This is a genomic window from Wolbachia endosymbiont of Drosophila mauritiana, assembly GCF_004795975.1.
Taxonomy (GTDB): Bacteria; Pseudomonadota; Alphaproteobacteria; order Rickettsiales; family Anaplasmataceae; genus Wolbachia.
In genome coordinates this window covers 1,037,803-1,153,145 of sequence record NZ_CP034335.1, presented here as the reverse complement: position 1 = coordinate 1,153,145, position 115,343 = coordinate 1,037,803, and the positions used below count along the sequence as shown (strand labels likewise).

Sequence of the window (115,343 nt, the reverse complement as noted above, 5' to 3'; positions counted from 1 at the left end):
GTCTGCAGACTTTCAATTAACTTTTCAATAAAAAACGTAGCGTATCTTTTTCAGCGTATATACACGTCTGTCATATATGCGCTGCATTTTTTTCTAATCTTTTTATACAGGAGGATTTTATGTTCAGAATTCCAGATATTTGACCTTTACCTTAGCTAATAAAAACCAACTGGCGCCTTTGGTTTTTATAAAGAAAATCTAGGAAATAACCAAAAACTGTTTCCAGGCATAAATTTGCCATGTATACCTAAAAAGTAATGATATTAGCATAATGTTCATATTTGTATGCTAATATTAATAGCATTTAAATTGAAGAATATTATGGAACAACAAGCATCAAACAAAGAGAAAGGGATTGAATTTAGATATAATCAATGTAAGCAGAAATGCCATTCCTACAAAGCAAAACGGACAGACCAAAAATGCCTAGATAAATGCTATGAGAAGTACGTTTCTAAACTTTATCCACAAATTAGTGAGAAATTATTAGCTAGTGAAAACAATCTCTATGATGAAAGCACAAAATTATCACTTATGGCAGATACTCTAGATGCAATGTTTTTTTAATCACAAAAGAAACACTTATTTCAATATTTGCAGAGATGTTAGCTTTTTAGATATACTCTGACTTATTGAATAATTCTTTAAATTGGTAAAATACTGTTTCTTTTCCTCTATTTCTTTTTCACTATTCTTTTCAAATATCACTTCTGTTTTTATCTCCTGATTGAGCGAGCCCTTCTTTTTGAAGTAATCATCTGTGAATTCTAAAAAGAGTGAAGTTAGCTCAGGAAGAGTGTATTTGTGTTCACTTGATGAGCACAATTCTGTAATCGGAGAAAAGTGAATATCATCTGCCTTAATAGGTAGTAACGATAGAAACTTATTCCAGCATTTTCTCATTATTCCAACTTCAGGTTCAAGGTTTTTTATTTTAGCTAAGTTGGCATGTTCCATGAAAAACTCTTTGTATTGCTCAAAACCTTCAAAAGTTTCTTTTTTTTGGTAGTTTTTTTTCCTATGACTTTTTTCTATATCAGAAATTTTAGTACCTATATTTGCCTGCTTACTAATAAAGCCATCGTTCTCTAGATTAAAACAAATTGTGTATGGAGTAATATCGTTTACTATTGTATGTGGCTTAAAGTGCCAACCAAAGCATTTGAGTATGAATTTTATTATAGGAGGAAATAGCCATTTAGGTTTTGATATGTGTAGTAATTTCACTACAAGTTTTTTGAATGAGCTAAAGGATTTATTGATAATGCATCTTAAATGAATATTGTCATCTTTTTTAAACTTTTTATAAACCTCCGCAGCTATTGGTCCTCCAGCACAGCTTCCATACAGTACTATATTGTCTGGGTGAATGCCTTGCTTTAGAAGATCTGAAATGACTTCAATTCCTGCATTTACTCGATTTCGACCGTTTAAAGAATGGCCTTTGCTTTTTCCAGAACCAGGAAAATTAATAAGGTGAACATCCATACCTGCTTCAGCTGCCCAATTCCATTCACTTTTGTCTTCATCTGGCTCTTTTTCAAAAGTATATGTAAGCCCTGGAAAGTAAACTATATGCTTTTTCTTTCTGCTATCTGCACTGCTCTTCGAGTTTGACATCACTATCTTTTGAATTCGCATTCCATTTTGAACTTCTACGAACTCTTCCCTAGTTTTTATTGTGTTTTCTTCTGTTACCTTCATTTTGCGTTTTTCACTACACTGATCTAATAATACATGGAACTTTTAAAAAAATCAATTTTTACTAAAAAATTAACCAATAACGCATCTATCTTTATATGTATTGGAATTAAAGTAGTAGTGAGAAATGCCTCTTGACATTTGATAAACCTAAACGTAGCCTAAAACAATTTAGTGTTTATTTATGACATTTGTTCAATCACTTAATAATCAATTAGATAGTTTTCACTTATTAAAACACCCATTTTACGAGTCATGGAATGAAGGTAGCTTAAGCCTGCAGGCTCTGCAAACCTATGCTAAGGAATATTATCACCATGTTGCTGCTTTTCCTCGTTATATCAGCGGTATACATTCCTTGTGTCCGAATTTGAAAATGCGGCAAGTTTTACTTGGTAATTTAATAGAGGAAGAACAAGGTGACGAGAATCACCCAGAATTATGGCAGCGTTTTGCTGAAGGACTGGGAGTAGCACGTTCAGAGCTTTGTGAAAATGCACAAATTAAGGAGACACGAGAATTAGTTGATGGTTATTTTGACATTGTAAAATCAGATTTTGCAGCAGGTCTTGGAGCTCTGTACGCTTATGAACGTCAAACTCCAGAGGTTTCTAAATCTAAAATTGAGGGTCTGAAAAAACACTATTCAATAAACGACGAACGTCCTCTCAAATTTTTTACCGTTCATATGGAAGCTGATGAGTGGCATTCTGAAGAATGTGCAAACCTTATTGCAGATTTAAGCGAAGAAGAGCAAGAGAAAGTCATGCAAGGCGCTAAAAAAGGAGCAAAACTCTTATGGGGTTTTCTTGATGGCATGATGAATGTTGATGTTTGTCATTAATTATAAGTAGATACTAAATTCAGTGGTAGCATGTAATCTTCTTATATCTGATTTACGGCTTTGGGTTCATTTGGGATGTAGTGCAGAAGAGAAGTTTTCTCCCCAATTGGTGAGTATTGATGTTGATTTCACTTTTAAATCTCCTCCTTCAGGGCTTACAACTGATCAACTTAAAGATACTATCTGCTATTTGGAAGTAGTGCAAAATATTCAATCTCTTGTTCAGGGCAAGCAATTTAATTTAATCGAGCATTTAACTCATGATATATACAGGATGATTAACGACCTTTTTATGCAAAAAGAGCATTCTGTCAGGGTGACTACTCACAAAATCGCACCACCAGTTCCTGGTGTGCATGGGGGCGTTTTTTTTACTTACTGTAATGAATTGCAAGAATGATCTATATTTCTATTGGATCAAATATAGGTAATCGCCTTTCCCATTTACAAAGAGCTACTGAGTTACTAAAGAAGCGCTATTTAAAAGACTTAAAGTCTTCGATCATTCTAGAAACTAAGGCTATTTTACCAAATGGTGCTCCACCTGATTGGAACAAGCCATTTCTCAACATGATTGTCTATGGAAGTTGTTCTTCTTCTCCTGAGGAGCTACTAAAAGGCTTAAAACAAATCGAATGTGACATTGGTCGTCCACAGACTCATGAAAAATGGGCACCTCGTGTTATTGATTTAGATATTTTGTTATTGGATGACTTAACGCTTGATACGCCTGACCTTAAAATTCCTCACCCAGAATTAGTAAATAGACCATTTTTGCTCCACTTGATGGCAATGGTTAACAAAACCTTTGCTTTCAATGTTCAAGACTGTTTTTCAAAGAGTTTTACGCTTTCACCAAAGCTTATGGGTATCGTCAATATTACCCCTGATTCATTTTCAGATGGTGGTCTTTATTATGATGCGAATCGAGCAACCAAGCAGGCATTGCAGCTGGTATCAGATGGTGCAAGCATAGTTGATCTTGGAGCTCAATCAACAAGGCCTGGAGCTTCAATAAAGACGCCAGAGGAAGAGTATGAACGTCTAAAACCAGTACTTGATAATCTTAGCGACTATATGAAAAATGGTGATATTGAAGTCAGCATTGATAGTTTTTGGCCAGACGTTATTTTAAACGTTTTGAAGCACTACAACATTGCCTGGGTAAATGATCAGAAGGGAGATCTGAATGATCATACTCTAAAAGCGATTGCTAGTAGTGGGTGTAGTGTCGTTATTATGCATTCACTTTCGATACCACCACATAAGGACAATATTATTCCACATGATATTGACCCAATTGATATCATAAATAATTGGGCAGAGGAGAGCATTAATAGGTTACTTGCCCTTGGTTTTGATGAAAGTTCAATAATTATTGATCCTGGTATTGGTTTTGGCAAATCTATGTATCAGAATATTCAGATTTTACGCAGTATAGAAACTTTACAAAATTTTGGCTGCAAGGTTTTAGTTGGCCATTCCAGAAAGTCATTTATTTCCTCTTTTTCCATAGAATCTCCCTCTAATAGAGATTTAGAAACAATTGCTACATCTGCTATACTGCAAAATAAGGTTGATTTCCTTAGAGTGCATAATGTACGCGACCACATGAGATTTTTTGTAGCCCAAGCTGTCTTAAAGGGATGAAGATTATTGGAATTATGGCTGTTGACCCTAATGGGGTAATTGGAATAAATAATGATTTGCCCTGGCGTTATCCAAGTGAGTTTAAACATTTTTGTCAAGTAACCGACAAGCAAGTTATTGTGATGGGAAGAAAGACATTTGAAACCGTGCCTCAGAGCATACTAAAGAATCGTACACCTATTGTTTTCTCCCGTAACAAGTGTTTTAATAGAGGCCCAAAATGTACTGTTATCTCTTCCATGCAAGAATTTCTGTCAATTCAAAGTAGTTCTCAAGTCTTTGTGATTGGTGGGGCACAAATAGCACACCTTTTTTTAGAGCATAACCTAATCTCAGAATTTATTATGACTGAAATGCATAAAACTTATAAAGGTGATACGTATTTCAATTTAGCACTCCTTGATCAGTGGAATAAAACTATTCTCACTAAAACTAAAGACTATACTATATGCAATTGTGTCCGTTCGGCAGAATAGTAAAATTATTAGCATAAAAGTAATCAATGTTTCTAATGAAAGCTGGATTCCAGTGTCAGCTACTTGGATAACATTCCGCTATGTCATTCCAGCACTTGATGCTGGAATCTAGATGAAAAATGGATCCCAGTGTCTAGGCACTGGGATGACAAGAGGAGAGCTACTAAATGACATCTTCAATTTCTGTGTGTCAAGCACTGAAGAAGTCTCTTCTATTTTCTCTTGATGAATAAATCTAAGTGCAGTATAGTGAAGTGCATTTATGTAGCGATTAATGAGCAATTTAGTTTTAGTCTATATAACTTTTTCAAACTTGAAAGAGGCTAAGGCTATTTCTGAAGAATTGTTAAATGAGAAGTTAATTGTGTGTGTAAATATATTTCCTGAGGTAAATTCTTTGTATCTATGGGAAGGTAAAATTAATAGTAATTGTGAAGTGGTGACAATTATGAAGAGTAGGAATGATCAGGCTGATAAGATTGTAGAAAAAATCGAGGCAATGCATTCTTATGATCAACCAGCCGTTGTGATAATACCCATAGGAAAAGCGAATAAATCTTTTACTAATTGGGTTAATAATGTTATTGATATAAACAATATTGGGGTGTAGCCAAGTGGTAAGGCAGCGGTTTTTGATACCGCCACGCGAAGGTTCGAATCCTTCCACCCCAGCTTTATTGAAGTGTGCGTGAAATGATATCACTTTTTTATAAATTAAGGTTATTTAATTACATACTGGGCAGTTTGAAAGATATAGTTGTTAAGCTATTTCTTTTCACTCTGTATCTTTATACATCGAGCATTATGCTCATGTTTCTCACCAGTGGCTTTTGGTATGCTGTAGAATTTAGCTCTTTCAAAAATGCATTTTACCATTTATATCAATATTTAAAATGGTATTATGAAAATAGAGATGATTTGGGTTATGGAGTTTCTATTAGAATATTAGTAGCGTTTCTTACTCCGCATTTTCTCTACAAATTATTTTCTGGCACAGGCTGGAAGTCTTTTTTCAAGGAGAAGATAGTTCAGATACTCAGCACAAGAAGAAAAATGAGTAATAAACCAAATGGTAGTAGTTATGGTTGTAGTAATAAGAACAGTTACGGTAACAATAATCTTCAAGAGGCAGAACGGAAAGTGAATATGATAAAGCAGCTATTAATCCAAGATATAGATGAAGCTATAGAAAAAAGATTAAATGATATTTTTCTTGGTGAGAGGGGTAAACCTCATTAAAAGGGCTTTATCTTTTTTAAAATTGGCTGTATTTTGTTTTTTACGTATATCGGGTCGCAGTCAGCCAGTATACATGTTTCAACAAAATCTTGACTAAAGTCTGACAGCCAGGAAATTGCTTTACGTTTCTCTACCAAGCTTTCTGTTTTTTTACAGTTACTTGCTGCATCAATCGTTGACTGTGATATCACTGATTGCCACAGTATGAAGTACCTTTGTATATCATCTAAAGTGCTATTTGCTTCGTGATGGTGAAAAAATTCTTTGAAATTGAAGTTATTTGACATTATGTACCTCTTTAAGTTGAAAATTAGAATTTGAAGTAGTGCGAACGTTATCTTGCTGAAGCGGTCATGCAAGCCTTTATGACAGTCAGACCGGGTTTTGTATGAGCTATAAATGTTTAAGAAATTCTCAGAAGCATCTGGGTAGGTAGAGCCGGGTAGCAAAATAAGGTAGACGAGAAAAGACAACTATAGAAAAAAATGATCAATGCGCGACACTGGAAAATTCATCACAAACAAGACAACATTTTCGATCAAAAATCAGTGTCTGAGCACTGGCATTATAAAGGAACCTATGTCAGCTACTTGCATGACACCGATTTCTCTCTTATACTTTTTTTGTCTATCTTATTTTGCCACTCTGCTGAACAGATACCATATAATTTTCGCTAATAAGCTTTTTACTGAGTTTTTGTTATTGAGCTTGCACAGATCAAAGACAAGTTTTGAGTCAAAAATACCCTTAATATTATAATAAGGGGTTGGTAAAATGTGTCTAGTAAGTTTTCTTCTCTATCCAACTGCACCTCAAGCTAATAATGGACCATCAGGCGTATTACCAATTACATTGATCTGGTTTAATATTTTATTAGTGGGGTAAAAATAATTTTTTATAAACTCCTTATATATAGCTGTTAATTTATGTATATCGTCTACTGATACGCATTCATTTACCTGATGTGCGGTTTTGTTGATCGTACCAAATTCAATTACTGGACAAATATCCTTAATAAACGCAGCATCAGATGTGCCACCATTTGTACTCAGCACAGCATCAATACCAGTAATTTTATTTATCGCATCAAGCATAATATCAGTATTTCTATCAGGAGTAGAGAGAAAAACGTCCCTGCTGCTCTGCATAGAAAGTTTATAATCGTTAGTCACATTGGCGCATATTGCATCAATCATCTTATATAAAACGTCCGGTGTTTGTGTATTGTTATATCGAATATTGAAACCTGCTGCTATTGAACTAGGTATTAGATTATTAGTATTATTTCCAACGTCGATAGTAGTAATTTCGCAATGTGAAGGCTGAAAATATTTATTACCAGTATCAAAAGTGGTATCTTTTATCTTACTTAATATCGATATCATTTTATATATTGGGTTATCCGCTAGGTCTGGGTAGGCAACGTGCCCTTGTTTACCATGGCAAATCAATTTAAATGTTGCAGAACCTCTTCTACCTATTTTTATGGTATCACCTAATTTCTCATTACTCGTTGGTTCTCCAACTATACAAAAATCTATCTTTTTTTGCTTGCTTTTCATCCATTCCAAAACGGCCTTTGTTCCATGTTCTTCCGTGCTTTCTTCAGCGCTGGTAATCAGTGCACTGATTGAACCACTAAATCGAAACTTCTCTGCAACGAAATCTACCATTGCAGAAATAAATGCAGCTACTCCGCCTTTCATATCAGCTGCTCCTCTTCCATATAGCATTCCATCTCTAACTTCTGGCTTAAATGGATCAGATATCCAATCTTTTAACTCACCTGGTGGTACAACATCAACATGTCCAGCAAAACACAAGTTTGGTACTCCATTTATATATTTCGCATAAAGATTTTTAACTTTATCACCAAACTCCAAAATCTCGCATTCAAAACCACTTTTCTTGAGAATGGCTGCTATATGCTCTATTGCTCCATCGTCTTTTGGTGTTATACTTTTAAAAGAAATTAATTTCTTAGTTAGTTCTACAGGGTCAATCTTCATATCAATCTTGAAATACTAACATTACCGTATTGTAAACATTCTATGCGATATTTAAAACAAATATTACAGCACACAGAACAAGTTCTTATTAGGGAAGTAAAAGTACTTGCTGATAATATCTATGAAATATGTAGACAATACGGAAATGACATTTTTCTGATTGCAGATGAAAATACAGCAAAACTTTTAAACAAAAACATACTTAATAAAGTTTCTCATTTAATTATTCCAGCCACACCTATCATTCCAGAGCGTGACACTGGAATCTATGATGGATCGCAGTGTCACGCTACTTGGATGACACCAAATAGACTGAACAGCGCTGCTTCCCTCCAAGCTGTAAACCTAGTTAGAAATAAAGCAAAAGATAGTGACTTAATGGTTGCATTTGGTAGTGGCACTGTTAATGATATCTGCAAATATGCAAGCTACCTCGAGAAAAAAGATTATATATCGTTCCCAACAGCCGCTTCCATGAATGGATATAGCTCTGCAAACGCTTCAATATTAGTTGATGGATATAAAAAATCGTTCGGAGCACATCTTCCAAAGGCAATATACATTGATACCGATATAATTGCCAATGCACCACCACGTCTCACATTAAGTGGATTTGCAGATTTCATCTGCCGTTCAACAGTACAAGCCGATTGGCTATTATCTCATCTATTACTTGGCACAGAATATAATGAACTCCCCTTTAAACTTGTTCGCAATCTGGAGGAAATTTTGCTCAGAGAACACCTGGCACTTGCTAAAAAAGATAAAAAAGTAGTTTTATTACTTATGGAAGCCTTATTGATTTCAGGACTCGGAATGGTGATGTCAAAAGGCAGTTACTCTGCAAGTCAAGGAGAACATATGATAGCTCATGCAATTGAGATGGTAACACAGGATTATTCCTCCTCGTTACATGGGGAAAAAATTGCTGTGACAACGATTACCATGGCTAACTTGCAAGAGGAGATATTGTCAATACAAAACCCGATTACCAAACCGATCACTTTAGATGTAAAACATATAACTCAGTGCTTTGGTAATACCGAATTTATAAAAATTCTAAAGCAGAAGCAAATGATGCAGCAAAAAATTCAAGAGATTATTTGCAAAGAATGGAGTAATATTTCTAGTTTAATTAAGCAAAATTTACTATCTGCAAAACACCTGCAGAAAGTATTTGAAGATCTATCAATTCCCTACTTACCGGAGCATCTTAATTGGAACAAAGAGCAATATTGCAAGGTAGTCAATCTTACATTTGTAACAAGAGATAGATTCACCTTTCTTGACCTAGCTGGTTGTATAGAAAAAAGTTAGATTTTGTGTATTCGTTCAGTAGGGTAGCAAAATAAGATAGACAAAAACACAGTAACAAATGGTGTCATGCAAGTAGCTATCCAGCCTTTCTTAACAACAAAAACTTAGCATGACTTTTGTGCTCAAAAAACTTCTGGATTCCAGCATCAAGTGCTGGAATGACATGGTGAAATATTATTCAAGTAGCCTCTGTCTCAGTGCCTATTCGGTGTCATTCAAGTCAACTCTTTTCTTGTCATTCCAGTGCCTAGACACTGGGATCCAGAAAACTTCACTTTAAATGAGTGCATGAGATTGTCTTTATATAGATGCCAGTGTCAGCTACTCGGATGAAATTCATTTAGTTGTCTTTTCTCATCTACCTTACCACTTTCTTGAACGGATACCATTAGCCATTCCCCTGAATAGATACAACAAATGTTGTATCTTTATCACTTCACATACATTATTCCATATACTATATGAACAACTGAAAAAAAACTTCAGTTAATTGACAATGAATCACGTTATTTTGTCAAATGCGCTGCTATCGCCAAACCATAGCTTAGCTTGAGTGGCTGAGGAGGGATTTGAACCCCCGACCAAGAGATTATGATCCTCCTGCTCTACCACTGAGCTACTCAGCCTCATTAAAAACCTTGCTATATATATGATCTATATGTTTCGTGTAATACTTCAAATCAAACAAAGATTCAAGTTTTTTAGAGTTAATAACTTCAAGTAAGAATTTATCTTGTTTCAGTTCGGCCAGAAAATCACTATTGTTTTGTTTCACTTTCATTGCATTGCTCTGAACAATTTTATACGCCTCTTCCCTCGCCAAACCACTATTTACCAACTCGAGTAATACTCGTTGTGAAAAAACCAAGCCTTTTGAAGAATTTAAGTTCTTTTCAATATTTTCCTTATTGATCACCAATTTATCTATCAAATCTGTTAATCGTACTAAAGCAAAATCCATTGCTATACAAGCATCAGGAGCAATGCACCTTTCCACAGACGAGTGCGATATATCTCGTTCGTGCCATAATGCAACATTTTCTAATGCAGGAAAAACATAGCTGCGTATTAAGCGTGAAAGCCCAGTCAAATTCTCACTTAAAATAGGATTACACTTATGCGGCATAGCAGAACTTCCCTTCTGACCAGTGGAAAAATACTCAGAAATTTCTCCAACTTCAGTTCTTTGCAAGTGACGTATTTCAACGGCAATATTCTCTATTGAACTTGCAATCACTCCTAAAACTGAAAAGAATATTGCGTGTCTATCACGAGGAATGACTTGAGACGATATGGTTTCAGGTATAAGTCCCATTTCTTTCGCTACATACTCTTCAACAAACGGATCAACATTTGAAAAATTACCTACTGCACCTGATATTTTACAAATCGAGATCTCTGTTTTCGCGCTAATTAATCTCTGATAATTGCGTTTAAATTCAGCATAAAATCTAGCAAATTTTAATCCAAGAGTTGTTGATTCTGCATGCATTCCATGACTGCGCCCAACACAAACAATATTTTTATAGTCCTCAGCCTTTTTTTTCAGTGCTGCAAGTATATTTTTTAAATTTTCGAGCAAAATATCACATGATTCCTTTAACTGAACCGCAAGGCATGTATCTAAAACGTCAGAACTTGTCATTCCGTAATGGAGATAACGAACATCAACTCCCGCTTTTTCAGCAATATATGTCAAAAAAGCTATAACATCATGTTTTACAATGGATTCAATTTCGTTAATACGTTCAATATCAAATTCAATAGCACCAGAGAGCTTTTCAGCAACATCACTTGGAATAACTTTTAATTTTGCTTGAGCTTCACATGCTAATTTTTCTATTTTGAGCCATATGTTGAACTTATTTTTTTCTTCCCAAATAGAAGAGATTTCTTTGCGGCTATAGCGTGGGATCATTTTTGATTTATTCCAATAATGGTGTCATTCCAGTGCATGACACTGGATCCCAGTATCATGCACTGGGATGATACCAGCTTAGCAATGGAAAACATTTCTTTACGACTATAACAAGGGATCATCTTTGATCAGCTATCATCACCATCAGTAGCTTCTTTACTCGCATCTTGCTCTGCCTCTTGTTGCTCAGATTTCTGATTTTGCAACTTTGCTTGCCTTAATTCATGTGCATCTTTCTCAGATCTGACAACGTATATAGTAATTGGCACTATCACTTTACTATGTAATTCTATATTCACTTGATACTCGCCCAAATTTTTGATGCTTATTCCACCCAAAGATAAACTATGATGACTTATATCATATCCTTCTTGTAATAAAGTTTTTGCAATTTCACGTGTGGTTAAAGAGCCAAAAATCTTTCCATCCTCTGAAGCTTGCTTTATTAATATAATAAATTTATCATGCAGTGATGATGCAAGCACTTTTGCTGCATTTAATTTTTTGGTATTTTCTTCTTCCAATAATAAACGCTGTTCCTCTAACTTTATTAAATTTTCCTTAGTGGCTTTCATCGCCTTTTTTTGTGGAAAAAGAAAATTACGTGCATAACCTGGCTTAACTTTGACAACTTCACCAAGCTTACCTAAAGTTGTTATATTTTCCTTTAAAATTATTAACATAAATTACCTAACTTTTTTAGTACAGTAAGGAGCAAGAGCTAAAAAGCGTGCTCTTATAATTGCTAAGCGCAACTTTCTTTGTTTTCTTGCGCACACACCTGTTAACCTTCTAGGTAATATTCTACCATAGTCAGAGGTGAATTTGGACAATAAATCTATATTCTTATAGTCTATGTCCTCATCTTTAGATGCAGCAAGAGGACAGACCTTAGGACGCCTAAAGCCAGTTCTGTTATTTACAGACACGTAAGAATTATTAAAACTATTTCGTCTTTTCATCATTATGCACTTTTCTCCTCAATTTGTTTATCCATCATGTAAGATTTACCTTTAAAAAACTCATTAACCCGTACAGACAAGTGGCGAATAATATTCTCATTCAGTTTTACTCTACGCTCAAATTCATCCATAATGCTTGAAGTAAAACTTATACACATCATACAGTAATGACCACTTTTCATCTTATTTATTGGGTATGCAAAATCCAGTAGACCCCAATATTCATATTTTATCAATCCTGAAGCTTCAATATTTTTCAAAAGCACTTCCAGCGTTTTATTCAATTGATTTGAGTCTACTATTTTAAAACTTTTTAAAACCTCTTGAAGGAGCTTTATTAGATATTGTGAAATATTTTCCTTAAAAGCATTTACTACATTATAGATAAATGCACTTTTAGTGTTAGCTCCTGGAAGGTCCATAAAATTTTGTTTTATTCCCGTATCACTTAGTTCATTTTTCAATTCTTTATCGATTCTTGACTTTATTTCTTTTAAATTTGAAAAATCTTCTTCCAATTCAACCCATAAAATTTTTGTCAGAGTTTCTAAAAAATCAGAGTAAACAATCAGACTTTTTTTAATGCTTTCAGTACTTGCCTCTAGCTCTTGTTTTGTAACTGTGCTATGTTCTCTTTCTATGAGACCTTTAACCTCCTGAGAAATAACATCTGCTTTAATATTTTTCAACAAAATAGCCAATTCTTGGACCATTTCTTCTACTTCTTGCTGCAATAAGTTCGGTTGTGCTATAAAAGTAAATTCATAGAGATTCACTATATCTTCCTTTAATATCAATTAAACACTTTATTATATAAAACTTTTTTATATAAGCAAGTTATTTGTATTAATTTCTACGTCTTCAATCCAACTTAAGTGAGATATTTCATAAATAGCTTGGGGGGTGATTGAATATGTACCTGGCAACAAGATGCTGACTTTATGTTTTTCGAGAAGAAACTTTAGCATTATTTTGGTTTTGCCTCCATTTTTCAACACTGCATTCAACTCCTCAGCAACTTTTTGCGAGTCTGCACATACAGCAGTTAAAACTAATCCTTTCATTAGAGAAGTAACCTTTTCTGTAAATTCAGATATGTCCTTTCCTGATAGTCTCGTTGTGTTTTCTGAAATTTCAAGATCAATTATCACAAATGCTCCAGGTGAAAATAGATTCCTTTTTTCTTCTATTATTTCATTATTGTAGAATGCTATTTCAGAAACATTGTGGGGATCAGAAAGTGTTAGGATAACAAATCTTCCACGTTCTGAGGTTCTCATACGCACATTTAATATTACACCAGCAGTTTTTATCGTTTTACTCTCTCCGATAAACCCAATATTTAATTTTTTCAAGAGAGTTCTAAATTTTTCAAGTGGATGATTAGTTAAGTAAAATCCCAATGAAAATAACTCATGCTCTAATTTTTCCTCTTCATTAAAATCTTCCACGTTCTCAAGTTTTGGCTTCAGAATATCAAGATTACCAAATAAAGCAGCTTGATTTGACTGCCTATTTTTATTTGCAAAGTAAATCAATGTGTCTATTGACTCGTATAACTGCTTTCTATTTTTGTGCACACTATCGAATGTTCCAGATTTAATTAAACTTTCTAATGCCCTTTTATTTATTATATGCCCCAAATTTTGAATAAATTCCCATATGTCCTTATAAGGTGCATTTACTATTCCTTCTGCTATAGCAAAACCAACATTACGCAAAGCAGCAATTCCGTAGCGTATGTGCTCACCCTCTATTGAAAATTCAGCCTTAGATTTGCTGATATCAGGCGAAAGAACAGCAACTCCACTGAATTTTGCAGCATGATAAAACAAATTCAGTTTGTCTCTATCATCAATGTTGAGATTCATCAAGGCCGTAAAAAATTCTAGCGGGTAGTTAGCCTTAAGGTAAGCTGTTTGGTAAGATATAATCGCATATGCTGCAGCGTGGGATTTATTAAATCCATAACCAGCAAATTTTGCAACAAGATCAAAAATATAACTTGCCCTGTCGTAATCAACACCGTGTTTTGTTGCTCCTTGAACAAAAAGTTCACGTTGTTTATCCATCTCTTCCTTAATTTTCTTACCCATGGCACGTCTGAGTAAATCTGCTTCTGCGAGGCTATATCCAGAGAGAATACGCGCTATTTCCATTACCTGTTCTTGGTAGATTATTACTCCGAATGTTTCTTTTAACACCTCCTCAAGCAATGGATGAATGTAATCTGGCTTTTCAAGTCCATGCTTTCTTGCAACATAAGTTGGGATGTTATCCATAGGCCCTGGGCGATAAAGAGAAATTAAAGCGATGATATCTTCAATACAGTCTGGCTTTAGTTTGATTAAAGCTTCTCTCATCCCTGAACTTTCAAGCTGAAACACTCCGATTGAATCACCTCTTGAGAGCATTTCATAAGTTCTTTGATCAGCCAAAGAAACCGAGGAAATATCAAATTTTTTTTCATCACGATTAATTAAACGACATACATGATCTATTAGTGTTAGCGTACCAAGTCCAAGAAAATCAAATTTTATTAACCCAGCTTTCTCCACATATTTCATGCTGTATTGAGTGATTGGCAAAGCCGAATTTGGATCATAATAGACGGGAACAAAATTTTCTAACTTTTGATCGCATATCACAACTCCAGCAGCATGAGTTGAAACGTGACGGTATATTCCTTCAAGCTTCAAAGAGATATCAAGGAGTTTTGCAATTACTTCATCACTATCTCGTTCTTTCTGCAGATTTTGATCAAACTCTATCGCTTGTGATAAAGTTACCGGATTTACCGGATTAAATGGAACCATTTTGGATATTTTATCCACCTGAGCGTAGGGCATCTGCAATACTCTACCAACGTCACGCAGCACAGCTCTAGCCTGCAATTTTCCGAAAGTGATTATTTGAGCAACATAACCGTACTTCTTCCAAACATAATCAATAACTAAATCCCTCTTTTCCTGGCAGAAATCAATGTCAAAATCGGGCATCGATATACGATCAGGATTTAAAAATCTTTCAAAGATCAGACCAAATTTTATTGGATCAAGATCTGTAATTTGTAAGCTCCAAGCAACAATCGACCCAGCACCAGAACCTCTTCCCGGTCCAACTGGAATGCCATTTGCTTTGCTCCAACGAATGAAATCAGAAACTATCAAAAAGTAGCCAGCGTAGTTCATCGAAGTTATTACGCTTAGTTCGTAATTCAGCCGATCGTAGTATTGTTTAAGGTCTATGTCCGTTTCATTTGCAATACGCAGCTTCAACCCTGAAACTGCCTGCTCCCTCAGTTCTTCATTCTCAGTTTTATTTTCTCGACAAGGAAATTTAGGCAAGATAGGCTGCCTGCTTCTTGGCATGTAAGAGCACCGCTTAGCTATCACTAAAGTGTTATAAATTGCTTCGGGAATGTCGCTGAACAGCTCCTCCATTTCTGCCACAGATTTGAAGTAATGCTCGGTAGTTAACTTCTTTCTGTTATTCTCCAGGGCATAACTGCCCTCCGATATGCACGTTAATATGTCATAAGCCTCATAGTCAGACTTATTTGGAAAAAACACATCATTCGTTGCAACTAGTGGTATATTGCGCTGATAAGCAAAATCTATTAAAGCTTCTTCAAGCTCTAGCTCTTTATTCAGCCCATGACGCTGCAATTCAACATATAAATGACCATCGAATGCTGAGAGCAGTTTTTTTATCGTTTCTTTATCTTGCTTCAATAACAGTTGAGCCAATATGCCGTCATATCCACCAGTTAAGGCGATTAGGCCTGAACTTAAATTTAATAGCTCATCAAAATCAACGTAAGGAATATCGCTGTTATTCTTGCGCTTTTTAAAAGACTCACTCACCAAGGTGACTAAATTAGTGTACCCTTGTTCATTTTTTGCAAGTAGCAGTATTGATAAATTTTGTTCTAAGTGTCGAACGATAATATTGCATCCTATTATTAGCTGTATTCCCCTATTAGCTGAATATTCTGCAAATTCAAGTGAGCCAAATAAGTTACCTGAGTCAGTAACTGCAACTGCCGGCATTTTGTTCTGCAAACAAAGACCAATCAGCTCCTCAATTTTAACCGAACTCTCAAGCAGAGAATAAACGCTATGAACACGCAAGTGTATGAACATAAAAAACTTTAGATTAGCAATAAAAGGATAACATTAATTTGCTCGTAAGGATATGAAAAGGTCTAACACTGAAATAACACAAAGAGGCTATTTGAATCTAATTTACTATTCACAATCTCGGTTATTAGCTTGTTTTAATTGACTTTTTATCATAACTATGTAATAATTAAACATATTGTTTAATATTGAAAGTAAAATTATGGCATTGGAATATAAATCACTGGAAGAAGTACTGAGTACGATTGAGGTTAAGGAAGGCTTAAATAAAGATAATATAATTAAGGAATTAAAAACCAAACTAGAGAAACAGGATCAAGGTCTATATAAAGAGTGGGAGAAAGATGAATTTGGTGTAAATCATGGATTTAGCTTAAATATTTCAGGGATAGAGTACTCAAAGCTTCCATTATTAATAATAGCTGCTCGGAATGGTTACACAAAGACAGTAAATGCTTTAATTCAAGCAGGAGCAAATGTTAACGCAGTGGATCAATGTAAAAGGACTCCTTTACATCATGCTGCTTTGAATGGTCGCGTAGACACAGTAGAGGTTTTAATCAAAGAAAGAGCAAATGTTAACGCAGTGGATAAAGATAAAAGGACTCCTTTAGATCATGCTGCTTTGAATGGTTACGTAGATATAGAAAATGCTTTAATCACAGCAGGAGCAAATGTTAATGCAGTAGATAAAAATGGAATAACTTATTTAGAATATGCCAAAATGCATATTGAATTGTATGCTAAGAGTGAAAGCGTAGTAAAAGCTCTATTAGACGCAGGAGGACGTTCTTTTGTGAAAGCACGTAATAAGGCAATGATTGCTGGTGGAGTGAATACATTATTAGGCACTTCTATAGCAGTGGCACTTTTTACAACTGGAACAATTACAGCTCAGTTGATACCTATCGTTATAGCAGTGGTTGCAGTTACAGCAGCAGCACTGGTAGTTGGTTATGCTACATATGAATTACTAAAGCCTAGTACTAAAGTTGATGGAGCAGAGAAATCATCTGCCGCCTTAATAAATGGACAGCAGGGAGTTTGCTAGCATTCCTTCATAGTAGAGCGCGTGACGCAGGTTCCTGGATCCCAGTGTCTGGGCATTGGGATGACAACGAAGGGGCTGCTTGAATGGTTGAAGGGAAAGTGCTGGAATGAAAGGAGTGTTAGATAAAGCTACTTGTATAACTGTTGCACATCCATAAACTCCTTCTCGTCTTGAACGCTAATGGTAGTGTGAGTGTTGAAAGGTAAAGGGTCATTTGTATGTCCATGGCCTACCCCTTTTATTGTAAATACAGGAAAGTTAACACTTTTTGCAAACCTTTCTTTTACAACTTCAACAAGATTATCATTATAACAGTTAATAAAGTCTCCAAAGATTACTGCATCTACTCCATCAAAAATATGAGCTTGTTTTAGGTGATCTAGACTGCGCTCAATTGAATATGGATAAACTTTTATGTCTTCTAAAAATAGAATTTTGTTTTTTGCGTTTATTTGCCAAGCAGTTCCTATGCTATTTTCAACCAAAGTCATATTACCACCGATGATTTTAGACTCTAATCTGCCATTTTTTAGTCTAACTCCATTATTTATCATCTTTAAGTTGTCAAATCTGATAGAGTTGCGTTGGTTAAGAATTAATTCTTTTAATTTTTCAACAGAGCTTTCAGCAACAGAGTTATTTACTATCATCTCTAACATGGTGCCGTGAAGGGTTTGCCAGTCATATTGAACCTGTAGATAGATATGTAAAGCAGTGATGTCACTATAGCCTATAAGAATTTTCTTATTTTTGCTTTGAGCAATTCTTTCTTTTTTATCATTGGGTAACTTTTCTAGATAGAGAATTAGCCGAGAAGCCCCTTCTCCTCCTCTGATACACCAAATTATTTTGCTATCATCAGTGAGCGCATTAACCAAATCATTCGCTCTAAACTCATCAGAGTTAGAATAAAATGGGTTGTCATTACTGTATATTTTCTCCGAAATGTGAGGATTAAAACCCAAAGTTTTTACGTATTCTCTTATAGTAGGCAGATCTGATTCTTTTCCTTTCGAAGAAGGAGCAATAATATCAACTTGATTGATTGTGTGTGCAGGATTAGTGAGTAAAAGGCATAGAAAATAAAGAATAAAGGAATACATTAAAATATCTTATGAAACTCTTGCTTTAATATATCATCTAATTCGCAAAGAGAAACTTTTACTCCTAGTTTTTCCATTGATGTAACGCCGTAATCTTTTAGTCCACAAGGAATAATACCCTCATAGTGGGAAAGGTTTGGAGAGACATTAAGTGCTATGCCATGATAAGTTACCCATTTTCTCAAGCGAATGCCAAAAGCTGCTATTTTTTCTTCTACTCCGTTGTTGTTCACCCAAATGCCTATTCTATCTTCCTTAAATTCCCCAAGTATATTAAAGTGTTTTAAAACATTTATGATCCAATTACTTAGGTCTCTGATATATAGCTTGATGTCACATTTGTTTCTTTTTTTAAGATTTAGCATTAAATATATAATGTGCTGCCCTGGTCCGTGATATGTATATTTACCACCCCTACCTGTTTTATATATAGGAAATAATTTTTCAATAATGTCATCATCTGTTGCACCGATTCCTGCAGTATAAAGTGGAGGGTGCTGGAGCAGCCATACTAGCTCGTCAGATAAATTATTGTAAATTTGTTGAATTTTTGCTTCCATGAATTTCACAGAATGGTTATAATCAGTAAATTGGTTAGAGATTAGCCATTCTGTCATATTCAATTTTTTTTAGGTCTATCAATGTCATTCCAGTACTTGACACTGGAATCCAGAAATTTAATTGTAGATAGCACACTGAACTGGTAAGCATAGTTGCTTTACGCTAAAAAGAACGTCTTTGACTAGATTGTATGAAAAATTGGATCCCAGTGTCAAGCACTGGGATGACAGGTGGAGAAGGCACTGAGGTTCCAGTTCTGGTAGCACTCACAGCTTTGTCATTCCAGCGCGTGACGCTGAAATCTATATTTCTTTTTTTTCTAGACGCCAGTGTCAGCTACTTGGATGACATCATTCTTAATGAAGCAAATCATTAACATCTCATATTAATGAGATCGCAATTTCAATCTTTTAACACATTCGATTTTTCAGGAGGCACATATGAATTTTAACATTTTTCAAAGAAAGAAAAGTAGTGAATACTCTGCTTTGCAACTAATGATGGAACCAAGTTGGAGTAGGCGCGATTATGCAAGTTTTGCCGAGGAAGGCTACATAAAAAATGTCATTGCCTTTCGAGCAATTAATATGATCGCAAGTGCTGCATCTTCGGTACCTTTTACTCTCTGCCAGCTTACTGATCAGGGAAAGTCACAACTAAAAACACATCCTTTACTAAAATTACTTTATTCTCCTAATCCAATGACATCAAAATCGGAATTTATTGAGGGGATTGTGACTTATCGATTAGTTAACGGCAATTCTTATGTATTGATGATTGAGGCGCAGAACAAACCAACAGAGCTTTATCTTCTGCGCCCCGATAGAGTTGAAATTATTCCAGGAAGAAATAACGTTCCTTATGTCTATCGTTATACCGTAAATAACAACAGTTATGACTTTAGAGTTGATAAATTGACTGGGCGTTCAACAGTACTGCATCTTAAAACCTTTAACCCTTTGAATGATTGGTATGGACTATCACCAATTGAGGCAGCTGCATATAGTATAGATCAGCATAATCAGGCTGGTGCTTGGAATCAGGCAATGCTGCAAAATGGAGCAAGACCAAGTGGTGCAATAGTTGTAAAATCAGAAAAGGATGGAAGTGGTGGAAACTTAAGTCAAGAGCAGTACCAACGCTTAAAAGGACAGATAAATGATCATTACTCAGGTCCTGTCAATGCTGGAAGACCTATATTGCTTGAAGGGGGCCTAGAGTGGAAGGAAATGAGTTTATCACCGAGGGATATGGATTTTATTGAGTCAAAACATAGCTCAGCTCGTGATATTGCGCTAGCTTTTGGCGTTCCGCCGCAGTTGCTTGGCATACCAGGTGATAACACTTACAGTAATTTAGTTGAAGCACGTCTTTCCCTTTGAGAACAGACAGTCTTACCGACTCTAGAAAATATTATTTGTCACCTAAATTCTTGGCTAGTGCCCAAGTTTGGCAAAGATTTATGTTTGTCATATGATAAAGACGTGGTAGAAATTCTAATGGAAAAAAGGCAAAAGATGTGGAAATACGTGGAAAACGCAAGCTTCATGACGCTCAATGAAAAAAGAGAAGCTTTTGGCTTGCAACCTTTACCCGGTGGTGATAAGCTGGGTTGATATTATTCTTTTTACATATTAAATTAATTACAATGAAATTGTGGAGTAAATTATGAATGAGAGGGAACAAAGAGAATTGGATGAATTATTAATGAATTCTTCTAAAGGAGAGAATATACAGCAGATTACGGAGTTGATAGAAGCTGGAGCCAATATTAATGCAGTGAAAATTGAGCAAAAGGAGACTCCTTTACATATTGCAATTAGGTATGGTCATAAGGAAGTAGCAGAATTTCTGCTTAATGAAGGGGCAAATATTAATGCATTAGAAAGGCGAAAGTGGACTCCTTTACATACTGCAGTTAAAAGTGGCAAGATGGAGGTAGCAGAATTGCTGCTTGATAGAGGAGCAAATGTTAATGCAGTAGATAATCTGGATATGACTCCTTTACATTTTGCACTTAAGTATAATCGGGAGGAATTAGTAAGGTTGCTGCTTGATAGAGGAGCAAATGTTAATTCAGTAGACAAGAAAGGAAGGACCCCTTTATCTATTGTAGCTAGTGATGATTACCAAATAGGGTATTGCGATAAACCGATGGTAGTAAGAACTATAATTGCATATGCTGTGGTACATAGTGGTATCACAACGAAACCAGAGTGTATTGTCAAAAATATTGAATTGTCCAAATTTTGGGATGATTATCAGAATGAGATGATGAACATCAAGCTTAATAACAGCAATATATCATTATATCAGTTTCTGCGAGAGAATGATGAGAATAAATTAGCAGGTTATTTGTCTGATAGAGAATATGATGAAATAAGGTGTTCTGACAAATTGGAATGTATATCAGAATTTCCTGAACACGCTGATAAGATAGTAAGCCAATTTGATAAGTCATTGGCCAGAAGGGATTTGTTAGATAAAAGTAGAGCAGCTATAGAGAATTCTAATTTGCAGGTGTTATGTCAAGTTTTTAACGAAATAACTTATCACTTAACAGATAAAGAGTTAAAGAACATTATAGAGGCATTTCCAAGTCAGAATTTGGATAATCCAAGTGCTGAACAACTGCAGGGAGCTAGCCAGGTTAGGCATAGGTTCAGTTGATCTACGTGTATTATGAAAAAGGAAACTTTTACCGTTACCAGGTGTTGATGCGTTGAATTGATATTTATATAGTGTAGATATTTATACTAAGCTGTAATAAAATGGGGGTATTTTATGTATCAAGAACAAGAAAATTCAGTAAGTAATTATCGATTTAATCTTCCTCATATGGAATTATCGTTGAGAGGCAAACAAGATGCTAATCCAACAGACAATGATGGTCTTGTCCCTTTACATTATGCTGCTTACGGAAATCGCTTAGAGGAAATGAAATTATTGCTTAAAAACGGAGCAAATGTTAATGCAGTGGACAATTATGGTTTTACTCCTTTACATTATGCTGCTTGCGGAAATTGTAAAGAGGAGGTGGAATTATTGCTTAAAAACGGAGCAGATATTGATGTAAGAAATCGTTTCGGTGCTACTCCTCTATATTTAGCTGTTCAGGGAGGCCATAAGAATGTGGTAAAATTATTGCTTAAAAACGGAGCAAATGTTAATATAGTAGATAATTCTAGCAAGACTGTTTTACATTTATCTGTTTTCAAAGGCTACACAGAGATAACGAGGTTATTGCTTGGAGATATAGAGAGTCCAAGTACAAGCTGCAGTGACATAAGAATTGAAGAGTTGCAAGTAATTAGTCAGTCTTATTGTTAATAAAACACAAATGAACTTGAGGTAGATGAAGCTTACTGCCTCCTAAATTGTATCTGAATAGATATAAAAGAGTTGACTATTTTTCTTGCCAATTAAAAGTGGTAAAGATTTGATCTACGTCAAAACTCATCTTAGGACTCCAAATAGGGCCATCTAAGTGTGCCTCGATATAAAGAGGGCTGTTATGGTTTGGTAGTATGAAAAAAAGTCTGAATATAGAATTTAAGGAGAAGTTAGATAAGATTAAATTAGAAGAGATAGAACCTGATGCTTGATCGATACTAAACTGTGAACTAGTTGAACATATACCATTTTTGATACTTACTTTTCCATTAATATTTTCAAAAAGCGTACTGCCATTATATATATCAACGTAAGCAAGCTTGGAAATTTCAGGTTTATTCTTACTGCTTAACAACTTAGTGATGAATGAATTAAAATCCACATTTGTAAACTCTATTTTCTGTGCTTGAAAGTTTACATTTCCTGATAAGTTACTAGCCCAATCATTAAAGCTTGTCCCTTGAGTTTTGATTTCACCACTTAAGCTTATCTTACCATTTATGTTATTAACTCCTATAACTTCCTTGGTGTCCAAATTTGCAATAGAAAATTTTGTGTGAATTGAGCCTGCTTTTAGATAACCCTGAAAAAACATTTGTCCATGTTCTAGTATGTAACTTATCTGTTTGATGGTGATAGTGTTGTTTCTTATCACTGTATCCAAGTTAAAATCTTTTAAGACGTTTTGCCCAATTTTAAATTCTGTAGTTTTGATTTGCACGTTTGCATCAAAATCTCCTTTCTCATCTAAAAAATTAAGCTGCTTTGTTGACCATTGAATTTGATTTATTTCATTTTTTGAGTTTCTTTTTACCTCTAATAGTTTTGGTAATTTAAAGATATTTCCATTAAATTTATTACCTGTAAGGTTTACGTCTAATAAAGGCTTAGTGTATTTTTGATCCACTAATATTTTTACACTACCGGTAATGTCGAAATCTTCTCCGAATAACTTTATTTTGTCTGCAACTAGCTTGTTCTCTTGTATTTTTAATGAAAAATCCAAATCTTCAATTTTTGTACCATTGAATATAGAATCTTTAACACTAGTTCTTATATTTACATCATACTTAAGGTTTTTCAGCCATTGCACTTTGCTGAATAATGAATAATCATATTTATCTATATTAATGTTATATATGCTAAATTTGCTATCGATCATATTGTGTTTTTTTGTGTGATTTACCTTAATTGATCCTTGCCAAGATTCTTTGTTATTTAGCAATCTGATATCTGAAAGAGATAATATTCTAGGTGCTAAATATAGTTTAGAACTTGCTGTAAATTGACTTTTCTCTCTTTCTTGCATCTTGATAGAAGGTAAAATATGTGAGATGAACGACTCACCCTTTATCAATATATCACCATTAAATTCAGACAAGTTGCCATTGTTTGAAACTTTTCCTGATAAGCGAGATATATTATTGGTTCCAGGAAATTGAAGAAGAGTATCAACTTTTATTTCGCCATTAGCAAATTTTAGCGTAGCATGAAATTTGTCCAATATCCTGTTTTGATATTGAATATTTGAAGCTTCCATATTAAAATCCAAGCTCAGGTTCTTTGGCACAACCTCTCTAAAAGATTCTAAAAGACCCTTCATATCTGTTGTTTTGTGTGAGCCGTTTTTTAGGTCGACTTTACTAAAACTAATATTGATATTAGTATGATCACTTTTTCTATCATTTTGTATTATACCAGTGCCTTGCATGCTTTTGGACTCAATTTTTAAATCAGTTGCCGTAAACTCGCTTTCATTGAGATTGATATTGGATGATATCTCAATATTTTCGCTGGGAATCACATAAGAAAGGAAGCTAAGATTAATGATTTTTGCCAAGTCGCTCATAGAATCAGAATTATTATTAATCGTCAATACTAAATTGCCCTTGAGCTCTTCTTGATTTCTATTACCTTTAAATAGCAAATTTGCAAAATTTGAATCAACACTAATGTGTACATTATTTTTTGTTACATTAACCTTTCCAGAAAAATCGTAATTGTTGTCACCAATCTGTACTTCACCAAAAAACTGCTTATTTTTTTTTATAGCAACTTCCTTGATGTTAATAGTATCGGCGCCAAAACTTATTTGGCTGTCCTTTATTAATATATCAACTGTATTATCATTGGCTTTCGTATTCATAATATTAAGTAAATTTTCTTTGTTGCTTTTCATGCCCAAAAATGAGATTGACTTTGGTTGCAATGAAAATGAAAACAACGATAATAGCGATGGCCTTATTTCAATTTTTTTTGCACTAATTAAATCTGATAATTTTTGCTCCTTGTTTTTGTTGTATTGTACATATACATTGTGAATAGTAAGTTTTGGAGTAATGAGCGAAACTTCAATTTTTCCTCCAACATGTACTTTAGCATCATACGTCTTCTCTAACTCTTTTACGATATATTCTCTGTAGCCACTCCAATCCTTAAAAGTTGCAGCAACGTGCATGAGAATTAATAGAAACAAGATTGATGATATGGCGTATAAAGAAAGTTTCATAATAGACCTCTCATTCCAGCATCCCTTCTCTTCTTGTCATCCCAGTGCTTGACACTGGGATCCAGGAAATTTGATTATACATTAAGTTAATTAGCAAAAAAGTAGCTATTCTTATGTTAAAACACAGCATTTTTACATGAGAAGCTGGTCTGATGAGCACTGGGTTCCTAGTGGAAATTGCTCTCAAACCACAACACTCATACAGTTGTGTGTGTGATACTGTGATCCAGTGTGACTTAAATAAGGTTTTCCAGATTATATAATCAACAAAATTTCTGGATCCCAGTGTCAAGCACTGGGATGACAGGAATAGGTTATGGGATGAAAGGAGTGGATATTGGAATAGTAGCTGAAATGACATATAGCAATACAAAGGGTGTAATTTATACATATTTCAAATTATTCAAATTTCCTCTAAAAATTAGGTAAAGAGTGCTAGAATAAATAATAACACTCAAAGCTATTAAAGTTACTAAATAAACAATACGAGCTAGCCCTCTATCGAAAAACAACCCTGCTGATAAGTAATTAGAGAGATAAAGAACTATTGACATAACCAATGTTGCAGTGAGTATTTTTACAATATTTAGTAATAATGCTTGGCTAATCTTATACATCTTATTTACTGTTAAATAATTAATCAATAAAATAGAATTTATCCAAGTGGAAATGGAAGTAGCAATAGCAATTCCTATATGTTGGTATTTGTTCATTAATAGGAGATTTAGTATTACATTAATTCCAAGGCACGTTAATGAGAACATAGTTGGTATTTTTAGCTTTCCCCTAGCAAAGAATGTGGGTAGCAATACTTTATTTATAATAAATGCGGGTAAAGAAAGAGAAAATGCTACTAATGTAGGAATAGTTTGCTGCACTGCATAATAATCAAATCGGCCGTAAGAAAAAAGCGTAAGTAAAATTATGTCAGGAATAATGATAAAAGCAGCAGTTATTGGCATAATTAATATTAACCCTATATTAAGGGCCTTGTTCTGTATTTTGACTATATTCTCAGTATCATTTATTCGTTTTGAAATCAGAGGAAGAAGTACTGTACCAATTGCAGTGCCAATTACTCCTTGCGGTAGTTGATTTAGTCTATCGGCATAATATATATAAGAAACTGCATTTGGTATAAAACTCGCCATGATTGTGTCGATCCATAAGCTTATTTGAGTTACACAGTTGTTGATAATTGCAGGTATTACACGCTTGAAAAACAACTTCACTTCGTTACTTAATTCTAAACTAAAAGAAAAGAAAGCCTTTAATTTGTATGCACTAAATATTATTAAAAGTAGCTGCAAAATCCCTCCAATCAGGACGGCTATAGAAAGGTTATGAGCCGGTGTTTCAATGTAAGGTAAAAACAAACTGATGATTAAACAGAGGTTCAAAATGATTGGTGAAATAGCTGTTGAAGCAAAATGCTGTTTTACTTGCAACATTCCACCAATAAGTGATGCGATTGACACGAAGATTATGTAGGGCATCATAATTTTCGACAAAGTTACAGTAAAGGTAAATTTATTTTGGTCAAATCCAGGAGTGAAGATTTTGATCATGTAAGGGAAGAAGGTTTGTGTGATAAGGCAAAAAATTACTAGAATAATAAACGTAATGGATATTACACTACTTGCGAAATTAAATGCCTTTTTATTATCATATGACTCTGCAGAGTATAATGGTATGAATGAGGTAGTAAATGCTCCCTCTGCAAAAAACGATCGAAATAAATTAGCAAAGCGAAACGAGGAAAAGAATATATCTGCAAGAGAGGTTGCACCAATAACCGTAGCAATCAATACATCTCTTATTAGCCCTGAGATTCTTGAAATAGCTGTAAAAAAACTAAATGTGAAAATACTTTTAAACATATCACGGTGTCAATACGATTGAGTATAATGATAAAAGCATAAATGAAAATATTTAAAACCCTCTGCAAAAGGAGGTAGCTTAAATAATCAATTGACTATTTGTGCTCGTATGTTAAAAATCTTATATCTTGGCGGGCGTAGCTCAGTTGGTAGAGCGTCAGTTTGTGGTACTGAATGTCGCCAGTTCAATCCTGGTCGCTCGCCCCACTAAAAATTTCCACTTTACATAAATATAAACATTAGATATTTTTGCACAGCCGTTAGCATTCCTTGTTGCTCTAGTATTTAGATGGCGGAGGGGAAGTTTGCGATTTAGAGTAAAAATGATGCCTATTAATTAGTGAGAGGGATTGTATGTATATTTGTTTGTTAGCTTATAGTATAGTGTCAGCACTAGGAGTATTAGCTTGGTGGTTAAGTCTTGACACTTCATCACCTTTAGCCATAGGTGGAATTGCTGGTTGTATAGCTCCAGCATTGATTGCGGTTTTTCACTTAGGATGTTTGTTATATAAGTTTTGCAAAAGAGATCCTGTTGGGGAAAAGCATGAAAAAGCAGCAAATTTTTTGAGTTTGATGGTATCTACAAGCTCTTCAATTGGAGTGATACTTGCTGAAAACATAGCTGCTATTTTTCCTAATCCAAGAGTAGGATTTACATTAATACATGGAATGATAGGGCTGATAGCACCGATTTTAGGGCTTTTTCCAACTGTAGCTATAATGTATTGTGCAGATAAAACAGCAATTACACCTGCAGTAAGTGCAATTTCGATTACAGATTCTACATATGTCAAAGTATCTCACGAAGAAGTAGATGAATGTATTACCTTTCCGGAAGAAGAAGTTAATAAAAGTATCATCTTTCCCAAAGTTGAAAAAGTTTTTTCTGCGAGAGAGACGGCAGTTTGAGCTAAGTTAGTGTGCAATGTTGTAATCTGTAAAATTTGACATCAATCACTGATAGTTGGAATATTATAGAGTAGGAATTACTCAAGAAGATGAATAAGTACGACGTAGTGGTAGTAGGTGGTGGTCATGCCGGGTGTGAAGCAGCTACAGCTGCAGCTCGCCTTGGTGCAAACACACTACTTATAACTCACAAAATTTCAACTATAGGAGAGATGTCTTGTAATCCAGCAATTGGAGGAGTTGCAAAGGGTGTTGTAGTTAGAGAAGTAGACGCCCTTGATGGAATAATGGGGAGAGCTATCGACCGAGCAAGCATACACTCGGTCGTTTTAAATGGCAGCAGAGGTGCAGCGGTATGGGGCCCACGTGCACAGGCAGACCGAAAATTATACAAAAAAGCAATACAGGAAATTATTCTAAATTATAACAACTTGACAGTAAAAGAAGAGTCAGTTGACGATTTTCTTATCGAAAGTGATAGCAATGGAGAATCTTATATAAAAGCTGTAATAACAGACTCAGGTGAACGTATACTGACAATCAGAGTTGTTTTGACTACAGGGACTTTTTTACGTGGTGTGATTCATATAGGAGAGCAAACAACTCCTTCTGGAAGAATGGGAGATAAACCTGCAATAGAGCTTGCAAACACGCTAAAGAAGTATGATTTTAAACTGGGTAGATTACGTACCGGAACTCCACCGAGGCTTGATCGTGTCACTATAAACTTGTCAGTATTACAAGAACAAATGGGTGACAATCCACCTACACCATTTTCTTATCTTACAGAGAAAATTAACCAGCCTCAGGTTTCATGTTTTATTACTCATACTAATGAACATACACACAGAGTAATTCGAGAGAATCTTCACAGATCAGCTTCTTCATATTTAGATAACGTTATTGCACCAAGATACTGCCCATCAATTGAAACTAAAGTTAAAAAATTTGCAGAAAAAAATAATCACCAAATATTTCTAGAACCAGAAGGGATTGATGATAACACTATATATCCAAATGGAATTTCAAATTCATTGCCCATCGAAGTGCAGTATGAAATGATAAAGAGTATAAAAGGGCTTGAAAATGCAGAAATATTAAGACCTGGATATGCAGTTGAATACGATTATATCGATCCACGAGAGCTATTTCATACTCTCGAAACTAAGAAAGTTAAAGGACTATATTTTGCTGGTCAAATTAATGGTACCACTGGATATGAAGAAGCAGCCGGTCAGGGAATTATTGCCGGAATCAATGCAGCACTCTCTTTATCTCAAAAAAGTTTTGTTCTTCATCGTACGGATTCATATATCGGTGTAATGATAGACGACTTGGTCACTAAGGGAATTGCTGAGCCTTACAGATTATTCACCTCGCGTGCAGAATATAGACTGGCAATCAGGTCAGATAATGCAGATAGAAGATTAACACAAAAAGGTTATGATATTTTCCTTGTATCGCATGAGAGATACTCTGTTTTGCAGAATAAACTTAAGTCTATTAAGCAACTTGAGGAGAAATTGGAGAGCCTAACAATTACTCCTGAGCAGCTCAGGTTCTATGGTGTTAAAATATCTTATGATGGAATAAGAAAAACAGCACTAGATTTACTCGGTTATCCAAATATCGATTGGAATAAATTACGAGAAATATGGCCGGAGTTAAACAATGTTATGTGTTGGAATGACAAAACGGAATGCTGGAATGACATCACGATGGTCAGCACAGCTAAAAATGAAATATGTGAAGCAGTTGCAATTGAAGCAAAATATAAGCCTTATCTAGTAAGACAAGAAGCAGATATGAGGTTTTTACAAGAGGAAGTTAGCACTCAAATTCCAACTAATTTCAACTACTCACAGATTAAAGGTCTGTCCAGTGAAGTAATAGAGAAGTTGCAAGCAATAAAGCCAGCAACAATTGGTATTGCTAAGCAAATACAAGGCATAACTCCAGCAGCGATAGTTAGCATATTAGTGTACCTTAGGAATAAGAAAACGAAAATAGCTGCTAATTCTGCGTAAGGTACTCCATGTCAAAAATCGAAGAATTTCGCTCTTTTATGCACGAAATAAATGTTGATGCATTTATGTTGCATACTAAAGACGAGTATTTAAATGAATATTCAAAAGAGTTAACGGAGTTATGTGGCTTCACAGGAACAAATGGGCTACTTATTGTTACAAAAACTAACAGTTGCCCATTTTTTACAGATGGACGCTATATTACACAAGCTCGCAGTCAGCTCGATCAAAACAATTTTCAAGTATATAATATACAAGAAGAGGATCCACACAGGTGGGTAAAAGCAAACTTAACATTGACTACCTCACTGGGTTATTATTCAAGATATTTTACTGTAAAAGAGATAAGGAAATATGAAAGCATTTGTAAATTAGTGCCGTACTTAATTGAAAAAGAAGGTAGTCATAAAACACAAACAATAGTCTCGCATACATCTGGTGAGAGTAGTAAGAGTAAATGCGAAAGAGTTGCTAAAAGCATAGAAGCTGAAGCAGTACTTCTGACTGATCCAAATTCAATTTCATGGCTGCTAAATTTAAGAAATGAAAGTGCTGAATATACTCCCTGTATATGGGGTCGTGCTATATTATACAAAAGTGGTAATGTTGATTTGTTTGTTCAAGATAAACAACATTCAACCATACAAGCGGATTTAGATAATAATGTTAGTATTTTTGATATTTGTGAATTGGAAAGCTCTCTGTGTAAGCTAAGTTCAATGATGATAGATCCAAGCACAACTCCAATGAGCATTATGAATGCAATAGATCCCTTGTATAACCATTATTTAAATGAAAAATCAGCTTCGGTGTCATTCCAGTGCTTGACCAGAAATAAAAAAGCATGGATCCCGGTGTCAAGCACTGGAATGACAATAGGTAATGAAAAAGGTCTAATAGAAAATAAGCAGATAATTGAGAAAGAAGATCCTTGTTTGATTCATAAAGCAATAAAAAATCAAATTGAAATAACTGGAGCTATAAGTGCGCACATCAAAGATGGAGTAGCAGTTACAAATTTTCTATATCGGCTTATTGGCAATGAAATTACTGAGCTCGAAGCTGAAGCAAAGATTTTAGAATATAGAAGAAAGCAGGATTTGTTTAAGCAACCGAGTTTTCCAACGATTTCCGCATTTAATGAAAATGGAGCAATTATTCATTATCGTGCAAGCAGTAAGACAAATAAAGCTATTAAAAAAGATGGACTATATTTGATCGATTCTGGTGGTCAGTATCTTGATGGTACAACTGACGTTACAAGAACTATAGCAATTGGCAATCCAACCAATGAGCAACGAGCTCACTACACAATAGTACTAAAAGCTCACATTGCGATAGCAAGTTCGGTCTTTCCCCCTGGCACTACTGGTGGAGAATTGGACATATTAGCGCGTATACATTTATGGAAATTTGGAATGGATTACATGCACGGTACAGGGCATGGAGTGGGGAGTTACCTTTCGGTACATGAAGGACCGCAAGCAATATCAAAGGGAAATAAAGTGGAACTCATGCCAGGTATGATACTTTCTAACGAACCTGGCTATTACATTCCAGGAAAATATGGAATAAGAATTGAGAATCTGATGTATGTTGAAAAGCAAGAAAACGGCTTCTTAAACTTTAAACAACTGACTTCCATTCCATATGATAAAAAGCTAATAGATGTGCAAATGCTTACTGAAGATGAAATTAAATGGATAAATAGCTATCACCAATTTGTTTATAAAAATATAGAAAATGGCATAAAAGACAAGGAATGGTTAAAGAGAGTATGTGAAGCTTTAAAATAGTTAATTTGTCATTTAATCAAGTATTAATATAGTTGTTCTTGTATTGTTAAAAACAATATATAATATTAGTTTCAAGTAGGTGTAATTATGACAGATAAAGTACAAGATGATGAATTTATGAAGCAGTACATGGATACTTGCAAAGAGCAAATAGAAAAATTGACAAGCGACCCTAATTTGCTTCAACAGACCTTAAAGCCATTCATGCAAATGTCTCAGCAACTTATGGCTGGTGGTATGCTAGAAGGAAATATGCCTAGCATGATACCTGATATGGGTGGTATGGATATCAACAAGATGATTGCTCAGATGAAGGAAATGTATGATTACATAAAGAGTAATCACAAAGAGCTCATGAGAAAAGATGCTTCACAAATTCAAGAGCTTGATGATTCCAGCAGAAGATTGAGAGGCTTGGTCAAGAAATTGATAGAGAAAGTTGAAGCTAAGTAGTATTTATTCATATCAAAGAGCTATAGCAGTAGTGAGGTCTTGTTTCTCAAATTTAGTATTACCGTAAAATTAAATATAAACATAAAGGGATGAAGAGATGATTGAACTTAAGAGCCAAGAAATTTGTCCAAATGGAAATAAGAAAAATTTGATTATTTTTTTTCATGGTTGGGGTTCAAGTGGCGATAATTTCGTTCATCTTGCTAAAGTTATGGGCAAGTTTTTGCCTGATTCATATTTAGTAATTCCCAATGCTCCGTTTAAGAGAGAAATAGGTGATGGTTATCAGTGGTTTAGTTTAGAAGATCGTAGTGAGGAAGCACTATATAATGGGGTGAAAAATGCTGCATCAATTGTAAATCATTTTATTGATGCAAAATTAAAGGAGCTTAATTTAAAAGATATGCAGCTTTCTTTAGTTGGATTTTCTCAAGGGGCAATGCTTGCAATGCATGTAGCTCTTACCCGACTTCAGTCTTGTGCATCAGTTGTTGCATACTCTGGTAGGTTTCTTTCACCTTCAAAAACTGCACCGGAGATCAAATCAAAACCCAGCATATGTGTTATTCATGGTGATGCTGATGACATGGTACCTTTTTCTTCCCTTGATTTAGCGGTTAAAGCTCTGAAAGAAAATGGAGTAAACGCTCAAGGATACCCAATTCATGGATTAGGGCATATTATTAATGAAGAGGGAATAAAGTTAGGGGTTGAATTTATCAAGAAGAATTTTAAAAATTAATTTTCATGCACTTGTTTTGCTTTGGCTATGGATATGTAGCTAAATTTTTATCGCAAAAATTACTAAATTTAGGTTGGAAAGTTAGCGGTACATCAAGAAATAAAGATATACAACTTTTTAATTATGAAAAGGTCGACCAAGATCTACTTAAAAGCGTAACGCATGTTTTAGTTTCTATTCCTCCAGACGGTGATGATGTTATGGAGAGATACGGTCATTGTCTGGAGAATATTAAATGGCTTGGTTATCTGTCTGCAACTAATGTTTATGGTGAACACTGTGGTAATTGGGTGAATGAGGAATCTGAAACAAAGCCTATAGAAATTAGAGGAAAAAAGCGCCTTAAGTCCGAAGAAAAGTGGCTAAATAGCAAATTGCCTGTACATATTTTCCGGTTGGCTGGGATATATGGTCCTGGTAGAAATGCGCTAATTGACCTGCAGCTTGGCAAAGCAAGAAATGTGAAAAAAAAATTTTCTCGTATTCATGTTGAAGATATATCGAATGTTTTATTTTCTTCCATGCAAAATATAAAGCCTTATGAGATATACAATTGTGCAGATGATTTACCTGCTACGCAATCTGAAGTGGTCACTTATGCAGCCGAGCTTCTCAATATTAGCCCTCCAGAGCCAGTTGAGATTTCTTCTGTACCAAATTACGCACGGGGTTTTTATTTAGGGTCAAAAAAAGTAAGCAATACTAAAATTAAAAAAGATCTTGGTGTCTCTCTAGTTTATCCTGATTACAAGGTGGGTTTAAAGAGTTTGTATATATTAGAATAGAGAAAATTAGATTGCCAGATGCAAAAAATTTTTCTTGAATGTTCCTTGTTTTGATGTAATACCACTAGGCATACTATTATATAGAGGTAAATATGTTCAGCACTCAATCGCTCTCGGTTGAAAATATTCTATTACATCAAGCCGCTTATAATGGTAACATAAATGAAGTTAGGTTATTACTTAATGTAAAAACTGATATCAATATCAAGGATAAAAAAGGATTTACAGCCTTGCATTTTGCTGCTTATTCAGGACATTTAGACGTAGTAAAGTTACTAATCAGTAAAGAAGCTAATATTCATGCAAGAACTACTAAAGGCAGTACAGTTTTACACTTTGCTGTTGTAGCTAAAAGCAAAGCTATAGTAGAGGAGTTAATTAAAGCGGGAGCTGATCCCAATATAAAAGACTGTACTGATGGTAAGACACCTTTACATATTGCTGCTCAAAATGGACTTGTAGAAGTTGTAAAGGTGTTGCTTAATACTCAAGAAATTGAGATTGATGCTATAAAGACAATGAATTTGGTATAACAGCTCTGTACTTAGCCTCTCAGAACGGACATACTGAAATAGTTGAACTATTAATTAGCACAAAAAATGCTGATGTTAACATAGTAGATAAAAAAAATAATGTCACACCCTTGTATCTAGCTGCTCAGAATGGGCATGAAGCAGTAGTTAAGTTGCTTCTTGATAATGGTGCTAAAGTCAATGGCTGTGATACCAGTATGAATCCTTTGTGTGTAGCTGTTAATAATGGCCATGACGAGGTAGCTCAATTATTACTTAGTGTAGAAGGGGTGGATGTCAATATTGGCAATCAGCTTGGCAATACACCTCTACATATAGCAGCTATGAAAGGTAATGAAAAAATGGCAAGATTACTGCTAGAAAAAGGTGCTGATCCTAATATTAAAAACCTTTCAGGAGATAATTCCTTACAAGCTGCTGAGTACGTAAGAAACATTAGCTGGCATGATAATCCTCCAAATGTACAAGGAGGATACTTCGTGTTAGTTGGCTCGAATAGAATATATTCATTTCAGCAATTTTATGAGCAAAAAAAAATTATGGAGCTTTTGGTACAATATATAAAGGATAGCAGACCTAGCTCATCAGTAGATGAAATTGACGTATCTGTTCAGCAGAGTGGCAAAATAAGATAGATGAGAAAACTAGTTTGTGACATTGGCGTCCAGTTAAATTTACATGGATTCCAGTGTCACGCACTGGAATGACATCTTCAATGTTCTGTACAGCTGTGCGTTATGCACTGGGATGACATTATGGGAACTGAGATACAAGAAAAGAAACACTGGTTTCACATGCATCTGAACAGATACTCTCAGTGATGTAAATTCAACTTTACCCCATTTGCAACCATCAGGGTCCTTTGACTATAATCCTAACAATTCTTTTCTAATTTCTTCTTTAATTGTATCAATAATCTTTTGATCAAGTTTATTTATTAAGGAATCATCAATACCTGTGATGTCATCTGGATTTTGTATCATTTTTTCAATAGCATCATCTATTTTTTTTACTCTTTCTTTATTAATTTCATCAAATATAGGTTTAATTTTCACATAACCAGGAGCGCCCTTGCTATAACTTTTGCTGCTTTCGTTGATACAACCACCAGCACCATATGTTTTATTCACGTAGTTTTTACTACATTTTGTTACATCTTTATACCCAATCTCACCATTTTCTATATATGCTATTTTATTATCTTTACTAGAGTTTAGCTTTTCCCCTTTCTTAATTTCTTCTTTTAATTTTAAACTTTCTTCATGAATTATTGTATCTTTGTAATACCTTCCCCCATAGATTCTGTGTGTACCTCCACCTGCAACAGTAATTAAATCTTTACAAATTGTTTCTGAAAGGTCTCTGCACATTTTTATTAAAGTAGGTCCCCCATCCTTGTTAGATATATGATTTTCTTGTCCACTACCTCCTTCTGTTACTTTTACTTTAATGTATGGATAGCTAGGGTTGACTCTCAGTTTAGCTTTAATGTAATCACCTGGCGTTCCTGGTCTATTTTCTGTAGACTGAGCTTTATCAGCTATATGACCAGCTTCACCACCTCCCCATGCTTCTATTTCAACGTAATCATACATTGACAGATCATCTGTATAGCCATCTCCAAGCTCATAAAGTTTTTGATCCCTGTTTTCAATAATCTGCTTCTTATGTTTCAATTGTGCTATTATTATTTCACGCAATCTCTTTTTTAAACCGTCTAAATCGAACCTGCATAATTTATCAGCGAAAAAGACTTCTGTTCTATTTGCTTTAATTGGATTATCTAACTTCGTTACAACGCCACTTTCATCTTGTAAAACTCTTAAGTAAAAAGGCTTATTATCCTTGCCTATATACTGTGTTGAGCGACTACACACTCCATCAAAGCAGAGGCAACCATCATCACCATGATTACAATTTTTTTCTTCATATTTTCCATCTGTTAACTCATATACTATTTTGCATTTGTCACAATTTTGTTTTGTATCTACCTCTTTATCCTCTTTTGCCATGCAATTATCTCTAGGCTTATTTTCAGCAGGAATGGAAATATATCCTTTTTTATTGAATATTATTTCATCTAGTGCATCTTGTGGCTTTGCTAAAACCTCAATTGTTTCGTTACAGGGAAAATAATAAGATTGATTTGATTCTTTCGAGTAAACAGTATTGTGTTTATCATAGCTTGCTCCTACTGACTTCAGTGATATTAGCTCACTTCCTTTTTTAAGAACAAGCTCTTCTGGTTCCGGCTGCCAACCAGAAAGGCAGAGCATTTTACTTTTAGGATTTTCTTTATATTTTATTTCTACTTTTGAATATCCTGAGCCATCTAGTTTGCACTTACCATTCTGAAGCTCTTTACATTCTGTTTCAACATCAGGAACGTATCCATACTTTTTGAGAACTTCAAATTGCGAATTATTTTTTAATACACCTTCTATTATGTTATCGATATCACTTTTTCTATTACCCTTATTGGTTGTTTTTTCTACTATTGCTGGCTTTACTACTATTAAAGGCAGATGGCCAATGTATGTAGGAGAATTTTTATTAACATAAAAAGTACAGATGCCATTACTGTGAGTTCCACGTGCGTCATAAGTACAAACGTTCTCACTTATCTTCATTTTTACTTTTAGCGTATTTTCGCCTTTACCCTCATTAGGCTTTGGTATGCTCACTTCTTCAATCTTTGGAGCAGGTGGCGCTGGGAAGCAGCGAGCAGGAAATTGTAATTTTCTTTTGGACTCTTCTCTCTCAGTACCATAATATTCAGTGCAGAGCTGACCTTTTTTTCTATAAGTATTAAAGTGATGGTGGGTATCTTTATCTGGAATAGAGTATGTAGCACTTTGAATGTTTTTATTACTTGAAATAACGCGTGGAAAAGGTAGCTCTCTTCTTTCTTTCAGCTCACCAATAATGACTCCAACTCTTGGATGAAAGTAATCATTGTCTTCATTTGTTATAGGGACAATTCTAACTTGTGGTGGTGACATCGCAAGTTGTTCACAAAATGGAGGTGGGCCAGGTGCAAGTTGTACAGGGGCACACTTTACCTTTGTTTGATAGCATGTATCACAAGCTTTTTCCATCTCTCCAAGACGAAAAATATTTTCCCCAGAAAATACTCTAGAGCCCCATGAAGAAATTCCTGACATACAAGCACCCTTTTGGCTACAAGCGCATATCTTAGGAGAATTAGCAAATTTTACTTTTTCTTCATCAGTAACACCATCTACCCATTCCCATCCAAGACCTTGAGCAATTTCTCCTCCAGCCTTTGTTTTATCTCCTTCCCAATCGATAAAAGCTGCTGCAGAAATTCCAGCTCCTGTACTCTGCGTTCCATATATCTTGCGGCAGAATGTTCCACTGGATAATATATAACAGTTGTCGTTCCCTTCGTAATCGCAGACCTTAATTTTTGGATCGAAGTAACCTCCTACTCCTTGATCTTTCACCATTGTTACTTTGATTTCTTTTAATAGATGAGGATCAAAATTCAGGCTACCCCACTTGCCAGTAAAGAAGTTCCAAAAGCCTTTACCTACTTTACTTGCATTTGCCTCAATATCAGTATTACTTTCCACAAAACGCGGACAATCAGCATATCCTTGATAAGAAAGACAAAATATCAAGGAGAATATCAATAAAAAATTAAGCTTTACATTTTTCATAGAACACCGGTAACCACTTACTCACTTTCTCGCCTTTTTCCTTCATCGCCTCATACATATACTTTATAGTCTCTTTATTAGCTGAAAGTACATGTATTTCTTTTATATTCTTCAAATCTAGATTTAAAGTTACTAAACCTTTGTATTGCTTTATCAAAAATAAACCTTCCTGTGTTGGTGTTTGCAAAATGACATTCAGTTCCTCTTTCGACAGAGAAAATGCTTTCATGTATAACCTGTTTGCATTTATGTTCGGCATCAGGATCCTCGTATCGACATGCTTATCTAAATATTGAGTAAACTTGCTAGCAAATGCTAGGTTTAAGTTTTCAGTACTTAGAATTACTACAACATTTAACTTTGTCATTCTTTGCATCCAGTCGTCAAACTCTCCCTCTGTAGGAAAAATATTACTTATCTCCCATGCTTCATCCAAAACAAGTATTGCAGGTGAGCCATCACATTTTGCTTCGAAAGAGTATAAGAAATAGTAAAGTATCACGGACATACATTCTTTTTGCTTAGTGAGATTTGCAGTATTGAGGGATATAGTTTTTGTTCCCCAGTCAATATCTGACTCATCACCATCTTGGAATAAGTAAGCAAATTCACCTTCACCACACCATTTACTTATTTTGCCTCCAAGAAGTAAAAGCACTTCAGAAATTTGAGAAATAGAGCGTGATTCTCTTGGTATAGTAAATATAGAATCTACAATTTTTTTTGTCTTTTCTTCTATGTCTACCAAACTTGCATCTGCAACCATCCTTTTGATCAATTCAACAAGCATATTGCGATTAGAAGCACTATCTTCAATGTTCAGTGGGTTAAATTTTAGACTTTTATCTTTATATTTTGGACCAATTATGTAATATTGGCCGCTTACTGCTTTAGTAAATATTATTGATTTTCCAGTATTATCCAATATAACAATCCTAGGGTTAAATTTTCTTGATTCCGAAAGTAAGAAATTGATCAGTGAGGTTCTACCTGAATTTGGAGCTCCAAGTATTGTGGTATGACCATTATTTTTCTTTCCATGAAAGTTAAAAAAGTAAGGACTGCCTTTTTTTGAAAAAAAAACTGTTACTGCTTCTTTCCATCTTCCTCCTTTTAACGTACCTGATGTAAAATCATGCAACATAGCAAAGCTGCAAGCATATTTTTCTAATATATTTTTTGGTTGTGTAACAAAAGCAAAGTTTCCAGGAAGCTGTGCCCAAAAATGATTTTCCATGTGCAGATCAGTTCTAAACATCATCAACCCGATTAACGACATTACAGAGGATAAATCGCTGATATTTTTAGCTAACCTATTCTTATCATCTGCAAAGATTGTAACAATAATTTTCTGTTGACAAAAATCCATAGCAGAAATTTTTTCAAGCTCTATTATTTCATTTATTCCTGAGTTTTGAAGTAAGGTATTGTCCTCACTGATTTGCAGTATATTAATTTGTTTTTTGAATTCTTTTACTGCTTTATTATTACTAGTAAATATTATTATTTCTGTGATGATAAGCTCAGAGTCAAGTTGCAAACACCTATCTATATTTTCTAAGGGGATTTCTCGATATTCCTTTATGCAAAAAATAGAACCAAACTTCTGTTGACCTTCAAACGATGTTTGAAATTTATTGAAACCGAAAGCTACTTTTAGGTTTTTCACATGCTGCGATAGATCCCTTTCACATATCGGATAATCTTTGTGCGTTAATGTAATAATGTAATGGAGAAATTCCATCATTTGAGAATATATTTTGCCTTCACTAGACCTAAGGCCCAGTTTTTTAGCTCCAAAAGGTTCTAAATCTTTTTGAATCAGGTCAGTTATTTTTTGTAATTCTTGATGATTTTTTTGTAAAAATAACTTGTGCCTATTCTTTATCCTGCCAAAAAAAAATGCATTATTAATATGTTTGCCAAAATCACTAAGTAACACCACAATGTATAGCTCATTTATATACTGTAGTTTACTATCAACTAGTTTATTAAACCATGTTGAGTGTAGCTGATCGGAAAAGTCTGCAGTTTTATTCCACTGTAAGATCAGTTTATTGCGCTTACGGACAGTGTGAATCCAAACGGTAAAATATAAACTCTTGATATTTTTTGATATACTTTTTCTAATTTCAGTTCTAAGATCACCATAGTTATCAACTGAAGAATAGTCTTCTAATTTGATTATTTTTAACAATTCCCCCTGTTTTGTTAGTATAGTTTCTTCATCGTAGTGGCAAGCATAAGGGATAAAATCTAAATTAATACTTTCTAGTAACGCTAAATTGTTCTTTTTTTCAGAATTAGAGCTAGTAGCTGGTATTTTTGGTTGCATACAATATCATGCGTATTCAATAAAAAGATAATAAAGAATCATCTATCTTACTGAATCCTTATCTTCTTTTTTGTTATTGGATTGTAACTGTATGTCCTTTGCAAAGTTGAATTTTTCTTTCAGGTAATCTGTTGCCTTTTCTGTGCTTCCAAACATCATGATCAGTACGCCAAATATTATCATGAAAAAAATTAGGCCTCTGAACACTACTGCAAGTATCACTGTAGCTATACATAAACCTATAATTGTTGAGGGACTTATATTTTCTACAGTATCTTTAACTGAAAATGAAGAAATAAGTTCTTTCAACGTTCCTGGTATATTTTTCAATTCATCACTTGCTTTGCTAGAACATGACATGAAGATAAAACTTAACAGAGCTACAATAGCAAAAACTCTACCCAATTGAATATGCATCAGCTAAATACCTTTAAGATACTCCTCAAATGTAACAATTTTTACATCAATAGGCAAGAACCGAATTCACTTGCTCACCATAAGTAACTCATATTTAACTTTTATCACCGTGTTAGCTCTTTATTATCAACAAGAGGACTCACACTAATGGATGTCAATTTACTTGACAGAATATTTGAACAAAATTCAGCAGCAGCAGCTGTAGCAAACACTGCAGCCACCACAAACAGTCCTGCTCCTACTAATCCTGATGTCATTACTCCTGCAACAATGCACCCTATTGCTAAGAGAGCAGAACTTGTTACAAGTGCGACGTGAAGATTTTTATTATGAGGTTCTTTAACTTTACTCTTATTTTCGTAATTAGCAGCTTCTTTTTTTTCGGATTGCATTGCCTGACTACCTGTCACTAAGATCACACACTGAGATGATTCTTTTTTAACTTGATCTTCAATCTTTTCATGATGTTTAGAAGGGGATCTTTTTCCGCTTGGCCCTTTGGGCCTTGTTTTGTTCGGATGTGCTAATTTTGTTTTTCCTTCATCTTCTAGTTGCAAACTATTATCTTTCTCAGCAGGGTTTAATTTTAAGTGTACACTTTCCTCAGATGAAATGCTTGTTACTGAAGTTAAGCTGTTCCTTCTGCTACTTGATGCCAAGCTAGATGAATTTATTCCACTATCTAAATCACTACTACTACTGAGTTTAGAAGTATTTTCATCGCTTGGCACTTCTACAGCATTTACAGTTATATTAGGCTTTTCACTTTTTAAATCTTTACTATCAATCGAAAGATCAGATTGACTATTCAATTGTGATTGTGTGATCTTCTTTCTTTCTTGCGATTGTTCTGATGTAGGAATTGTTGAAGCACCATAATAACCTGAATTTCTCAATGTATTGTATGTTCCTGGGGTTCCTTTTTCACTTACACCCTTAGCTAAAGAACCCCTTTCCAAAGCACTGCTACCCGAACTTTCAGCAATTGCAACTTCACTAGGAAAATTTTTTTCTTAAATAATCCCATAACATTACCTTGTCTATCTGTTTGATTATTTCTAGAACCTTTCTGATTTTGAATAGTGCTATTAGAATGATTTTTATCACTGTTCTTATTAGTAATTACTGAAATTATTCCTAATATTTTTCCTCTTCTTGTTGGTGATCCTTGTGATTGTTCTATTTCATTCTTAAATACTGGAAGTCTGACCTCTGATCCCATTACTTCTTTTTTCAATGCTGGAAGGAAGTTGTCAATATAATATCTATAATATTTTTTATATTCTTCTTGCTCTCTCAGTAATTTTTTTAATTGAATTAATACGTTAGGATCAGCTCCTTTGTTGAACAACTCTATGCATTTTGTGATAGTTCCATCTCCCTTTTTTAGATTTTCATGATTATGTTTTTTTTTGTGACCTTTTTGTATATAATTTCGTACAACTCTTTCGTTTTTGATGCTGAATAATTCTCTGTTTTCTCCTTTCTCTTATCTGAGATTTGTGAACTTCTGATAGGATCACTAGTAGATGAGTAAGTATTGTTTCCTACTGCGCTATCAAATAGCACTCTTTCCTCATATGATGAATCAAGCATAACATTCCTCTCATACAAATAAAATGTATGAATACCTCTTTAGCGTTAATTTTACATTAAAACTGGGCAGTTATGCCTTATTACGGATAATTATAGCAATTTGCTAACTATTTTCTTTGCTGATTACTGATTTTACATTTCAACATAATTGCTTGCCTGTTGAACTAGCAGATCTATTACTTCTTTTACAGGCTTTTCTCTATCAACCATGCCAACACTTTGACCGGCCATTAAAGATCCTGTTTCAACATCTCCATCAATTACTGCCCTTCTTAAAGCTCCAGCCCAGAATTTTTCTATTTCAAGCTGCCCATTTTCTTTTGAGATCTGTCCATTTTGATATTTATCGATAATGTTTCTTTGATGCTTCATAAAATCGTCATTTGCTTTGTTAGCTATAGCTCTTACTGGAATTACAGGAAAATCAGCACTGATCTGCACAGAAGATACTGCATTACGCGCAGCTGATTTGATAAACACTTCTTTAAAATTTTTGTGGGCAATTGACTCATTTGTGCAGACAAATAATGTACCTATTTGACAGCCACTTGCTCCCATTTCTAGATAGTTCACTATCATTTCGCCTCTTCCTATTCCACCTGCGACAAACACTGGTATTTGTTCATTTTTAAAATGAGGCAATATCTCTTGTGCGAGAACAGAAGTGCTAACTGGACCTATGTGCCCACCTGCTTCCATTCCTTCTATTATTAATGCATCTACTCCCATTTTTACTAACCTTTCCGCAAGGCTTAATGCTGGTGTAAAGCACATAACTTTAATACCTGCATTCTTGATTTTTTCTATATTAGGCTTTTTTGGTAACCCGCCAGCGAGAACTGTGTGGCTTACTTTTGTTTCAATGCATATATCTATTAACTCACTCAAATTTGGGTGCATAGTAATTAGGTTTACACCAAATGGCTTATGAGTTAATTTTTGTGTTTCTATGATTTCTTTTTTCAGTAAATCTGGAGACATTGCACCACATGCAATTACGCCAAATCCACCAGCATTTGAGATTGCTGAAACCAAATTTCTCTCTGAAACCCAGCTCATAGCACCACCCATTATTGCAAACTCACTACCGAGAAAATTCGTTCCTTTCTTCCAAAGCCTGCTCAACATATAGCCTATATCATACGTTTAAAAATGTTTTGTTTATCTATAAATGTGTGTTTTAAAGCACCAAGTATATGCAAGGTTATAAAGACTATCATAAGATATGCAAGCATCGAATGTAGCTGATTAGCTGCACTAGCTAGCTCTTTGTTTTCATTGATTAACAAAGGGATATGAACAAAATATTTGATCTCTTTACTAGAAGCAGAAGACATGACATAACCAGATAGCGGTATTAGCACCATCAAAGCATATAAACAAAAGTGTATCATTTTGCTCGCATTGATTACGAATCGAGAAAAATTGGCTGGTAATGGCGGAACATAAGTAAAGACGCGAAAAAATATACGTACTATAGTTAATCCAAGAACGGTGATACCACAAGCCTTATGAATAGCGTATATGCTGAATTTAATTTCACTGCTAATCGGCAAACTTTTCATGTACAGTCCAGAACAAAGCATACCAATAATAAGAGCAGACATTAACCAATGAATGATCCTTAAGCCTAAACTATATTTATTGTTTTTCATTAATTTTGATTACTCTAAAGTAGAATTTATATAGTAGAAAAACTATTTCTCAATCAAAATTATCTATACATAATTTCGCTGCCTTGATCAACATAAGTACAATAATTGTATGTGACACATAAACATTGTCTATCAGATCATGAAGAAGTGGTGAAGTTTTTGAGAGTTTTTTATTGTAACGATGAGTTATAGCTTGTACAAGAAGCCTATTGACTTTAAGCACATTTTACCCTATACAATTTTAACATCTTAAACTTCCAAACATGCCAGATCTAAAGACAATGATGCTAAACTTTGGCCCTCAGCACCCAGCTGCACATGGGGTGTTACGTCTTGTTTTAGAGATGGATGGTGAGGTGATCGAGAGGGCAGACCCTCATATTGGGCTTTTGCATCGCGGCACTGAAAAATTGATAGAACATAAAACTTATCTTCAAGCTCTGCCTTACTTTGACCGCCTTGATTATGTGTCACCAATGTCACAAGAGCATGCATATTCGTTATGTGTAGAGAAATTATTGCAGTGCGAAGTTCCGATTAGGGCAAAATATTTGCGTGTTCTATTTTGTGAGCTGACAAGAATACTAAATCATTTACTAAATATCTCTTCCCAAGCACTTGATGTTGGGGCGATGACTCCTCTTTTATGGCTCTTTGAAGAGAGAGAAAAAATACTCGAGTTCTATGAAAGGGCCTCAGGTGCAAGATTTCACGCAGCTTATATAAGGCCAGGTGGACTTGCAGCAGATATCCCAGAAGGTTTGATTGAAGATATTGCAAAATTTATAGAGCAATTTCCAAAGTATATAGATGATGTTGATGATCTTCTGACAGAAAATAGGATATGGAAGCAACGCACTGTAGGAATTAGTGAAATATCAATAAAACAGGCGCTTGATTGGGGCTTTAGTGGACCAATGCTCCGTGCTGCTGGACTTGCTTGGGACTTGCGAAAAAGCCAGCCATATGAGATATATGATCAGCTAGATTTTGATATACCTATCGGTCAAAATGGTGACTGTTATGACCGTTATTTAGTAAGAATGGCGGAGATCAGACAATCTATCAGCTTGGTGAAGCAATGCATAAAGAAGATGCCTGAAGGGCCAATAAAAACTGAAGATAGAAAAATTTCTCCACCGCCAAGAGCAGAAATGAAAGAATCCATGGAAGCTGTGATTCATCATTTTAAGCTTTACTCAGAAGGATATCATGTGCCAGAAGGTGAGGCTTATGTGGCTGTTGAAGCACCAAAAGGCGAGTTTGGAGTATATATAGTTTCAGACGGTACCAATAGACCTTATAGATGTCGAATAAGAGCACCTGGCTTTGCGCATTTACAGGCCTTAGATTTCATGGCAAAAGGACACATGCTTGCTGACATTGCAGCAATTATCGGTTCACTCGATATAGTCTTTGGTGAGATTGATAGGTAATTATTGTAAAATAGTAACTTAACTAATGGTTAAGACATCTTCTATCATAAGTTGTATAAATTCATTGCCATTCCAGTAATTCATAGAGATTTTACCCAAAATGGCTTTAACATTACCCTGCATGATAGCAGAGCCAAGCTCAGTATTTGCAGAGCGAAACGCAATAGCTTTTACCATAGCATTATCATCAGCAATAAAACATTTTATATGATCAACTCCTATAACTTCCGGTTTTCTTATCTTTGCTCCCTGAATGATAAATCTCGGTTCAGGGTTGCCAACACCAAATGGCTCTAAGCGTTGCAATTGATTCCACATGGATAAGTTTATTGCTTTAGCTGTTACTATGCCATCGGCTTTTATGATTTTGTCATTTGTAGAGTTTGCAAATCTTTCAGTAAAAAAATCATGTAGATCACTTATTTTGTCTTCCTTAATCGAAAATCCCGCTGCCATATTGTGACCACCACCTTCAATGATTAGGTTGGTAAATTTTGCAGAAAGAACCGCGGCACCAATATCTACTCCAGAAATTGACCTACAACTTGCTTTTCCTATTCCGTTATTTAAAGATATCACTATCGTTGGTAGGTGAAACTGCTCCTTTAGTCTTGATGCAATGATACCAATTATTCCTTGATGCCAATTGCCACTTACCATTATAAAATTTACACCTAATAAGGTAAATTTTTCTGCCTGTGTTGTAGCTTCTAAGAGAGCCTCATTTTCTAGCATTTTTCTTGCATTATTCAAATCTATTAGTTTTAGCGCGATTGAATGCGCCTCTTCTTCATTATCAGTGGAAAGCAACCTTGCACCGAGCGATGCTTCTCCAATTCTTCCTCCGGCATTTATACATGGCCCAATACTAAACCCTAATCGTGAAACACTTGGTTTTTCAAGGATTCCCAAAGCGTCAAACAAAACACGTAAGCCAACATTTTTTCTTGCTGACATAACTTTTAATCCTTGTAAAACAAAAGCCCTATTTAGGCCTGTGATCTGCATAACATCGCAAACAGTTCCAAGAGCAACCAAATCCAGTAGATCAAATAAATCTGGTTCTTTTTTGTGGGTAAAAAATCCTTGCTCACGTAGGCTTCTGTTAAGGGCAACAATTAGCAGAAATGACACTCCAACTGCTGCAAGGTTAGTATAAGGAGAGCTTTCATCAAGGCGGTTGGGATTAACAACTGCTACAGCGTTTGGTAACTTTTCTGTACCAAGGTGATGATCGACAACTATAATATCAAGCCCAAAAACCTTTGCATCTTCTATTGGTTGATATGCAAGCGTACCACAATCAACAGAAATACATAAATCAATTCCGTTCTTTTTAAGTTGTAATAAAGCATCTACGTTTAATCCATAGCCCTCATCAACACGATCTGGAATATAGATTATAGAGTGTGTTCCAATCGTTCTTAAATACCTATTAATCAATGCTGATGACGTTGCTCCATCAACATCATAGTCACCAAATATTGCAATATTTTCATTATTGTTTATTGCTTTTATTATGCGAGAAACAGCTTTGTCCATATCAAGTAGGTGAAAGGGATCTGGTAATAGTGATCTGATTAGTGGATGTAAGAAGTCATGTGCATTTTCTATGTTAACACCACGACTAACTAATATTCTTGCTAATATTTCTGGCAACTCAAATCTCTGTATAAGAGTTAAAATCTCCCTTTGATCTGCTTCTTGTAACTTCCACAGTGCATTTGTTATGCTGCGTTTTTCAATATCAAGTAGCATACTCTTTATAAATAAAACTACTTTACCAGAACTTTTAAGCTTGTTCTATAATTGTGTTAGACTTCTGTATAACCTAAAGAAAGATATAGGAGGTGTCACCTGAAAGAAATCACATTTATTTTGACAAAGAGCATCTGCAAAATCTGATACTTCTTCTTGTATAACGTGCTCTTTAATTAGTATTATATCTATATTGGTATACAAGTATGAATATTATATTAATGTAATTACTTTTTAAGTATGAATCGCAAATTTATGCCTGGAAATGTTTTTTAATTACTCGAACCTTTTCTACCTTTATTTCATATTCTTTAAAGTATTTCTTGCACTTTCTTTATAAAAACCATAGGTACCAATCGGTTTTTAGCTTAAGAATAAAGGTCAAGTATCTGGAATTATGGACATAAAATCCCCCTGAAAGATTAGAAAGAAAATGCAGCGTACATACTACAGTATACACTGAAGAGTACACTTTTTATTGAGAAATTGACTGAAAAGTCTGCAGACGAAGATAGATTTTTGAGCTCTTAAAATACCTCTACTGTTAGGGTAAGGAAAGCGAGAAGGTTTGTCAAGCAATCTTTATTGGCTGTTGTACTAGAATTCAGTTTTTCCTATAATTTGCTAGGATTTATATGAAGAATTTTTAATATGAAAGGCCTATACATTAAAACTTACGGCTGTCAGATGAACGTTTATGACTCTGTTTTAATGGAGAATATAGTTAAGCCTCTAGGATTCAACATTGTTAGTGATGTAGAACAAGCTGATTTGGTGATATTGAATACTTGTCATATTAGAGAAAAGGCAGCAGAAAAGCTTTACTCAGAGCTTGGAAGAATCCATTCATCACAAAAAAATAAGGAAATTACTATAGTGGTGGCCGGGTGTGTGGCTCAAGCGGAGGGAGAAGAAGTGTTCAGAAGGGCTCCTTTTGTTGATATTGTTGTTGGTCCGCAGAGTATTGCTGCTTTACCGGAATTGATAGTAAAAGCAAGCAGAAGTAAAGGTCATGTAATAAATACTGATTTTCCAGAAGTTGCGAAGTTTGATAAATTGCCAGATGAATGTTATGGCAATAGTCAAGGGTTTTCTGCGTTTCTTGCCATACAAGAAGGTTGTGATAAATTTTGTACGTTTTGTGTGGTGCCTTACACTCGCGGGGCTGAGTATTCACGACCAGTAAATGAAATATTCCGTGAAGCATTGAAGTTAGTTGCAAATGGAGCAAAGGAAATTACTTTGCTTGGTCAGAATGTCAATGCTTATCATGGGGAGTGCGGAGGAGAAGTGTGGGATTTAGGAAAATTAATTAGTCACATTGCTAAAATTGAAAACCTAGAAAGAATCCGCTACACAACTTCTCATCCAAGAGATATGCACGAATCTCTCTACTTGGTACATGCGGAGGAATCAAAACTCATGCCGTTTGTTCACCTACCTGTGCAGTCAGGTTCGAATAAAATATTGCATGCAATGAATAGAAAACACACGGCAGAGGAATACTTGGGAATAATAGACAGATTGCGCAAATTGAAACCTGAAATTGAATTTTCTTCTGATTTTATCGTTGGTTTTCCTGGAGAAACTGAAAAAGACTTTGAAGAAACTATGAAATTAGTGGAAAAAGTAAAGTATGCTCAGGCTTATAGTTTTAAATATAGCCCAAGACCAGGTACGCCGGGAGCAGAAAGAAAAGATCAAGTACCAGAAGAGATTAAAACAGAGCGCCTTCTTCGTTTACAAAAATTAATTAGTGAACAACAATTTGAGTTTAATAAAAGTATGGTAGGCAAGACTATTCCTGTTCTGTTCAGTGATAAAAAAGGCAAACATCAAGCTCAAATTATTGGCAAAAGTCCATATATGCAATCAGTTTGCATTGATGATCCTGAAGGGAAGTACGGAGATAAAATAGTAAATGTAAGAGTGTTGGAAGCTCGGCAAAATAGTTTATTGGGATGTGCTGCCTAATTACAAAAAAGTGCTCCTGCGTTCTTGCGCAGAAGCGCTTTATGTGGTTTTTTCAAGTTATCTAGGTTTAATACTTAAAGAACTACAACTCTGTGTTACGCAATCATACGAGATTTGATATAATAGATTTGCGGGATTTTTTTTCTTTTCCCACTGATAGCGTATTTTTTCAATCTCTCCAGAATTCTTGTATTCATAAGAACGCGATCCCCAAATAAAGCTGCTTTTACTATTGCTTTTGTTAGCATTATGAAATTTCTGATAAGGCCAACTGTTATTGTCTTTATTCATCTTTAACTTAAGTAAATAAGTCTGATTTATTAGTATGCTGTATAATAATGTCAATACCTTTTTATGTTTATAGAAATAGAGTTTTTGAATTTGTAATTTTCCAAAAAGTTCTATATTCTTTAACTTTATCCAGTCAGAATGAATATGAAGCATTATCCTGATACAAGCAGTAGTCCTGATTTTTCATTACTAGAAAAGGAAATCATAAAATTTTGGCAGGAAAATAAAATTTTTGAGCAATCAGTTGAGAAGCGTTCTAAGGATAATTGCTTTGTATTTTATGATGGGCCTCCGTTTGCAAACGGGCTTCCGCATTATGGACATTTACTCACTGGTTTCATCAAAGACGCATTTGCAAGATATCAAACCATGCTGCAAAAAAGAGTTGAACGTAGATTTGGTTGGGATTGCCATGGGCTACCGGCTGAGATGGGCGCGGAAAAAGAACTTAGAATATCTGGCAGAACTGAGATAGAGAAGTTTGGCATTGAAAAATTCAATAATCATTGCCGTACTTCTGTGATGCAATTTTCATCAGAATGGGAGAAGTATGTAAATAGACAAGCAAGATGGGTAGATTTTCACAATGACTATAAAACCATGGATAAATCATTTATGGAGTCGGTCATGTGGGCATTTAAGCAGCTTTATGATAAGGGTCTGGTGTATGAATCAATACGCGTTGTTCCCTATAGTTGGGCATGTGAAACTCCATTATCTAATTTTGAGACAAGGCTTGATAACGCATATAGAGAAAAAACTAGCAAAGCTGTAACTGTTGCGTTTGAACTTTTAGAAAATCCAAAGCAATTTAAACAAAAATGTAAATTACTTGCTTGGACTACAACGCCTTGGACATTGCCGAGTAACCTTGCACTGGCAATAGGAAAAGATATTGAGTATTGTGCAATGTTAGTAAATGGTGAAGTCTGCATCTTTGCTGAAAGTTATTTAGAGAAATTTGTCGGCCACTGTGAACAAAGCAATATTCAATATGAAAACTGTAATACAAAACTTAAAGCGAGTGATCTTGCAGGTCTTTCCTATAAACCACTGTTTGATTACTTTAAAGATACAAAAAATGCATTCCGTGTTTTCAGTGCTGATTATGTTACAGCAGAAGACGGCACTGGTGTTGTGCACACTGCTCCTGGATTTGGTGAAGAAGATTTTTACCTTTGCCAAAGCCATGATATTCGAGCTGTTTGTCCAATTGATAACGGTGGGAAATTTACTGCAGAAGTTTCAGATTTAACAGGAGTTCATGTTTTTGATGCCAATGATACAGTAATAAAAAAATTAAAAGAGCAGGGGAGTTGGTTTAAGACTGAGCAACATATTCATAATTATCCTCACTGCTGGAGAACTGATACTCCTTTGATCTATCGCACTATGCCTTCTTGGTACGTTGCTGTGACAAAGTTCAAAAGCAGAATGGTAGAGCTAAATAAGAGAGTTAATTGGATGCCAAATCATATAAGAGATGGTCAATTTGGAAAATGGCTTGAAGGAGCGCATGACTGGTCTATTTCACGCAATCGATTTTGGGGTACGCCAATTCCTGTGTGGAAATCAGATGATGCAAAATATCCAAGAGTGGATGTATATGGTTCGATAGCAGAACTAGAGCAAGATTTTAATGTTAAAATAGATGATTTGCACAGACCATTTATCGATACTTTAACAAGACCAAATCCTGATGATCCAACAGGAAAATCAGTTATGCGTCGTGTGCCTGATGTGTTTGATTGTTGGTTTGAGTCTGGCTCGATGCCGTTCGCGCAAATTCACTATCCGTTTGAAAATAAGGAGTGGTTTGAGAGTAATTTCCCTGCGGATTTTATTACTGAATATATAGCACAAACAAGAGGATGGTTTTATACGCTTTTTGTGCTTTCCACTGCTTTATTTGATAGTGAGCCATTTAAGAATTGCATATGCCACGGTGTGGTTCTTGATGTGAAAGGTCAGAAATTATCCAAACGTTTGAATAATTATGCAGATCCAATGGAGGTTTTTGACAAATATGGTTCTGATGCGCTGCGTTTTCTTATGCTATCTGGTTCCATTGTTTGCGGTGGTAATTTACTACTCGACAAAGAAGGAAAATCAATACGAGATATTCTGAAGGACGTAATAAAACCTATTTGGAATAGTTATCACTTTTTCACTATGTATGCAAATGTAGATGGGATTAAAGCTGAAGTTTGCAAGGACTATAGAAGTACTATTGATCGTTACATGATTTCCAAATGTTTTGAAGCTGTGGAAGGTATTCAAGCTTCTATGAACAACTATAACTCCCAGGAGGCTTGCAAAATCCTGACAGATTTCTTTGAAGTGCTAAATAACTGGTATATTCGTCGCAGTCGCGAGCGTTTTTGGAAAAGTGACTTAGATCAAGATAAAACCGACGCTTATAATGTTCTGTACACAGTTTTTTATTACATGCTTCGAGCTGCAGCTCCTTTGTTGCCACTCATAACAGAGACTATATGGCAAGGGCTTAAGTACAAAGAAACATCTGTTCATTTGTCTGATTTTCCACAATCAGATAGATATGACAGTGAATTCATTGCCAAGATGGATTTGGTAAGAGAGATATGTAACTCTGCATTATCCATCAGAAATACGTTTAACATGCGCATCAGGCAGCCACTTGGCAGTATGACCATTTATCATAGGTCTTCCTGCGATTTCCTTGAAAATGAATATCAAGAGATAATAAGAGATGAGGTGAATGTAAAAGAACTAGAAATAGTAAGTGAGTTGAAAGAAGTTGCGTCACTAGAGCTAAAACTAAATTTTCCGCTACTTGGTAAGAAGGTTGCAGATAAAATCAAGAAACTAGTTCAATATGTCAAAGAAGAAAAGTGGAGACAAATTGAGAATGAGCAAATATTTCTGGGAGATGAAACAGAGAGCTATACTATAGAAAAAGGTGAGTATGAACTATTGTTAAAAGCAAATAGTGAATATTCTTCTGTATTTGATAACAATAAAGGGATTGTTGTTCTGACTACTGAGCTCAATGACGAACTAATTCTAGAAGGACTCGCAAGAGATGTTGTGAGGCTTATTCAAGAAACTAGAAAACAAGCTGATTTTCATATATCAGATAGAATCAGAGTAATAATTAAAGCAGAAGATGAGAAAATTAAGGAAGCAATAACTACATGGAATAAATATATAAAAGAGCAGACCCTTGCCTTATCTTTGGACACTAATAAAGAGATCGAGGCCGATTTCTATTCTAAGGAATACCAAGGTTTGACAGTTGGTATTAAGTTAATAAAGTTGCAAAATTAGTAATGTTTATGCTATACTTAAATTGCTTTAAGTAGGGTGGTGGTATGAATCAAGTTGTTGCAGATGGTCATAGAGAAGTTATTGATTTAAATAACAACAGTGATGGTTTAGGTAAAGTAGAATCTATTTTTAATGTTGCTTTGGAAGAGGAAGAAGAGTTTTTTGATGCTATGGAAGATGTTTCTAATGTAGAAGAAGGGAATGATTTAGGTCTTGCTAATTCAGAAGAGGGAGAAGAATTTTTTGATGCTGTAAGTCAGCAAGATTGGTTAACTAAACAGGTAGCTGCTTTTAATGTTCCACTCAGTATATTTCATTATAAAGATTACAACTCTGACTTTTTTACTTCCTGGTATAATATATCAAGTAGAATATTTAAAGAGATAAACAGAGCTTGCCCGGAGAAAAAAGTATTAAATTTAGCTCTGTCAGTTTTAATGCTTCCTTATATTGCTTTTGTTGCAATGGGGTTAGTCATATACAGTAGATTTAAAGCAGACAGCAAGACACAAGAAGGTGTAGTGGAAGATAAGGCAAAAAAGAGTGAAACAAGTGTATCGAGAAGATTTGCATACGGTGCTCTTGCTGCAATAGCAATTTTTGTTAATGTGACTGTGCTTGTAGCCTTAATTGTTCCTGCAACAATTGCTTTGGCTACTTTTTATCTTTTAAATAGAGAGTTATCTCACTCTTTAGTTGCTGTTCTTAAAATAAGTATGGGGCGATATTCTAATAAGCACCAAAATATTGAGATATCTTTTCATGAAACGGAGTTTCCTGAACCAAACATTACATGGGATATGGAAATAAAATTTCCACCGCAATTTAAACAACTGCTTAGAGATTTATGTGAAAATGAAAATGATAAATGGTTTAGTGTGAAGCGGGGTTTAGAGCATAATATCATACTGAAATTATCAGCTAGTATCAATTTAAACAATGGTCTTAAGCCCTTGCATAATGAAATTAAGAATGTGATTGCAACTTCAATTCAAGAATTCGCAAAAACTATGGAAGAGCTGGTGAAGCTAGAAAAAGAAGAGATTACACGTGATAAATTGAAGGAATTATTGAACGAATTCAGGTTGAAAGTGGTGAGTAGTATAGGTTCTAAGTTGACAACTCACTTAATAGAAAATGCTTATCAAGTTGCCTTTATACAAGCAATTAAGTTTCAGCAGAATAGACGGGGAGAAGATTTTTCGCTGGAAGATGAGCTAAAAAATACTTTAGTGAAGCAGAAGTTAGAAAGTCAAGGTAAGGAATTACCAAATGAGAAAGAGATGATAATAAAGGATCTAAAAGAAGCAGGAGCAAAAGTGCCAAATGCCCTAGACAATAGTGAGCTTCCTGTATTTAAAGCAGAATGGGAGCGACTTATACAAGAAGGGAAAATAACTAGGAAAACAATAATTGATGTTTATAAGGATACAGATCTTGGAAAAACAGAGGAAGTTCTGAATGATGCTAAAGAAATAATTAAAGATTTAAAAAAACAAGGACAAGTAAGATATACTGGGATACATGAAAAGCTGAAAGCAGTGTATAATGAAGGAAAAAACAACTTAACAAACGATGATTTAAAAAGGAAATTAGAAGGTCTTTTTAAGTTCGAGTATGGTGATCAAGAAGTTGAGCGAAGGCTAGTAAAATCAGTAATGAAAAAAACAAAGGGTGAGTTAGGCCTATTAGGCATGCTAAGCTTAATAGACCAGTTTCGAGATTTAGAAGAGGAGATAAAAGGTCCTTTGAATGGGGAAAGTTTAGAAGAAGCTTCAGGTAAAGTGAATGATTTTATAGCAAAGATGTATTTAGAAATAACGAAACGTAAAACACAAGATTTGTTTAAAAGTCAAGCAAAGGGTATAGAGAATTCATGTAAGCTGTTAGAGGAAAAGGAGCCGGATTTAGTACAGAGGATTAATGTGCACCGAGTGAAAATTGCAGAATGCTTAGATCAACCTATATCGTTAAGAGAAGTAATAGAAGAAAGTGAGGATTTAAATAAGTACTTAGAAGATGAACGAAAGAGAAAAGGAGAAAAGCATCCAAGTACAAAATTAATAGAGAAGCACTTGAAAAATAACCAAGAAATTCTGAAAGCATTAAAACAGTTAGAATTAGAAGAAAAAGGATTGTTGATAAATGAAAAAACAAAAAATGATTATAGAGAAGAACTGGAATCTCGTGAAAAAATAAAATTTGCAATAATAGAAGATGCTTTACTTAAAGCATTCGAGCATGAAATTTTTGATGAAGAAGCAATTAAGAAGTTATTAGAGGAAGCGGAACTTGAGTACTACTTGGCAGAAAAGTGCATAAAAAGTCCTGTAATTAAAATGAAAGATAATATCAAACACTTTTGTCAAGATTTATTGTCTCCTTTAATAAATAGGTTGGTGGAAAATATAGTAAATAATGTGCCAAAAAGCGATAAGAGTTCATGGCTGCAGCCTATAAAAGCTATTAGGACAGGCTTGGGATATATTCAAACAGGTCTTGCCGTTGCAATGCGTGGGGATAAGAGCGCAGAAGGAAAAGCGTTGAGTGTGGCACATGATACTCATAAGGAAGTAGAAACATTTCTTCAACATTTTCAATCAAGTTATGAGGAAGTAGGAGTTTTTTTTGGTAATTTATTTTCTGATGATGGAGAAACATTTAAAAATGATGTGTGGCCTCAAATAGAAGAGCATTTGCATGGAATGTGGGATAGATTTTTCAAAGATATTGAATTCAAGATAGGAAATAAATTGGATGAAGTAAACGTGACACAGCAAAATCAGGAAACGGCGATTACGGCTTAATAATGAGCTCTCAAAGTTCCTTCAGTATTTTCACACACTAAGTTGACTATCATATTTGATTCTTTTTGGATTTCCTCTTCAGTTAAAGTGTGAGTTGGAGAGCAGAAAGTAACTGAAAATGCTATAGACATCTTATTCGATTCTATATTGTTTCCATGATATACATCAAATATCAAAACTTCTGTGATGAGCTCTGAGCTTTTTTTTACCATATTGATTATACTGCCTGCTGCTACATCTTTATTTACAATAAATGCAAAGTCGCGTTTTACACTTTGATATTTATAATCGATAAATTTTTTTCTACTTATAGGTAAATTTTCGATATTTTCTAATATCAACTCAAAGCCTACAATTTTTTGTTTGATGTTAAAAAAATCCAATATACTCGGATGCAATTCTCCAAAATAACCAACTATTTTACTTCTAAAAGATAAGGAGCCTAATTTTCCTGGGTGATAATATTCTTTTTCTGCTCTCTCTATTGCTAAATTATCACAATTGACATTAAAAAGTTCCAAAGCTGTTATGAGGTCAGCCTTTGCGTCAAAAATATCTACTTTTCTATCAGTGTTATAGTGGTTTTTCGGCGAATTATTTCCTGATCTAATTCCACTTAAAACGTACTTAGACTGAGCCTCACCATTATAAATTGGTCCAATTTCAAAAATTGCGAGATCAGATATCCCGTGAGCAATATTATCTGCAGTGACTTGCAACAAATTTGGTATGACACTTGGCCTCATTATATTGAAGTTATTATTAAATGGATTATCGATAATGAATAACTTATTCAAGTAACCAAACTTTTCAGCTATTGATTCACTCATAAAAGACCAAGTTATCACTTCATGAAATCCTCTGCTTGTCATTAAAATGCGCAAATCATCTTGTGTCTCTTCTTCTACTGTAACGTCTTCTGCTAGTTGCTCTTCCTTTATTTTATCATAGCCGTATATTCTTACTGCCTCTTCAACTAGGTCAGCAGGTATTTTTATGTCTGGTCTCCAGCTTGGTACTTGTATATTCCAATTACCTTCGGTTTTTTTATCGATACTAAACCCTAGCTTTGTTAAAATATCGAATAGCTCATTAGGTGATGCAGATACACTTCCAAGTTTGTTTGCATCTTGATAATCAAAATTTATCTTGGTATCAGCCTTATTCAAATTGCCAGCAGACATTATGCTTGACACTTCTCCGCCACATAAATCCAAAATCATTTTGGCTGCAAGATTCAGCCCATCAAGAATGAATCCATGATCAACTGAGCGTGCAAACCTGTAACTTGAGTCTGTGGAGATGCTGAGCTGCCTTGAAGATTTAGTGATAGAGATGGGGTCAAACCAAGCAGACTCTAAAAAGATATCAGTAGTCTCAAGAGTGCATTCACTGTACTTACTGCCCATAATTCCAGCAATTGCATGAACATTTTTATTATCAGAAATAACGCTTATGTCTTTGTTTAATAAGTACTCTTTATCATTTAAATCAATAAATTTTTCTTCGTCATTTGCTTTGCGTACTATGAGCTCTCCTTCTATTTTTTTTGCATCATACGCGTGCATCGGGCGCCCGAAAGATATTATAATGTAATTAGTAATATCAACTATTGCAGAAATGGAGCGCATTCCTATCGATTCCAGACTATCTTTTAGCCATTTTGGACTCTCTTTATTTTTTACATTAGTGATATATGCTCCACTAATAAAACTCTCCCCATCGATGACTTTGACGTTTATTAGTGAGTTCATAGAAGCGGTAAGTTGTGGAATGGTTAAAGTCTTTAACGTTCCAATTCCAGTTGCTGCTAGATCACGTGCTATTCCATAAACACCTAAGCAATCTCCACGGTTTGGAGTGATGTTTATGTCAATTACAGGATCGCAATTGAAAAATTTATCTCCTGTTTTATAATCATCAGAAAGCTCGATTATTCCTTCACTTTCATCTTGAGTCAGCGAAAGCTCAGAGGCAGAGCAGAGCATCCCTTCACTTAGCACTCCTCTTATTTTTGTAGGCTTAATTGTAAAGTTGCTTTCTGGCAATGTGCTACCAAGAGATGCAAGTACAGTCTTCATGCCTTCTTTAACATTTTTTGCTCTGCAGACTATCTGCAGAACTTTACTTCCATCATTTACTCTACATAATTTTAATTTATCAGCATTTGGATGAGGTGCAACTTCTAATACTTCTGCAACAACAAACCCGGCCAATCTGGAATTGTCGATCACATTCTCTACTTCCAACCCTATGTGAGTTAATTTATCAGTAATTTCCTCTAAATTAGCATTGGTTTCTAAGTACTCTAATAACCAAGATAATGTGAACTTCATTTATCTAACAAGAAACAAAAATTCATTGTAATGTAAAATGTGATGTTTTTAAAGTTTGTTGTAATAAGTGGCTTCTATATTGCAAAAAACAACAGAGAAGCCTACTCTTTCTACAAAGAAAGAATTTTCTTTATATCACCTTTGCAGTCCATTTCCATGCAGAGTTGAATGTTCATATTGTGATCATCTATATGGAAATTATAAATGTAAGCATCACCAGTGAAATTTCCTATAACATCATGGCTTTCATTTAGCATTTCACCTGCCATGTGGAAAAGACCAGTGTCTGAGTTAGAAGAATAATCTGTAAACTTGATGTACCCGTTACCACATTCCTGTTCTAAATTTAAAGGTGGATTAGTAAAATCTATTTCGTTCATAATTGCCTCATATTAAAATTAAATTATAGTTAAAATAAGATGTTAAGTCAAGAATTTAGAATAAGATTGGTAGCTGACTATAATTTGCATTTTAATTGTATATTTTGTTAATATGTTAATGCTATAATAATACAGAGCTCCTTATATTAATTCTTGACTTTATTCTATAAAATTTATACTTTATTTACTGCTGCAGTTTAAGTATACAGGGTCAAAATGGCGTTAAATCCGCTAGAACAATTTAAAGTATATACAATAATAGAACTACCAAAATTATTTGGGTATGACATAAACTTTACCAACTCATCTCTTTTTATGATGATCTCGGTGATATTAATGGTACTGTTTTTGCTCCTTGGAATAAGAAAAGGTGCAGTAATACCAGGATATTTGCAAGCTGCAGTTGAATATGTATATGATTTTATTGTTTCAATAATAGAAAGTAACACTGGAAGCAAAGGTTTGGAGCACATTCCTTTGATATTTACAGTATTTATTTTCATTTTATCGTGTAATTTAGTTGGTGTTCTTCCTTATAGTTTCACAGTTACAAGTCATGTGATAGTTACCTTCGCTTTATCAATGGTGGTTTTTACTTATATAACGATTGTTGGGTTTAAAGAAAGAGGAGTAGAATTTTTACGTATATTGCTACCAAAAGGAACTCCTTCGTGGCTTGCACCTATAATCATCATTATTAAATTATTTGCTTATTTAGTAAGACCGATTAGTTTATCAATAAGGCTTGCAGCAAATATGATTGCGGGTCATACAATCATCAAAGTGATAGCAGGATTCGTCGTAAATATGAACATATTTTTTACACCTGCACCTTTTTTGTTTATAATTGCACTAATAGGATTTGAAGTATTTGTTGCAGTTTTGCAAGCTTATATATTTACTATATTAACATGTGTATATTTGTCAGATGCAGTAAAGTAATTGACTTCCTTGCAGAATATTTTACAATTATATTATAAAGAAATAGTTAAAGGTAATATATGGATTTAGTGGCTTTAAAATTTATAGCAATTGGTTTGGCTGTATTTGGAATGCTCGGTGCTGGTTTAGGTATAGCTAATATCTTCTCTGCTGTGTTAAATGGGATTGCGAGAAATCCTGAGTCAGAAGGTAAAATGAAAAGTTACGTTTATATTGGTGCTGCCATGGTTGAAATTATGGGGTTGCTTGCGTTTGTACTTGCAATGTTATTAATATTTGCTGCTTAACAGATGCCACAGCTTGATATTTCAACTTTCTCTTCTCAAATTTTTTGGTTTTTAATTTTTTTCTCTTCACTTTTTTTTATAGTGAGTTGTTTGTTTTTAACGAAGTTAGATGAAATAATAAGCACTAGAAGTAAAGAAGTGTTAGATTCATTTAATAGTTCTATTCACCTTTTAAGACTTATAGAAGAGCAAATTGCCAAGTATAATGCAGCTTTAAATCAAGCTAGAGTACGGGCAAAAAAAATCATAGATGATGCATTTGCTCAAGTAGAAGAAATGAGAGCGAATGTTAAGGATATATTGGAAGAGGAAGACAAGAAGATGATTAAACTTGTTGAAGAAAAGGTAGTACAATTTAAATCTAAGTATATTAGTGAATTAAAACAAATGGCTACTAGTATTGCTTTGATTTACTATACTAAGTTAGCTAATTCTGAGATTGAAGAGGAATTTGTTGCTGATTTGGTATCCAAAGAATTTTAGGGTTTTTATGTCTACATTACTAGTTATAAGCCTTGCTTTTTTAGTAGGTTTTATCCTCTCATATAAATTGCTAAGGAAGATAATAAAAAACGCGCTTAACAATAAACGTAACAAAAGCAAGTTTTCAAGTGAAGAAACTGAAAAATTCAGAAAAGATATGTTGGAGTATTACAAAAAATCTTCTGAAAAATACAAAAAATTAGATGCAGAAGTTAACAAAATGATGAATGAAGCACTTGATAAGGCTAATAGTATTATTAAGCATAATAGACAGCAACTCAATCAAACGTTAGATGAAAATTCCCATTCTAATTTGAAGAAAGTTACTGACCAAGTTGAAAAAGCTCTTGGGGATTTACAAGCTAACACAGCGAGTATAGCTGCTGATGCTGTAAAAAAAATAATGCATGAACGTAAAGATGATAAGCGTAGTAGTGAGGTTATATCTTCGTTTTCACGTGACTTGAGCAAAAAGTTGCATTAAGTTTAATGCCTGTACTTCAAATTGATAATGTAGAAAAAATTAAATTTGATTCTAGTTTATGCAAAGAACAAGAGAAACTTTTCTACTATAGGTTTAATATAATTCCTTGGCAAAAATTAAATGATACTACTTTTTTTATGGTTGAAGACATAAGCCAAGATATCAACCTTTGGGTCGAATCTCATTACGGTATTGAATATGTATTGATAAAAGTAGATAGCAAACAGATTTTAAATCTTCTTAACTCACACTTTGGTATTTCAGAATTCGCAAGTAACTACTTATATTATAAGAATCCTAATTTTTCAGCTAAAAGCATTAGGCTCAGTTCAATCTTTTTTTCCTCTTTCTTTGTTATGATTTCGACTTTAACACTGACAAAAAAATATGCATATTTTGCTTTGGTGTTGATATTTATAATCGGATGTTCTAGTTCTTTATTCAAATTTGTAACTAAAATTTTTGGCTTGCGTAAAATTTCTAACCAAAAAGCAGATTATGATAAGATGAATGAACCTATATATACTATTTTATTGCCTGTTTTTAAAGAGAATGCGGTTATAAAGCAATTGATTAAGAGCATTGAAAGTTTGGATTATCCAAAATCAAAATTAGATGTAAAGCTTGTGATAGAGAGCGATGATCAAGAAATGTTGGCAGCTATAGAAAAATGCACTTTACCACAGTATTTTGAAGTAATAAAAGTGCCTCATTCTCTGCCTAAAACAAAAGCTAAGTCATGCAATTATGCTATGAATTTTATTAGAGGAAAGTATGTGGTAATATATGATGCAGATGACAAGCCAGATCCATTGCAGTTGAAAAAAGCACTCATTGAATTTAATAAGGGCGACGAAAAGTTGGCTTGTGTACAGGCGAAATTAAATTACTATAACTTTGGTTGCAATTTTCTTACAAAATTCTTTTCTCTTGAGTATATGAACTGGTTTCAATATTTTTTGCCTGGATTTCAAAAAATGAACATGCCAATACCTTTGGGTGGTAGCAGTAACCATTTTTCAGTGGAAATTTTAAAGAAAGTGCTTTTTTGGGATGCTTACAATGTCACTGAAGACGCTGACCTTGGTTTGAGATTTGCACAGATGGGATATAAAACCAGGATTATTGATTCAGAAACGTTGGAAGAATCACCAACTACTGTGTTTGCTTGGATCAAACAAAGAGCACGCTGGATTAAAGGTTATATGCAAACTTATATCGTTCATTTAAAAAATATAAAATTACTTTTTAAGCACACTGGGCTTAAGGGGATTTTGCTATTAAACTTTTTTGTTGGTTCCTCAGCTTTTATATTTTTTACAACTCCTTTTTTGTTGCTTTCATTGGTGCTGACTCAAATTTTGAATGAATTATTCTTATATTATTTTATAATAGTATACGGTATTAACTTGATTTTTTTGATAGTAGCTATCAGACAACAAAAAATGCCTTTTTATTTTTATATAGTATCAATATTTTTTCCCGTCTATAGTCTACTACATAGCGTTGCAGCTTTTCTCGCTTTGTGGGAATTTGTTATTCACCCTCAGCAATGGAATAAAACTCAGCATGGCTTATGGAAGCAAAACCTGTAGCTATTTGGCTTTTTCTCTGCTCTCTCATGGTGATTTGCATGGTGGGAATTGGTGGATTTACCAGACTTTCAAAAGCAGGATTGTCAATCACGGAATGGAAACCAATTACCGGAACATTGCCACCGCTGAGTGAACAAGACTGGCTAAAAGAAAAATCAAAATATGAAGCTACACCTGAATATAAAGCATTTAACTATGGTATGAGTATGGAAGAGTTCCGCACCATATACTTAATAGAATATGTGCATAGGTTGATTGCAAGGCTGACAGGTTTAGTTTTTATCTTACCATTTATATATTTTACACTAAAAAAAAGAATACCTAAAAATGCAGTAATAAGGTTATCTACAGCACTATTATTTGGAATTTTACAAGCTTTTGCTGGTTGGTATATGGTTAAAAGCGGTTTGGTAGCCAATCCTCATGTTAGTCACTATAAGCTTGCACTGCACTTACTGCTTGCATTGGTTATTTTTGCATTATTGTCATATCAATTTTTTGATTACCAAATCAAACCAAAACAGATAATTAAAATTAATAGCAACATTACATGTTACATATGGATAATTTTAATCCTAGTTACAATACAAATAATCTTCGGTGCATTTGTTGCAGGGCTAAATGCTGGTTTAATTTATAATACCTTTCCACTAATGGATGGACAAATTGTTCCAGAAGATTTATTTTACTTACAGCCTGCTTGGCTAAATATCTTTGAAAATAGAGTAACAGTGCAATTCATACACCGGGCATTGGCATTGCTGATATTAGTTCTGACAGCAATACTCACAATAAAAAATGCCAGTATAAAACCATTATATGTTATGCTATTCTCCGTCATCATTCAGGTAATTCTAGGAGTAGTAACTTTATTGCTGCATATACCAATGGCCATTGCTATAGCCCATCAAATGTTTTCGTTTATCTTATTTGGGTCAAGTTTATACTGCTTATGTTATTTAAGAAACCAGATCTAATACCAAATCACCAGCCTGTACATTTTTCCCCTCTGTAACAGGGATATTTTTTATTACCATTTCTGATTCAGCACATATTATATTTTCCATTTTCATTGCCTCTACAACAAACAGAGGTTGTCCTACCTCTACCTGATCTCCAGCATTAACGTATAATTTAACCAATAAACCGGATATTGGAGATTTCACAGCGTCTACTGAAATTCCTTCTGTTTTGTTGTTTAGCATTAATTTGCTTAGTTCAGCTACGTGAGGTTTCAATACACAACATTTAGCTTTCATACCTGCGTGTCTTATAAAGTATTTGCTGCCTTGCCTTTCTATTTTAAGTGCTATATTGGTATCATCATTAATTGTTATATATAACAACCTGTAACTTGGTTTCCACTTACCTACCACGGAGTATTTATTGTGGTTATATACTGTTGTTAATGTGTTATCTTGATATTTTGCATTTACGGAGTACTCATTATCGTCTATTTTCACTATGAATGCTTCATCTATTGACTTACTGTAATACTTTTCCTCATTTTCTAAGTGAACATACAGTGCAATAAAAATAAATATTTTAATATATTCCTCTGTAATAAAATCACCTTGAAACCCGCTAGGGTAATGATCTGGAATGAATCTCGTGTGGAGCTTTGCTGCAATAAAATTTGGATTATGGAAGATGGATTCTAGAAATTCTATGTTGTTTATTACTTCCCCTATATAGCACTCAGACAAAGCTTTTTGCATTCTGCTGATCGCCTCTATTCTATCTTTTCCATAGGTTATAACTTTTGCAATCATTGAGTCGTAGAACATGCTGATTTCTGAACCTGCAGCAACTCCATCATCTATTCTTACATGATCATTTTCATTCGGTTTATCGTAATATTTTATTCTTCCGCTGGAAGGGAAAAATTTCTTTGATGGGTCTTCAGCGCAAATTCTGCTTTCTATTGCAGAGCCAGTAAGTTTAATATCATCCTGATTGAATCTCAATTCTTCTCCGCAGGAAGTTCTAATCATTTCTTCTACTATGTCTATTCCTGTTACGAATTCTGTTACTGGATGCTCAACTTGTAATCTCGTATTTACCTCAAGAAAATAGAAATTTTGGTCTTTATCAACAACAAACTCGACAGTGCCTGCTGAAAAATAGCCAACTTGTTTTGCAAGGGAGACACATTGAGCATACATTTTTTGTCTTACTTCTTCACTAATAAATGGACTTGGAGTTTCTTCCATTATTTTCTGATTATTCCTTTGTATTGAGCACTCTCTCTCTCCAAGACACACTACATTGCCGTATTTATCTGCTATAATTTGTATTTCAATGTGTCTTGGCAGCTCTATATATTTCTCTATAAAAATACTACCATCTTTAAAACTTTTCTCTGCTTCGTTTGTTGCTGATGTAAATGCTAGTTCAATTTCTTTTTTGGAATGTACAATTCGCATTCCTTTGCCACCACCACCTGATGCAGCTTTGAGCATAACGGGAAAACCAATTTCTTCAGCAACCATGGATGCATGGTCAGCGTTTTCGATCTTACCCATATATCCTGGCACTACATTTACTCCAGCCTTTCTTGCCTCTTCTTTTGCCGTTATTTTGTTGGCTGTAACTTCTATTGTCTTTGCACTTGGACCAATGAAATCTATGTTATGTTTTTCCAGAGCACAGGGAAAATCTGGATTTTCCGCTAAAAACCCATAGCCAGGATGAACTGCCTCAGCACCTGTTTCAACTGCTACTTTGCATATTTTTTCGATATTCAAGTAACTAAGATAAGCAGGCGAAGGGCCAATGTGCCTTGACTCATCTGCTTGCTTTACATACACAGAATTTGCATCTGCATCTGAGTACACAGACACACAAGATATGCCCATCTTGTGCGCAGTTTTGATTATCCTGCAGGCAATCTCCCCTCTGTTCGCTACTAAAATCTTACTATACTTCTTTCTTATCATCTTATAAGTATACTTTCTTAAGTTAAGAAAGTAAATTTCTATATTATTGCTTGCAAGTACTTCATGCTGGAGCTAAACCACCATCTACAAGTTGCATAACATCAGGATCTGTCAATGTAGTACTTTCGTTATTCAAGCTATATATCTCGTTACATGCCTTAAATAACAGATATGAAGATCCTCCAGAAGCTATTGTTGCTATTGAAGCCAATGCAAGAGATTGAGAAGCCGAAAATAGAAGATACAAAGATATACACATAGCGATAGCACACACTATAGCCCCTACTATGTATAAGCATAGATGAAACTTTTTACTAAATATAAAGCTGCATTTTATGTCTGCAATTTGCTTAACTTCCTTCCGCTCTGCAGGGTCCAAGAAATAAAGGGGTGATACTACCTTCTTCCCGTCATCCTTAATATAGCTTTTATCGAGGAGTGCTTCCTTAATATATTTCTTATTGTTCTCAAGTTCCTTTTTTAAGCTTTTTACTTTCTCCCAATCTTTAGCTTCTTTTGCTTTCTTGACTCTGCTCTCAGTATCTTCTTCTAAATACTCTATAATCTCTTTTAACGCAGGTAACAGAATTCCTTTACTTGCTGCTATATGAAATGGGTTTCCATTTTCATCAATTCTATGCTTAGCTACACAAGCAACTCTTTTCTTGCAAGCTTCAATAAATTTATTTTCATCCTCTTGTGTTATAACTCCTCTTGCAATTTCAAATAAATTATCCATATACACACCTCACTGCATTCACTAATATTAAATTATACAATGCAGTTTATTAAAAATAAATGTAAATTAATCTTTCAAATTTACTATAGTTCCACGTTGTTGCAAGTACAAATTTTAGTTATCATCGGTTACGTTATCACAATAGACAAATATGCCAGGTATAGTTACTAGATTCGCTCCATCACCAACAGGATTCTTGCATATTGGTGGAGCTCGTACTGCATTATTTAATTGGCTCTATGCGAAACGTCATAGCGGCAAATTTTTGCTGAGGATTGAAGACACAGATAGAAAACGTTCAACACAGGAAGCAATTGATGCAATAATAGATGGGTTAAAATGGCTTGGAATAAACTATGATGGGGAAATAATATATCAATCAAAAAAAATAGAGCAGCACATTGAGGTTGCAAATCTTTTAGTTGAAAAGGGTAGGGCATATCATTGTTACTGCCCCGAGAATGAAGTTGCGGAGAAGAAAATAAGAGCAAGAGAAGAAGGAAAAATATATAAGCATAAGTGTACTCATTCGACATCAAGTGCAAACCCTGTTGTCCGTTTCAAAGTGCCAGACTCAGAAGATATTGTTGTTGAAGATAAGATATGTGGCCAAGTTAAGATAAATAGTGACCAACTTGATGACATAGTAATTCTACGTTCTGACAACACTCCAACGTACATTTTTGCCGTGGTGGTTGACGATCATTCAGTTGGAATAACTGATATTATACGTGGCTCTGATCACCTCACTAATACCTTCAAGCAATTGCTAATATATCAGGCTCTTGATTTTGATGTTCCACGCTTCGCGCACGTACCTCTTATCCATGGAGAAGACGGGAATAAGCTATCTAAAAGGCATGATGCTACAAACGTTTGTGATTATGGAAGGATGGGAATATTGCCTCAGGCAATGCGTAATTACCTACTTAGGCTTGGCTGGAGTCACGGCAATGACGAGATTATTAGCGATGAGCAAGCAATAGAGTGGTTTAATTTAGAAAGCATCGGTCGTTCACCTGCACGACTTGATTTTAAAAAACTGGAACATTTAAATAATCATTATATTAGTAACATGAGCAATCTGGATATTTTAAATACATTTGCTCCGATGTTAAAACTGAGTGATATAAAAAAGAACTATTTATTACAAGGACTAACAGAGCTAAAGAAAAGAGCAAACTATCTAACCGAACTGCTGGATTTAGCAAAGTTTTATATTCAAGATCTGCCGCTTGATTTTAGTGAAGAAGCTCAGCAAATTGTCAAATCTAACCTCGATGTAATTAAGTTACTTGCATCATTTCTTTCGAGTGTAGGTAGTGAAGATTGGAATAAGAATTTTTTATCCTCTCAGATTAAGGAATTTTCAAAATTACATAATATAAAAATGAGCGATATATACCACTCATTACGCGCCCCAATAACTGGAATAATGGATGCGCCTGGAATCATTGATATCATGGTAATTCTTGGTAAAGATGAGTGTATAAAAAGATTGCAAGCAATTTAAATAAAAAATTGCTTGATAGACTCTGGTAGCTTCATTATAGTGGAAAATGAAGGTTTTTTAGGATCCAAAATCTATCTTCACCTGCAGGTTTTTTCACCAAATAATCAAATTTCAGCAAAAAATATATAAGTTTATTTTTTCTAGCTCTTTATTCATATAGGAGGGTTTATGTCTAGAATTCCTGATACTTGACTTTTATTTTTAAGTTAAAAACCAACTGGCGCCTATGGTTTTAACTATTAAAGTTATTTTACCTTTTTTTATTGGTATTTTTTCATATTTTTTACACCGTTATACTTTGGTATCATACAGTTTTATGGTAATGGGAGCAGGCAGAGTAGTTCCGTCTCTCAGCTATGGCATTAAAAAATGACTATGTATAAGATCTAATGGTGTGTCTAATCTATAGATAATTTTTGAAATAAACTGTATTGCTAAGTTAATATTTTACATATCTGTTCAGCAAAGTGGCAAAAAAGACAACTAAATGAATGTCATGAAAGTAGCTTACACGTAGCTGTAGGAATATTCATTTTTTAAGGTAAATTACACAGCAAATATTGTCATTCAAGTAGCTGACACTGTAATTCCAGCTTCTATAATGTCATGCCAGTGCTTAACACTGGCATCCAGCAAAATTTATCACAAACAAGACAACATTTTCAATTAAAAACCAGTGTCTGGATGCTAAGATGACACCTTCATAAGGGAGCCAGCATCAGCTACTTTCATGACACTCATTTAGTTGTCTTTTCTCGTTTACCTTATTTTGCCACTCTGCTGAACAGATATTAAAATAGCAAGCCTCAAGGTCAGAAGCCTGCTATTACTTACTGGTTACTTTACATCAATTTTTTTGATGTGTTTCTCTGACTTAGGTATGGTTACATGCAATACCCCATCTAAAAAGTTGGCAGATACCTTATCTTGCTCTACATTTGTTGGAAGTTGAATAGATCTATAGAAAGAACCATAGTACCTTTCTTTATGGTAAAACTGCTTATCTTTTGATTCATTATCACATGTTTTTTCACCCTTCACTATTAAGCTATCGCCAGATATACTAATATCTATGCTTTCTTTAGGAATACCTGGTAACTCTAATGATAGGCAATAGCTTTCCTTTGTTTCATAAAAATCACAAACTGGTAGTAGACTACTGCCTCTTTTGTAAAGCTCTGGGTTCCATCCTGTAAAGAAGCTATGAAATGTGTCATCAACGGCTCTTTGTAACCCTCTTACACTAAAATTATCACGATTATTGTTTTTATTTAATGAACTATATTACTCATGTTGTACCTCCTTTTACTAATACATGCACTACATAATCATTTCACTTATTAATTTCAATCCTAAATCTAAAATTTTTTAGATGCGAAAAATTGTCCCCGTTTACTATAACTTGATTATGAGAAAAAATCTTGTTTGGATTACCACGAGTAGTTCTATTAACTAGATTAACTGTAAAAAAGGGCAAGTGTATGCAAATTTATTACTTCTCTTTCCACTTCCACAATCAAACAATTTTGAATGTTTCTTATTTGACTTGCCAACAATGAGAATTGGTATAACTGCTAGCTCTGTCTTTCAGCTATGGCATTAAACAATGACATGCATAAGATCTAATAATATGTATAATTTATAAATAATTTTTGAGGTAAATTGTGAAATTGGGCGTTAATATTGATCACGTTGCAACCCTTCGCAACGCACGTGGAGCTTCTTATCCAGATCCATTAAAAGCAGCAAGAATAGCTATTGATGCTGGAGCAGATTTTATCACTGTACACTTACGAGAAGACAGAAGGCATATCAGAGATGAGGATGTATTCAATCTAAAACAAAACATTAGCACTGAGTTGAATCTTGAAATTGCGGCTACGGAAGAAATGCTCAAAATAGCAAAAGAAGTAAAACCCTATTCGATTTGTATAGTACCAGAAAAAAGAGAAGAATTAACAACCGAAGGTGGCCTTGATATCGTGAATATGCACAGTAAACTTTCTGGTATAATAGAGGAAATGCATAGCTTTGACATAAAAATCTCACTGTTTATTGATCCAAATATTAATCAACTAAAATATCTTGAGAAGCTAGAAAGAAAGCCTGACATAATAGAAATTCACACAGGGGATTACTGTGATAATCCATCAGAAGAAAAATTAAAACTTATTACTAACTCTGCAGAATACATTAATAAGCTAGGAATAGAATGCCACGCAGGACATGGCATAAATTATAAACATGCTAAAAGAATAAAAGAGACACCTCACATCTCAGCTCTTAATATAGGCCATTCTTTAATCAGCGAGGCTATATTTCATGGCTTACGTAGTGTAACTAAAAAGATGAAAATGACAATATCTAAGTAGCTTATACTTTCTCTTTGGTATTTAAAATACTTGAAAGAGCTTGACTTGCTTTAAACTTTACCCTTTTCTTTTTAGGAACGGTCATCATCACACCACTGTGAGGATTACGGCATTGTCTTTCCTTACTTATAGGACTAGAGAATGTCCCTATTCCATGCAAACGTATTTCACCTTTACGGGTTAGATCGTTCTTGATTATTTCCATAAAAATATCATGAAGCTTACCTAAACTAGCTTTTGTTATATCTATACCTTGACTAGAGCACTCTTTACTCAGTTGGTTTACTATATCTTCTTTACTCATAAATTACCTTAATATTGAAAAATTACATAAACAGCATATTATGCTAGTGCCAATAGTCAACTAAATTCGTCATAAAAAGAGAAAATGTCATAAACCCTTGTAAGAACTTGTATAATATTTACAAAAAAATACCATTATGAAACAATTATCTCTTAGAAAACTGACATTTTTTCCGAGCTTTATGTTGACCATATTTCTTACGCTCAACAACACGTGAATCTCTAGTTAGGAATCCACCTTTACGTAATATAGAGTGTAGATCTTGACTTATACTACTTAAAGCTCTGCTTATTCCATGAGCTAAGGCACCTGCTTGGCCAGATAGTCCTCCACCTTTTACAGTTGCAAACACATCATACCTATCTAACATAGAAGTTACTATGAATGGCGCTTTAATCATTTGACACACTGATTCTCTTTTAAAATAAGAAATTAAATCATCTTTTTTATTAACACTAAATTTTCCACTTCCTGGCTTCATCCATACTCTTGCTACAGATTCTTTCCTTCGACCTGTGGCATATGAACGACCAAGTGAGTCAATCATTGCCTTTTTTGGCTGATCATTATTATTTATTTTCACTTTTTACTCCATTATTTCTTATTTTTACGATTTAAAGAGGCAAAATCTATTTTTTCAGGTTGCTGTCCTTGATGCTTATGTTCTGGACCAGAATAAACATACAAATTTTCAAACCGTCTACGTGCCATAGGACCATCATCAAGCATTCTTTTTACTGCCATTTTCATCACACGCTCAGGGAATTTGCCATTTAAAATATTATCTGGAGTAGTTTTCTTTAAACCACCAGAATAACCTGTATGCCTGTGGTAGATTTTATCTTTAAGTTTCTTTCCGGTAAAATCTACCTTTTCTGCATTAACAATGATTACATTATCACCACAGTCCATATGAGGTGTATATTCAGGTTTATGTTTTCCACGCAATAGCATTGCTACAAATGCTGCAAGCCTTCCTACTACTAATCCTTCTGCATCTATAACAAGCCATTTTTTATCAATTTGTTTCTCTTTTAAGAAAAAAGTTTTCATATATCAATACATAACAGTAGGTTATGATATACTAAGTTGCTTGATAGTGTCAACAACATTAGTTATTGATTATTAAAGTAATTTATGCTAATAACTTAAACAACATGCTAGAAAGCAAAATGTTTCGATTGATTATTATATTTGTAATTGCTTTTTGTACCATAGGTTGCTATGCAATTGATTTGGAGGAAGCTATAAGCAAAGCTATCAAAAACAGCTCAAAAATAAAGTCTCAATTTTACCAATATAAGAGTGCTGAAAAACAACTAAAATCTTCCGGATTGGCTGGGTTTTTACCTGACATTAATTTACAATATAATTTCGATAGTAATTTTAATATTATTAACAATCTACAAAACTCTGGAAAACATCTAACATTAAGTCAAAGAATAATAGATGGTGGTGGCACTTTTGCTACATTCAGCCGATCAAATTATCTTCTTAAAGCAGCAAAAATTAGATTTCAGCAATCTAAGCAAGAAGTTGCACTCAGCGCTGTGAAAGCATATGTTAATGTTTTACAAAGGGCAGAAATATTAAAACTGGGGGAACATAAAGAACGTGTTTCTTTAGAACACTTGTCAGCTATGAAAAAACGCTTTTCTCTTGGAGAAGTTACTAATGCTGAAGTTTTATTCGCAAAAGCAAAATTTTCATCTTCTATATCCAAAAGAGTTGATGCTGAAGGTGAGTTGAAGCTGGCTAATATTGCTTACTATCATTTAATTGGTGAAGATGCCGATAATCTTTATGAGACTAATGGTAAACTACCTTCTATGCCAGAATTAAATGAATGTTTACAGTTAGCAAAAACCAATAACTTATCCCTAAAAGCAGCAATTTATAAAAAAAGGGCTGCTGGAATGGAAGTGATTGCTGAAAGTTCAAAATGGCTTCCTTCTTTGAATCTAAGCGCAAGTAAAAATTTTGGAAAGGACAATATAAAATTAGACACGTTACTAGAGAATGTGAGTGTTGTCTTTACTCTTGATATTCCGATCTTTAAAAGAGGAGTTAATATTTTTGGTCTCAGTAGAGCTAAAATGGATGCGAAACAGTCCACTTATGATTATTACGAAGCGGTAAAAACTATAGAGCAAGCAGTTATAAATGCTTGGAATAACGTGCTGACAGCAAAAGCTATTATTAAAGCAAGTCAAGAAGCAGAAAAAGCAGCAGCTTTAGCATTGGAAGGAGTTGAGCAAGAAGTAAACTTAAATTTAAAGAGCACAACTGATCTTTTGGATACTGAAGATGAATTATTTAAAGCACGTTCCGATCTAATTCAGGCAAAAAGCAATTATGTAATTAGTGTTTACAACTTGCTTTTTATGATAAATAGTATAAACCTTTAAATTTAATGGTATGAGCGATAATCAATCTGTAAAAGATATACTAGGAGATATAAAAAAAGCTATATCGGGTAAAAATCCAAGTGGCGATAGAGCAGAAATAATAGATGAAGATGATGACGTATTATGCCTTGAAGAGGAGTACCCAGAAGACATCGAAGAAAAAGAAAATAGTGAAGAAGAGAATAATTGCCAAAGTGAGAAAATGAATAACCTATTTAATAGCCATAGTTACAACTCAGAAGAGAAAAATTTGTATGATAATATCAAAATGAGTAATAACAAAGTGAGCTATCAAGAACAAAGTAACGAGCATTTAGTTTTAAAAGAAAATATGGAGGAAATTAAAACATTGCTTGAAAAGATGCAAAGCGAACTACGGCATAAACAACAAAAAAGAGCAGATCTTACTGTTGAAGAATTAGTTGTATCTCTTTTAAAACCTCAGCTTTCAGAGTGGCTGAATAAGTATCTACATGCATTGGTAAAAGAAGTAGTTGAAAAAGAGCTCAAAGATATAATCAATAATAAGTAGGTTATTAGTATAAAGACCAGAGTAAAAACAGCTAGAGGTAGAAAATTATCTTCAACAAGATGGCTACATCGCCATTTGAATGATCAGTATGTGGAAAAAACCAATAAGGACGGTTATAGATCGCGCTCAGCATATAAGTTAATAGAAATAGACGATAAATTTAAACTACTCCAACAAGGGCAAAAAATTATTGATCTTGGCGCTTTTCCTGGTGGATGGTCACAAGTTGCATCTAAGAAAGGAGCGAGTGTGATTGCTGTTGACATAAAACCAATAAACGCAATTAATGGAGTAGAGTGTATACAGTGTGATATTATCAGCGAACTTGAAATTTTAAGAGAAAAATTCAAGGATCACAAATTTGATGTAATTTTATCTGATATGGCACCAGAATCTTGCGGTTTAAAATCGTTAGATCATATCAGAATTATGCTCTTATGCGAAGCAGCGCTCAATTTTGTAAAGCATTTCTTGAATCATGGTGGCAAATTTGTAGTAAAAATTTTTCAAGGAGAGTCTGATAAAGATTTCTGCAATGAGCTAAAAAAAATGTTCAAAACAGTAAGATACTTCAAACCAAAGTCAAGTAGATCTGAATCTACAGAAATGTATTTAGTAAGTTTAGGCTTTATTGGTGGCAACGTTTCTGTATAGCAGATACTTACAGAAACGTTGACGAATCTTGCTTCCTTATTTAAATGAAACTGAAGATTAATAACTCTGTAAACGCTTGAGCAAAAGCCCCTTTTTCTTGTTTAAATATTTATGATAATTAATTAAATTCTTGATTTTATTGCTTAAGTATATAATAATTAAAGTATATTATTATTTTTATAGGAGAATTTGATATGTATTTAGAATTGTTCAAACATATATTAAGTATAGTAAATCGTGAAAATGATTTGAATGGTAATAACATAGTTGAAAAAATACAAAAGCAACTACAAAGAAGAGAATCATCTACTTATGAAGAATGGAGGAAGGAAAATTTTGATATAAATTATAAATTTAGTAATAATAATTATAAAAAATTAATATTATTACATGTAGCATCTCTAGATAATCAAGAAAATGTAGTAAACGCTCTATTAGCAGTAGAAGGTATAAATGTTAATTTGCAAGATAAAAATGGAAAAACTCCTCTACATTTGGCTATTGAAAAAGGTAATGAAAATATAGTAAACGCTCTATTAGCAGCACAAGGTATAGATGTTAATTCGCAGCAAAATCTATTGCAACAAGCTCCTTTACATTTGGCTGTTGAAGGAGGTAATGAAAATATAGTAAAAGCTCTATTAGCAGCAGGTGCTGATCCTTTATTATGTGATTATCGAGGCAAAAATCTGGCAAAAATAGTTACTGAAGAAGCAATTTGGAAAGCAGTAAACTTGGGTGCTAATATATTTAGTATTGCATCTGTTGTAGCTGTTATAGTAGTTACTTCTGCATATTTTATTGGTGTGTCATTATCAGTAGGTGCTATGGCTGGTATAGCTGTTGCTGCTGCTGTATTCACTGGACTTGTTGCTGGTGGTATTAAGTATGAAGTGTATAAGCCTTGTGATGAGTTAAAGGACGCTATTGCACAAGCAACGTCAAGTCCTAGTAAGCAGATAAATGGTAGTTGATGTACAATCAGGAGTTTCTTCAGAGTTAAGTGCAACAGTGTAGTTAAGTAGAAAGAAGAAGTCTCTTCTTCCTTTTCAAGTGGCTGACACTGGTTTCTTACCAAGAAAAACTTAGCATAACTTTTGTGCTCAAAAAAACTTCTGGATTCCAGCATCAAGTGCTGGAATGACATGGTGAAATATTATTAAAGTAGCCTCTGTCCCAGTGTCCATTTGGTGTCATTCAAGTCAGCTCTCTTCTTGTCATCCCAGTACTGGGATCTAGAAAACTGACCAGGTTGGTCACGCGCTGGCTCTCTAAAATTACTTTAGCTATGAATATTAAGAAATTTACTAAATAAAAAAAAGACAAAAAAATTCCCGTGTAACGAGTTTTGACCCTATAATAATGTAAATTGGCGTTGTAATAATATGCTAACGCTTATTTAAAGCGCGATTTGGCTGAATGTAGAAAAAATAAAAAAGACATGCAGCCGCTATAATTTTATGTAATTTGCCAATAAATATCTGAGTTTTTTACTGAATTTTGTCGTTGAGACCGCGCGTATCAAAAACAAGGATAAATACTCTTATTGATATGATAAGAAAAGTGGGAAAGTTTGTCAAGTAATAAAACTAGAGAGCTCAAATGGAAGAAGGTAAACTCTAAAGTGTACGTTCAGTAGCACTTTCTATAAGAGAGATTGTATTATCTATCCCATAAAGCTTGATAAAAGATCCCATTCTAGGACCGGTTTTTTGTCCAAGTAATGTTTCATACAAAAACTGAAACCAATCGCGTAAGTTGCTGTAATTATATTTTTTTCCGATGGAGAAAACCTGAGATTGAATCTCTTCAGCAGTGGCTGTAATAGGCAGGGAATGTAGGTTGTTCTTTAAATCTAGTAACGCTTCTTTCTCTTTTTCGTTTGAAGCTTTATACGCTTTTGTTGGCTTGATAAAGTCGTGATAATACCTAACTGCAAAATCCGAAAGTCTATCTAGCATTTTGTTGCTTTCTGGTGTAACGTTTGGTGCATAAGTTGATATAAAACCCCAAAGAATCTCTTTATTTTCAGCATTACAAGCTGCTGCCAGGTTTAAAAGCAATGAAAAATTTATGCCTGAAGTTTCTACGTTTGGAACTTTACCCTGGTGGATGTGCCATAAAGGACTGTTTACATCCTTTTCTTTACTTTCATTATAACGCTTAACAAACTCCAAATATTCATCAGTTGATTTTGGTATCACATCAAAATATAAACGTTTAGCTTTTTTAGGACTCTGAAAGATGTATAACGCTAAACTCTCTGTGGGTGCATAAGTTAGCCACTCCTCAATTGAAATACCATTTCCTTTTGATTTTGATATTTTCTTTCCTTCTTTATCAAGAAATAACTCATAGCAAAACAAAAGCGGTGGCTTTTCTCCAAGTATTTTACATATTTGACTTGAAAGCACAGCAGATGGAGTCAAATCCTTTCCATGAGCTTCGTAATTAACTCCGAATGCAGCCCACCTCATCCCCCAATCAGGTTTCCATTGCAGTTTACATTTTCCTTTTGTCACTGGAATTTCTATTTTTTCCCCGTTTGGGTCTTCATACGTGATTGTTCCTTTATCTGTATTTGTTTCAATTACTGGAACTTGTAAAACTTGGGAAGTTTTTGGGCATATCGGCAAGAATGGACTGTAAGTTTGCTGCCTTTCTTCCCGAAATGATGGAAGCATTACGTCCATCACTTTATCATAATTTTTCAGCAGGAGTAAAAGTTTTTCATCGTAAACGCCAGATTTATAACACTCTGTAGCGCTTCTAAATTCGTATTCAAATTCAAACAAATCAAGAAATTTACACAACAACGAATTCATGTGATGACCATAACTTTCATGAGTGCCAAATGGGTCAGGTATCATGGTTAATGGCTTGTTCAGATTCTCTCTTAGCATTTCCTGATTTGGTACATTATCTGGTATTTTTCGCAAACCATCCATATCGTCGGAAACTGCAATGATTTTGGTTTTTATACTAGGAGCTATTTTTTTTAGAGCGTTTGCAATAACTGTGGTACGAAAAACTTCCCCAAAAGTACCAATATGTGGTAAACCTGAGGGACCATAACCAGTCTCAAATATTATCTCTTTTTTATTAGGGAATTCTTGTAGTATTTTTTCTGCTTCTTGAAATGGCCAGCTTATAATCATTGAATTTAAATTAATTATCTTACCTAAAGTGCTATTCATTTCAATAGATTTTTAATTAATGATGTAGTATTAGTGTTAGAGCTCTTATTAGAAGGTTAAAGATATGTCTACTGGCAGCATACAAACGAATCAATTATTTAAAGGTCTTACAAGACCTGCAATGCTCTTTGGTGTGAGTTATATGTTTGCAATATTAAACGTTCTAATTTGCATGCTAATTTTCATTAATACAAATGATCTTAGAGTAATTCTCCTGATGTTACCAGGTATACATGGACTTGGCTATATAGCTTCTGCAAAGGAACCGTTGTTTATTGAGTTATTTATGGTAAAGCTGGGAAAATGCTCCAAATGTTTAAATCGGTTTTATCATGGAGCCAATTCTTATGACATTACTTGATGTTATGCAATGTTGAGATTTAGAGCTATTCAATCAAAGAATAAATCTATTCTAAGTAGAGAGGTTCACGCTGCTGAATTTATACCTTATTCTTGCTATTGGAATAGTACAACCTTGATAACAAAGCAGAATTGGTTAGTTAAATTTATAAAATTAAATGGCTTTGCGTTTGAAACGGCCGATGATGAAGACTTGGCGATACAAAATAATATCAGAAATCAGATGCTAAGAAGCATTTCATCTCCAGCATTTAGTTTGTACTTTCATACCATCAGGCGTAAGAAGAATATCTTTTCTGATGAATTTGCAAACCAGAGTTTACCAAATTTTTTTGCTAACCATGTAAATCTAAAATGGAGAGAAAAACACGCAACTAGGCAATCTTTTATTAATGATTTATACATTACGATTATTCGTAGGGCAGATACAAAGGGAGTAGAATTTTTATCACATCTACTGAAAAAATTTGGGCATGTAACTTCAAAACATGCTTGGGAAAGTGATATGCGTGATACCTATGAAGATTTAGAGGAAACGACAAATCGTATAGTAACAAGCCTTAGGAATTATTCGCCTAAAGTCCTTGGAGTAAAAGAAACTCCAAACGGACTGTTTTGTGAAATAATGGAGTTTCTATCTAGAATTGTAAATTGTGGCTTTGTTACAAATACGCTTTTTCCACTAAAAACTGAAATATCAAGATACTTACCAGTTCATAGGGTATTTTTTGGCCATAAGATGATACAGGTTGTGACTCATAATGAAAGTAAATATGCTGGAATAGTTAGTATCAAAGAATATGGAAATAATACTTCTGCAGGAATGCTTGATTCTTTTTTACAACTTCCTTATGAATTTATTATCACGCAGTCTTTTCAAATTACAAATAGGCAAATGGCAATTGCGAAAATGCAGATACAGCAAAATCGTATGATACAATCTGCAGATAAAGCTATTTCTCAAATAGCAGAAATTTCTCATGCGCTTGATGATGCAATGAGTGGTAAAATTGCGTTTGGTGCACACCATTTAACTATCTTATGTATAGAAAAAAGCCCTAAATCATTGGACAATGCTTTATCATTGGTTGAATCGGAGCTTTCTAATTGTGGTGTTTATCCTGTTCGTGAGAGGGTTAATCTAGAACCAGCATTTTGGGCGCAAATTCCTGGTAATTTTGATTATATAGTGAGAAAAGGTACAATAAGTAGTCTTAATTTGGCCGGTTTTGCATCTCAACATAATTATCCTACTGGTAAAAAATTCAATAACCACTGGGGAGATGCTGTTACAGTTTTTGATACAACATCTGGCACTCCATTTTTCTTCAACTTTCATATAAGAGATGTTGGACATACTATGATAATTGGGCCAACAGGTGCTGGCAAAACTGTTTTAATGAATTTTTTATGTGCTCAAGCAATGAAATTTTCTCCAAGAATATTCTTTTTTGATAAAGATCGCGGTGCAGAAATTTTTTTAAGAGCACTTGGTGGTATCTATACTATAATAGAACCAAGAACTAAGACAAATTTTAATCCTCTGCAACTTGACGATACTCCTGATAATAAAACATTTTTGATGGAATGGATAAAATCTTTAATTTTAGTATACAACGATAAATTCACTTCAGAAGATATTGCTAGAATTAATGATGCAATTGAGGGAAATTTTAAATTAAAAAAAGAAGACAGATTTTTGAGAAATCTTGTACCATTTTTAGGACTTGCGGGCCCTGATACTCTAGCTGGAGCAATATCTATGTGGCATGATGATGGCTCTCATGCTGCAATATTTGACAATAAAGAAGATTTGCTAGATTTTTCAAAAGCAAGAGTGTTTGGCTTTGAAATGGCTAGCTTGCTAAAAGATCCTGTTGCTCTTGGGCCGGTCTTGATTTATTTGTTTCATAGGATTAGTATATCGCTTGATGGCACTCCATCTATTATTGTTCTTGATGAAGCATGGGCGTTAATAGATAATTCAGTTTTTGCACCTAAGATAAAAGACTGGTTGAAAGTGCTGAGAAAGTTAAATGCTTTTGTGGTTTTTGCTACTCAGAGTGTTGAAGATGCAAGTAAAAGTGCTATTAGTGATACGCTTGTACAGCAGACAGCAACACAAATTTTTTTGCCAAATCTGAAAGCTACTAGTGTCTATCGAGATGTTTTTATGTTAACTGAACGTGAGTACATACTGATCAAACACACAGATCCAAGTACTAGATTCTTTTTAGTAAAGCAGGGAGTTAATGCTGTAGTAGCTAGAATAGATCTGAAAGATTTGGATGATGTGGTCAACGTGTTATCTGGACGCGCAGAAAGTGTCCTATTGTTACATGATATATTGAAAGAAGTCGGAGATGATCCAAAGATGTGGTTGCCTGTGTTTTATCAAAAGGTGAAAAATGTTTAAAACTAAACTGTCATTACTGTTAGTTGCGATATTTTTATTAAATATAGATTTTTTACTCTCATATCCAGTGTTTGCAGATACAGTAAGTGGTACTGACAAAACGGAATTTGTTAGCAGGTTTAATTCTACTGGTAGTTTTAGCCGTGCCTCTGATCCTGACTGTAAGGCGTTTGAAACAGCTGCAGCAGTTGCTGGGATAGTAATTGCTATTGGTGCAATATTTACTGGTATTGTTTTGATTGTCTCTTCTGCTGGTTTATTTACTGCTCTTGTTATCGTTGGAATGATAGCCGCAATTGTTGGAGTCTGGAAGGCAGTGGGGGGACTTATTGTTTGTCAGCATAGTTTTGTTAGGCATCCAGTTGCATACGATAATGATGGGAGATATAAAAATTTTAAACTAAAAGACACAGGTTATAGTGGTGACACAGATAAAAATTATCGAACAGAAGATGAGTATTTTTCCGCATTACAGAAAAGATCAGGAAGAGATGGAAAACAAACAGAAAAGGAGATTTTAAATTCTACTAACTGGGATGTTGTTAATGTTGATAGGGAACACTACTACTGGCCAAAAAATGGGGTGCAATATAGTGAATACATAGAAGTGTGTCATCGCAATCCTTTAACATTTGGCAACCTTTTCAAGACGAATGACTTTAATTTCAGGGGGAAAGATGGATACATAGACTTTGATATCAGAGAGAAAGACACTGGATATGAAAGTGGTTCATGGTCTCCGAAGGTTGATGGCGATCTAGAATGTAAAGTGCTTAAAGCTGGGCAGAGCGAAGACATACATGGATCAACGTTCAGGGCAGTGAGAAAAATGGGTAGGTTATGTGTGGAATTGGCTGAAGTTAGGGCAGCTGGAACTGCTTGGCCGCAAGGAATTGATATAGGATGCACGGAATTACCACCTGATCCAATTGCTCCTATGTGTGAAAAATCTGTGATGATATTCAAAAATAAAGATGGCACAGGGAAAGAAGAAGTTTCTATTGGTAGTGATAATGACTATAAAACTAATATAAGAAATAAGGAAAAAGAAGGAAAAATTTTTGTAGGTTACGACAATAAAGGCTGTTTTAGCTCATATGTCTCTGAAGCTTGCTACAATCAGGCAGGGAGTAAATCATTAGCTCCTCTTCCCATCACTTCTATGATAGTGCAATGCATTAAGGAATCGTTAGATAATTTAGTTGCAGGTATTGATTCAAGTGGCAGTCCACTTAACGATCAAAATGGACATAACAAGGGCAGTTTCTTATCTGTAGCACAGAAAAAGCTAAAAAACACCGTAACTGCTGTCTTAGTTTTGGCTTTAATACTGTTCTCTATAAAAGCCATGTCTGGTGGTGTTCGCAGTCCTCAAGAAATGTACATGTTGATTATTAAGTTTGCTTTAGTGATTTACTTCACAACAGGCAGTACTATGTTCCATTATTATGGAGAATTAACAAAACTTTCAAATGGTTTGTCGGAGATAGTATTGCAAGCATCATCTGAGAGCAAAGGTATATGTAATTACGAAGCAGGCAAAGATTATGAATACATGCGTAAAGTAGATGGAAAAAGAATATCTTACAGCTATCTTGCTCCTTGGGATAGGCTTGATTGTAGAATTTTATTCTATTTAGGTGCCCCTTTAGATGGAATTGGTGGTAAAATTGGTGCAGGGGGTGCTGTAACATTAATGGTTTTGCTTGGTGCTGCTCCTGTCTTATTAGTTGCAGGTTCGGTAATCGGTATTATTTTTGCTGGTGGACAGATCTTAGTAGCTCTTGTCTGTATATTTATGGCCATTTTGATGATGATGGTTATTTTGTGGATGTGCTATGTATTTATCTTATCTTTAGTTGCGCTTAGTGTAATTATCATCTTATCGCCTTTATTCATTCCTATGGTTTTGTTTCAACATACTAAGGGATATTTTGATGGTTGGCTAAAAGAGTTAATTACCTACAGTTTATACCCAGTTATCCTTTTTGCATTTCTATCTTTTATGTTCATAGCATGTGATAAAATCTTTTATAGAGGTCTAAATTTTGAGAAAGAGCAAGTTGAAATGCTAGGCAAGAAAACATATTGGTTTAAATTGAAAGGAGGAGAATGTACTAACAATCCAAATACTTTAGCGTGCATGCTACAAGAATATAAATGGGAGAAAAGTATGCTGCTTGGTCTGGTTGATTTTGCGTATGTTGAATTTAGTAACTCTGTACTTGGAGAGTTAATGAAGTTATGTTTGGTGCTATTTTTATTTTACCATTTTTTAAACGTTCTTCCCGGTATGGCTGCTGAACTTGCTGGTAACCACAGAGCAGCACTTGGTTCAGGTAGCACTCCTGCACAAATGGTGAATAAAGCTTTATCTGCTGCCAAAGCTGCTGCTGGAGGTGCTGGTCAAGTTGCTGCTGCGGCTGTAAGTAAGGCAAGAGGGGCTATTGGAGGAGGTGGAGATGATAATAAGGGATCGGGATCTTCCTCTAGTGAATCTATAAAACCAGGTGGAGAGTGAGCGCAGGTGAGTAACAGATGTTTGAACATTTGAGCAACCAAAACTTGGTTAAGCTATGCATAAGTTTTGTGATACTCTTTTTATTATCTGGGTGCGGGTGTATTAAGCCAGAAGATTCATCAGGCTTGCGTGAGAAATTGGATATAGTGTCAACAGAGCAGAAATGGGTTGATTCTGGAGTCTATATTTCGGATAAAATAAAAGTAACAGAGATTAATATAGTACCTAATAAGGTTAATTTTTGTTCGCAATATAAAGATTTTGCAATTGAATCTGGAGTAAGAAACGTTACATTACCGTTTGCGCTTAAAGCTGGCGATGCGATAAGCTTTAGTGTTGTTAGAAGTAAAATGTGTAAAAACGATAATGGCACGGTCACCTATAAAAAAATTGACGAGAGTTGCGGTGAAGTAGAGAAGGAGTATTTTGCACATGTTTTAAATCAAAATGAATGTCAGGCAATATGGCAAAATGGAGAATACAAGTACACAATATGTCCTAACAAACTCATGATAGGCAATGCAGAATGGCTTCCCGGGCAAGAGTACTGGAGTTCAGATTTTTCAAAACCAGACCAAGAAGAAAAAAGAAAGGAGATTGAAAATATTAACTCTATAAAGCAGGGAGAAAATATAGACTGCAGCAAGCTTTCAAGCGATCAGAAAAGTAAGATGGATACGCGCATTTTAAATTTACTCTGTAGAAAGATATGTAAGTTTTCTTCCGGTAGCCGTGACAGTAATTGTGTGCATGTTGAATACAATGATATAGAAGATGAAATATTTAGATCCATTACTAACGCTTCAACTAACTCTAGTGGCAAATCTGTTAATACTGAGATTATTGATAATGTTTTAAAGAATGCAGAAGTAAAAACTGATGTTCCATTCTTAAATGTTTCTATGGATGGTGAAAATCTTGAACACATTCCTAGTGGTGGTTTATGTACTAATTGTGATCACAAGATAAGTAATGACCATCAAACATCAAAGTTAATTTTCAAGTTGGGTGATAGCAGAGATAAAGGTGGTTTCAACATAAGAGTAACAAAAATCCCTAATTTAGAAAAAAGCTTATATATACATGTTTCTGACAAATTTCCCGAGCACAACCCTGATGAAACTCAGGGAGATATACCTGTAGACATTAGCAAAGTTTATAATACTCAATATATGGAAGGCTTAAAAGAAAAGCTAAAGGACAAGAGTGGCACTATATATTACGGAATAAGAGATCATGGGTGTGATTATAAGAAAAATGAAGGTCAATTTAGCATTAACCTTACAACTAAAGAGCCACCTGTAAGAACTTTTAGTGCGATATATAATTTTTTTGATGAAAAAGTAAAAACTGCATTTTTCGGTTCTAGCTACAAAGACACTAACGCGATTCACTCTGATACTAGCCCTGTGAAGTCTCTTTATCAAAGTTTTGTAGCATCAAATAGAACAAATACCATCAGATCTACAATAGTGTCGTTATTAGTATTATATATAGTTTTATACACCCTTTATTACTTTTTTGGATTATCTCATGCTTCTATATATGAATTTTTAATTATATGTGTAAAGATAGGAGTTATTACCCAATTGCTGAACGATAACAGTTGGAGTTTTTTTTATAACAATGCATTTTCTATTTTTGTTAATGCTCCAAAACAGTTAATAGAAATAGCAAATTTCGGAGGTACAACATCAAATGTTTTTGAATTTCTTGATTTACCGCTCAATAGGTTTTTATCAGCACACTCAGTGTTACTAATAATATCTCTTATATTCTCTGGTCCTTTGGGTATTGTATCGTTTTGCTTGGTGATTTGGGGTTTGATAACAGTGAGCTTATCGATGTTTAACGCCTTATTTTCTTTTATCACATCTATAGCAATAGTTGCATTATTGCTTTCCTTGGCGCCTCTTTTTATTATTTGCCTTCTATTTGGATATACTAGACAGATGTTTCACAATTGGGTCAAAAATTTAGCAAGATTTGCAATTCATCCGGTAGTGCTTTTAATTTTTATATCATTAATAAGCCAGGTTATGGATTATATTGTGTATTCGGTCTTTAATTTTGAGGTCTGCCCTACATGTATACTTAATCTTAACTTAAAGATTTTTAATCCTTGTATTCTTTATGGTTATGCTTCCAAACATGCACCTAACATCACAGCTATGATGGCTTTTGTGATTTTGGGACATGCCATGAAAGCTTTAGTTGAGGCATCTTCAACAATATCTGATTCGCTGTTTGGTGTTTATGTAGCAAGCGAACCAGGAAGGCAATATCAGCAAAGCTTAATGGGAACAGTAGGTTTAGATGAACAAAGTATCCAAAGAAGAGCAGGTCAGCAATCTGGTACACCAAGTCGAAGACCTCAAATACCACAATCAGCTCAAAGATCAGCACCTAAAATACCGACAAACACAGGAAATCAATGATGAGCAGAAAATCATTATTATTGATACTATGTCTTGTAATTACTGGCTGCACAATGGATTGTGTTGAACCTGGGTTGCAGAGCAGAAATACTAGTGTCAGTATAGATGTTCCAGTTCGTGAAGGTGGCGAAGGAGTTAAAATTCATTGGGTTGATTCTGGTCAAGTAATTAGCAAGGATGAGAAAATCAAAATTACTCTTGGTGGGTCAGTAAATTTTTGTCCTCTTAAAGAAGGGAAAAATCCAAAGAGAGTACTTGTGCCCGCTGTATTTTGTACTAATGATTTAATACCAAATTACAGTAATAAGTTAATTGATAATGCTAGTCTTGATGAACGAGAAATATGTGGGGATATAGGCTTTGGAAATAATGAATTCTATAGCAATAGACGTTATGTAGATACTGGAATTAAAGCAAATCCTGGTGATAAGTTAAGCTTTAGCTTAATTCCCAGAGAGATAACGATTGATTATGACAATCCACAAGGAAAAGGAATCAGTTTTGATGGCAATTGTTATAGCTCTGAAAGAGGGGATGAAAAAGATAAAGTTACAATAAAAGACATGTTTGGTGGAGGAACATTCTTTTGTGAAAAAAGTGGTAAGAGGACTAAAGTAGAATTTCCTAAGATTAATAAAGAGAACATAGAAGAAAGAAGAGTGCTAGTTGGTAATGGCTACACTCCATATGATAATAAGGTACATTTTAATAAGGATTATATTCAAAATTCATGGATAAATGGTGCATTGTTAGATTTACGACGAACTAAAATAGGACTGGATAAATTATGTAATGGGAAAAAATGTGATTTTAATGAGATAAGCAAGTACAGCTCTTATGAGCTTAATTGTTACTATCAGAATATATGTTACAACGCAAAAGGTATAGGGGAGAATTGCGTCTCTTCTATAAGGTATGAGAAGTATGATAAAAGAAATACATGTGACATGTATTCTCACCTTAAACGTATTGAGGATGAACTAAAAGAGATTGAAGAAAATAAGAGGGATTCTAAGCAGATTGACATTAATTTAATATCAAATTCTAAATTAAACTTCAAAGAGGACAGAGAAGATATTTCTTGGGCCGAAGCTCTTGTTGCAAAAATTGGCGATCTTGATGATCAGAATACTGCTAAAGGTATTCAATGTTTTCCAGAGAAAAAGGGTGCAAAAGGAGATAATGTGTGTTCGCAAATTGGTGATAATTTTGAACATTTTTCTTTGAAATTAAATCATGATTATAAAATAGATGAAAAAGATATACTACATGGTAGTAGTGTGATGCTTGCTATAGCAAGTAATGGCAACTACCAACTTCATAGAGGTGGATATCATGTTGCAGTGACTAGATCATGTAACTTCGATAGTGGTGAAAAACTGTATATGTACTTGGGTGATAATCCGCCAGGAGATCCATCTATTCCGGAAACTAATGATTTCAGAAAAGTAGAGAAGTTGGATAAAATAACAGAGGATAATGTAATCTATTATGCAATAGATGGAAGTCATTTAAAGGATAAAGAGTCTAAAAAGATATACTTTGGTATTAATGTAGAAAACGTAAAGAAAGATGATATTACGGACAAAGAAGCCAAATATTATGAAGATAACAAATACACAGTAAATTTATTTTTAAAAAGAAAAATAAACGATTTTATTTCATCAACTGTAAACAAGATTTTTGATTTCATAACAGATGGGGGTGAAGACGGAATTAAAATTCCATATGAAGGATATAGAAAGGGGCTTCTACAAGGAATAAGAGCTTTGCTTATTCTATACGTTATATTTACTGTTGTTGGCTATATGCTTGGAACAATACAATTAAGTAAATTCGATTTTATTATAAGAATATTCAAAATAGCATTTATAGCTTTTGCTTTTAGTGATAGAAGTTGGGAATTCTTTGGTACAACTTTGTCTGGGCTTTTTGTTGATGGTAGCATTTATTTAGTTGATAGTTTTTCTGGCTATATAGGGGAAGGAGGTAAAAAATTTGCATTCTTAGATTTAACAGCGGGAGTATTATTTACAGGAGAAACATGGCTGAAATTTTTATCTTTAATGCTATCAGGACCTTTTGGCTTTATTGCATTTTTGGCAATACTTTATGCTACTTTTGTGTTTTTAAGATGCATTATTAGTGCTACGTTTAAGTATGTAATATCTACTGTTTTAGTGGCATTTTTATTGTCATTGGCACCTTTATTTATCGTATTTATTCTATTTCAACAAACTAAAACATTATTTGATAATTGGATAAAAACGCTGGCTCATGTTTCATTGCAACCAGTCATTTTATTTTCATCCTTGTCTCTTTTAAATCAGTTAATGTATTCAGTTCTATACAACCTCACAAATTTTTCTGCATGCTATCAATGCTTAATTAGTGTAAATTTTTTATCGTATGATCTGTGTCTTATGAAATCAATATTACCTCTTGGGTATAGTCCTGGTACTAGTGTTGATGTTGCGCTCAGTACTGGAGAAAGGGCTGGTGGGCACTTTGCAGCATTACCTATAGATCTAATCCAGGCATTTATATATCTCATCATTGCTAGTGCAATGGAAGCTTTTGTTTCCATATCAGAAACTATGGCGCAGGCGTTGTTCAGCTCTGGTTATGGAGTTGCTCAAAGTGTTAGTCATATTGCTAGGAGCGCATCACAAGCTATGCTGTCAACTGTTGGCCTTGATGATAGAACCCAAAATATGATACATAACATCAAGCAGGGAATGAGTAAAGATCGTGGAAAAATTGAAGCTAAATTGCCTGATACACCAAAGCAAGCAGATGAAAAAGGGAGTTCTGGCAAAGAAATGAGCAAATCTGAAACACTAAGCCAGCAAGATAAGCAAAAGGATTCTGATAAAAAAAGGACAAGTTAAGGAAGATTGATGAGATATATGGAGTAACTAATTAAAAAGATATTTGAAGTAAGGTTTTAGAAATTTATTCTGTATTGGAAAAAGTTTAGGTATGCAATCACGCTTAGGCAAATGTTGGTTTAGGTTATTAATTTTGGTAATCTGTGTGCTGGTTACAGGTTGTAGTAAGAATGATATGCCTTTTCCAAGGTGCATATCTGCTGATTATTTTGGTCCTGAACCGGTTGCAGTTGGTGCTCATTTTTCAAAAGATCACGATGCTTTTATTCCGGAAGATCAGGAAATTATAGATCCTGATACTGGCGAAATTAATTATGGTTTTCACTCTAATCAAGTGGTGAAGTGGAAAGATACTGGATTTGAAACCAATGGAGATAGTTTAGTAGTACGAGTAAATGGTGCATGGACATCTTGGAGTAATAATAATAAGAAAGAATCTAAAGGTAGTTATAATTTGCAAAGCTTGGAACAGCTAAAATATGTGACTAAGTTTGAAGGTAAACAGGGCGATAATAGTTTGCCTGACTTTCACTTAATTTGTAATGATTACAAATCTAGTACACAAAAAATTTCAAGTAATCCTAATGCAAGTTGTACTGTAAATTGCAAGTGTATTAGTGAAGATGATAACAGAGAAAAACGCGGTGCTCCATGTTGGTTTACTAACGGCCATGGTGCTTATCTTTTATTTAAAAGGCCTAGCGATTCTAGTCCTAACGAAAATTTAAAATCCATGCGTAACCCTGAGTCTCCTACTGTACATCTAGGTTACAATTCCGTAGCGGAAGATGGAAGTGGGCTTTTTACTTTAGACAGAGATAACACCACATTACAGGACAGGAATTGTAATACGGTGAGGTTAGAAAAAGGATGGAAAATATATGTAAAGATATTAGATAGATATTATCTAGATAATGCAGGTGGCTACTCTTTTGAATTTTTGAGCGGAGTGCAGAAACCAAGTAACTTTGGATTTTTTGATTACGTTTATAACTATCTAAAATGTGTATTATTGATTAACGAAAATTGTAAAAAGCATTTTGATAGCAATGATCCTGCAGCTGCACAAGCGATGTTTCAAAATATAGCTGAAAAAAGTACGAGCTTTCACAATTTTGTTCTTTCCTTGCTTGTTCTATTTATAGTGATTTCATCGCTTCTTTATCTTTTTGGAATGATAAGAGAAACTAAGCATGATATGCTCATCAGAATGATGAAAATCACTCTAGTAATAGTGCTTATATCTCCTGGAAGTTTTAGATTTTTCTATGATCATTTTCTTGTTTTATTTGTTAAAGGTCTTGAACAATTGATAAGCATAATTACTAATTTTGCTCCCAACATGAACACCGGAGGTAATTCAAACGTTGCTCAAGGAAATGAAGCTAAATTGTTTAGCTTCATGGAGGATATGTTTAATAAGTTTTTTGCTTACTCTGTTTGGAAAAAGTTTGCAGCATTTTTACATTATCAAATGTGGGCAAGTCTCTTTATGATACCGGCAATTTTTATAGGGATTGTCTTATATTTCCTGCTGTATATGTATGCTTACATAATATTCCTTTCTGGTTTTATGGGTATAGCTTTTCTTGTATCTATAATGCCGCTATTCCTAATCTCTATTTTATTTTCACCACTGAAAAGTCTATTTGAGGGTTGGATAAAATTCTGTATTAGTTTCTGTTTGCAATCAATTATGATATTTACCCTGCTGTCATTACTTGCTGCAATGATAATGAATACCTTTTATAAACAGTTAGGCTTTACTGTGTGCTATAATAAATGGCTTGAAATAAAGTTATGTGCTCCAAAATGGGTATTTGGTGGTTTTTGTATAATTGATAAAGAATACTTTAGCTGGACTCCAGGGCAAATTTTTGTACCTTATACTATCGGGGAGGCTTCTCCGTTGAACGTAGATAAGAATATAGAAGGTATAGAAAAACTAAGCAGAATAGGTGGTACAGTAAAGTTTACTGGTGGCGCTGGATATATCCCTCTTCCACCAGATTACATTAATAAAGGTTTTCGTTATATAGATTACCCTTTCTTTAATCCAGTGCCTGGTACTGAGAAAAATCCAGCAGACCATTATATAGCAGAAAGTGATATAGTAGTTGATGCTAATTGTAGTGAAAAAGATCTAGTGCGTCTAACGAATAGTTTATTACATGCATCAGAAAAGGCTGATATCTTATTGTTGATAGATAATATAAATGGTAAGATAAAAAGGCGTTATTGTCAATCTCAACAGCATGAAGAAGAATGCAGGAATTATGAGAAAATAATAGACGATTACAAAAAGGGTATCATTCAATCAAATTCAAAAAGTGAAATAAAGTCTTTAGTGCAAGGTGTAATTACGCAAAGTGTAAGCTGCCAATCAGAGAATTTTTATGATATAAATCAAAACTATCAAGAAAATAGCGATTACCAAAGGGTACAGGACATACAGAGAGGTTATTTAATCAACGTAGGAGAGATCTTTATGCTGTTCTTGCTTTCGTTTTTGATGTTTTCTTTAAAGGAGTTTGTACAACAGATGGGCTCAAGCATTGCCGGTGGTGGGTTTAGTGTTTACAGTATATCTAGTATGTATCAAGCATCACCTTTAGCTAGTGTTACAGATGGATTAAAGCAGCAGTGGCAGAACTTTGCTGGCGGAAAGTTAGAGTCTTTAGGTGATTGGGCTACTCATGTACCGGACAGATTAGCTGGAGGTAAAGCTAATTTGCTAGGTAGAATACCAGGAGTTGGGGGTGTGCTGAAATATGCTATTAATGTACCACGTAAGCTTGTAGGTGCTACTATTGAAGCAACAAAATTTGCAACATCACCTAAAAATGATGTTGATAAGCTTGAGGAAAAAATCTACAGGGCGTTTGGAATTGATAAAGAAGATATTGCACATAGAAGAATTGATAAATATTTAGAATATTATAAAGGATATGTAGGATCACATTTGGGCTATACAATAGAAGATGCTATGAAGTTTGCTTGGGAACATGGTCTCGACTCTATAGGAATTAACCCTGCTAAAGGAGAAAAGGATGGTTATCAGCATAATTTGCTTTATAGAGCAAAAACGCACAGACGTGAGTTCTTGGAAAGGCTTCATGATTACACTATTGGACGTACAAAAGAACCAAAAGAAGAGGGTGAATCATCAAAAGAAAATAAGCCTGACCAATCAAATAGAGTAGCGCGAAAATTAGGCACGGAACCAGAAAATTTAAAAAACACTACAGAAGCTATACGTGCCGGAGAAGATAGAGAGCGTCAAGATAATGAAAGGAATGAGAACATAGAGAATGATGAAGAATCGTAATTTCAAAGGGCTAAGTTATTATGGTCTTCAGCAAGACGAAGATGGTAATATCAAGTTAAACGATTACAATGATGTTTTAAATGCGCGCAGAGCGAGGGTAGATTTGTTACTAGATAGCACTAAGCAAGGTGATGTTAATCTTTCAAAGCTAAATAAAGCTCTGAATGAGAGACTTATAGATGATAAAGGGCTATCGTCAGAATTTGACAAAGAAGACAAAGAAATTGCACAAAAGGAGCTTAAGATGTTCTCTATTTTAGATAATCTTGATAATCTTGTAAACATTAAAAGTGAAGATCTATTAGAGGTTAGTTTGTTACTATCAGATCTTAGTTTTATAGAGAGAAATATTGTGTTAAATGCCAATCAGAGTTTTGATCTAGTAGGGTTAAAAAGTTTATTTATAGAAAAAAAAGCATCTGGTGAGGAATATAGTGATGAAGAATGTAAAAACTTCCTCGATAATATAGAGAAAATCAATACTCTAATTAAGTTAGAGTTAGAAAGTAGAATTGAAGGGATGGGTCATGATGAAAAAAACAACCATGATGATTTACAAGATGAGATTGGTCGTGCAATCAGTATAGAAAATAAATCAAAGAAAAGCGATTGATCTTGCGTTTCTCCACAAGCAACCTTCTTTCTATTAGACTGCTGAAGCTATGTTGACATTAAATGTGTATTATAAATAATTAGTTAACTTCGAACTTGTTTTATATGTTACGTGTTATTGCGGGTAAATATCGTGGAAGAAAAATAACTACAGGCAAGAATTTAGCTGCACGGCCCACTATGAGTAGTGTCCGAGAAGCAATATTTAGTATACTTTCTTCAAGAAAACCTATTTATAACCTAAATGTACTTGATTTATTCTGCGGAAGTGGCTCTTTTTCATTTGAAGCACTTTCTCGAGGTGCTAAACATGCATTCATGGTAGATTCAGATTATTACAATTTGCAACTGCCTAAAAAAACCGCAGAAGATCTTGGAATTACGAACGATATCACGTTAATTTGTTGCAATGCTAACGGATTACCAAGACCTATTTCAAAGTGCGATATAGTTTTTATGGACCCACCTTATAATATCAATCTGGTTAACTCAACTTTGGACGAATTAGCTCACTCAGGCTGGTTAAATGATAATGCGTTAATAATTCTAGAAATGAGGAAAAATGAAGGTTTTGAGTGCAATAAAAACTTCAATATAATTGTGGAGCGTACCTACGGTATTGCAAAAATAATTTTTCTTTCTTCACTCACTTGAATTTCTTTTGTAAACATCTATAGCTAAGCTAAGTAAGATTTTTCCGAGGACTGAAAGAAAAAATCAATAGCCGAATTAATATTGGGCCAAAAGCTTGGCAGCACTTTTCTTATGACATGCTTAATGGCAAACCAGAACTTCTCAATCGGATTTAAATCTTACTTTTATCCAATTACAAAACAGTGAGGTTATTAATAAACGGACTTATAGAAACTATTTTGTGAAACTTCGTTACCACAATATCCAACGCTTTTTCTAGGAATATCTCCGAACTTAGCATATCTACTAAAATTCTTGAATAAACTTGACATATTACCCCTCTAAAATAAAAACATAATTATCTTACTAATATCGCTTGTTTTAGAATAAATGCAATCACTACCTAACTAAATTATCTGTTGCGCAAAAGCACATATTACCATACCATCGAAAATAAAGAGGTCAGCATGAGTTTTACTTTACCTGAGTTGCCGTATGATAAAGCAGCTTTAGAGCCTTATATATCTGTAAAGACATTAGATTTTCATTATGATAAGCACCATAAGGGATATTTAAATAAACTCAACGAACTGGTTGAAAACACAGATTATCAACATATGGAAATTGAGGAATTAGTAACGAAAGTTCATGGAAATAATAATACAGTTCCTATTTTTAACAATGCAGCACAAGTTTGGAATCACACTTTTTATTGGAATTCAATGAAAAAGAATGGTGGTGGTAAGCCTCAAGATGATGGTCTTCTAGCAAAAAAAATTCAAGATGATATTGGTGGCTTTGATAAATTTTGTGAAGAATTTTCAAATTATGGAGTAAGCCAATTTGGTAGTGGATGGGTATGGTTAGTGCTTGAAAAAGGAAAACTCAAAATCACTAAAACTCCAAATGCGGACTTGCCGCTAATTTATGATCAAGTACCGCTGCTTACTATGGATGTGTGGGAGCATGCATACTATTTGGATTGCCAAAATCGTAGAATTGACTATATAAAAGTTTTTCTTGATCATTTGATCAATTGGGGTTTTGCAGAAGAGAATTTAAAAAAGAGTATATAAAATGAATGTACCACAGGTAACAAAATTAGATAATGGTCTGCGCATAATAACTGAGCGAGTGCATGATGTTGATTCTGTAGCTTTAAATATACGAGTTGGTGTTGGCAGTAGAGCTGAAAGTGCAAGTCAAAATGGAATATCTCATTTCCTAGAACACATGGCTTTCAAAGGAACAAAGACAAGAACTGCTTTTGAAATTGCAAAAGCTTTTGACGACATAGGTGGAGCTTTCAATGCCTGCACCGGTAGAGAAAGTACAAGTTATTACGCAAAGGTTCTTAAAAAAGATATAAAGACTGGCATTGATATATTAATAGATATATTAATGAATTCTATATTTCCAGAGGATGAATTGGAACGCGAAAAGGGCGTTGTAATACAAGAGATTTTTCAAACTAATGATTCACCGAGCGATATCATTTTTGATAAGTATTTTGAAGCAGCTTATAAAGATCAACCATTTGGTAGATCAATCTTGGGCACGCAAGATACTGTCAAATCTTTTACCCGAGCTAATCTAGATAACTACATAAATGAGCATTACTTTGGCGAGAACATTATATTTGCTGTTGCAGGAAATGTTGAACATGAGGAAGTTGTTCAATTAATCAAAGACTTTCTCTCAAAGATTCATTCAAGAGAGCTGAAAAAAAGCGAGAATGCAAGTTATACCGGTGGTGAGTATTTAGAACATCGTAAATTAGATCAAGTACATTTATTAATTGGTCTACCTAGTGTTTCTCGTGATGATAATAGATATCACACATTCAAAGTTCTTGATGCCATACTGGGAAGCGGAATGTCATCACGCCTATTTCAGGAAGTAAGAGAAAAGCAGGGTCTTGCTTACTCCATTTACTCATTCAACTCTAGTTATGCTGATACAGGAATGCTCTCCATTTTTGCCGGTACAGATAGTAGTAATCTAGATAAGCTTTTAAAATCCATAACGACAGAGCTAAAGAAATTGTCCACAGACGATCTGAAGGAAGAAGAAGTAAATAGAGTAAAAGAGCGAGTAAAATCCCAAATTTTAATGTCACGCGAAAGTGTTAGCTCGCGTGCTGAAACGTTAGGACATTACTACGGCAACTATAATAAATACATCAGTAAAAACGAATTAATAGAAAAAATTAGTGCTGTTACTATTTACGATATAAAAAAAGCAGCAGAAGAATTGCTATCTCAGCATGAAAAAATTACTTTAGCTGCGATTGGAGAAATTAATTCACTGCCAAGTTACGATAAAGTGGTTTCTATGCTTAGTGTACTTTAGTTATGTTGCTTATGCTCACTAAAAAGTTCAATGAATGGTTGCAAAATCCTTTCTATAAAAAGTTTGCTTTCTGATCCATAGTGTATACCACTAATCATTTTATTGAAAGTTTTTTCGCTGTTTTGTAAAAATAAATAGCTTTCTACTGATTGCACAATAGACAAGGCAGTTAAAATTCCTCCTGTCACTAAACAAGAAGCTATAGCAGGTACAGTACCTACTGCAATTCCAGTTGCGATCAATGATAAACCAGCTAAGAGTGTAAAGGCTGAAACGCAAAACGCTATTTGATGTTTTTCTTTACTTTTAACCATAAATGCCTCACAAAATTATATTTCTAGTATACCCGTATATATGCGGTACTGTCAAGTTTTTAAGGAAGATTAAAAAATGCAACGCACATGTGCAAAATATGAACTAGGTATATAATTCACAATGCAGCGGTATTTCACTAATCCAATTATTTTTTTCCTGATCTAGCCTATCATTCAATATTGCTTGTCTTATTGATTCCATCAACTTATTCATGAAGAAAACATTGTGAATGGTAATGAGTGTGTAAGCCAGCAATTCCTTCGCTTTTAGTAAATGGTGTATATAGGCTCTTGAATGTTTTCTGCAAGTAAAGCACAAACAGTCATTTTCAATTGGGTTATCATCTAGTTCGAATCGTTGATTTCGCAAATTAATATGCTCTTTACGCTTTGAAGAAATAGAATCTCTGTTTTTTACTTTAACAAGTGCGCCACCATGTCTTGCGAGGCGAGTTGGATGCACACAATCAAATGTGTCAACACCAAGCTCTACTCCACGAAAAATGTCCACAATTCCACCGATACCAAGCAAATGAGTAGGCCTCTCTTTTTTTAAACGTTCCATAGTAAAGGAAACTACGTCATACATCTGCTCTTTACTCTGACCAAGCGATCCACCTATTGCTTGACCAAAAAATGGCAAATTGTTGATAAAGTCACAACTTTCTCCACGTAAATCTTGATACACTCCGCCTTGGCTAATTCCATACAGCGCCTGTTTGCCATCATTATTTTTTTCAAACTCATTTAAAGAACGTTCAGCCCATCTGTGGCTCATGAGCATTGATTTTTTTGTGTATTCTTTACTGACATGGAATGGAGTACATTCATCTAAAACTAGGATTAAATCTGCACCTAATTTTTGTTGAATTTGTATAGACTTTTCAGGAGTTAGACAATAAGTTTTACCATTTATGTAAGAGCGAAAAATTGCCCCATCTTCGTTAATTTTGATCAGAGTTTTTTGTTTCTGTCTTATTCCCTTTATTTCTTCTGAAACTGACCCGTGTCCTAAACTAAATATCTGGTATCCACCAGAATCAGTGAGCATTGGTCCACTCCATCCCATCATCTTGTGCAATCCACCAAGTTTTGCTACGGTATCTTCTCCTGGTTGGAGCATTAGGTGGTAAGTGTTGGAAAGTATTATCTGAGTACCTGCTTCCCTGATTCTCTCAATATCTGCAGCTTTAATTGCAGCTTTGGTTGCACAAAATATAAATGCTGGTGTTTCTATATTTCCATTTGGAGTTTTAATTGTGCCAACTCTTGCAGAACCTGATTGCTTGGTTATCCTAAACGAAAACTTTTCCATCTATTTGCTTGAAAGCTCTGCTATGATATTTTCTACTTTTTCAGGAGTGAGGTGTTCATAAAAGTCATTATTGATCTGCACCACAGGGGCATTAACGCATGCACCAAGACATTCAACTTCCTTTAAAGTAAATAGATTATCTTTAGTGGTTTCACCGATATTGATCCCAAGCTTCTTTTTAAAGGTACTTAAAACTTCCTCGCTATTACATAACCAGCAAGGAGTTGTTCTACAAACTTGTATCAGATATTTACCTACTGGTTTTAAATTATACATGGTGTAAAAATTTGCCACTTCGTATACACGAATATGTGGAATATGCAGCATATCAGCAACATAACGCATAGCAGATTCAGAAACCCATCCGCATTGCTCTTGAATCAGATACAGTAAAGGCATAACAGCACTACCTTCTCTACCTTTAGGATACATCTCTATAGACTTTTTCGCTTTCTTCAGGTTATCTGATGTAAAACTAAACTCCTCTTCTTTCTCTTTCATCTAATAAGTCTCTTGTAAATCTCAACAAATTATACTTGAAGAGTTAACAATTGCAATTGTTGGTTTTTTGAGCTCTACAATATTATATCTGTAGAGTGGGTGCACCCAATTTGTGAATTCTTTACTGCTAATCATTTTCCATATTTCGCTTTGCAGATTACAAAGGTATTAATTTCTTAACTTTAATTAAAATTTTCATTGACATTAACACGTGGAAACAATCATAATAGCATTTTGTTAAGATTTTAAATATAATTATGTCTGTATTAAGTAGATTGCTTGGAGTTAATACAACTACACTGAAAGTTAAAGAAGCGATAGGTTTTAATCCAAAAAACGTAGGGTTGATTGAAGGAAATGGAGTTACTTATGGACTCAGCTATCAAGATAACGGCAATGGAAGCAGTAGAGTAAAATTACTTATTAGCCCATCATATCAATCAAAAACATACGAGTGTGATACAGGTGTCAACATAGCAAATGAATTTAAGAGCCAATTATCTCCCACACTAATAGAAAATTCAGCTGAAGTAGATAAAGTTGGAGTTATCTTTCCTACAGAAGAAATTAACAAAAAAGAAAAGTGCATCAAAGGCTTAACATTCAACACTTACGAAATCAAGCATTCAACTAATGTTCCCTTGGTTGAATACGTAGGAAAAGTAAAATTATACAAGAACATTGATATAAATAATCTTGCAAATGAAGACAATAGTTACTTTTTACCAAAAGCAGTAAAAGTTGGTAATGTTGTTGTAATTGCTCATAACTTAAAGGATCAAGCTTTAGTTTCTTGGTATTTAGAATCGAAAGGAGATGGAAAGTTCAGACCTTTACCTGGAGCAAAACACATTATAGAAAGAAAATTATTCAAATTTGACAATCCAGGGCAATTAGTACTAGATGAAAATACGATGCTTTATACACAGATAAAGCCTACTAAAAACCAAGAAGTAAGAACAAATATTTTTAAGTTCGATATGGCCAAAGTGGTTGAGGATCTAAAAAGTGGAAAGAAAGATGAATGTTTGCTTAGTAAGAAAGGATGCCAATTAAATATAGCACCATCTACTATCTATAATCCAGGAAAAATAAACTTTTTACAGTATGTAAGACGAACTGAAGGTGATGATTTAGTTGCTTTTCTTGAAAATGATCAATCTTCTAACATGCAAAAGTTACATTTAGCAAGTCTTGTTAAGAGTCGATCAAAGTCGAATTTTATTATTCATGAATTCAAAGATCCTGTAGATCAATTGTACGTTAAAGACAATGATCAGGGAGGTTTTATCGTCACTGCGGTAAGTGGAGAGAGTATTATAACTTTTAATAGAGAGAGCTCTGGAAAATCTTCTGAAGCAACGATAATACCGACAAGCAGTATCAAAGCTCTCAGTGATTTTGTTAATATCATTAACGGCCAATTGATGCCTAGTATTATTTCCAGCAGTACTGTGGCTCCTATAACTGTTACAGAGACGGTTGTGACTTCTAAGAAAACGACGACTGCTGCAATTACTAGCACAACAGAAACCGACACTGTAAAGACTACCAAATTAACAACAGAAGCATCAACTATCATTGTACCAACTTCCACAATGAGTAAATCTTCAACAGAGTCAACAACTCAGGCAAGTACAGTAACAGTGGAGTCAACAACAGTAGCATCAACTACCACTGCACCTACTTCTACAACGAGTAGGCCTTCAACAGAGTCAACAACTCAGGCAAGTACAGTAACAGTGGAGTCAACAACAGTAGCATCAACTACCACTGCACCTACTTCTACAACGAGTAGGCCTTCAACAGAGTCAACAATTCAAACAAGTACAGTAACAGTGGGGCCAACAACAGTAGCAAAAACAACTACTACTCCACAAGCGACCACAGTTGCTACAACGTCAACTAGTGCACCGATAGTAACTTCAGAAACTGAGACAAGTACTGTAAAATCTACAGCAGCGACTGTTGAGTCAACTTTTACAGCAAGCAGTACTACGATGAGTAAGCCTTTAACAGAATTAACAACTAAGATGAGTACGTCATCAGAACCAACAACAGTAGCTGAAACTATTGCGACCTCACAATCAACTATGATTACTACAATGCCAACTAATGCGCCAATAACAAACTCAGAGAAAACTATACAAACATTGTCCACTATATCAAATACTGGAACAAAGGTAACAACTCCTTTGTTCACTACAACTTTACTTCCTCAAACTACTCCTTCACCACAGCCCACTCAGCTTGCTATAGAGTCTAATAGGGCAGGAATGATAGGAGGGTCTTTGGTTGGGGCGATAATAAGTATTGCTGGAATTATAGGATTCATAGCATACAAATATGTTAAGGGTCGTAATGCTGCTCCTGTGTTAGAACTAACTAATTTCAATGATAGAAGGCGATCATCTTCAAGTGGCAATAGCGATGAAGAAATTTTTATCGCTAATAACAGAATAAGACATATATCTATGCGAACTATGGATCAATCTGAAACAGTGCTAAACAGTATATCGGTGGAGAGTAGTAGTCGGTCAAGAAGTAGCTCATCGTCTTCAAGCGGTGGACCAGGATCTTGACTGACTGAGCTAGAGTCTAAAAGTGAAAAAAGCTTATCTTGGGATAGCGATGATGTACCGGAATATCACCTTTAGCTATTTGTCTGAATGTTTTTAGTATGTAGACTGTTAGGAAATTTTCTTTTGCTTTTGTGATTTTAATGTTAAAGTATAATTTCTAGGTGGAATAAGTAGCTGCTGTTGTGTGATAAACACAGCAGAGGAAAGTCCGAGCTCCAAGAAAAGGTAGTGACGGGTAACGCCCGCCGGAGGTAACTCCAGTTATAGGGCTACAGAAAATTACCGCCTAAAATATTATTAGGCAAGGGTGAAAAGGTGTGGTAAGAGCGCACCATAACAATGGCAACATTGGTAGTCAAGTAACCAACACTAGGAGCAAGATTAAATAGAAGTAGATTTTATGTTTTTCTCATATCTACTCGGGTAAATCGCATGAAGTAAATGGTAACATTTACTCCAGATAAATAGCTACATAAACAGAACTCGGCTTATATTTCACCTAGTCAATACATGAATGTCAGCCGTACTATGTAAATGTATCAAACATTTCACATATCCTGTACGCTCAATTTGACCACCTATATTCCTTTTACTTCTTGGCTTATCTCTTTTTGTATTTCCTTTTGAACTTAACAAAGCTTTTCCTTTAACTCATCACCCTCTATCTCTAAAACCTTATTTTCTTACCTATAACTTTTTATCTTAGCTTACAACTTTTTTATTTTTTGTTGTAAATCTTTGTAAAGTTCTAAAAAACTGACCACGTTACCTCACTTTTACAATTGGTTTTTATCTTACCTATTTTGTTGCTTCAATGAATGGGTGAATAAAGCATTTCATGCGCTGTCCTTCACTTGTTCTGCTTGATAGTCACTACTGCTTTCGCTTATATTAGCACTAGAGTATTCTTCATCGTCAACATACTCTTTTAGAACATATCCTCTACCCCAAACGGTTTCTATGTGGCTTATTCCATCATTTGCACTTTCAAGTTTTTTACGTAATTTACACATAAAAACATCAACTATTTTGTTGTCTGAAGGTTCGTCCAAGCCATTGTAAAGATGGTTTAAAAACATTTCTTTTGTCAACACTGCTCCTTTACGCAATGCCAGCAATTCTATCATGGAATACTCTTTGTTAGTAAGGTGAACTGTTTTGCCTTTTACCTCAACAATCCTGTGATCAAAATTGATATTCATATTACCAATCTTTATCACTGATTCGGGATGACCTTTAGTACGTCGGACTATGGCTTTAATTCGAGCTAATAATTCGCTCTTGTGAAATGGCTTGGTTAAGTAATCGTCGGCACCATACCCAAGTCCTTTAGCTTTATGGTTGGCAGCGGAGATACACGAAAGTATTAAAACAGGAACTTTGATTTTTGCACTTCTTAATTTTAACAGTATATCATATCCGTCAATATCACCAGGCAAGTGTATATCTAAAATAACTAGGTCATAGTAATCTCCGTTTGAAGAAACCATATTATTGTTATAATCTTGTGCAGAAGTAACAACGTCGCAAAAATGTCCATCAGAAGTTAAGGCATTAACTACAGTCCTTGCACTTACTTGATCATCTTCAATTAATAATATACGCATATTTTACACCCCATAAATAATTTATAATTTTAGTAATATATATAACCAAGGAAAGTAACAAATCAAATTTTTATTAATGAATAATAGAAATTACACTTATTAATTAATAGTTAATGTGTCGTTCCAAAATTATACAAATAGATCTAAAATATAATAGATATACTATAATAATACTATTTTTAGTAAATATTGAATAGAAGCTATTTTTATTAAAAGAATACTTAGGTTAATAGATATTTAAACTATTTTATACTTTTATGTTATATTTTTAATTTACTTATTCTACAGTTTTAAATTATAAGTAATACTTTCAGGAATATTGAGTGGTAATATCAGTTTTAGGTGCTGGCGCATGGGGTACAGCAATTGCGATTTCATTAAGTAGTAAGAAAAATGTAATTTTGTGGACTCGCAATAAGGCCATATTTGAATCAATTAAAGAGAAAAGAGAAAGTGACAAGCTACCTGATTGTCCAATTTCTGATAATGTATCAGTAAAATTAGCTATTGAAGATGTAGTTAATGCTTCAGTAATAATTCTAGCTGTTCCCACTCAGTCTCTAAGGGAGATATGTCATCAATTGAATGATTGTAACCTAAAAAAAAATGTAGCAATAATTTTGGCTTGTAAGGGAATAGAAAAATCTACATTAAAATTACCTAGTGAAGTAGTCAATGAAGTTTTACCTAATAATCCTCTTGCTGTTTTTTCTGGTCCTAGCTTTGCTATAGAAGTTGCAAGAAAATTACCATATTCGATGGTCCTTGCATGTCAAAATGAAGTATTAGGTTCAAAATTAGTATCAGAGCTACAGCAAGAAAATATTAAATTGTACCTTAGTAGCGATGTTATAGGAATACAGGTTTGTGCAGCGTTAAAGAATGTTTTTGCTATAGCATGTGGGGTTGTTCTAGGTAGGTTTGGGTTTAATGCTCATGCAGCATTAATTACGAAAAGTATGAGTGAAATTAAGGCTTTATACTCAGCAAAAGTTGGTGACGGCAATGTAGATATAAATACACTACTTGGACCAGCATGCTTAGGCGATTTGGTTGTGACATGCACATCATTAAATTCGAGAAATCTATCTTTTGGATCTAAAGTAGCTAATAGTAATGGTTCTAGTGCTCAGCAGATTTTATCAGAAGGTAAGTCGGTAATTGAAGGTTTTAACACTGCTAAGTCTGCATTTGATTTAGCAGAAAAGCTAAAGATAAAAATGCCCATATGTGAAGCGATCTATAGATTGCTATATGAAAATACTTCTATAGAAGATACTATTTCTGTTCTTGTAAATTAGTTTTATATTTCGGTATATTGTGAAATTTTTATATAAATTAATATCAACATGGTGGCTATCTGGCACGGTAAAAAACATGCCAGGTACTATAGGCAGCTTGGCTGCTTACCCAATTGTTCCTATATTACTCAATGACAGAATTTTAGGTACAGCAATTATTTTTTTTTTATTCTTAGTTGGATTATGGTCTACAGGCAATTATATACAACATTACAAAGCTCCGCATGATCCAAAAGAGGTAGTAATTGATGAAGTAGTTGGTCAATTGCTGACAGTACTTCTGGTTTCAATATTATTAGAACAAGAAATGAATAGCTCTGTATTGTTGGTGTGCTTTTTCTCCTTTAGGTTTTTTGATATAATAAAAGTGTGGCCTATAAATTTGATTGATAAAAATACAAAAGGTCCTTTAGGTATTATGCTAGATGATGTTGTAGCTGCAATTTTAGCCTTTGTTTTTATAGGAGCCTTTTATTGTTTATTGTTGGTTTATGCAGAATAAAAAAATTTGTTATTCAAGCTTAATTATTCAGAACCTGAAGGATTATATACTTTATGCAACGAATTTGTCCAAGTGGGAAATACATGACGAATTTGATAATGTTATATTTACAGTAAATGGTACCAGAGAATCGTTATTTAATTTTGTGTTTTGTGAAGATCAATGTACTGAGCTTTCCATATGCAGAACTCTAGATTATCTCAAAGCACGAAATATAGAAGCAACATGGATAATAAGTCCACGTATAAAAATAGGGGGTACTTTAGAAAAATGCGAAATAAAACACGTTAGCACACCAAAAAAAGTTTTACTCAATATAAAAGATTATTTTTTGCCTGATGATGCTGTTCCAAATTTGAAGTTCAATGTTGTAAATAGTAGTGAGCTCTTAGAGCAATTAGATTTACACACTTCTAAAATTTTTTATCACAGAATTAGTATTGTTAGCACATTTTTTCGCCAATTATCGAATTGTGATGATAAGAGCTCAAGGTTAAGATTTTTTCTTGTAATGCTAAATAACGAAATTGTTGGAACATGCGGTCTTTATATTCAAGACAGCATAGCTGGTTTTTATAGCGATGGAGTTTTACCAATTTACAGGGGTCGTGGAATAGGAACTCAAATGGTTCTAGAAAGAATAAAGATAGCTAGGCAATTTGAATGCAAATACATAGTAGCACATTGCATGAAACCTTCTGTAAACCTTTATAAGAGATTAGGCTTTAGGGTATTGGGCAATCTTCACTTATATACCTCTTCAGTACAATCTCTTTGCTGAGAGGTTACAAATTTTTATATCTGTTTTAGAATACTATGTTTTTTTTGTATGAAATAGTTTTACTACTAATTCTAGTATTCTTCTTTTTCTCATATTCTAAATTAAAAATTAGTAATAAAATTAAGGACTTACAACATCAAAATGTTATCATAAATAATTTAATAGATACTGTGAATGATGGATTTTATATTTGGGACGCAAAAAAACGTATAGAAAAATTTTCTCCCAATTTACTAATTTTGCTTAATACTGTTTTTTATTCATTTAATGAGTTTGTAAATTTTTTTGAGCAATCAGAAAGCTTAATTAAAAGTTTTGCTGAGGCAAAGGAAATAAATAAATCTTTTACTCTAGATTTAAAGTCAAAAGACAGTGAGGTTTATTGCACATGTTATGGTAAAAGCATAATAGATTATTCTAATAATGTGATTGGTGTGTTGTTATGGATAAGGAATATCTCCGATTATAAGATAAAAGCTAATGAACTTGAGTTAGAAAATAGTAAGCTTATGCGAGAATTGGAGAACTATAAAAAAATTTTTGACTCTTTACCATTTCCAATACTGAAGCACAATAAGAATAAAAAAGTAAGGTTTTATAACTTATTTTATGATAAATATATAGGCAGCTCTAAAAAATTTACTGTTGCGAGTGGCTCCTATAACGTAAAACCAGGAGAGTGTGTAATAACTTACAAGAACGAACCTAAGGTTTTTAATTTTGTTGAAGTTCCAATGCAAAATTCTAATAGCATAGTAATGTATGGAAAAGATATTAGTGATGAAAAAAAATTACATACTGAGCTAAGCAATTGTTTAGCTGCACAAGAAAGTTTGCTTGATAAGCTATCGATTGCTGTAGCGATATATAGTAAGAATCAAAAGCTAAAATTTTATAATAATGCTTTTATAAAAACTTTTCAGTTTGATCCAAAATTTTTGGAGTCTTATCCAACTTATCACGAGATTATGCTTCACCTATTTGAATCTAAAAAGCTTTTAGGAAAAAAGGATTTTCAAACTATTAATAATCAAAGACATGAGTTATTCAAAATATTACTGGAATCATATGGTGAAACAATACATTTCATGAATGGAAGAACGTTTAGAGTATTAACAATACCCTATGCTTCAGAGGGTCTACTATTTTCTTACGAAGAGTGCCAGAAATAACACTCAAATTCCTTCTCTCTCTACCATAAGCTGTTTTACTTTCGCTATCGCTTTTGCTGGGTTAAGCCCTTTCGGGCAGGTTTTTGTACAATTCATTATTGTATGACAACGATACAACTTAAATGGGTCGTTTAAAGAAGCAAGTCTTTCTTCTTTCTTATTATCACGACTGTCAGCAATCCATCTATAAGCTTGCAGTAATATCGCTGGCCCTAAAAATTTATCACCATTCCACCAATAGCTTGGGCAACCAGTCGAACAGCAAGCACATAGTATACAATCAGACAGACCATCCAATTTTTTTCTATCTTCAGGAGATTGAAAGTATTCTTTATTTTTTAAGGCAGATTTATCTGTTTGTAACCAAGGTTTAATCGATTTGTATTGCTCATAAAATTGGCTTAGATCTGGAACTAGATCCTTTACTATATACATATGAGGTAGTGGATATATTTTTACTTCACCTTTTATATCATGTATAGATTTAGTGCATGCAAGAGTGTTGGTACCATCAATATTCATTGCACAAGATCCGCATATTCCTTCTCTGCAAGAGCGTCTAAAAGTTAAGGTCGAATCTATTTCATCCTTTATTTTTATTAATACATCAAGTACCATAGGGCCACAATTATCCATATCGATAAAAAATGTGTCTATTCTTGGATTTTTATCATCATCAGCAGACCAACGATAAATTTGAAATCTTCTAATATTTTTTGCTCCAGTAGGAGTAGGATAAATCTTGCCCTTTTTATTAACTTTAGAATTTTTTGGTAAAGAAAACTGAACCATATTGCTTACCTTTTACAGCTAAAACCCCTTTTTTGTAAATAACATATTTTGGTATTATCTACCATACTTTTCCTTTTCAAATTCAAGCAAAGCTAAAATCTTACTCTCTAAACTTTTCATTATAATTTCTTCATCTTCTTTTTGATGATCATAGCCAAGTAAATGCAGCAATCCATGAACTAACATGTGTGCAGTGTGAGTGAGGATAGATATACAGTACTCATGAGACTCTCTTTCTATTGTATCTACTGCAATTGCTATGTCTCCTAGATCACATTCACTAGATAACTGTTCGCATGGAAATGATAGTACATTAGTTGGCTTATCTATTTCTCTAAACTTAAGATTAAGTTGATGTAGCAAGTTATCATCAGCGAGAGCTATTGATATATTTGGTTTATAATGATCTATTTTTAATTCTTTTAGAGAAGCGTTAATAATATTTAATACAAAACTCTGTGGGTCCTTCGTAATACTATGCCACCTCTTATCAAGAATATTTACTTCTAACATGAATAAAGCACCAGAAAGGACATTATCCCATCACTTGACATTGGAACCCAAAAAAGAAGAATTATAGACCATCGTATCATACACACAACTATACGAATATTGTACACTAGAAGTATGTCATCCCAGTGCTCCGACACTGGGATCCAGGAATTCTGATTAGACATTAGGTGAGTGAATATAAAAGCTATATTAAAACACAACATTTTTAATGTGGTTGCATTACAGCTGGATTCCAGTGTCAAGCACTGCTTTGTGTTTGATGAAAAATCGGCTACTTCGAAACAAACACTCATACAGCTGTATGTTGTGTGCTGAGGTAATATTGTTTGGCAACAGGTATTACACATCACTCATCCTTATTATTTCATTCCACTCAGTCTCTAAAACTGGAGAAACTGATAAACGTGATTGTTTTAATATAACCATATTTTTCAAAAGTGGGTTTTGTTTTATACTGTTTAACGTCACTTGGTTACTTAAAGGTTTCAAAAGTTTTACATTCACTAGTCCAAATTTGGAATTATAAACATGATAATACTCCTTTAATACTGCAACTATTCCAAGTATAACTCTCTCTTTACCTGTATGATAAAAAAATGCAAGATCGCCTAATTTCATAGCTCTCATGTAATTTTGAGCTTGATAATTGCATACACCATTCCACTGCGTCACCTGCTCCTTTTCCATTTTTTGCCAGGAGTATTCGCTTGGTTCTGACTTTAGTAGCCAAAATTGCATTATTTTTTTCTTCTTAAATAAGCTGGTATATCATAAACATTGCTGCCCCACTTAACTCTTTCATTTGTTTGCTCAGTTGAATCATATTCTTTTGTTTCTGATATTGGAATTTGATTATAAGGCCATTTAAAATTTTTTTCCTCTGCTGGGATCTTGTTTTGATTAACAGATGAAGCTTCTGGCTTGTTGTTACAGCTATCAATGCCAGTTGCAAGAACAGAAACTCTAACTCTTCCCTCCATCGCCTGATCAAAAGTGGCACCAAATATTATATTTGCATTTTCATCCACTTCTTCACGCACTCTATTTGCTGCAGAATCAACTTCAAATAGAGTCATATCTCCACCACCAGTAATATTAATCAATATTCCTTGTGCGCCTTTCATTGATACATTATCAAGCAATGGATTAGATATCGCAGCTTCTGCAGCACTAATTGCCCTATCTTCTCCTTCTGCCTCTCCAGTACCAATCATTGCTTTACCCATCTCACTCATTACTGTTTCTATATCAGCAAAATCAAGATTAATCAGTCCTGGCATGATCATCAAATCAGTTACTCCTCTTATGCCAATATGCAGAACATTATCGGCGAGTTGAAATGCGTCAGCAAATGTAGTTTTCTCGTTAGCAATTCTAAATAAATTTTGATTAGGAATGACAATAAGTGTATCTACGTATTTTTGCAACTCTTCAAGTCCAAGCTCTGCAATGCGCATACGTCGCACACCTTCAAAACCGAACGGCTTAGTTACAACTCCAACAGTCAGTATCTTTTTTTCTTTTGCTCCTTTATCTTTAACTACCGCTCTTGCTTCTCTGGCTGCTTTTGCAATTACCGGTGCAGCGCCTGTTCCAGTACCACCACCCATCCCTGCTGTGATAAAGAGCATATGGCTATCTTTTATATGCTCCATAATTTCATCAATTGATTCTTCTGCTGCACCTTTACCAACATCAGGCAAAGCACCAGCACCAAGGCCCTTAGTTAAGTTAATACCAAGCTGAATTTTTTTATCACATAATGACTTATCTAACGCTTGAGCATCAGTATTTGCTACAACAAAATTTACTCCTTGTAAATTGGATTGAATCATGTTGTTCACAGCATTTCCACCAGCACCACCCACTCCCACAACGGTAATCCTTGGGTGCAATATGGGTAATTCTGGTAAACTAAGGTCGATTGACATTTAATTACTCAAATATTAGTGAATTCACTTGATAACAAGTTACTATCTTTTTAAGAATATGCAAATATTTTTCATTTTGATATATACAAATAGTAAACAAGATTTACTTATTCTTAACATTATTAATCAGTAGGTATAATAATTGCAGGCTTTCAAACAGCACTACTTAGAATGCAAAAAAAAATTGTAAAAAAGGGATAGAAGCCTACCCCTTTACTTTGTTGAAACTACACTTAACGTGATAGAGCTCCCATATTTATTGCAATATCAGCAAGAACTGTTAATGGTTCATTCGTTCCAGTCATTTTAACTTTATTGTCTTCTAACTCAATATTGCCTTGAGAATCTTTCTCACAAGCATTAAGTATAACTTGCTTTACTTCCTCAATTTGACTTGCTTTATTATTGTTTTTATATGCATACACAGGTGCAGTTATTAAAGCTGCCACTGCAGCAAGAACTAACAAACTAGCAATGAGTGGATGAGCAACTGCAAATGCAGATATTGCAGTAATAGCAGAACTAACAAGTGTTGCAGCTTTTGTTCCAACTGTACCAACAAAAGTTGCATAAGCTGGACTTAAGAAATAAGCAGCTGTAAGTGAAGTTACTAGTGCAATTGCTGCAAAAGTAGCGGCTGTTTTATACGGATGTTCTGTTACAAAACTATTACCCTTATAATAAAATTCTTTACCTTTATTTTTGATTTTTTCTACTATCCACATAACTGTACTCCTAAAATATTAAAATTTCACTAATGGTAGTATATGGCAAAAAAAAGTTGTCTGTCAAGCAGATTAACTTATTTATACATTCTTATTCTGTAATTCAGCGCTTCTGCAATGTGTGCTCTTTTTATTTCCTCACTTTTCGCAAGATCTGCAATGGTTCTTGCGACTCTTAATACACGTGTATAGCCTCGATTGGAAATATAATTTTCTTTCAGTACGTATTTTAGCAATTCTAACCCTTCCTGATCTGGTTCAGTGAATTTATTTAATGCTTCACCACTGACTTCTGCATTGCAACGAATATTAAATTTACTATAACGCTCAGTTTGAATTTTTCTCGCTGCTATCACCCTTCCTCTTATAACCTCGGTACTTTCTCCCTCCACAGAGATTTCAGGAGAAAGTATGCTAACATTTGGCATTTCAATGCATATGTCTATTCTATCAAGCAAAGGTCCTGATATTTTATTTCTATAATCTGTGCCGCATTTTGGAGCTTTATTGCACGATCTGCTTACATCACCTAAATAACCGCACCTGCAGGGATTCATTGCAGCTATAAGTTGAAAATTAGCTGGATAAGTAATGTGAGCATTTGCCCTTGCGATAGTTACTTTTCTATCTTCAAGTGGTTGACGTAGAGAATCAAGTACAAGCCTTGGAAATTCAGGTAGCTCATCAAGAAATAACACACCATTGTGAGCCATGGTGATTTCCCCAGGCTTTGCATTTTTTCCTCCTCCTATCATCGCTGGCATGGAGCATGAATGATGAGGTTCACGAAAGGGACGAGTTACTTTAAATGTTTCGTTACCGGCTTTTGTTATGCTAGAGATAATATTAACATCAATCATCTCCTGCTCAGTCAAATCAGGTAATAGCCCTATAAATCGCTTAGCAAGCATTGATTTTCCAGTACCAGGAGGTCCAACAAGAAGCATATTGTGTCCACCTGCTGCTGCAATTTCAGCTGCTCTTTTTGCAACAACTTGACCTTTAATATCCTTTATATCTGGAACTGAATTTTTTTCTTTGGGTGCAGCGCTATAGTTAAAAGTTACCGGCTGAATTAACTGCTCACCCTTAAAATGTCTGATAATATCGGTTAATTTCTCTATAGCTAGAATAGAAACATTCTTTACCCATGAAGCTTCTATTCCATTTCCCCTTGGGCAAATTACTCCTTTATTTGACTGTTTTGCATTGATTGCTGTTGGAAGTACTCCTGAGATTGGTATGACTCTGCTGTCTAGTGCAAGCTCGCCCATAATTATATAAGACTGAACTTTTTCAACTGGTATCACATTCATTACAACAAGTAATCCAACAGCAATAGCTAAGTCATAATGACTACCTTCTTTAAGCAAATCCGCAGGGGAAAGATTAACCGTAATCCTTTTTGGAGGTAACAGAAGATTGATTGAATTTAACGCTGCTCTGATACGCTCTCTGGATTCTGCAACAGTTTTATCCGGCAGTCCAGCAATATTAAAAGCTGGAATACCATTTGCCATGTGAATTTGTGCATTAATATTTACTGTGCTGGTTCCCTGAAGAGCAACGGTATTTATATTTGCAATCATACTATATTATATAAAGTTATTAATATAATATATTGACAAAGTAACGAAGTAAACAGTAGCTGCTAAAAGTGGTTTAATTTAGCAAAAAAGTGTAGTACTCTATTACTTTGCTGATTATATATGTTTATAAGAATAATCGCTTTTCTTTTGCTATATTCAAGCGCAGTTTTCTGTAGTGATTGTAACTTTAACTTACCATATCGTGGGCTCAGTTGTGATTTGGATCTATCATATAGAAATTTAAGTAATATAAAGAAATTATTGAATAACAAAGATAAGTTCGTTGCACTTACGTTTGATGATGGACCGTCTTATAATAGAGCAGGAGATATTATTAATATTCTGGAGAGCAATGAAACAAAAGCGACATTTTTTGTGCTTGGTGAGCGTATCAATAAAAAAACATCTGAAATAGTAAACAAAATCCATAAAGCAGGTCATGAATTAGGTAATCATTCTTGGTCGCATAGGAAGTTGACATCACTTTCAAGTGAGGAGCAATTGCAAGAACTGAAAAAGACAAATGTGGCAATTAAAAATGCAACAGAACAGAATGTAAAATGGTTTCGTCCACCATATGGATGTCATAACGATAATTTGATCAAAAATACTAATCGATTAAATATGTATTCCATATTATGGACAGTTGATTCTCTGGACTGGCAAGGCGATAAATCAGAAATTCTGGTTGAAAGAGTTTTAAGCAATGTACACAATGGAGCGATTATATTGTTCCATGATCACGATAACAAATCAAATACAGTTGAAGCTTTATCTCAGATTATTGAAATACTAAAAAAATCGGGTTACAAACTTGTTACCTTAAGTGAGTGGGAAGAAAGGGTTTGTGATGTAGTGAAAGCTAGAAATGTGTCAATAAAAGGAGAATGAGTGCGTTCTAAAGGAATTCTATGTGGACAAAAAACAAGGTCTTCAACCGCAGGGCATTCATATTAGGTGGTATTCAGCTTACTATTTCTGCTATCTTCAGTTATAGGTTGTATACTTTACAAGTACGAGATAGACAAAAATATGAAGTGCTATCCAATAATAATAGGACAAAAGTTGTTACTATTGTGCCTAAACGAGGCAGGATTTTGGATAGGAATAGCGTTGAACTCGCAGTAAACAAAATTTCGTATATTGTTTTATTTGATGGGCAAAAAACCTTTACTAGGGAAGTTGATTTGCAGATGTTATCAGAAATTAAACCTGATACAACAAAATCATCAGGTACAAAAATAACTGCTCTTTATAAACGTTATTACCCGTTTGGTTCGATATGTTCTCATATAATCGGATATACAAAAAAACAGCAAGACATAAATGAAGCAGGGGTTAGTGGAATTGAATATACATATGATCATGTATTAAAAGGCAAGACCGGAAAATCTGAGCAGGAAATAAATTCTAAGAAGCGTATCATGAGAGAGTTATCTAGCATACCGCAGCAAGATGGACAAGATATACAGCTGACAATTGATGTTGATTTACAGAAGAAAATTGCAGAGATATTTAAAGACCACCAAGGTTCCACAGTGGTAATTGATGTAAATAACGGAGAAATTTTAGCATTATATAATTCACCTTCTTACGATAATAATCTTTTCACTAGCAGATTATCAAATGAAACTTGGAAAAATTTAAACAATCCTTCATTACCACTTGTAAACCGTGCATTATCATATCAAATTCCACCTGGTTCAATATTTAAAATAATAGATGCGCTTGCGGGTTTAAAAGATGGAATAATAACACCAGAAGAAAAGTTCTCGTGTAGGGGCTATATGAAAATAGGTGAACGAAAATTTCGTTGCCTAAAAAGCAAAGTCCATGGATATGTATCTTTAAACGAGGCAATGGCCTTCTCATGCAACACTTACTTTTATAATATAGGAAAAAAAATAAATGTAGATGCTCTACTAGAAATGGCTAGCAAATTTGGTATAGGAAGTGGACCATTAATTGGAATGTTTAAGGAAGAAGCTCCGGGATTGTTGCCTGATGTGGATTGGCGTGCACGCAAGCTATATTCAGAGTGGTATTTAGGTGATACCATTAACTTAGTTATAGGACAAGGGTATTTACTTACAACGCCATTACAGCTTGCGGTTCTTGCAGCGAGGGTTGCAACAGGAAAGGAGGTAATTCCCCACATTGAGATGAGTAAACCAGGGCAAGACTTTCTTGATATTGATGTGAATCATGAGCATCTTAGTGTGGTTCGAAAAGCTATGTTTGACGTGGTGAATTCTAACTATAGAAAAGGACTAGGCAGTATACAAATTGCTGGCAAAACCGGTACACCAGAGATAAACTCTAAAGGTAAAAGTCATAAATTGTTTATCGCTTATGGTCCCTACCATGATCCGTGCTATGCAATCTCAGTGTTTATAGAACATGGCAAAACTCCACGCCAAGATGTTGCAATTGCTAGTGAGATATTGCAATATATGCTTGAAAAATGAACTTATGAAATTGCCATATATGTTACTTGTAATTTATATATTCAAATCAGAGCTTTGAGGTTAAAAAAAAGAAACGAAAATTGCATAAACCTTTTCAATTTAGTGCTTTAATGTTTCTAACGCAGAGAAGGTACTATCTTTATTTTCTATGGAGGAAGGTAGACTATTTTGATTATCACCATCAATTGAAGTAATAGGGCGAGTTAAAGCAATTTTTATAACTTCATCAATATTCTTAGCAAAAATTACGTTGATCCCTTCTTTAATATTTGCGGGAATCTCCTGCATATCTTTCTCATTTTCACTTGGTATAATCACAATTTTGATTGATCCTCTTAGCGCAGCAAGCAATTTTTCTCTCAAGCCTCCGATAGCCAAAACTCTACCGCGCAATGTTACTTCGCCTGTCATAGCAACACTTTTGTTAACTGATATATTTGTCATGAGAGAAACAATAGACGTACATACTGCACTGCCAGCAGAGGGACCATCTTTTGGCACAGCACCTTCAGGTACATGCAAATGTATATCATTATTTTGGAATTTTTCGGGCTTTATACCGAAAAATAAACAATTTGATCGCACATAACTATACGCAGCTTTTATAGACTCTTGCATAACTTCTCCAAGCTTTCCTGTATATTTTATCTCCCCCTTACCAGGAATTAGGACTGACTCTATCATCAAAATATCACCACCTGTTTCAGTATAGGCAAGACCAGTTACTATCCCTACCAAACTCTCATTTTCTGCAATGCCAAAGGTATACTTACGTACCCCTAGATAATCTTGTAAATTACCAGTCTCTACGGATATTTTCTTATTTTTATCAGTTAATATTGCTTTAACTGCCTTTCTCATGAGTTTTGCAAGTTCCCTTTTCATGCTTCGCACGCCGCTTTCACGTGTATATAAACGTATCAACTCGTATAATGCTTCATTGGTTATTTCCCACTCCTTCTGATGCAAACCATGCTCTTTTTTTAATTTTGGAATAAGGTGATGTGTAGCAATACTGATCTTCTCGTCTTCGGTATACCCAGATAATTGTATAATTTCCATCCTATCACGCAAAGGATGCGGTAAATTTAAGCTATTTGCTGTGGCTACAAACATTACACTTGAAAGATCAAACTCAACTTCCAAGTAATGATCTGTAAAATGTTTATTGTGCTCAGTATCCAAAACCTCAAGTAATGCAGATGCAGGATCACCACGCGAATCAGAACCCATCTTATCTATTTCATCAAGCAGGAAAAGCGGGTTGCATGAATTAGCTTTTTTCATGTGTTGAATGATTTTACCAGGCATTGAGCCAATATAAGTTTTCCTGTGTCCTCGTATTTCAGACTCATCACGTATACCACCAAGAGATATGCGAACAAAATCTCTTCCTACTGCTTTTGCCATAGACTTAGCTAAAGAAGTTTTACCAACACCAGGTGGTCCAACTAAGCAAAGTATAGGACCCTTTATCTCTTTTACTCTCTTTAATACTGCTAAAAATTCTATTATTCTATCTTTTACTTTCTCTATGCCATAATGATTTTCATCTAAGATTTTTTTAGCCGCATTTAAGTTAATTTTTGCATCTTTGTACTTTCCCCATGGCAAATCAAGCAACCAATGCAAGTAACTAGATATAACTGTTGCTTCAGGAGAAATGGGATTCATTTTCTTATATCTCTTTAAGTCAGTTATGGCTTTCTCTTTTGCTTCCTCAGAAAGCTTTGTTTCATTTATCTTTTTTTCAAATTCATTGAGTATATTCCCTTCATCTCCATTTTCAAACTCACCTAATTCTTTCTGTATAGCTTTTAATTGCTCATTAAGGTAGTAAACTTTTTGAGTACTTTCAACCTGTGATTTAATTGTCTTATACAAGCGGTTTTGTGCACTCAAAATACTTATTTCTCTCTCAATAAGAGCAAAAACTTTTTTTAAGCGCTCTTTTGGGTTATAAACTTCAAGTATGTTTTGCTTATCTGATACCTTTATATTTAAGTGCGAAGCTATCATATCTACAATTTGATTAACCTCTTTAACTTGATCAATGGGGTCAATAATAATCTCGGGTCGACTTTTCTTGCTTAGTTTACACCAATTGTCGAATGCATCTATAACAGAACGCCTTAAAGCTTCTAAATCAATATTATCTTCATTTTCTCCATACTCATAATGACCATCCAACGCTACTCTGGCCTGTAACAAAGTGTGAGAGCTAATATATTCTATAACTCTTCCCCTTCTTACCCCATGAATCATGACTTTTACTGCATTGTCAGGCAGTTTTATTAATGGTTGTATAATGTTTGCTAACACGCCTACTTCATAAAGATTCTCTGGCTCTGGATTATCAATAGAACCATCTTTTTGTGCTATGAGAAAAATCTCGTTTTGGTGACTGCTGCTACTTATTGCATACTCTAGTGCATGAACAGATTTTTCTCTACCTACGAATAAAGGCAACATTATATTTGGAAAAATTACTACATCTCTTAGAGGTAATACTGGTAATACAGTAGAATTAAAATTTACAGCACGTCCAATACTCATAATATATGCCTCAAATTAATCATTAACCGTTATAACACTACCCTTATTATTATGATTAATCGTCGCTTTGCCTAATTCTACCATTTTCTTAGTAACCGTTATAGTGCTACCTTCAAAACCTCCGTTGCCGGATATATACATAACATCAAGCAAAAGTGACCCTAAGATAGTACGTAATATTCTTGCACCTATTTTATAGCTCATAGCTTTTTTAGCAATAGCTGATATTGCTTCATCTGAAAACTCAAGGGTTACTTTGCTAAATGCAAGTAATGCTTTATATTGTTTTATTAGCGCATTTCTTGGTTCCGTTAACACATGTATTAAATCCTCATGATTCAGCTCATCTAAAACAGCAATTATCGGAACCCGTCCTACAAATTCGGGTATTAAACCGAATTTGATTAAGTCCTCAGGTTGAGCATCGCGTAAAGCATTTTTTTTCTTTTGTGCTTTAGACTGACTTATATCCGCTCCAAAGCCAACTGATGTTCCCTTTTTTCTTGCCTCAATAATTTTATTGAGGCCTTCAAAAGCTCCTCCACAAATAAATAGTATGTTACTAGTGTCTACTTGTATAAACTCTTGTTGCGGATGTTTTCGCCCTCCTTGTGGAGGAACATAAGCAACCGTACCTTCCATGATTTTTAGTAGAGCTTGTTGGACCCCTTCACCTGAAACATCACGGGTTATTGAAGCGCTTTCAGACTTTCT

Annotated in this window: 92 protein-coding genes, 3 tRNA genes, 1 other RNA gene and 4 pseudogenes (1 of these 100 running past the window's edge); 57 read left to right on the top strand and 43 right to left on the bottom strand. The window is 34.3% G+C overall.

Annotated elements, in window-relative coordinates; genetic code table 11:
- Positions 1-321: 321 nt before the first annotated feature.
- The gene (locus tag EJB00_RS05485; RefSeq protein ID WP_225416265.1) at positions 322-567 is read left to right on the top strand and encodes a hypothetical protein; all 246 of its coding nucleotides are present in this window, start codon (positions 322-324) and stop codon (positions 565-567) included.
- A 15-nt stretch (positions 568-582) separates the two neighbouring features.
- On the opposite strand, the gene EJB00_RS05480 is transcribed toward EJB00_RS05485, so the two are convergent.
- On the bottom strand, positions 583-1,704 hold the full coding sequence (locus tag EJB00_RS05480; RefSeq protein ID WP_135352986.1) for an alpha/beta hydrolase: 1,122 nt from the start codon (positions 1,702-1,704) through the stop codon (positions 583-585).
- Between the two features lie 181 nt (positions 1,705-1,885).
- Between EJB00_RS05480 and EJB00_RS05475 the strand changes: the two genes are divergently transcribed.
- The 7 genes from EJB00_RS05475 (at position 1,886) to EJB00_RS05445 (ending at position 5,910) form a co-directional block, all read left to right on the top strand.
- The gene (locus EJB00_RS05475; RefSeq protein ID WP_015587957.1) at positions 1,886-2,545 is read left to right on the top strand and encodes a CADD family putative folate metabolism protein; all 660 of its coding nucleotides are present in this window, start codon (positions 1,886-1,888) and stop codon (positions 2,543-2,545) included.
- A gap of 22 nt (positions 2,546-2,567) precedes the next feature.
- Positions 2,568-2,945, top strand: coding sequence for a dihydroneopterin aldolase (locus tag EJB00_RS05470; RefSeq protein WP_007302114.1), 378 nt, complete (start codon positions 2,568-2,570; stop codon positions 2,943-2,945).
- Complete coding sequence (gene folP, locus EJB00_RS05465; RefSeq protein ID WP_135352987.1) at positions 2,942-4,195, top strand: dihydropteroate synthase; 1,254 nt, start codon at positions 2,942-2,944, stop codon at positions 4,193-4,195. Before EJB00_RS05470 ends, folP begins: the two co-directional genes overlap by 4 nt.
- A complete protein-coding gene (locus tag EJB00_RS05460; RefSeq protein WP_015587955.1) occupies positions 4,192-4,671 on the top strand; it encodes a dihydrofolate reductase in 480 nt (159 codons plus the stop codon). Before folP ends, EJB00_RS05460 begins: the two co-directional genes overlap by 4 nt.
- Positions 4,672-4,945: 274 nt before the next feature.
- Entirely contained in the window at positions 4,946-5,281 is a 336-nt protein-coding gene (gene cutA / locus EJB00_RS05455) for a divalent-cation tolerance protein CutA (RefSeq protein ID WP_010402294.1), read from the top strand.
- Positions 5,272-5,343: transfer RNA gene (locus tag EJB00_RS05450), tRNA-Gln, on the top strand. Before cutA ends, EJB00_RS05450 begins: the two co-directional genes overlap by 10 nt.
- 138 nt (positions 5,344-5,481) lie before the next feature.
- Positions 5,482-5,910 carry a hypothetical protein gene (locus tag EJB00_RS05445; RefSeq protein ID WP_225416264.1) on the top strand — a complete coding sequence of 143 codons (429 nt, stop codon included), beginning with the start codon at positions 5,482-5,484 and terminating at the stop codon, positions 5,908-5,910.
- Here the strand turns inward: EJB00_RS05445 and EJB00_RS05440 are convergent.
- Together EJB00_RS05440 and dapE are read right to left on the bottom strand one after the other, a co-directional pair.
- On the bottom strand, positions 5,907-6,197 hold the full coding sequence (locus tag EJB00_RS05440; protein ID WP_015587953.1) for a hypothetical protein: 291 nt from the start codon (positions 6,195-6,197) through the stop codon (positions 5,907-5,909). The two genes, EJB00_RS05445 and EJB00_RS05440, sit on opposite strands and share 4 nt — an antisense overlap.
- A gap of 525 nt (positions 6,198-6,722) precedes the next feature.
- Entirely contained in the window at positions 6,723-7,919 is a 1,197-nt protein-coding gene (gene dapE, locus EJB00_RS05435; protein WP_015587952.1) for a succinyl-diaminopimelate desuccinylase, read from the bottom strand.
- A 42-nt stretch (positions 7,920-7,961) separates the two neighbouring features.
- Here dapE and EJB00_RS05430 point away from each other — a divergent pair, with 42 nt between their 5' ends.
- Positions 7,962-9,236, top strand: coding sequence for an iron-containing alcohol dehydrogenase (locus EJB00_RS05430; protein ID WP_015587951.1), 1,275 nt, complete (start codon positions 7,962-7,964; stop codon positions 9,234-9,236).
- Positions 9,237-9,790: 554 nt separating this feature from the next.
- On the opposite strand, the gene EJB00_RS05420 is transcribed toward EJB00_RS05430, so the two are convergent.
- From EJB00_RS05420 to dnaE, 6 genes are all read right to left on the bottom strand, one after another.
- A tRNA-Met gene (locus EJB00_RS05420) sits at positions 9,791-9,862 on the bottom strand.
- On the bottom strand, positions 9,853-11,154 hold the full coding sequence (purB, locus tag EJB00_RS05415; RefSeq protein ID WP_015587950.1) for an adenylosuccinate lyase: 1,302 nt from the start codon (positions 11,152-11,154) through the stop codon (positions 9,853-9,855). Before purB ends, EJB00_RS05420 begins: the two co-directional genes overlap by 10 nt.
- 128 nt (positions 11,155-11,282) lie before the next feature.
- Positions 11,283-11,837 carry a 50S ribosomal protein L9 gene (rplI, locus tag EJB00_RS05410; RefSeq protein WP_015587949.1) on the bottom strand — a complete coding sequence of 185 codons (555 nt, stop codon included), beginning with the start codon at positions 11,835-11,837 and terminating at the stop codon, positions 11,283-11,285.
- A 3-nt stretch (positions 11,838-11,840) separates the two neighbouring features.
- A complete protein-coding gene (rpsR, locus tag EJB00_RS05405) occupies positions 11,841-12,119 on the bottom strand; it encodes a 30S ribosomal protein S18 (RefSeq protein WP_015587948.1) in 279 nt (92 codons plus the stop codon).
- Entirely contained in the window at positions 12,119-12,892 is a 774-nt protein-coding gene (rpsF, locus tag EJB00_RS05400; protein WP_015587947.1) for a 30S ribosomal protein S6, read from the bottom strand. Before rpsF ends, rpsR begins: the two co-directional genes overlap by 1 nt.
- 48 nt (positions 12,893-12,940) lie before the next feature.
- Positions 12,941-16,261, bottom strand: a complete 3,321-nt coding sequence (gene dnaE, locus EJB00_RS05395; RefSeq protein ID WP_135352989.1) for a DNA polymerase III subunit alpha — start codon at positions 16,259-16,261, stop codon at positions 12,941-12,943.
- A 199-nt stretch (positions 16,262-16,460) separates the two neighbouring features.
- Here dnaE and EJB00_RS05390 point away from each other — a divergent pair, with 199 nt between their 5' ends.
- Complete coding sequence (locus tag EJB00_RS05390) at positions 16,461-17,309, top strand: ankyrin repeat domain-containing protein (protein WP_225416262.1); 849 nt, start codon at positions 16,461-16,463, stop codon at positions 17,307-17,309.
- A 128-nt stretch (positions 17,310-17,437) separates the two neighbouring features.
- Here EJB00_RS05390 and EJB00_RS05385 read toward each other — a convergent pair whose 3' ends face one another.
- Complete coding sequence (locus EJB00_RS05385) at positions 17,438-18,412, bottom strand: LD-carboxypeptidase (RefSeq protein ID WP_135352991.1); 975 nt, start codon at positions 18,410-18,412, stop codon at positions 17,438-17,440.
- Positions 18,412-19,029, bottom strand: coding sequence for a lipoyl(octanoyl) transferase LipB (gene lipB / locus EJB00_RS05380; protein ID WP_135352992.1), 618 nt, complete (start codon positions 19,027-19,029; stop codon positions 18,412-18,414). Before lipB ends, EJB00_RS05385 begins: the two co-directional genes overlap by 1 nt.
- Positions 19,030-19,413: 384 nt before the next feature.
- Here lipB and EJB00_RS05370 point away from each other — a divergent pair.
- From EJB00_RS05370 to EJB00_RS05360, 3 genes and pseudogenes are all read left to right on the top strand, one after another.
- Positions 19,414-20,589, top strand: a pseudogene (locus EJB00_RS05370) (phage portal protein).
- A gap of 52 nt (positions 20,590-20,641) precedes the next feature.
- Positions 20,642-21,643: an ankyrin repeat domain-containing protein gene (locus tag EJB00_RS05365; protein WP_015587942.1), complete on the top strand. Its 1,002-nt coding sequence runs from the start codon at positions 20,642-20,644 to the stop codon at positions 21,641-21,643.
- A 114-nt stretch (positions 21,644-21,757) separates the two neighbouring features.
- Positions 21,758-22,303, top strand: coding sequence for an ankyrin repeat domain-containing protein (locus tag EJB00_RS05360; protein ID WP_015587941.1), 546 nt, complete (start codon positions 21,758-21,760; stop codon positions 22,301-22,303).
- A gap of 42 nt (positions 22,304-22,345) precedes the next feature.
- Here the strand turns inward: EJB00_RS05360 and EJB00_RS05355 are convergent.
- A pseudogene (locus tag EJB00_RS05355) lies at positions 22,346-24,875 on the bottom strand (AsmA family protein).
- Positions 24,876-25,258: 383 nt separating this feature from the next.
- A complete protein-coding gene (gene murJ / locus EJB00_RS05345) occupies positions 25,259-26,755 on the bottom strand; it encodes a murein biosynthesis integral membrane protein MurJ (protein ID WP_015587938.1) in 1,497 nt (498 codons plus the stop codon).
- Positions 26,756-26,886: 131 nt separating this feature from the next.
- Here murJ and EJB00_RS05340 point away from each other — a divergent pair.
- From EJB00_RS05340 to EJB00_RS06555, 10 genes and pseudogenes are all read left to right on the top strand, one after another.
- Positions 26,887-26,962 (top strand) — tRNA-His (locus EJB00_RS05340).
- Between the two features lie 147 nt (positions 26,963-27,109).
- A complete protein-coding gene (locus tag EJB00_RS05335; RefSeq protein ID WP_135352993.1) occupies positions 27,110-27,667 on the top strand; it encodes a hypothetical protein in 558 nt (185 codons plus the stop codon).
- A gap of 89 nt (positions 27,668-27,756) precedes the next feature.
- A complete protein-coding gene (gene mnmG / locus EJB00_RS05330) occupies positions 27,757-29,694 on the top strand; it encodes a tRNA uridine-5-carboxymethylaminomethyl(34) synthesis enzyme MnmG (protein ID WP_135352994.1) in 1,938 nt (645 codons plus the stop codon).
- Between the two features lie 8 nt (positions 29,695-29,702).
- Positions 29,703-31,490 carry an aminopeptidase P family protein gene (locus EJB00_RS05325; protein ID WP_135352995.1) on the top strand — a complete coding sequence of 596 codons (1,788 nt, stop codon included), beginning with the start codon at positions 29,703-29,705 and terminating at the stop codon, positions 31,488-31,490.
- 87 nt (positions 31,491-31,577) lie between these two features.
- On the top strand, positions 31,578-31,943 hold the full coding sequence (locus EJB00_RS05320) for a hypothetical protein (RefSeq protein ID WP_015587934.1): 366 nt from the start codon (positions 31,578-31,580) through the stop codon (positions 31,941-31,943).
- Positions 31,944-32,040: 97 nt separating this feature from the next.
- Positions 32,041-32,685 carry an alpha/beta hydrolase gene (locus tag EJB00_RS05315; protein ID WP_015587933.1) on the top strand — a complete coding sequence of 215 codons (645 nt, stop codon included), beginning with the start codon at positions 32,041-32,043 and terminating at the stop codon, positions 32,683-32,685.
- Positions 32,686-32,690: 5 nt separating this feature from the next.
- Positions 32,691-33,470, top strand: coding sequence for an SDR family oxidoreductase (locus EJB00_RS05310; RefSeq protein WP_015587932.1), 780 nt, complete (start codon positions 32,691-32,693; stop codon positions 33,468-33,470).
- A gap of 92 nt (positions 33,471-33,562) precedes the next feature.
- On the top strand, positions 33,563-34,003 hold the full coding sequence (locus tag EJB00_RS06565; RefSeq protein ID WP_251373689.1) for an ankyrin repeat domain-containing protein: 441 nt from the start codon (positions 33,563-33,565) through the stop codon (positions 34,001-34,003).
- Positions 34,000-34,152 (top strand): annotated as a pseudogene (locus EJB00_RS06560) (ankyrin repeat domain-containing protein); the annotation flags it as partial. The gene EJB00_RS06565 and the pseudogene EJB00_RS06560, both read left to right, overlap by 4 nt.
- 3 nt (positions 34,153-34,155) lie before the next feature.
- Complete coding sequence (locus EJB00_RS06555; RefSeq protein ID WP_255324777.1) at positions 34,156-34,638, top strand: ankyrin repeat domain-containing protein; 483 nt, start codon at positions 34,156-34,158, stop codon at positions 34,636-34,638.
- Between the two features lie 231 nt (positions 34,639-34,869).
- Here the strand turns inward: EJB00_RS06555 and EJB00_RS05300 are convergent, their stop codons facing one another.
- From EJB00_RS05300 to EJB00_RS05275, 8 genes are all read right to left on the bottom strand, one after another.
- Positions 34,870-37,686 carry a hypothetical protein gene (locus tag EJB00_RS05300; protein ID WP_135352996.1) on the bottom strand — a complete coding sequence of 939 codons (2,817 nt, stop codon included), beginning with the start codon at positions 37,684-37,686 and terminating at the stop codon, positions 34,870-34,872.
- Entirely contained in the window at positions 37,667-40,021 is a 2,355-nt protein-coding gene (locus tag EJB00_RS05295; RefSeq protein ID WP_135352997.1) for a VirB4 family type IV secretion/conjugal transfer ATPase, read from the bottom strand. The genes EJB00_RS05300 and EJB00_RS05295 overlap by 20 nt, the downstream gene beginning before the upstream one ends.
- Before the next feature lie 42 nt (positions 40,022-40,063).
- The gene (locus EJB00_RS05290) at positions 40,064-40,438 is read right to left on the bottom strand and encodes a hypothetical protein (protein ID WP_015587929.1); all 375 of its coding nucleotides are present in this window, start codon (positions 40,436-40,438) and stop codon (positions 40,064-40,066) included.
- Positions 40,439-40,542: 104 nt separating this feature from the next.
- Positions 40,543-41,397 (bottom strand): hypothetical protein, encoded by an 855-nt coding sequence (locus EJB00_RS06640; protein WP_369800705.1) that lies wholly within the window; start codon positions 41,395-41,397, stop codon positions 40,543-40,545.
- Positions 41,379-41,789, bottom strand: coding sequence for a hypothetical protein (locus EJB00_RS06635; protein WP_369800706.1), 411 nt, complete (start codon positions 41,787-41,789; stop codon positions 41,379-41,381). The genes EJB00_RS06640 and EJB00_RS06635 overlap by 19 nt, the downstream gene beginning before the upstream one ends.
- Before the next feature lie 35 nt (positions 41,790-41,824).
- Positions 41,825-42,034, bottom strand: coding sequence for a hypothetical protein (locus tag EJB00_RS06630; protein ID WP_369800707.1), 210 nt, complete (start codon positions 42,032-42,034; stop codon positions 41,825-41,827).
- Positions 42,035-42,166: 132 nt separating this feature from the next.
- Positions 42,167-43,162 carry an NAD(P)H-dependent flavin oxidoreductase gene (locus EJB00_RS05280; RefSeq protein ID WP_135352998.1) on the bottom strand — a complete coding sequence of 332 codons (996 nt, stop codon included), beginning with the start codon at positions 43,160-43,162 and terminating at the stop codon, positions 42,167-42,169.
- Positions 43,163-43,167: 5 nt separating this feature from the next.
- Positions 43,168-43,689, bottom strand: a complete 522-nt coding sequence (locus EJB00_RS05275; protein WP_015587927.1) for a cytochrome b — start codon at positions 43,687-43,689, stop codon at positions 43,168-43,170.
- A 263-nt stretch (positions 43,690-43,952) separates the two neighbouring features.
- Between EJB00_RS05275 and EJB00_RS05270 the strand changes: the two genes are divergently transcribed.
- Positions 43,953-45,125, top strand: coding sequence for an NADH-quinone oxidoreductase subunit D (locus EJB00_RS05270; protein ID WP_135352999.1), 1,173 nt, complete (start codon positions 43,953-43,955; stop codon positions 45,123-45,125).
- An 18-nt stretch (positions 45,126-45,143) separates the two neighbouring features.
- On the opposite strand, the gene recJ is transcribed toward EJB00_RS05270, so the two are convergent.
- Positions 45,144-46,883 carry a single-stranded-DNA-specific exonuclease RecJ gene (recJ, locus tag EJB00_RS05265; RefSeq protein WP_015587925.1) on the bottom strand — a complete coding sequence of 580 codons (1,740 nt, stop codon included), beginning with the start codon at positions 46,881-46,883 and terminating at the stop codon, positions 45,144-45,146.
- A gap of 651 nt (positions 46,884-47,534) precedes the next feature.
- Here recJ and miaB point away from each other — a divergent pair.
- The 3 genes from miaB (at position 47,535) to EJB00_RS05245 (ending at position 55,264) form a co-directional block, all read left to right on the top strand.
- A complete protein-coding gene (gene miaB / locus EJB00_RS05260; RefSeq protein WP_015587924.1) occupies positions 47,535-48,857 on the top strand; it encodes a tRNA (N6-isopentenyl adenosine(37)-C2)-methylthiotransferase MiaB in 1,323 nt (440 codons plus the stop codon).
- Between the two features lie 429 nt (positions 48,858-49,286).
- Entirely contained in the window at positions 49,287-52,457 is a 3,171-nt protein-coding gene (gene ileS, locus EJB00_RS05250) for an isoleucine--tRNA ligase (protein ID WP_135353000.1), read from the top strand.
- A gap of 44 nt (positions 52,458-52,501) precedes the next feature.
- Positions 52,502-55,264 (top strand): hypothetical protein, encoded by a 2,763-nt coding sequence (locus EJB00_RS05245; RefSeq protein ID WP_135353001.1) that lies wholly within the window; start codon positions 52,502-52,504, stop codon positions 55,262-55,264.
- On the opposite strand, the gene pheT is transcribed toward EJB00_RS05245, so the two are convergent.
- Positions 55,261-57,600, bottom strand: a complete 2,340-nt coding sequence (gene pheT / locus EJB00_RS05240) for a phenylalanine--tRNA ligase subunit beta (protein ID WP_135353002.1) — start codon at positions 57,598-57,600, stop codon at positions 55,261-55,263. The two genes, EJB00_RS05245 and pheT, sit on opposite strands and share 4 nt — an antisense overlap.
- A gap of 110 nt (positions 57,601-57,710) precedes the next feature.
- A complete protein-coding gene (locus tag EJB00_RS05235; protein ID WP_010402566.1) occupies positions 57,711-57,980 on the bottom strand; it encodes a hypothetical protein in 270 nt (89 codons plus the stop codon).
- 216 nt (positions 57,981-58,196) lie between these two features.
- On the opposite strand from EJB00_RS05235, the gene EJB00_RS05230 reads away from it, so the two are divergent.
- From EJB00_RS05230 to EJB00_RS05205, 6 genes are read left to right on the top strand one after another with little or no spacing between them, the layout of a single operon-like run.
- The gene (locus tag EJB00_RS05230; protein ID WP_015587920.1) at positions 58,197-58,922 is read left to right on the top strand and encodes a F0F1 ATP synthase subunit A; all 726 of its coding nucleotides are present in this window, start codon (positions 58,197-58,199) and stop codon (positions 58,920-58,922) included.
- Between the two features lie 59 nt (positions 58,923-58,981).
- Positions 58,982-59,209: a F0F1 ATP synthase subunit C gene (locus tag EJB00_RS05225; protein WP_015587919.1), complete on the top strand. Its 228-nt coding sequence runs from the start codon at positions 58,982-58,984 to the stop codon at positions 59,207-59,209.
- 3 nt (positions 59,210-59,212) lie between these two features.
- The gene (locus EJB00_RS05220) at positions 59,213-59,692 is read left to right on the top strand and encodes a F0F1 ATP synthase subunit B family protein (protein ID WP_135353003.1); all 480 of its coding nucleotides are present in this window, start codon (positions 59,213-59,215) and stop codon (positions 59,690-59,692) included.
- Between the two features lie 7 nt (positions 59,693-59,699).
- Positions 59,700-60,176 (top strand): F0F1 ATP synthase subunit B family protein, encoded by a 477-nt coding sequence (locus EJB00_RS05215; protein ID WP_015587917.1) that lies wholly within the window; start codon positions 59,700-59,702, stop codon positions 60,174-60,176.
- A gap of 5 nt (positions 60,177-60,181) precedes the next feature.
- Positions 60,182-61,771 carry a glycosyltransferase family 2 protein gene (locus tag EJB00_RS05210; protein ID WP_135353004.1) on the top strand — a complete coding sequence of 530 codons (1,590 nt, stop codon included), beginning with the start codon at positions 60,182-60,184 and terminating at the stop codon, positions 61,769-61,771.
- On the top strand, positions 61,753-62,748 hold the full coding sequence (locus EJB00_RS05205) for a COX15/CtaA family protein (protein ID WP_015587915.1): 996 nt from the start codon (positions 61,753-61,755) through the stop codon (positions 62,746-62,748). Before EJB00_RS05210 ends, EJB00_RS05205 begins: the two co-directional genes overlap by 19 nt.
- On the opposite strand, the gene EJB00_RS05200 is transcribed toward EJB00_RS05205, so the two are convergent.
- Both EJB00_RS05200 and EJB00_RS05195 read right to left on the bottom strand, forming a co-directional pair.
- Positions 62,731-64,710: an ATP-binding protein gene (locus EJB00_RS05200; RefSeq protein ID WP_135353005.1), complete on the bottom strand. Its 1,980-nt coding sequence runs from the start codon at positions 64,708-64,710 to the stop codon at positions 62,731-62,733. The two genes, EJB00_RS05205 and EJB00_RS05200, sit on opposite strands and share 18 nt — an antisense overlap.
- Before the next feature lie 61 nt (positions 64,711-64,771).
- The gene (locus EJB00_RS05195) at positions 64,772-65,449 is read right to left on the bottom strand and encodes an ankyrin repeat domain-containing protein (RefSeq protein WP_135353006.1); all 678 of its coding nucleotides are present in this window, start codon (positions 65,447-65,449) and stop codon (positions 64,772-64,774) included.
- A 151-nt stretch (positions 65,450-65,600) separates the two neighbouring features.
- Here EJB00_RS05195 and gltX point away from each other — a divergent pair, with 151 nt between their 5' ends.
- On the top strand, positions 65,601-66,962 hold the full coding sequence (gene gltX, locus EJB00_RS05190; protein ID WP_135353007.1) for a glutamate--tRNA ligase: 1,362 nt from the start codon (positions 65,601-65,603) through the stop codon (positions 66,960-66,962).
- A gap of 837 nt (positions 66,963-67,799) precedes the next feature.
- On the opposite strand, the gene EJB00_RS06480 is transcribed toward gltX, so the two are convergent.
- Positions 67,800-68,036, bottom strand: coding sequence for an Hsp20/alpha crystallin family protein (locus EJB00_RS06480; RefSeq protein ID WP_326490145.1), 237 nt, complete (start codon positions 68,034-68,036; stop codon positions 67,800-67,802).
- A 590-nt stretch (positions 68,037-68,626) separates the two neighbouring features.
- Between EJB00_RS06480 and EJB00_RS05180 the strand changes: the two genes are divergently transcribed.
- Positions 68,627-69,334 (top strand): pyridoxine 5'-phosphate synthase, encoded by a 708-nt coding sequence (locus EJB00_RS05180; RefSeq protein ID WP_135353008.1) that lies wholly within the window; start codon positions 68,627-68,629, stop codon positions 69,332-69,334.
- Between the two features lies 1 nt (position 69,335).
- On the opposite strand, the gene EJB00_RS05175 is transcribed toward EJB00_RS05180, so the two are convergent.
- From EJB00_RS05175 to rplM, 3 genes are all read right to left on the bottom strand, one after another.
- Positions 69,336-69,638, bottom strand: coding sequence for an HU family DNA-binding protein (locus EJB00_RS05175; RefSeq protein WP_015587910.1), 303 nt, complete (start codon positions 69,636-69,638; stop codon positions 69,336-69,338).
- 145 nt (positions 69,639-69,783) lie between these two features.
- Positions 69,784-70,185, bottom strand: coding sequence for a 30S ribosomal protein S9 (gene rpsI / locus EJB00_RS05170; RefSeq protein WP_172793449.1), 402 nt, complete (start codon positions 70,183-70,185; stop codon positions 69,784-69,786).
- Between the two features lie 47 nt (positions 70,186-70,232).
- On the bottom strand, positions 70,233-70,691 hold the full coding sequence (gene rplM / locus EJB00_RS05165; RefSeq protein ID WP_135353009.1) for a 50S ribosomal protein L13: 459 nt from the start codon (positions 70,689-70,691) through the stop codon (positions 70,233-70,235).
- A gap of 119 nt (positions 70,692-70,810) precedes the next feature.
- On the opposite strand from rplM, the gene EJB00_RS05160 reads away from it, so the two are divergent.
- The 4 genes from EJB00_RS05160 to EJB00_RS05145 all read left to right on the top strand — a co-directional run bounded on the left by EJB00_RS05160 (position 70,811) and on the right by EJB00_RS05145 (position 74,206).
- Entirely contained in the window at positions 70,811-72,046 is a 1,236-nt protein-coding gene (locus EJB00_RS05160) for a TolC family protein (RefSeq protein WP_015587907.1), read from the top strand.
- Positions 72,047-72,056: 10 nt separating this feature from the next.
- A complete protein-coding gene (locus EJB00_RS05155; protein WP_015587906.1) occupies positions 72,057-72,578 on the top strand; it encodes a PopZ family protein in 522 nt (173 codons plus the stop codon).
- A 75-nt stretch (positions 72,579-72,653) separates the two neighbouring features.
- Positions 72,654-73,232 (top strand): RlmE family RNA methyltransferase, encoded by a 579-nt coding sequence (locus EJB00_RS05150; protein WP_041581316.1) that lies wholly within the window; start codon positions 72,654-72,656, stop codon positions 73,230-73,232.
- 194 nt (positions 73,233-73,426) lie between these two features.
- On the top strand, positions 73,427-74,206 hold the full coding sequence (locus tag EJB00_RS05145) for an ankyrin repeat domain-containing protein (protein WP_225416260.1): 780 nt from the start codon (positions 73,427-73,429) through the stop codon (positions 74,204-74,206).
- 645 nt (positions 74,207-74,851) lie between these two features.
- On the opposite strand, the gene EJB00_RS05140 is transcribed toward EJB00_RS05145, so the two are convergent.
- On the bottom strand, positions 74,852-76,429 hold the full coding sequence (locus EJB00_RS05140; RefSeq protein WP_015587903.1) for a lysine--tRNA ligase: 1,578 nt from the start codon (positions 76,427-76,429) through the stop codon (positions 74,852-74,854).
- A gap of 64 nt (positions 76,430-76,493) precedes the next feature.
- Here EJB00_RS05140 and EJB00_RS05135 point away from each other — a divergent pair, with 64 nt between their 5' ends.
- From EJB00_RS05135 to EJB00_RS05090, 10 genes and pseudogenes are all read left to right on the top strand, one after another.
- Positions 76,494-76,790 carry a type IV secretion system protein VirB3 gene (locus tag EJB00_RS05135; protein WP_006015054.1) on the top strand — a complete coding sequence of 99 codons (297 nt, stop codon included), beginning with the start codon at positions 76,494-76,496 and terminating at the stop codon, positions 76,788-76,790.
- 9 nt (positions 76,791-76,799) lie between these two features.
- The gene (locus EJB00_RS05130; protein WP_015587902.1) at positions 76,800-79,205 is read left to right on the top strand and encodes a VirB4 family type IV secretion/conjugal transfer ATPase; all 2,406 of its coding nucleotides are present in this window, start codon (positions 76,800-76,802) and stop codon (positions 79,203-79,205) included.
- Positions 79,198-81,726: a TrbL/VirB6 family protein gene (locus EJB00_RS05125; RefSeq protein ID WP_135353010.1), complete on the top strand. Its 2,529-nt coding sequence runs from the start codon at positions 79,198-79,200 to the stop codon at positions 81,724-81,726. Before EJB00_RS05130 ends, EJB00_RS05125 begins: the two co-directional genes overlap by 8 nt.
- A 17-nt stretch (positions 81,727-81,743) precedes the next feature.
- Complete coding sequence (locus EJB00_RS05120; RefSeq protein WP_135353011.1) at positions 81,744-84,164, top strand: TrbL/VirB6 family protein; 2,421 nt, start codon at positions 81,744-81,746, stop codon at positions 84,162-84,164.
- A pseudogene (locus EJB00_RS05115) lies at positions 84,161-87,065 on the top strand (TrbL/VirB6 family protein). The gene EJB00_RS05120 and the pseudogene EJB00_RS05115 overlap by 4 nt, the downstream one beginning before the upstream one ends.
- Before the next feature lie 81 nt (positions 87,066-87,146).
- The gene (locus tag EJB00_RS05110; RefSeq protein WP_135353013.1) at positions 87,147-90,383 is read left to right on the top strand and encodes a TrbL/VirB6 family protein; all 3,237 of its coding nucleotides are present in this window, start codon (positions 87,147-87,149) and stop codon (positions 90,381-90,383) included.
- On the top strand, positions 90,367-90,996 hold the full coding sequence (locus EJB00_RS05105) for a WD_0853 family protein (protein ID WP_135353014.1): 630 nt from the start codon (positions 90,367-90,369) through the stop codon (positions 90,994-90,996). The genes EJB00_RS05110 and EJB00_RS05105 overlap by 17 nt, the downstream gene beginning before the upstream one ends.
- 104 nt (positions 90,997-91,100) lie before the next feature.
- Positions 91,101-91,649 (top strand): 16S rRNA (guanine(966)-N(2))-methyltransferase RsmD, encoded by a 549-nt coding sequence (rsmD, locus tag EJB00_RS05100; RefSeq protein WP_015587896.1) that lies wholly within the window; start codon positions 91,101-91,103, stop codon positions 91,647-91,649.
- A 446-nt stretch (positions 91,650-92,095) separates the two neighbouring features.
- The gene (locus EJB00_RS05095) at positions 92,096-92,704 is read left to right on the top strand and encodes a superoxide dismutase (protein ID WP_015587895.1); all 609 of its coding nucleotides are present in this window, start codon (positions 92,096-92,098) and stop codon (positions 92,702-92,704) included.
- A gap of 1 nt (position 92,705) precedes the next feature.
- On the top strand, positions 92,706-93,980 hold the full coding sequence (locus EJB00_RS05090) for a M16 family metallopeptidase (RefSeq protein WP_015587894.1): 1,275 nt from the start codon (positions 92,706-92,708) through the stop codon (positions 93,978-93,980).
- On the opposite strand, the gene EJB00_RS05085 is transcribed toward EJB00_RS05090, so the two are convergent.
- The 3 genes from EJB00_RS05085 to nuoE all read right to left on the bottom strand — a co-directional run bounded on the left by EJB00_RS05085 (position 93,977) and on the right by nuoE (position 96,110).
- On the bottom strand, positions 93,977-94,294 hold the full coding sequence (locus tag EJB00_RS05085) for a WD_0736 family protein (protein WP_015587893.1): 318 nt from the start codon (positions 94,292-94,294) through the stop codon (positions 93,977-93,979). The two genes, EJB00_RS05090 and EJB00_RS05085, sit on opposite strands and share 4 nt — an antisense overlap.
- A gap of 103 nt (positions 94,295-94,397) precedes the next feature.
- Positions 94,398-95,609 carry a tRNA guanosine(34) transglycosylase Tgt gene (gene tgt, locus EJB00_RS05080; RefSeq protein WP_135353015.1) on the bottom strand — a complete coding sequence of 404 codons (1,212 nt, stop codon included), beginning with the start codon at positions 95,607-95,609 and terminating at the stop codon, positions 94,398-94,400.
- Positions 95,610-96,110 carry an NADH-quinone oxidoreductase subunit NuoE gene (gene nuoE, locus EJB00_RS05075; protein WP_015587891.1) on the bottom strand — a complete coding sequence of 167 codons (501 nt, stop codon included), beginning with the start codon at positions 96,108-96,110 and terminating at the stop codon, positions 95,610-95,612. It lies immediately after the preceding gene.
- Between the two features lie 257 nt (positions 96,111-96,367).
- Here nuoE and EJB00_RS05070 point away from each other — a divergent pair, with 257 nt between their 5' ends.
- On the top strand, positions 96,368-98,692 hold the full coding sequence (locus EJB00_RS05070) for a hypothetical protein (protein WP_136132835.1): 2,325 nt from the start codon (positions 96,368-96,370) through the stop codon (positions 98,690-98,692).
- A 157-nt stretch (positions 98,693-98,849) separates the two neighbouring features.
- Positions 98,850-99,199, top strand: an RNA gene (gene rnpB / locus EJB00_RS05065) — RNase P RNA component class A.
- A gap of 329 nt (positions 99,200-99,528) precedes the next feature.
- On the opposite strand, the gene EJB00_RS05060 is transcribed toward rnpB, so the two are convergent.
- Positions 99,529-100,299, bottom strand: coding sequence for a response regulator transcription factor (locus tag EJB00_RS05060; RefSeq protein WP_015587889.1), 771 nt, complete (start codon positions 100,297-100,299; stop codon positions 99,529-99,531).
- A 323-nt stretch (positions 100,300-100,622) separates the two neighbouring features.
- Here EJB00_RS05060 and EJB00_RS05055 point away from each other — a divergent pair, with 323 nt between their 5' ends.
- Genes EJB00_RS05055 through EJB00_RS05040 form a run of 4 tightly spaced genes read left to right on the top strand, consistent with a single transcriptional unit; the run spans position 100,623 to position 104,055 of the window.
- A complete protein-coding gene (locus tag EJB00_RS05055) occupies positions 100,623-101,600 on the top strand; it encodes an NAD(P)H-dependent glycerol-3-phosphate dehydrogenase (RefSeq protein ID WP_015587888.1) in 978 nt (325 codons plus the stop codon).
- Between the two features lie 19 nt (positions 101,601-101,619).
- Positions 101,620-102,102 carry a phosphatidylglycerophosphatase A family protein gene (locus EJB00_RS05050; RefSeq protein ID WP_015587887.1) on the top strand — a complete coding sequence of 161 codons (483 nt, stop codon included), beginning with the start codon at positions 101,620-101,622 and terminating at the stop codon, positions 102,100-102,102.
- A complete protein-coding gene (locus EJB00_RS05045) occupies positions 102,092-102,883 on the top strand; it encodes a GNAT family N-acetyltransferase (protein WP_135353017.1) in 792 nt (263 codons plus the stop codon). Before EJB00_RS05050 ends, EJB00_RS05045 begins: the two co-directional genes overlap by 11 nt.
- A 35-nt stretch (positions 102,884-102,918) precedes the next feature.
- The gene (locus EJB00_RS05040) at positions 102,919-104,055 is read left to right on the top strand and encodes a hypothetical protein (RefSeq protein WP_015587885.1); all 1,137 of its coding nucleotides are present in this window, start codon (positions 102,919-102,921) and stop codon (positions 104,053-104,055) included.
- Between the two features lie 3 nt (positions 104,056-104,058).
- Here the strand turns inward: EJB00_RS05040 and EJB00_RS05035 are convergent, their stop codons facing one another.
- From EJB00_RS05035 to EJB00_RS05005, 6 genes are all read right to left on the bottom strand, one after another.
- A complete protein-coding gene (locus tag EJB00_RS05035) occupies positions 104,059-104,847 on the bottom strand; it encodes a succinate dehydrogenase iron-sulfur subunit (protein WP_015587884.1) in 789 nt (262 codons plus the stop codon).
- Positions 104,848-104,901: 54 nt separating this feature from the next.
- Positions 104,902-105,360, bottom strand: coding sequence for an rRNA maturation RNase YbeY (gene ybeY / locus EJB00_RS05030; protein WP_015587883.1), 459 nt, complete (start codon positions 105,358-105,360; stop codon positions 104,902-104,904).
- Between the two features lie 339 nt (positions 105,361-105,699).
- Positions 105,700-106,098 carry an EVE domain-containing protein gene (locus tag EJB00_RS05020; protein ID WP_135353019.1) on the bottom strand — a complete coding sequence of 133 codons (399 nt, stop codon included), beginning with the start codon at positions 106,096-106,098 and terminating at the stop codon, positions 105,700-105,702.
- Positions 106,098-107,291, bottom strand: coding sequence for a cell division protein FtsZ (gene ftsZ, locus EJB00_RS05015; protein ID WP_015587881.1), 1,194 nt, complete (start codon positions 107,289-107,291; stop codon positions 106,098-106,100). The genes EJB00_RS05020 and ftsZ overlap by 1 nt, the downstream gene beginning before the upstream one ends.
- 233 nt (positions 107,292-107,524) lie before the next feature.
- Entirely contained in the window at positions 107,525-108,016 is a 492-nt protein-coding gene (locus EJB00_RS05010) for a hypothetical protein (RefSeq protein ID WP_135353020.1), read from the bottom strand.
- 77 nt (positions 108,017-108,093) lie between these two features.
- Entirely contained in the window at positions 108,094-109,605 is a 1,512-nt protein-coding gene (locus EJB00_RS05005; RefSeq protein WP_135353021.1) for a YifB family Mg chelatase-like AAA ATPase, read from the bottom strand.
- Positions 109,606-109,725: 120 nt separating this feature from the next.
- On the opposite strand from EJB00_RS05005, the gene EJB00_RS05000 reads away from it, so the two are divergent.
- Together EJB00_RS05000 and EJB00_RS04995 are read left to right on the top strand one after the other, a co-directional pair.
- On the top strand, positions 109,726-110,496 hold the full coding sequence (locus EJB00_RS05000) for a polysaccharide deacetylase family protein (protein ID WP_015587878.1): 771 nt from the start codon (positions 109,726-109,728) through the stop codon (positions 110,494-110,496).
- Between the two features lie 20 nt (positions 110,497-110,516).
- Entirely contained in the window at positions 110,517-112,073 is a 1,557-nt protein-coding gene (locus EJB00_RS04995) for a penicillin-binding transpeptidase domain-containing protein (protein WP_135353022.1), read from the top strand.
- 99 nt (positions 112,074-112,172) lie between these two features.
- Here the strand turns inward: EJB00_RS04995 and lon are convergent, their stop codons facing one another.
- Both lon and clpX read right to left on the bottom strand, forming a co-directional pair.
- A complete protein-coding gene (lon, locus tag EJB00_RS04990) occupies positions 112,173-114,629 on the bottom strand; it encodes an endopeptidase La (protein ID WP_015587876.1) in 2,457 nt (818 codons plus the stop codon).
- Positions 114,630-114,644: 15 nt separating this feature from the next.
- Positions 114,645-115,343 carry the 3' portion of an ATP-dependent Clp protease ATP-binding subunit ClpX gene (gene clpX / locus EJB00_RS04985; protein WP_015587875.1) on the bottom strand. The gene runs 579 nt beyond the window's last position, so 699 of the gene's 1,278 nt are visible here — the last part of the coding sequence; its start codon lies beyond the right edge, outside the window — the gene reads right to left on this strand; it ends in the stop codon at positions 114,645-114,647.

Excerpts from the sequence above, each read along its gene's own strand:
- EJB00_RS05095 (WP_015587895.1), top strand. The coding sequence starts at position 92,096 with ATGAGTTTTACTTTACCTGAGTTGCCGTATGATAAAGCAGCTTTAGAG.
- EJB00_RS05215 (WP_015587917.1), top strand. The coding sequence starts at position 59,700 with ATGTCTACATTACTAGTTATAAGCCTTGCTTTTTTAGTAGGTTTTATC.
- EJB00_RS05270 (WP_135352999.1), top strand. The coding sequence starts at position 43,953 with ATGCCAGATCTAAAGACAATGATGCTAAACTTTGGCCCTCAGCACCCA.
- EJB00_RS05315 (WP_015587933.1), top strand. The coding sequence starts at position 32,041 with ATGATTGAACTTAAGAGCCAAGAAATTTGTCCAAATGGAAATAAGAAA.
- EJB00_RS05245 (WP_135353001.1), top strand. The coding sequence starts at position 52,502 with ATGAATCAAGTTGTTGCAGATGGTCATAGAGAAGTTATTGATTTAAAT.
- EJB00_RS05360 (WP_015587941.1), top strand. The coding sequence starts at position 21,758 with ATGTATCAAGAACAAGAAAATTCAGTAAGTAATTATCGATTTAATCTT.
- EJB00_RS05430 (WP_015587951.1), top strand. The coding sequence starts at position 7,962 with ATGCGATATTTAAAACAAATATTACAGCACACAGAACAAGTTCTTATT.
- EJB00_RS05480 (WP_135352986.1), bottom strand. The coding sequence starts at position 1,704 with ATGAAGGTAACAGAAGAAAACACAATAAAAACTAGGGAAGAGTTCGTA.
- EJB00_RS05000 (WP_015587878.1), top strand. The coding sequence starts at position 109,726 with ATGTTTATAAGAATAATCGCTTTTCTTTTGCTATATTCAAGCGCAGTT.
- EJB00_RS05310 (WP_015587932.1), top strand. The coding sequence starts at position 32,691 with ATGCACTTGTTTTGCTTTGGCTATGGATATGTAGCTAAATTTTTATCG.
- EJB00_RS05040 (WP_015587885.1), top strand. The coding sequence starts at position 102,919 with ATGTTTTTTTTGTATGAAATAGTTTTACTACTAATTCTAGTATTCTTC.
- EJB00_RS05070 (WP_136132835.1), top strand. The coding sequence starts at position 96,368 with ATGTCTGTATTAAGTAGATTGCTTGGAGTTAATACAACTACACTGAAA.
- dapE (WP_015587952.1), bottom strand. The coding sequence starts at position 7,919 with ATGAAGATTGACCCTGTAGAACTAACTAAGAAATTAATTTCTTTTAAA.
- purB (WP_015587950.1), bottom strand. The coding sequence starts at position 11,154 with ATGATCCCACGCTATAGCCGCAAAGAAATCTCTTCTATTTGGGAAGAA.
- ileS (WP_135353000.1), top strand. The coding sequence starts at position 49,287 with ATGAATATGAAGCATTATCCTGATACAAGCAGTAGTCCTGATTTTTCA.
- EJB00_RS05210 (WP_135353004.1), top strand. The coding sequence starts at position 60,182 with ATGCCTGTACTTCAAATTGATAATGTAGAAAAAATTAAATTTGATTCT.
- rplI (WP_015587949.1), bottom strand. The coding sequence starts at position 11,837 with ATGTTAATAATTTTAAAGGAAAATATAACAACTTTAGGTAAGCTTGGT.
- folP (WP_135352987.1), top strand. The coding sequence starts at position 2,942 with ATGATCTATATTTCTATTGGATCAAATATAGGTAATCGCCTTTCCCAT.
- EJB00_RS05445 (WP_225416264.1), top strand. The coding sequence starts at position 5,482 with ATGTTTCTCACCAGTGGCTTTTGGTATGCTGTAGAATTTAGCTCTTTC.
- EJB00_RS05220 (WP_135353003.1), top strand. The coding sequence starts at position 59,213 with ATGCCACAGCTTGATATTTCAACTTTCTCTTCTCAAATTTTTTGGTTT.
- EJB00_RS05235 (WP_010402566.1), bottom strand. The coding sequence starts at position 57,980 with ATGAACGAAATAGATTTTACTAATCCACCTTTAAATTTAGAACAGGAA.
- EJB00_RS05390 (WP_225416262.1), top strand. The coding sequence starts at position 16,461 with ATGGCATTGGAATATAAATCACTGGAAGAAGTACTGAGTACGATTGAG.
- cutA (WP_010402294.1), top strand. The coding sequence starts at position 4,946 with ATGAGCAATTTAGTTTTAGTCTATATAACTTTTTCAAACTTGAAAGAG.
- nuoE (WP_015587891.1), bottom strand. The coding sequence starts at position 96,110 with ATGAAAGAGAAAGAAGAGGAGTTTAGTTTTACATCAGATAACCTGAAG.
- EJB00_RS05300 (WP_135352996.1), bottom strand. The coding sequence starts at position 37,686 with ATGAAAAATGTAAAGCTTAATTTTTTATTGATATTCTCCTTGATATTT.
- EJB00_RS06630 (WP_369800707.1), bottom strand. The coding sequence starts at position 42,034 with ATGCTTGATTCATCATATGAGGAAAGAGTGCTATTTGATAGCGCAGTA.
- EJB00_RS05230 (WP_015587920.1), top strand. The coding sequence starts at position 58,197 with ATGGCGTTAAATCCGCTAGAACAATTTAAAGTATATACAATAATAGAA.
- rsmD (WP_015587896.1), top strand. The coding sequence starts at position 91,101 with ATGTTACGTGTTATTGCGGGTAAATATCGTGGAAGAAAAATAACTACA.
- rpsI (WP_172793449.1), bottom strand. The coding sequence starts at position 70,185 with ATGATTGACTCACTTGGTCGTTCATATGCCACAGGTCGAAGGAAAGAA.
- EJB00_RS05085 (WP_015587893.1), bottom strand. The coding sequence starts at position 94,294 with ATGGTTAAAAGTAAAGAAAAACATCAAATAGCGTTTTGCGTTTCAGCC.
- EJB00_RS05060 (WP_015587889.1), bottom strand. The coding sequence starts at position 100,299 with ATGCGTATATTATTAATTGAAGATGATCAAGTAAGTGCAAGGACTGTA.
- EJB00_RS05195 (WP_135353006.1), bottom strand. The coding sequence starts at position 65,449 with ATGGATAATTTATTTGAAATTGCAAGAGGAGTTATAACACAAGAGGAT.
- rplM (WP_135353009.1), bottom strand. The coding sequence starts at position 70,691 with ATGAAAACTTTTTTCTTAAAAGAGAAACAAATTGATAAAAAATGGCTT.
- EJB00_RS05225 (WP_015587919.1), top strand. The coding sequence starts at position 58,982 with ATGGATTTAGTGGCTTTAAAATTTATAGCAATTGGTTTGGCTGTATTT.
- EJB00_RS05110 (WP_135353013.1), top strand. The coding sequence starts at position 87,147 with ATGCAATCACGCTTAGGCAAATGTTGGTTTAGGTTATTAATTTTGGTA.
- EJB00_RS05290 (WP_015587929.1), bottom strand. The coding sequence starts at position 40,438 with ATGCATATTCAATTGGGTAGAGTTTTTGCTATTGTAGCTCTGTTAAGT.
- EJB00_RS05105 (WP_135353014.1), top strand. The coding sequence starts at position 90,367 with ATGATGAAGAATCGTAATTTCAAAGGGCTAAGTTATTATGGTCTTCAG.
- murJ (WP_015587938.1), bottom strand. The coding sequence starts at position 26,755 with ATGTTTAAAAGTATTTTCACATTTAGTTTTTTTACAGCTATTTCAAGA.
- EJB00_RS05155 (WP_015587906.1), top strand. The coding sequence starts at position 72,057 with ATGAGCGATAATCAATCTGTAAAAGATATACTAGGAGATATAAAAAAA.
- lipB (WP_135352992.1), bottom strand. The coding sequence starts at position 19,029 with ATGACAGAATGGCTAATCTCTAACCAATTTACTGATTATAACCATTCT.
- EJB00_RS05175 (WP_015587910.1), bottom strand. The coding sequence starts at position 69,638 with ATGAGTAAAGAAGATATAGTAAACCAACTGAGTAAAGAGTGCTCTAGT.
- EJB00_RS05365 (WP_015587942.1), top strand. The coding sequence starts at position 20,642 with ATGAATGAGAGGGAACAAAGAGAATTGGATGAATTATTAATGAATTCT.
- EJB00_RS05120 (WP_135353011.1), top strand. The coding sequence starts at position 81,744 with ATGTTTGAACATTTGAGCAACCAAAACTTGGTTAAGCTATGCATAAGT.
- EJB00_RS05335 (WP_135352993.1), top strand. The coding sequence starts at position 27,110 with ATGTATATTTGTTTGTTAGCTTATAGTATAGTGTCAGCACTAGGAGTA.
- pheT (WP_135353002.1), bottom strand. The coding sequence starts at position 57,600 with ATGAAGTTCACATTATCTTGGTTATTAGAGTACTTAGAAACCAATGCT.
- EJB00_RS05280 (WP_135352998.1), bottom strand. The coding sequence starts at position 43,162 with ATGTTGAGCAGGCTTTGGAAGAAAGGAACGAATTTTCTCGGTAGTGAG.
- tgt (WP_135353015.1), bottom strand. The coding sequence starts at position 95,609 with ATGGAAAAGTTTTCGTTTAGGATAACCAAGCAATCAGGTTCTGCAAGA.
- EJB00_RS05325 (WP_135352995.1), top strand. The coding sequence starts at position 29,703 with ATGTCAAAAATCGAAGAATTTCGCTCTTTTATGCACGAAATAAATGTT.
- EJB00_RS05035 (WP_015587884.1), bottom strand. The coding sequence starts at position 104,847 with ATGGTTCAGTTTTCTTTACCAAAAAATTCTAAAGTTAATAAAAAGGGC.
- gltX (WP_135353007.1), top strand. The coding sequence starts at position 65,601 with ATGCCAGGTATAGTTACTAGATTCGCTCCATCACCAACAGGATTCTTG.
- EJB00_RS05440 (WP_015587953.1), bottom strand. The coding sequence starts at position 6,197 with ATGTCAAATAACTTCAATTTCAAAGAATTTTTTCACCATCACGAAGCA.
- EJB00_RS05045 (WP_135353017.1), top strand. The coding sequence starts at position 102,092 with ATGCAGAATAAAAAAATTTGTTATTCAAGCTTAATTATTCAGAACCTG.
- EJB00_RS05130 (WP_015587902.1), top strand. The coding sequence starts at position 76,800 with ATGTTGAGATTTAGAGCTATTCAATCAAAGAATAAATCTATTCTAAGT.
- EJB00_RS05135 (WP_006015054.1), top strand. The coding sequence starts at position 76,494 with ATGTCTACTGGCAGCATACAAACGAATCAATTATTTAAAGGTCTTACA.
- recJ (WP_015587925.1), bottom strand. The coding sequence starts at position 46,883 with ATGCTACTTGATATTGAAAAACGCAGCATAACAAATGCACTGTGGAAG.
- rpsR (WP_015587948.1), bottom strand. The coding sequence starts at position 12,119 with ATGATGAAAAGACGAAATAGTTTTAATAATTCTTACGTGTCTGTAAAT.
- EJB00_RS05460 (WP_015587955.1), top strand. The coding sequence starts at position 4,192 with ATGAAGATTATTGGAATTATGGCTGTTGACCCTAATGGGGTAATTGGA.
- EJB00_RS05160 (WP_015587907.1), top strand. The coding sequence starts at position 70,811 with ATGTTTCGATTGATTATTATATTTGTAATTGCTTTTTGTACCATAGGT.
- lon (WP_015587876.1), bottom strand. The coding sequence starts at position 114,629 with ATGAGTATTGGACGTGCTGTAAATTTTAATTCTACTGTATTACCAGTA.
- EJB00_RS05275 (WP_015587927.1), bottom strand. The coding sequence starts at position 43,689 with ATGAAAAACAATAAATATAGTTTAGGCTTAAGGATCATTCATTGGTTA.
- EJB00_RS05485 (WP_225416265.1), top strand. The coding sequence starts at position 322 with ATGGAACAACAAGCATCAAACAAAGAGAAAGGGATTGAATTTAGATAT.
- EJB00_RS04995 (WP_135353022.1), top strand. The coding sequence starts at position 110,517 with ATGTGGACAAAAAACAAGGTCTTCAACCGCAGGGCATTCATATTAGGT.
- EJB00_RS05005 (WP_135353021.1), bottom strand. The coding sequence starts at position 109,605 with ATGATTGCAAATATAAATACCGTTGCTCTTCAGGGAACCAGCACAGTA.
- EJB00_RS05140 (WP_015587903.1), bottom strand. The coding sequence starts at position 76,429 with ATGAATAGCACTTTAGGTAAGATAATTAATTTAAATTCAATGATTATA.
- ftsZ (WP_015587881.1), bottom strand. The coding sequence starts at position 107,291 with ATGTCAATCGACCTTAGTTTACCAGAATTACCCATATTGCACCCAAGG.
- EJB00_RS05320 (WP_015587934.1), top strand. The coding sequence starts at position 31,578 with ATGACAGATAAAGTACAAGATGATGAATTTATGAAGCAGTACATGGAT.
- ybeY (WP_015587883.1), bottom strand. The coding sequence starts at position 105,360 with ATGTTAGAAGTAAATATTCTTGATAAGAGGTGGCATAGTATTACGAAG.
- EJB00_RS05145 (WP_225416260.1), top strand. The coding sequence starts at position 73,427 with ATGTATTTAGAATTGTTCAAACATATATTAAGTATAGTAAATCGTGAA.
- EJB00_RS05295 (WP_135352997.1), bottom strand. The coding sequence starts at position 40,021 with ATGCAACCAAAAATACCAGCTACTAGCTCTAATTCTGAAAAAAAGAAC.
- EJB00_RS05090 (WP_015587894.1), top strand. The coding sequence starts at position 92,706 with ATGAATGTACCACAGGTAACAAAATTAGATAATGGTCTGCGCATAATA.
- EJB00_RS05200 (WP_135353005.1), bottom strand. The coding sequence starts at position 64,710 with ATGATAAGAAAGAAGTATAGTAAGATTTTAGTAGCGAACAGAGGGGAG.
- EJB00_RS05205 (WP_015587915.1), top strand. The coding sequence starts at position 61,753 with ATGGAAGCAAAACCTGTAGCTATTTGGCTTTTTCTCTGCTCTCTCATG.
- EJB00_RS05385 (WP_135352991.1), bottom strand. The coding sequence starts at position 18,412 with ATGTATTCCTTTATTCTTTATTTTCTATGCCTTTTACTCACTAATCCT.
- dnaE (WP_135352989.1), bottom strand. The coding sequence starts at position 16,261 with ATGTTCATACACTTGCGTGTTCATAGCGTTTATTCTCTGCTTGAGAGT.
- EJB00_RS06565 (WP_251373689.1), top strand. The coding sequence starts at position 33,563 with ATGTTCAGCACTCAATCGCTCTCGGTTGAAAATATTCTATTACATCAA.
- EJB00_RS05475 (WP_015587957.1), top strand. The coding sequence starts at position 1,886 with ATGACATTTGTTCAATCACTTAATAATCAATTAGATAGTTTTCACTTA.
- mnmG (WP_135352994.1), top strand. The coding sequence starts at position 27,757 with ATGAATAAGTACGACGTAGTGGTAGTAGGTGGTGGTCATGCCGGGTGT.
- EJB00_RS05010 (WP_135353020.1), bottom strand. The coding sequence starts at position 108,016 with ATGTGGATAGTAGAAAAAATCAAAAATAAAGGTAAAGAATTTTATTAT.
- EJB00_RS05020 (WP_135353019.1), bottom strand. The coding sequence starts at position 106,098 with ATGCAATTTTGGCTACTAAAGTCAGAACCAAGCGAATACTCCTGGCAA.
- miaB (WP_015587924.1), top strand. The coding sequence starts at position 47,535 with ATGAAAGGCCTATACATTAAAACTTACGGCTGTCAGATGAACGTTTAT.
- EJB00_RS05125 (WP_135353010.1), top strand. The coding sequence starts at position 79,198 with ATGTTTAAAACTAAACTGTCATTACTGTTAGTTGCGATATTTTTATTA.